The organism is Rhodococcus sp. 14-2483-1-2, assembly GCF_002259405.1.
In the GTDB taxonomy this organism is placed as follows: Bacteria; Actinomycetota; Actinomycetes; order Mycobacteriales; family Mycobacteriaceae; genus Rhodococcoides.
The window spans coordinates 224,720-337,712 of record NZ_NPFW01000014.1 but is presented as its reverse complement, the minus strand read 5'-3'; the positions used below and the strand labels follow the sequence as shown (position 1 = coordinate 337,712).

Sequence of the window (112,993 nt, the reverse complement as noted above, 5' to 3'; positions counted from 1 at the left end):
GCGGATGGTCGAGTCCCCGTACGGATTCCTGCGCGGCACGGCGATCGTCATGGCCCGAGACGTGGCGATGCTGCCGTCGACCGGCATCAACCCGGTCATCAGCGGCGACGCCCACCTGGGCAACTTCGGGTTCTACGCCTCCCCCGAACGTGACCTCGTCATCGATCTCAACGACTTCGACGAGGCCCACCCGGGAGCCTGGGAATGGGATCTACGACGCCTCGCCGCGAGCATCTGGGTGGCCGGGCGGCAGAACGGCCGCACCGAGGATCAGTGCCGCGACGCCGTCACCGCCTGCGTGTCCGCGTACCGAATCGAGGTGGCCCGACTTGCCGACGAGCCGCTGATGTCGCGTTCGTTCCAACGTCTGACGGCCGAGAAGCTGCAGCGCGACGCCACCGAGGGCTCGCTGCGCAAGGAGATCAAACGCGCCACCAAGAAGGCGCGTCGACGCACCAGTGACCGCGTTCTGCCGCGCTTCACCGAGAAGCACGAGGGCAAGCGCAGAATCGTCGAGGAGCCGCCGATCACCACGCGCATCTCCGCCAAGGACGAGGAACTTCTGGCCGTCGGATTGGACGAGTATCTGCTCACCCTCACCCCGCACTGGCGTCGCGTGCTCGGTGGATACACGTTGATCGACGTGGCGCACCGCGTGGTCGGCGTCGGCAGCGTCGGCCTGCGGGCGTACGTGGCTCTGCTCGAGGGCACCAGCGAGGACGACGTCGTGTTCCTGCAGCTCAAGCAGGCCAGACGCTCGGTGCTCGCGCCGTACGTGCACGGCGAATCGGCCTGGCACGATCACCAGGGCCAGAGGGTCGTGGAGTATCAGCAGGATCTGCAGACCGTCAGCGATCCGCTGCTGGGCTGGACGACCATCGCCGGACGGCAGTACTACGTGCGGCAGTTCCGCAACATGAAGGGGACCATCGACCTGTCGTCGATCGACGCGCCGGCTCTGGTCGACTACGCACGGGTGGTGGGTCGGCTACTGGCCAAGGGCCACGCGCGTACGAGTGGGGCGTCGATGATCTCGGGATACACCGGAGATTCCGATGCCCTCGAGGTGGCGTTGTGCCGCTTCGCGCAGCTGTACGCGGATCAGACGGAAGCCGATTGGGAGCGTTTGAGCGCTACGCGCATGTGAGTGTGGAGCCCGCGGAACGACCCGAGGGCTCCACAATCACATGCGGCGAAGCCGCTCAGGCGTGCTTGGCGACCAGGTCACCCACGCGCGGCAGCGCCTCGGTGACGTTCTTCTTCGCCGAGCCACGCAGGCTGCCGTAGAACTTCTTGACGACGGACTTGTCGGTCTCCTCGATGCGGGCATCGGTGACCGAGAGCAGCGCGTCGGATGCGGCGTCGCCGTTGGCGGCGAGATACTGACCGAATGTGCCCTGCGGGGCAGCGTTGTACGACTGCCAGAACGGATCCAGCTTGTCGACGAAATCGGGCCACAGAGCCGAGACCGCATTGTCGATGTACGACGGTCCGACCTTCTTCACTGCGCCGTAGCCCCCCTTGACCGCGAGTCCACTCGCGCCCTTCTTGTCCGCGACCTCGGCGTCGATCAGTGCCAGGACATCGACGCGCAGAGCGTCGGCCTTCGACTCGTCGAGCAGTGAATCCTTGAGTGCAGCAACCACTTCGAAGTTCCTCCCAGATGTGTCAGCGGCCCCACGCGGACCGGGCGCAAGACTACCGCAGAAGGGCGTGGCAGCGCCGAACTCGCTCGATCCACCACTGCGTGCGATCGGCGTCGGCGTCGAGCTCGATCAGGGCCTCGGCATCGGGTTCGAGGCTGCCGACCGGGTACGTTCCGTCGATCACCTCCGGCACGGGTGCGACGTCTCGAACGAACAGTGCGCCCGTTCCCAGACCGCAGGCGAATTCGAGATGCGGCAGCGCAGCGGCGGCGGCCAGCCCGGACGAGATCCCGACAGCAGAATCGAGAGCACTCGACACCACCACCGGCACGCCGTACTCCCCCAGCTCTCCGGCCAGCTCGAGCACCGCTCGCATCCCGCCGAGCGGTGCTACCTTGAGCACGGCGATGTCGGCTCCGCCCGCCCGGACGACCTTCATCGGATCCTCGGCCCGGCGAATGCTCTCGTCGGCAGCGATCCGCACCCCGGGCACCCGACGCCGAACTTCGACCAATTCCGGCACCGACGCACACGGCTGCTCGGCGTACTCGAGCGGACCGTCGGCGGTCAGGGCCGTCAGAGCCGCCACCGCTTCGTCGACGCTCCAGCCGCCGTTGGCGTCGACCCGTACCCGCGGCACCAGCTCGCGCACGGCACGCACTCGGGCGAGGTCGTCGGCCAGAGTCTGCCCCTTCTCGGCCACCTTCACCTTGGCGGTCTCGGCACCGGGAGACCGGCTCAACACCGATGTCACGTCCGATGCCGCCACTGCGGGGACGGTCGCGTTCACCGGGATGCGTCGGCGCAGCGGGCTGGGCGGGCCGTCCCACGCGGCCTCGATCGCCGACGCCAGCCACGGGGTCGACTCGACGTCGTCGTACTCGGGAAACGGTGAGAACTCACCCCACCCTGCCGGGCCGCGAACGAGCATCACCTCACGGGTGGTGATGCCGCGGAACTTGGTCCGCATCGGCATCGAGAGCACATGCGCACCGTCCAGAACGTCGTCGATCGGGGGGATCATTGCTGCCCCGGGAGCAACTGCACCATCAACGCCTCGCAGTCGGCCAACAGGTTGCCGTCCAGATCCGTGAGCCGAGCGTTGATGAACGTCTTGCGTCCCTCGACCCGATCCACCGCGCCCTCGACGACCAGCTCGGTGTTCAGCGGCGTCACCTTGCGGTAGTTGATGTGCAGATACGCCGTCCGGCTGATGGGCCTGCCGTAGGCGTGCTGGATGAGGCCGAAGAGGTCGTCGAACAGAAGGGGCAGCGTGCCACCGTGCGCGGCGGAGTTTCCGCCGAGGTGGAAGCGGCGGAACATGCCCCGGCTGCGGACACCGTCTGCGTCGATCTTCTCGATGATCCACGGCATCAACAACAGCGAGCCTCGGCCCGGAAGCCTCGGAACGCGTCCGGCGGTCTGACGTCCCTCGGCCACCACGTGCGGGCTCAACAGCTCGATCAGTTCCCGAGCCTTGTCCGCAGCTGCCTCGGTCACTTCGGCCGGCAACGAGGTGGACACCGCGAGATCCTGCACCGTGCGCAAGGCCTCGAGCAGCTGCCCGTACTCCGGCCCCACCTTCGCAGGAACGAAACGCGGGAAGCCCCCGTGGTGGTCGTAATCGCGGTCGAGCTCGATCGGGTCGGTCATGACTGCACGCTAGCTGCACCGACCGTTCGGCACGGAGCCAACCCCGGCCACCGTTAAGCTGGCGCTCGTGACCTTCACTCCCGCACTGTGGCGTCCCGTTCCCGGCTTCGAAGACCTGACCGACATCACGTATCACCGCCACGTGTCCGATGCGACCGTGCGAATTGCGTTCGACCGTCCCGAAATCCGCAATGCATTTCGGCCGCACACCGTCGACGAGCTCTACCGCACTCTCGAACATGCACGGGTGAGTTCCGACGTGGGCACGGTGTTGCTCACCGGAAACGGACCGAGCAGCAAGGACGGCGGCTGGGCGTTCTGCTCCGGTGGCGATCAGCGCATTCGCGGACGCAGCGGCTATCAGTACGCGGACGGGGAAACGGCCGACACCGTCGACAAGGCCCGCGCAGGCCGCCTGCACATCCTGGAGGTGCAGCGCCTCATTCGCTTCATGCCCAAGGTGGTCATCTGCTTGGTCAACGGCTGGGCGGCAGGCGGCGGGCACAGCCTGCACGTGGTGTGCGATCTGACCCTCGCGAGCCGCGAACATGCGCGGTTCAAGCAGACCGACGCGGACGTCGGCAGCTTCGACGGCGGTTACGGCAGTGCGTATCTGGCCAAGATGGTCGGTCAGAAGTTCGCTCGCGAGATCTTCTTCCTCGGCGAGACGTATTCGGCCGAGGAGATGCACCGCATGGGCGCAGTGAACAAGGTGGTCGATCACGACGAGCTCGAGAACACGGCCATCGAGTGGGCGGCGAAGATCAACGCGAAATCGCCTCAGGCCCAACGAATGTTGAAGTACGCCTTCAATTTGCAGGACGACGGCCTGGTCGGCCAGCAACTGTTCGCCGGTGAGGCAACGCGTCTGGCCTATATGACCGACGAGGCAGTGGAAGGGCGCGACTCCTTCCTGGAAAAGCGCGAGCCCGATTGGTCGCCGTTCCCTCGGTATTTCTGATCCACTGGCGAATTCGACGTCGCATCGCGCCGGAAGTTCCGCGGGTGGAGTGCGGGCATGGTTCACAGAGCCGTACGACTACCGCTGGATGGCGGACTTCCAGAACTCCCGGCTCTCCGGAAAGCGCATTCGGTGGGCGATGGCCTGCCTCACGCTCGATTGCGGTGGCGTTCGCCGTCTTTGCCCAACCGGGAACGGGCGTCTTCGCTGTTGATCGACCCGCTCGAGGGGGCCCTGCTGTCGTGCAATGCAACTCCTCGAGTACTCCGCATACCTGTTCGCGTGCATGGGCTCTCATATCGACGAACCCAAATGCTCGATGACTTCCGCCAAGCCCACCGCACCGGAGCAGCGTACGAGCAGCGATCTTCATCGACACCGAGTTCGGGCATTGCAGCTCCTCGGCCATGAGGGCGATGTCCGCGGCCGATCGTTCGCGCGCGGCAGGCTGGTCTCAGGTTCGGTAGAAAGCGTCGAGGTCGAATTCGCGGAGATGATGTTTCGTGCGGTCGATGTCTCCGGTGGTGGCCCAATCGAAGAACAACTGCGTCGCGTCGTCAGCGGTGAACACCTCTTCGGGGTACACGGTGAGGGAGCGTTTGCCGCTGAAGAACGGGATCTCGACAGTGGGTTCGCCATGACGGGGGCCGGGTCGGCCGACGACGAACAGGCGATGAACACCGTCGATGGGAAACCGCATCTCGACCGACATCGCCTGCGCCGACCCAGCGGCTTGGATGTAGCTTTCGCTCATCGCGGTTTTCTCGTCGTCGCTGAGATCCTCGTAGTACCGACCCTCCGGAACCTTCGAGACCGTCAACGCAGGCCGCTGAAGACCGTCGAACCGCGAGAGCAGCTGCCCGAACTGCCAGGGAGCGTCGATCCTATGCTCGATCATCTTTTGCTTGCCGCCGTTGGATACGAACAGAAACATCAGGCTCCCTTCTGAGGCGGTGGTGTCGACTCATCGCCGGTACGGCGACGTCCACACCTGAGGTGTACCCGCCAGACGGGGCGAACGACGGGCGTCGAGACACTGCGCCCAGACAGTGGGGCAGGGGTGACCGGCAGAAGGTGCCGAGCGAGGATCCGGGTGCCAATGCGGGTCAGGTCGGGTAGCCGAGGGCGCGGCGGAGATCGAGAATGTCCTCGAAGTCGACATCGAGTGGCGCGTCACCGAGCCGAACCAAAGTACCGGCCGGCACGGTCTCGATATCGGCGACAGCAGGCAACAGAGTGCGGTCGAGACGCACCTGCGGTGGGATGAGAGTTTCCCACCCGATCTGAAGTTCCTTCGCCCATCGTTTCCTCGCCTCGCGTCGCTCTGTCCATGATGTGCTCGATGCTTTACCGAGGACCAGTTCTTCCTGTGGTCGGGCATATTTGCTGACGCTCCAGCGTCCACGCTCGGCGTTCCAGTGATCGAGGATCGCTTTGAGTACCGCGTCCCCGACGCGGGCGGTGAGCAGTTCGGATGCGTCCTCGACGGCATGCTCCGGTCGAGGGAGGGTCACGTTGACGACGTTGGCGAGGGCCTCGGAGCGCGCGGTCAAGATTTCCTTCGCGCTCTGCTCTGTAGCTTTCTCTGCCGCCTGAGCCGCCGATAGCGCCCGCCGGCGCAGTAGCGAGGAGTCGAGGGTGTCGAACGCCAGCTTGGGAAACCTCAGCAGCGCGAACGCGCCGGTCATGAGGATTCCAGCAGTCTGATACCAAGGCATCGGACGATCCTCGGAGCATCACCGAAGCTTGCGAGGAGATTGGACCGCCGTGGCGGAAAACTCATTGCCGTCACGCACAAAGTGAGTCAGACTGTGAAACATGGACGTGAAACGGCTACCTGTAACACTTGATAGTGACGACCAAGCGGAACTCGCCGTGTTCGCCGACCCCGAACGCCTCGAAGCAAGAATCTTGCGGGAATGGGCGCAGCAGCAGCACATCACCATCCGCGACAACTCCGAGTCCGGCATCGCCCGCGCCCTTCTGCGTGTGGGCGCAGAAGCACTTCGCGAAAAGGCCCTTGAAGCCGGATACGACGAACTCGCCAAGGACCAAGCGGAAGGGCGACGTGAGCAACAGGCGCGCCGCCGCCGCTACGTCGAGCGCGTCGACAAGACCTACACCGCATGACGGCACTGCGCGGGCAGATCTACTGGGTTGACCTGGGCGAGGGAGAAAAGCCGTGGGTGGTGGTCTCCAACAACTTCCGGAACCGCAAACTCGACGGGGTTCTCGCGGTGCGTGCGACCACCACTCCGAAGCCCGGGATCCCCACCGCCGTCCCGTTCGCCGCCGCTGACCCTCTTGTAGGTTCGATCCTCGCCGACGACATCGCCCAGATTTTTCACGACGAGATCGCCAACGGACGCCCGGCCGGCTCCCTCTCCCCCGCGACCGTGCTCAGACTCAATAAAGCACTCGCGATCGCACTCGGACTCCCCTGACCGACCCGTTCTACGACTGTGGCCACCGCCACGCGCCCAGGTCTTCGAGACCGGGCGCGTTTTCGGTGAGATCCGATCAGCCGTACACCTGTCAGGAATAGGACCCACGCGGGCGACGCCGTCAATTCTCTCCAGCGACAACGAAACAACCCTGCCAGCCATGCTGACAGGGTTGTTTAATTCGGCCAATGAACGCAGGGGCTAAATTCCGGTCGTGCTCACGATCTGTGACGTGCACACCTTCCAGCCGTCCCCGGAATCGAGCAGGGCGAAGAAAGCGACAGCGTCGGCATCGCCGGTCGGGTCGTCGGGGCGTCCGACCGTTACGCGCGCGAACGTGTACGCGTTCATTGCGCTGTCGACCGTGGTGAATTCGAAGTCGTCCAGGCCGGTGATGCGGACCTCGTCGTCAGTCCGGTTCGTTGCAATCCCGCCGCGTGATTCCGCAGCGGTCCGGAGTGCAACGTCGCCGCAACTTCCCTGTTCGACGGCCTCCCAGTCGCCGGCGTTGTATGCGTTCACGACCGTCTGGACAGCGAGTTCGACCGGCTGGTCGGCGTCGACGGAGGTGAACGATCCCGTCCGACTGTCCTCGTCGCTGTCCTTCGAGTCACCGAAGAGCCACACCGACCCGAACCCGGCGATCACAGCACACACGATGCACAAGAGCGCGGTACTCGTCATCTTGATTTTTCGATCTAAGAATCGCACTCCAAGTCTCCTTCAGTGGTCCGATGCTAAGACGTTTTACGTCTGTTGAATATCCGCCAAGCGAGTATCGCGAAAACTGCGGCGAATGCCACGATTGCAACATAGTCCACAACTGAAGAGTTTCCGTTGGCGATGTTCACTATTGAACTGATTGAGAGTATCAACCCCACTATCCCTATTAGCAGTTCGTACAAGTTGAGTCTTCTCATCGACTTCAGTCCTTCGTTTCTAGGAGAGTGACAATCGAAAGCAGAGACTGATCTATTGGCAGCTGTCATACTTCCACTCCCCGCCTTCCAATGTCCAAAGTCTGGAATATCCTTGGAGGATAGGAACGTCGATCCCATTGAAAGTGATGTCGACACTGGCTTGGCCTGGGGAGCGAGCGGCGACGTGATACTCGATCGATCCCTTGCCGGTGTCCTGCGAGTCTCCGTACACGATTCGGTGATTCCATCGACCACAATGATTGCTGAAAGATAACTGAAGATCTGCCCGGGACGGTACAACACCCCACACATCCACGACAGGCCTTCGACACCCGAATCACGCCGGCGACACCCCCACCCGGACGGGACAGAAGCATCTCCGGACACGCACGACCAGGCGATTTACCGCATCACAGCGAGTGACGCGCCTCATAGTCACAGAATGGTGACGACCCATGACAAGTGGACACTCCGTCACCTCGACCAGAGCAGCGTGCGCATGTTCAGGCCGATCGTCGCAGCCGACCAACAATGAAGCACGACAACAGCATCGGACCGGCGCCGTCGGCCCTCGAGCGGATTTCACACGCGGTCCGGCACAGCGTCGCCAATGCGCTCGCAGGGGGCTGGTGATACCGCGCGCATATGCAGAGCGGCCGGCCCCGAGTCGGTGACAGTCTTTCCACCACAACCCTTCTCGGCCCATCGATCGACGAGCAGCAGCAATCCATTCGTACTCGTCGCACGATCCTCGCCGCCGCGGCAGATCTGATCAACACTGGACACGCTGTCAGCATCGGCGATCTCACCGCGAGCGGCTGGACCGGTAACGAGTTCGCCCGTCGCGCACGCACGGCCACTCGAAAACCGCTGCAACAGAGCTCTGGTGAACGCCCTGACCGCCTCGTCCGAGTCGCCACGGCGCGACCCTGGGCTCACCGCCGATCTACTCCTGGCGGTGATCAGCGCCCACACCGCGACCGGTGGTGACGGCACCACGCACGCCCGAGCCGCGATATCCGCCCTCACTGCAGAGATTCTGCCTCGAGATCACCCTCTCCAGCGCCGCCACAGGTGAACCCGGAATGCCTTGGTGGCGGGTGCGCCTGTATTCCGCGAAAGAACAAGGTAATTCGTTTAATTCGGGGACGGCCACGAATACTGTTTCGCGACTGGAGCACGTGCAGCGGCATGCACCGCAGTGCGATGGATTTCGATGGTGGGCCTTCGCGAGTGGAGTATGCGGGAAGACTGTGGGTGATCGTGGTATCCATGCGGTGTGGACATCCTCGCTTCTCGGACAATTCTCCGGCCGGTCGATTACCAGAGGACTCTCGAGTTCTACCGTGACGGTCTCTCGTTGGCGGTGTGTCGCGAATACCCCGGCGGGACGGTGTTCTTCGCGGGTCAGGGTCTGCTCGAGATCGCCGCGCACCATCGCGGCGACGAATCGGGTTCGTTCTCCGGCGCTCTGTGGTTGCAGGTACGTGATCTCGATTCTGCTACAGAGGAATTAGAGGCCGCCGGCATCGAGATCGTGCGTGAGGCCCGGACGGAGCCGTGGGGTCTGATCGAGATGTGGATCGAGGATCCGGACGCGATTCCCATCGTGCTGGTGCAGATTCCGCAGGATCACCCGCTTCGGCGCGACAACCGCTAGCGCTTCGACGCGTCGTCGGCAATCGCACGTAGCACCGCCGTTGCAGACTGCGGCCGCGACCACAGATACCCCTGAGCCAGAGTGCAGCCGAGCTCGAGCGCAGCGTCGGCCTGTTCGCGGCTCTCGATGCCTTCGACGATCATCGTCAGATCGAGGTCCTTCGCCACGCCGGCCAGCGACTTGATCATCGCCCGTCCGGCCACGGTGTCGATGAATCGCGTCAGGTGCCCGTCGATCTTGATGCCGTCGGGCTGCAGCGTCACCAGTCGTTCGAGTGATGACCAGCCCGAACCGAAATCGTCGAGCAGCACCCGAAAGCCCAGCCGATGCACATCGTCGATGTGCCTGCGCAGCAGCGGCCCCGGTGTCACGGCAGTGGTCTCGGTGAGCTCGAGCGAGATCGACGACGGCGACACCCCGGAGGACGCGATGGCACGCTGCAGCTGACTGACACCGTCGGGATGCGCGAGGTGGCGTCCCGAGATGTTGACGGTCAGCCGCAGGTCAGGACGATGAACGTGCCACTTCTTCATCTCGGCGGCGGCCTGCGCGAGAACACTCAGGTCGACGTCGATGATCAGTTCGCTGGCCTCGGCGAACGGTACGAAATCCGCGGGCACCACCATCCCGCGGGTGGGGTGGTGCCAACGCGCCAACGCCTCGAAGCCGACGATCTCCTCCGTCCGCAGATCCACGATCGACTGGAACCAGGGGACGATGTGACCGTCGGCGATGGAGTCGGCGATGTCGTTGTCGCTACCGAGCCGGATGACGCCCGATCCGACGCGGCGATGCAGGTCGAGCTGCTCCTCGAGTACCGACGCGAACTGTTCGAGTTCCTGCATCTGCTCGCCCGACAGCGGGCGCGGCGTGCGATCGAGCAGGCAGAGGGTACCGATCACCAGGCCCTCTCGCCCGCGCAGCGGAACCGACGCGTAGGACGCGATGCCGTTGTCGTCGAGGATGGCGCGCTGCCGGGTGGTGGCGTGGACTCGGCCGTGCGCCACGACTGCTGGTTCGCCGGAGCGCACCACGTCGTCGCAGAGGGTGTCGGCGCGCACGACCGTGGACACCGGCGGTCCACCGACGTTCACCAGCGTGTACTGAGTGTCTTCGTCGAGCACGTTGAGTTGGGCTATGGCGAATCCGACGCTGCGTGCGGCGAATTCGACTGTCGAGCGCAGAGCAGGCGTCGTCGCCTCGACATCGAGGTATCGACGAGCGGAGTCACTCTGCCGGCGAGACTGGGAGCGCGCGGTGTCCGCGACCTCACCGTCCACCGGCATCACCTCGCAACGTACAGCCGGGCCCATTCTGGAACCGGATCCAAGTGAGCTTAACCGTGCCACATCGGCAGTTTCGACCGATAGCCCGTCCGCGAGCGGTCACAACGACGGATAGCGCGTGTGCAGGAGCCGATGCCGCAGTACCGCTGCGGCGAGTCGCTTGCCTTCGTCGGTCGCGACCGAACCGGAGGTCTGCGATCCGGACACGTGACCCGGTTCCGGCACCTCGAACGCACCGAGCGCGCTCAGTTCGGCCACCAGCGTCCGAGCGAGCGGCTCGGCGTGCTCGGCAACGGGCTCCTCGCCGGAATGGGTCCATCCCTCGGCTCGCAGCAGACGCGCGAGGTCGTCTGCTGTCGCTTCCACGTCGGCGACATCGTGACCGACGATCATGCGCGCCAGTACGACCTCGGCGGCAATCGTGTCCGGATGGTATTCGGTTCCGACGATGCCTGCGGTGAGCACGCGCCAGAGCCCGTCGGAGCTGAGCTGTCGAGTTCGGGCCGTCGGTACCAACCGCCCGGCGGAACGACGCAGCAGACGCACCCTCATCAGGAGGCGTCGGACAATCAGTACCTTCTCCGTGTCGAGTTCGCGGCCGATGTGCATGGGACGTTCGGCCGGAGGAAACACCGTGGTCGCGATGCTCGCCACCAGCTCGTCCGGCAGATACCCTGCGTCGGTCAACGCGACGCCGTCCCCGATGCAGCCGATGAAGCTCTCGAGCCTGCGCACACAGCCGTACACAGGCCGGGCGGCCTCGTGCAACGTCTCGCGCAGCCCCAGATAGAGCTCTGCTCGCGGTGCGCTGTAATTGCTCCACAACTCGATGCGGTGGTCGAGAAGCTGCTCGAGCAGGACGGCCTCGGAGTCGTCCTTGCCTCGATCGGACGTCAGCACAGCATCGGTGACTCCGCGACGACGCATGGCCTGCGCGTTGGCTCCGAGCGGTCGACCACCGGGCTTCGACGGCTCGAACTCGCCGGCGATGGTCGCCACTTCCAGTGTCTCGCCGATCTTTTCGACGATGGCCCGCTCGACGCCGGCCGGTGCGTCCTGCCAGGTGACGAGCTCGGTATCGACGGCACCGATGCCCGATTGTTCGGTGGCGGCGCGATAGCGCTGCAACCATGCGGCGTCGTCGGGTGTTCGCACGAGCTCCTCGGTGACGGCGCTTCGGGCAATCTCCGCGTATCCGACGCGTCCGAGCCGGTCGAGTAGGTCGCCGAGCGCGCGGGCGATATCGACCGCGCGATCCGGCCCCTCGGCCGCGTGACGCAGATACACCCACAGGAAGGTCTGCACGGAATGTTGCGTCGGGCCAGCGGGCGGGGACACGTCCACCAGACCGTCCCACCCCAGTCGCGCGTCGGCGGCGAGCGCAGGATCGACGGAATCGAAGTACGACAGAGCCGCCCACACCGCGTCGTCCATGCCCGATCCCTTCACGATGTTCCACTGTTCCACAGCGACTCGATCCGCGAAGACGAGAGCCGTGCGCCACGCCACAGCAGAATGGGACATATAAGGCAAAAATGTGAACGGAAGATGAACGCAACACGACTTCGAGGTGCCCAAGAAGAACACTTCGCAAGAAATTTCCTCGAAACGTCGTTCGTGTCCCACACTTTCCACCGTGAGCGCTGAATTCCTCGTACTTCTCGTCGTGGTCGTGACTGCACTGGCCTTCGACTTCACCAACGGTTTCCACGACACCGCCAACGCCATGGCGACGTCGATCGCAACGGGGGCACTGAAGCCCAAGGTTGCGGTCACCCTGTCCGCTGTCCTCAACCTGGTCGGCGCATTCCTGTCCGTCGAGGTAGCAGCCACCGTCGCGAAGGGCGTCGTCAATCTCGGCGACACCGGCGGTCAAGCTCTACTGACCATCATCTTCGCCGGCCTCGTCGGCGGCATCCTGTGGAACCTCGCGACCTGGCTGCTCGGCATTCCGTCCAGCTCGTCGCACGCACTGTTCGGCGGCCTCATCGGTGCCACCATGGCCGGTCTGGGCACCAGCGGCGTTGTGTGGGACGGCGTCTGGAGCAAAATCGTCCTTCCCGCTGTCCTCGCCCCGATCGTGGCCGGCCTCGTCGCCACCGCCGGCACGTGGGTCATCTACCGCATCACCAACTCCGTACCCGAGAAGTCCAAGGAGCGCGGATTCCGTTGGGGTCAGATCGGTTCGGCCTCGCTCGTCTCGCTCGCACACGGCACGAACGACGCTCAGAAGACGATGGGCGTCATCTTCCTGGCCCTGGTCGCCTACGGCACCGTCACCCCCGACTCGGAGATGCCGTTGTGGGTCAAGGTCACCTGTGCGCTGGCGATCGCCCTCGGCACCTACCTCGGCGGCTGGCGCGTGATCCGCACCCTGGGCAAGGGCCTGGTCGAAATCGCATCTCCGCAGGGCATGGCCGCCGAGGCGTCCTCGGCCGCGATCATTCTGACGTCCAGCCACCTCGGCCTTCCGCTGTCGACCACGCAGGTCGCCACCGGCTCGATCCTCGGATCGGGACTCGGAAAGCCGGGCGCCGCAGTGCGCTGGAACGTCGCCGGCCGTATGGCCGTCGCCTGGGTGATCACCCTGCCGCTCGCCGGAATCGTCGGTGCCGTCTGCTGGTTGCTCGCCCACACGATCGGCGGGCTGCCCGGCATCCTCGTGGTGTTCGCCATCCTCGTCGCACTCGCCGCCTTCATGTACATCCGCTCACGTCGCGAACCCGTCGATCCCGGCAACGTCAACGCCGAATGGGACGGCGGCCTCGTTCCGGCGCCCACCGACTCTCCAGTGAAGGTCTGAAGTACTCATGGACACTCTGAAGCACACTCTCGATTCGCTCTGGCAGGTTGTTCTCGTCGGTCTGCTCCTGGGCGCAGGCCTGCCCGCGATCTTCGCTTTCGGTCTCAAGGCACTGTCCGTCGGTGAGCCGTCCGACGATGCCGCGGCAGCAGGCACCACCCGAGTTGCTCGCCCCGCCGTGGCCACCGCCGCCGCGATTGCCTGCTTCACCGTCGTGGTCGTGGCCATCGTGGCCGGGATTCTCTTCATCATGAAGAACTTCCTCGACAGCACGTTCGGCATCTCCGTCTTCTGACCCGAGAAAGGACTCCTGTCGTCATGACCGATTCAACGAAGACTGCCTTCCCGGCATCGGTGCTCCAATGGCTTCGGGCGGGCTACCCCGAGGGCGTCCCGCCCAAGGACCGCTTCCCGCTCGTCGCTCTGTTGCGCCGCGCCGCATTGACCGACACCCAGGTACAGGAGATCGTGCTCGAGTTGGTCTCCCCCGCCAACGGAGCACTCGACGACGGGGCTATCTCGCACGACGAGATCGCCACGTACATCCGAGACCAGATCGACGCCGAGCCGACGACCGAGGACATCGCGCGCGTCTCGGCGCGTCTCGCAGCAGGTGGATGGCCTCTGGCAGATCCGGCTTCCCTGTAGTCCATGTCGGTCCCGTCTTTCCTCCACTCGATCGTCGGTTGGCTTCGCGGCGGGTATCCCGACGGGGTACCCGAGGCGGACTACGTTCCCCTCCTTGCACTCCTGACTCGGCGACTGTCCGACGACGAAGTGCAGTCGGTGATGGACGCCCTCATCGCCGACGGTCGGCTGCCTGCGGACAAGGCCGGCATCTCGGTCACCATCACCAAGGTCACCAACGAGATGCCCCGCGACGAGGACATCAATCGAGTGCGCGCGAACCTCGCCGCCGGCGGGTGGCCCCTGGCCGACCCGTTCACCCTCCGCCGCACGGACTAACCTCGAGTCCGTGCTCGAGAGCGTTTCCATTCCGTCGGGACCGACAGCGGCGGACATCATGCCGCGGCTGAGCCGCATGCTCGCCGGCGACGGCCCGGCCCTGCTTCCCGTCCCCGCCGACGATCCTCGCGAGATTCACCGCCTGCACGACGCCCTGGCACCGGGTACCCCCATCGACGACGGCGTCGCCCTGGTCGTCGCGACATCGGGTACGACGGGAATTCCCAAGGGCGCCATGCTCCCCGCGTCTGCACTGGTGGCGTCGGCGACGGCCACCGAGGAACGACTCGGCGGACCGGGGTCGTGGCTGCTGGCGTTGCCCGCGCACCACATCGCCGGAATGCAGGTGCTGCTGCGCAGTGTGCTCGCCGGAACCTCGCCGGTGATCATGGATGTGTCCCGCGGTTTCGACCCGGTCGCCCTGATCGAATCGGTGGGCCGGATGTCGGGGCCCCTGCGCTACACGTCACTGGTTCCCGGCCAATTGGTGAAGGTATTCGAGAATCCCGAGGCCGTGGCTGCGTTGGCCTCGCTCGATGCTGTGTTGTTGGGCGGGGCGGCAACGCCGATTCCGTTGCGGGAGAAGGCACATGCTGCAGGGATCCGCGTGGTTCGAACGTACGGCATGAGCGAAACCGCCGGCGGCTGCGTGTACGACGGAGTTCCGCTGCACAGTACCGTCGTACGCATCGACGACGGCAGGGTCGTGTTGGGTGGACGAACTCTGGCCTCGGGATACCGCGGTCTACCCGATCATCCGGCCTTCGCCGAACCGGGGTGGTTCCGCACCGACGACGCCGGAACCATCGTCGACGGGGTACTGAGCATCTCGGGGCGACTCGACGAGGCAATCTCGACCGGTGGGTTGACCGTCGTCCCTCAGGTCGTCGAGGCAGCACTGATCACACATCCTGCGATACTCGAATGCGCCGTCGTGGGATTGCCCGACGAGCGACTGGGGCAGAAAGTGGTGGTCGCAGTGGTCGCCTCTGCGCCGGTGACGTTGGCAGAGTTGCGCTCTCACGTCGCATCGTCGTTGGACGTCACGGCCGCGCCACGAGAGTTGTTTCTCCTCGACTCACTGCCGACCCGAGGGCCGGGAAAACTGAATCGAGCAGAATTGCGGGCAATGCTGGGGAAGCGCTGAGCAGGCCGCTGCTCGGAAGTCCCCCGGTTTGCGGCAAACGCGCGCGCGTTCGTCAGGTGCGCGCGGAATAGTCCGCGAACAGGTGGCGAAACTGCGCGCGTTCAGCAAACGCGCGCGCGTTTGCGCCGGAGTGGTCACGCGAGCGGCGTGCCTTGATGGTGCACCAGTTCCCATCCGGTGTCCGTACGCCGCCACAGCGAGGTTCGGCGAGCGCGCATCTGCCTAGTTTTCGAAATCCACTGCAGCAGCAGATAACCTGGGCCGATCACCCGTCCGGTCGGTTCGATCACCTCGATCTCGACGGAGATTTCGCTGCCGAGCAGGTCGAGTATCGACGACTTGTCCCAGATCGTGCCCGAGGCTCCGACCTCGGTGAAGTCGTCGGCGAGCAGACGGGCCAGCCTCTCGCGATCGCGTCGACATTCCGCAGTCTGCAGCTCTCGCTCGAGCTCGAGAACCGTCGACAGGTCGTCGTCGGCGTTGGGTCGACCGGCAGAGGCAGGCGGCATGGGGTGCACTGTCTCACGCACGAATGCGCGCGCGTTTGTCAGGTGCGCGCGGAACAGCCCACGAACAGGTCGCGAAACTGCGCGCATTCGGCAAATGCGCGCGCGTTTGCGGCGGAGGTGGGTGGGCGGACAACCGATCGGCCGACGCCTCAGCCCGCCATTTCCTCGTACAACCGTTCGACGTCCGCGTCCGTCCAGCCCGGCGGCTGGAGGATGTCTGCCCACATGTTCACCGCGTCGGCTCCGTAGCTGTGGCCGTGGCCGTCGTCGACGTCGGTGGAGAACACCTGATCGAACGTCAACTGCCAGAAGGTCACGAACGGGAACCACTGCACGCCTGGATCGACGTCGGCACCACGGGTTTCTCGTAGCCAGTCGGGCCGGTTCAGTATCAGATCCGGAGACCACCACACGATGGGATCGGATGCGTGCTGCCAGTACACGATTCGGGGCTCGTCCCATTGCCCGCCGATGTCGAGGTCACCGGACGAGCTGGCGAAACGAACGTGCTCGCCGCCGTCGATGACAGGCAGGATCTCGCGGGATCCGGCGTCGCGCCCACCGGTGATGCGCGCCCACTGAGGCGTGAAGTTGGGATTACCGACCCACAGGGCACCGTCGATGCGCGCGATCATGTCCTGCGCGCCGCTGAACGCATCCTGTCCGCCGTAGGCACCGAGGCTCTCGCCGAACAGCACCAGCTTCGGTCGCGAATCCTCGGGGAGCTCGCTCCACACCTCGTACACCGCCTCGAAGAGAGCCCGTCCGGCATCCTGTGGAGTCTGGCGGTCGGCCAGAAACGCCATCGGGCTCGGCAGGAACGAGTACTGCATCGACGCAATCGCCGAATTGCCGTCGTACAGGTATTCCAAAGGGCGAGCGACGTTCTCGTTCACCCACCCCCGTCCGGTGGTGGTCGCGACGCCCAGTACAGCGCGGGAGAACGCACCCGTGCGTTCGAGTTCTGCCACCACTCGCTCGGCCACGCCCTCGACGGTGTCCGCGGACTCCACGCCCGCGTAGGCACGGATCGGTTGCACCGCAGGCCTTCCGGTGAACTCACTGATCTCGTCCGGCGATACCCCGGACACGACGAAGCGTCTGCCCTCCTGCCCCAGGGAATCCCACTCCTCGTTGGACGCGTCCGAACCCGACAGCTCGGCCGCGGTGGGCTTCTCGACGCCCTCGTGGTTGCCGCGGTCTGCAGTCGAGGCCGAACTCTCCGCGACCGCCACGATGCCGCGAATCAACGCGCCGTTGACGGCGAACACCACCAACAGGGCTACGACGACCACGCTGGCGATCCTCGCGACCGGCTTCGGGACGTACTGCTTGCCCCACCGCGTCAACGCCTGAGATGCCCGCCGCAGCAGACGACCCAACGCCAGCACGGCCACTGCAACCACCACGGAAACCACCAGCACCGCGATGTACAGCGGCCTGCCTGGATCCTCGACACCGACGAGCTTGCGGACGATCTGCTGCCACCACGACCCCAAGATCAGGAACAGCGGAATCGCCACCGCCGCGGCAACGGCCAACGCCCACCACCCGCGGCGACGCCACTGCTCGGACCAGTTCGGTGACACCCCACAGATCCGAACCACCCACGCGATGAGGCATCCGACGCCGTATCCGATCGCGACGCTGATTCCCGTGGCAACCGCCTGCAGATACCAGGCTCTGGGCAGCAGTGACGGAGTCATCGACAGCGCGAAGAACACCAGAGCAAAGAAAATCCCGACTGGATGCAGTGCGCGGCAGTACCGATCCGCCCGTGAATCCTGCCAATGAGAACGAATCGCGGCCGACCGCTGTGTGGTCATCCGCAGATCGTATTTGCCCGCCGACTGGGCCGCACCCTCTTCGACATGCAAGCATTCACCACATGAGTGTTCTGGTCTGCTTCCACGCACATCCCGACGACGAAGTGTTCGGCACCGGTGGCGTGATGCGTCTCGCAGCCGACGCAGGCCACCGCGTCGTCCTGGTCACCGCCACCGACGGTGCCCTCGGCGAGTACCCCGACGGAATCCTCACCGACGGCGAGACACTGGCCGAGCGCAGACGCGTCGAGCTGGATCGTTCGGCCGCTGTTCTCGGAGTCTCCCGAATCGTGCGGCTGCACTACGCCGATTCCGGAATGGCCGGTACTCCGGAGAACGCGAACCCGGACGCGTTCTGCAACGTCGACGTCGACACCGCAGCCCAACGCCTGGCCGACGTCCTCCGCGAGGAGCACGCCGATGTCGTGACCATCTACGACCCGAACGGTGGCTACGGTCATCCGGACCACATCCAGGTTCACGTCGTCGGCAAGCGCGCGACCGAGATCGCCGAGACCCCATTCGTCTACGAGACCACCACCAACCGCGATCACATGCGCAAGTTGATGGAGGCCAATCCGCACTGGGGCGAGGAAGCGTCACCGCCGGACATGGAGACGTTCGGTCTGCCGGAAACCGAGATCACGACGGTGGTCGACGTGTCCAGCGTGATGGACGCCAAACGGGCAGCAATGGAAGCCCACGAAACACAGGTCGGCGACTTCGGACCGTTTCTGCAGATGCCTCTGGAGGACCTCGCCACCGCGTTCGGCACCGAATGGTTCAGAAAGCTACGCGGCACCGGTGGCGTCGGCCTCACGGAGACCTCACTCCCACTCTGACCTGGCCGGACAGCGGACGCAAGCGCGACGTACGCGTCGTGCAAGCGCCCGGGGCGATCGTTGGCCCCATGACCACACCAGCAATCGAGGCCCAGAACCTCGTCAAGACATTCGGTAAGCACCGCGCAGTCGACGGCGTCAGCCTGACCGTTCCCACCGGGGCGGTGTACGGCGTCCTCGGACCGAACGGCGCGGGCAAGACCACAACGGTGAGCATGCTCGCCACTCTTCTGAGACCCGACGGAGGCTCGGCCCGCGTCTTCGGCCACGATGTCGTCGCCGACGCCACCGCCGTCCGGTCGCTCGTCGGCGTCACCGGCCAGTACGCATCGGTCGACGAGGACCTCACCGCGACCGAGAATCTCGTCGTCTTCTCCCGCCTACTCGGGCTCGGTCGCCGCGAGAGCAAAGCCAAGGCCGTCGAACTCCTCGAGGAATTCGGGCTGACCGAGGCGGCGTCGAGACCGTTGAAGATGTTCTCCGGCGGCATGCGTCGACGCCTCGATCTGGCAGCGAGCCTCATCTCGGCACCACCGCTGCTGTTTCTCGACGAGCCGACCACCGGGCTCGACCCCCGCACCCGAGCGCAGATGTGGGACACCATCCGACGCCTCGTCGCCGAGGGCTCGACCGTCCTTCTCACCACCCAGTATCTGGACGAGGCCGACCAACTGTGCGATCGAATCGCCGTCATCGACCACGGCCGCGTCATCGCCGACGACACCGCCGACGGGCTCAAGTCGTCGGTGGGTACATCCGCTCTCGCACTGACTCTGACCGACCGACACCGGATCGACGACGCCCGAGTGTTGGTTGCCGAGCAGCTGGGCGTCGAGGTGTCCGTCAGCCCCGAGTCTGCTCGTCTCACCGCACCGATGACCGACACGTCGATGACCCCCGACATCTTGATTCGACTGCGCGACTTCGGAATCGACGTCACTGAAATCACCGTCACCAAACCCAGCCTGGACGAGGTCTTCCTGACTCTCACCGGCAAGAACGCAGACGAGGACGCAGCATGACAACCACTCTCACGCCACGAGCGTCGACGTACATCGACCCCGCCGACCGACCTGTCGTGCGACACATCGGCCTGGCCCGCACCGCCGCACAGTCCGCCACGATGGGATATCGCGGACTGCTCAAGCTCCGCCACAATCCGGAACAACTCACCGATGTGGTGTTGCTTCCGATCATCTTCACGTTGATGTTCAGCTACATCTTCGGCGGCGCGATCGCCGGAGACGTGAGCTCCTACCTACCGATGATCGTGCCGGGAATTCTTGTCCAGACAGTCATCACCGGTTCCGTCGTCACCGGCACCCAGCTGCGAGAAGACATGGACAAGGGTGTCTTCGACCGCTTCCGATCACTCCCGATCGCTCGAATCTCCCCGCTTGCAGGCGCATTGATGGCCGACGTCATCCGCTATCTCATCGCCGCGGTCGTCTGCTTTCTCACCGGATTCGCGATGGGCTATCACCCGGCGGGCGGAGCACTCGGTCTCCTCGGGGCGGTGCTGCTGGTGATGTTCTGCGCCTGGGCGATCAGCTGGATCTTCGCGCTCCTGGGCACCCTGATGAGCAAAGCCTCCTCGGTCCAGGGCATCTCGATGCTGGTGTTGTTCCCACTGACGTTCCTGTCCAACGCCTTCGTCGACACCAGCACGATGCCGAGCTGGCTGCGCGCCTTCGCCGATGTCAATCCCGTCTCACACCTGGTGACGGCGGTCCGAGAGCTGGCGAACAACGGGCACTTCGGTATTCACGTCGTGTACTCACTCGTCGGAGCCGCAGTCATCGTCGCGATCTTCGCCCCACTGACCGTCAGAATGTACATGCGCAAGGCCTAGACCAGCGCGAGCAACCGCAGAATCTCTTGCAGCGCACCATTTCTGGTGAATTCAGCGGCCCGAGCGAGCCCGGCATCGACCTCGCGGTCACCGGCAATCGCTCGGGCCGCTCTCAGATGCCGATCGATCTGCATCGTCGGGAAGTCCTGCCGACCCACCGCCTTCTTCGACACCGCCGACAACTGCACCCCCAATGCCCGGTCTCCCCTGTGAATCTCGAACGAACCCACCGCACACGCAACCGCGCCGAGCATCGGGATGTCGTAGAAACCGCCCGGCACCAATACATTCCACGGCTTGCGCGTCAACGCCGCCACTGCATCGGACACGTCCTCGGCACGACTGTGCAGAACGTGCGCACCGACGGCTGCACACACCAGAATGGTCATGAACGGATCACTCGGATCCTCCGACGGCCAACCACCCAACGCCAAGGCTCCGCGAAAACCCTCGAGACCCTGCTCGACGGCACCGTCCTCGAGATCCGCCGCAGCCCGCGCCGCCGTCAGCGACGCGGAACTCGACCGCTGCTGAGCGCGATCCCAGCGGGCACCGATGTCGTTGTCCGAGGGTGGATCGAGGGTGATCTCCTGCCCGTGCGCCACGGCTTCCAACTCGTCGATCAATCCGCGTCCCTCGTCGACACGACCGGCCCCGATCAACGCCATCGCAAGAAAAGTGCGCGTCTGCACGCTCTCCTCGAAAGCGTGCATCTCCCACATGACGTCGGCCGAGATTCGGTAGTACTCCACGGCCCGTGCGTAGTCGCCCGACAGCCCGTACGAGCTGGCCAGCGTCTGCGCTGTCGAGCCGACGGCCCACAGGTCTCCCCGACGCCGTGCGATGACGAGCGCCTGCTCGCCGTCTCGGATCGACTCGTACAGGCGACCCGAGTTCTGAGCCAGCATCGAGCGAACGACGTACGCGTTGCAGCGAACGTCGTCGTGTTCGGATCGAATGGCAAGGGCCAGCTTGCGGGCCACACCCCGACCCCCGGCGTGGTGAACCAGAACCTCCGAGTTGAAGCGCAGCCCCGGCGACATCCCCGCCCGACTGTGCAGCAGGTGCCGGAGGTCCACCCTGATGCGAGCTATCCGACGCAGATTTCCGCCGTAGGCGTAGTGCGCCGCCAGCACCAGCAGGGCCATCGCGGCATTGTCGTCGGGCGTGCCGAGCATCCCGTCACGCATGCTGGCCTGCACTCTGTCTGCCCAGTTGAGCACCTCCGAATGCGCCCCACGCATGGCCCAGAAATAGCCCAGTACCGAGAACAACGTGCACACGTTGTCCGAGAACTGTTGCCCGAACGAATGTCTCATCACCGACAGCAGGTTGTCGTGTTCGGCTTCCATGAGCGCGACCATCTCGGCCGGGTGCCCACCGGAGTAGCCGGCGGATACTCGAACCGCGACCGATGTCGACCACTCGCGCAGCCGAACTGCGACGGCTCCGGCCTCGCCACTGGCGTCGAGTTGCTCCTCGCCGTACTCGCGCACTGTCTCGAGCATGTGGTACCGAATACCGATCGGCGTCTCGACAACGCTGAGCATGGACTGATTCACCAGACCGTCGAGCGCAACCGAAACATCTTCCACTGCAGCCCATTGCGCCACCTGCCTCGCGGCGTCGAGATCGAATCCCGCCGGAAATCGACACAGTCGACGCAGCGCCGCCTGCTCGGTGGCGTCGAGCAGATTCCAGCTCCAGTCGATGACGGCATGCAACGTCCGATGCCGTTCCGGCCTGGTTCGATCCGCCGATCGCAGCAGCGTGAAGCGACGGTCGAGCCTCGCGTCGATCTCCTCGACGCTCATCGACTTGACCCGCGCCGCAGCCAGTTCGATCGCCAACGGCAAGCCGTCCAACGTACGGCACAGTCGGGCCACGGCGTCGGGTTCGAGGCGCGCCGACGGCCGGACCGCCCGCACCCTGATGCAGAACAGTTCCGTCGCAGGCGAATTCGAGCCGGTGACACCCAACGACGGCAGTGGGAAGACCGACTCGGCCGTGATCCCCATCGGGGAACGCGACGTCGCCAGCACCGTCACCGCGTCGGTCGACGCCACCAGGGCGTCGACCACCACCGCGACCTCGTCGATCACGTGCTCGCAATTGTCGAGAATCAGCAATCCTCGCCGCGTCGAGAAGACATCGACCAGTCGTTCCCGAATCGAATGGATCCGGGTGACCTGAAGACCACCGACCTTGACGTCGGCCTCGGAGAGCCCGAGGGTCGCTCCGATCGCCGACGCGACATCCTCCTCGCTGCGCAGCGAAGCCAGTTCGACGAACGCCACCGACATGTGAGCCGCAGCGCGGCGACCGAGCTCGTGTGCGATCCGCGTCTTACCCGCACCGCCGGGACCGAGGACGGTGACGACACGAGAACTGCCGAGCAGTTCCTCGATCGCGTCGACGTCGTCGCCTCGTCCGATGAGTGCGTTCGGTGCGGCGCGCAGACCGATGATCTGCAGCATCTTCGGTGCGGTCTGTCCCAGAATTTCGGTGTTCACCGCGGTCACGGCCGGCGACGGGTCGGTTCCCAGACGTTCGGCGAGTTCGGTTCGCAACGCCACGAACACCGTCAGGGCATCGTTGGATCTGCCTGCGCCGTGCATTGCACGCATGAGGTCGGCGGTGGCGAGTTCGTCGCTTGGATCTGCGGCGACTCTCGCCTGTGCGAGCGGGATTGCGTCATCGAAACGGCGCAACCCCAGTAGCGCCGAGATCTGTACGGACCTGAGCGCCGCCTCGAGCAGTTCGGCCTGTACTCGGACAGATTCCGGCGGCTCCCCTCGCCACAGGATCAGGGCGTCGAGCGCGCCGTCGAGGGCGTCCTGCCACTGCGCAGAAGCGAGTCGAGCCTCGGCCGCACGGGTGAGGACACGCGCGCGGCCGAGGTCGGTCTCCTCGGTATCGAGAGCCAACCGATAGCCGCCGCGATCGCTCTCGAGAACGCCCGTGGGCAACACAGAACGCAGCCGAGAGATCTGCGTCTGCAGAGCGTTCTTCGGCGAACGGGGAGGCTCGTCCTGCCACACCTCGTCGATGAGGACCTGCGCCGACCGCATGCGCCCCGGCACCAGCGCCAAGGCCACCAGCAGGGCCTGCGCCCGCGCACCCGGTACCGGAACGAGATCGCTGTCGATTCGGGTCGCGACGTCGCCGAGGATCCCCACCACCGGGAAGTCGCTGGTGAGGTGCTTCGTTCGAGGATGCGCGATGTCGTTGGGCACTGCCACCAGATCGTAGGCCGATGATGGGACCCCCTCGACCTGACGTTCGGATTGTTTCGAGCCTCTAACCAAACCGCGAGACGGTACAGTGTTCACGTCGCCTGCCATGAGGGCGAGTTCTTCATACCTGAACACCGTCACCGAAATGGAGAGGCCGGAGAAGCGATGCGTTCGTCAGTGGGTGTGTCCCTGGGCACGTGCGGCATTCGCACGGCGCGGACCACCGAAGACGGCGCATGGACCGACGGCACCCCGTTCGACGACTGGCAGCTCTCCCCTACGGCATCCGACGTCGCGCGCGTCGTCCGCGGCGTCGTCGACAGTCCGGACGCGCCCCAATCACTCGGCGTCGCCTATCGCACCCCCGAGGAACGCACCGAGATCGCCGACGCGCTGGCCGAGGAGTACGTCTCCGACGTCCACCTCATCGACAAGACCGGCGCGGCAATGGAGTACCTACGCCCAGGGCTCCCCTCCCACCACCGAACGATCGCGTTGTTCGACGCAGGCGAAACCGGAGTCGACGTCGACATCGTGGACGTCGAGTCCGGCCGCTCCTACGGTTCGGCGCGATCCACGGCCATCAGCGGTGCCTCCTTCGATGCAGTGGTCCGGGAACACATACTCGGTCTCGGCATAGTGCGTCCGCCCCAATCTCCGGACGAAGACAGTGCGCTGACGGCCTTCTGCCGCGGAATCAAGGAAGCACTGTCCTCGCACCTGACCACCAGCACACCCGATGGCGAGCACATCCTCCTCGAGCGCCACATCTTCGAGCTGTCGATTGCACGCTCCACCGAGGAGGCCGCCGAGACGGTGCGCCGACTCGGTCGCGAAGCCGAGTTCTATCCCGACGCCGTCATCGCCATCGGCGGGACGTCCAACGTTCCGTTGGTCCGGGCCACCCTCGAACGCTTCCTGCAGCTGCCGGTCATCGTCCCGGACAGGCCCGAGCTGGTCGTCGCCGGTGGTGCCGCAGTGCATGCCACCCATGTCGATGCGACCCACGTGCCGCCCCTCGCCTCGCACCGTCCAGCACTCGCGCGACTCGGCATGATCGCACTACCGATCGCAGGCGTCATCGCCGCGATCGGACTGTTCACCGCACTCGGATCCAGCGACGAGAGTCAACCGCTGAGCACCCCCGCCAGCGTCGGTGATTCGGTTCCGCGAACCACCACGCCTGCGGCATCCAGCACCACGACGGCCACATCGTCACCGATCCCCGACATCCCACCTCCCCCACCGACCACCACCGCGCCTCCGGCTGCTGCCGCCGATTCCTCGCCCTACGTGCAGTACCAGCAGCCGCACTACTACCCGCCTGCACCTCCGCCTGCCCCCACCGTGCCCCTGCCACAGATTCCGGGCGTTCAGATGCCCGTCATCCCGTTGCCGGTATTGCCGCGCCTGCCGTTCTGACCGGCCGCGTTCTCACCCGTCGCACAGATACGGAAAGATCCTCGCTCATGGCCACCACTGCGCAATGGATCGAAGGTGCGCGACCGCGCACACTCCCGAACGCGATCGCCCCTGTCCTCGTCGGCACCGGTGCGGCCGTGTCGCTGGACGGAGGAGTGTGGTGGAAGGCGCTGCTGGCGCTGATCGTCTCGTTGGCTCTGATCGTCGGCGTCAACTTCGCTAACGACTACTCCGACGGAATCCGCGGCACCGACGACGATCGAGTCGGGCCCCTCAGGCTGGTCGGTTCGAAGGCCGCGTCCGCCGGAGCCGTCAAGAAAGCCGCCATCGGTTGCTTCGCAGTCGGTGCAGTGGCCGGACTGGTCCTGGCTGCGACGAGCGCGTGGTGGTTGGTCATCGTCGGACTCGTCTGCATCGCCGGTGCCTGGTACTACACCGGCGGCTCGAAGCCGTACGGCTACAGCGGTTTCGGTGAGATCGCCGTGTTCGTGTTCTTCGGTCTCGTTGCGGTTCTCGGCACCCAGTTCGTGCAGGCCGAGACGATCGACTGGGCGGGAGTACTGGCAGCGGTGGCCGTCGGATCGTTCTCGAGTGCAGTCCTGGTTGCCAACAACCTTCGCGACATCCCCACCGACACCGAATCCGGGAAGCTCACTCTCGCAGTGCGATTGGGCGACACCCGCACCCGCTACCTGCATCTCGCACTACTGGTCGTGCCGTTCGCAATGACCGTCGCTCTGATCGCTCGCACCCCATGGGCACTGGTCGGCCTGCTCGCGCTCCCCTTCGCCGCTCGCGCGAATTCCCCGGTGCGCAAGGGAGCTCACGGATTCGAGCTGATTCCTGCACTGCGCGATTCGGGCCTGGCGATGCTCGTCTGGGGCGCGAGCACCGGCGTGGCGTTGGCCTTCGCCTAGCGCTTGTCGGGAACGAACGCGCCCAGCAGAAAATTCACGATCGAGATGATGATCGCGCCCCAGAACGCCGCGGCAAACCCGACGATCTCGAGGCCGTAGCCGGTCTGCGACGACAGCCAACCCGTCAACAACAGCATCAACGCGTTGATCACGAGAGTGAACAGCCCGAGAGTCAGAATCAGCAGTGGCAGCGACATGAGCTGCACCAGCGGCTTGATGAACGCATTGACGACCGTCAACACGGCCGCGATACCGAGCAGCACCACGATGTCCCACCCATCGCCGCGCCCCGAGCTGGTGACAGTGACGCCGTCCACGAATTCCTTGGCAACCCAGATGGCAACGGCGTTGATCACGAGCCGAATCAAAAAGTTCATGGCGCCATCGTAGGGTTCGTCAGCGCCCGACGGCTACGACGTATTCAACGCTCCAAGTCGATGTCGACAGTTACTCGCCCACGATCGTCACGAGTCGCCACGGCAAGGCCGGAATGATGGACGCCGCCGAGGTCGACATCGACTCGACCGCCGTCGCTCTCGAAATTTCGCCACCAGTTCTTCTTGTCCGGCACGGCCACCGCAACTTTCACGTGATTGCCCGTTCGCTTGTAGGCCACAGGCAGTGAGAACTCCTTGCCGGATTTTCGGCCGGTGTAGGTCAGGATTCCCATCGACCGCCCCAGCACTCTGTCGAGTACCGGCGCCTTCATGACGACCACAAAAACCTTGTTGAACGCTGCTGCCGACTTCTGAAAGGTGTTCACTGTGCCGCCTCCGGGATTGCCCTGCACGTGCTGCCGAGCGTAGCGGCGTCGCAGGCCGATGGAGTCGTCACTGCGAGGACACACCGTCCTCCATCGACTCGGCCAATACATCGAGGGCTTCGAGGACCCGCTCCCGTCGCGCACCCAACGCGTCGAACAATCGGCCGTGAGCCGCGAGCTCGCGCGGAAAGACCTCGTCCACAACATCTTTGCCCGCGTCGGTCAACGTGATCGACGCAGACCTCCGATCCTCTGCATTCTGCACGCGCTCGAGGAAGCCGCGACGTTCGAGCTTTCCCAACGCCTTGCTGACTCCGGCGCGCGTCATGCCGAGCAATTCGGCCAACCGAACTGCCGTCACGGGTTCGGTGCCGTAGCGCAACGGCACCATCAATTCGACTTCGGCCACCGTGACGCCGGCCTCGGCGTAAATCGGTTCGACGGCCAGCTCGAGGAGCGCGACGATGCGCTTGATCTGGGCAACCACCTGCATCGGCGAGGCGTCGAGGTCGGGGTTGAACTCCGCCCACCGTGCGCAGGTCAGCTCACGAAGCGATGCGTCGGTCATCGTCACCACCAATATTGTTAACCGGTTGACAGTTCTGCTACGTTCACAGCCTAATTCATCTCATCGACTCATTCACGAGGAGGCGTCTTGACGTACGACACCGTGGTGATCGGCGGCGGCCCCGCCGGACTCAGTGCCGCGACACTGCTGGCTCGCGCACGACGACGGGTGGTCCTCGTCGACGCCGGGCATCCACGCAATGCGCCTGCAGATCACGTTCACGGTTTTCTGTCGCGTGATGGCGCATCCCCCAACGAGCTACGCGAGGCCGGCCGCGACGAGGTCATCCGATACGGCGGAGAGATTCTGCAGGGCAACGTCACTCGCATCGACGACAGTTTCGCGGTGCACCTCGAGAGCGGCTCGGTCCTCGATTCCAGATCGGTATTGATGTCCACGGGGCTGCGGGACGAACTGCCCGACATTCCGGGCGTACGCGAGCACTGGGGCTCGGGGGTCTTGCATTGCCCGTACTGCCACGGCTACGAGGTGCGAGATCAACCCATTGCCGTGATCGGCGGATCCAATCGACCGTTCACCGTCCATCAGGCCTCGCTGATTCGCCAATGGTCGTCGGACGTCATCTTCTTCACTAACGGGATCGAACTGACCGAAGACGAACGGATCGGACTCGACGCCCGGTCCGTCGGAATCGTGGACGTACCGGTGTCTCGGCTCGTCGCGGAAGACGGCGTAGTCGAAGGCGTGGAACTCGTCGACGGCACCGTCGTTCCCAGAGCGGTCGTCTTCGTCGGCCCGACGTTCGTCCCCAACGACAGTCTGCTCACCCGAATCGGATGCGCGCAGCTGGAGAACGGATGGGTGGCAACCGACCCGACCGGCCGCACCAGCATGGACGGACTGTGGGCAGCGGGCAACGTCTCGGACTCGCCGGCACAATTGATCAATTCGGCAGCAGCTGGCTCTCGGGCAGCGATCGACATCAATCACTACCTGCTGGCTCTCGATGTCGCCTCGGCCGTTCGCTCGCGCTGATCGTCTCGTGATCAGAACTTGTCGGTGCCCGGTTCTACACTTCTCGGCAACGGGTCGAATACGAGTTCGACTCTTCGTCGCTGGGGGGTGACATGGGGCTACGCGAGTCGACGTGGATGGCGGACGATCACTGTGCACTCGCCGACGTTCTCGGTGCGCGCCGGACGATAAACGCCGCCGCAGCATCGGAACTGGCGCTCATGGACGACTACGTTCATGGCCGAACACTATGCGCCTCGCCGTGGGACACAGGAGTGACCGAAAAAGATCTCTACAGCTCGGCGATCTGCGAACTTGCTGCGGCAATGTCGTCCACCTTCGCCGCCGTTCACAACAAGCTTCAAATGTGGCGGCAACTGCGTCCCCTCGTACGGAACAGTTTCATCGACGGCTCGCTCGACATGGAGCGGGTCAAGACGATCCACGACCATCTGCTTCATGCGCGTCCGGAAACAGTCGTCGCCATCGAAGCCGAGGTTCTCAAAGCTGCCGCAGAAATTGCACCGGGCACCCTGGGTCGCGAGATCGATCGACTGCTCACCGAAGCCGATCCAGATTGGGACCGCGAAGTACGCAAGCGTGCCGCGCGCACAGAGAAGCGCATCCGGGTGCGTCGACGGGCACGAGGACTGTCGAGCCTCACTGCCGTGATGACCGACGGCGAAGCCGACGAACAGCTTTCGCGAATCGGTGCCGAAGTCTCCCGCTTGCACCCCGAGGATCCGCGTTCGGACGATCAACGACGGGGCGACGCACAGACTGCACTGATGCGCGGCGAGGCACTGCTGTGCGAGTGCTCGACGTGCCTGACCTCTCGAGGTGACGTCGCGGATCCCGAGGCTCCCGAACACGGTGAGCCGGTGGCAGTGAAGCCCGAACGTACGGACGCAAATGCCGACGCCACCGGTGAAACAGCCACCGAGGGAACGAGTTCCGCACCGCCGGGGCCGGAGCGCCCGACGAGGGAGCAACTGGACAAGTCACCGACGGACCCACTCCCACCCGATGCACCGCCACCCGACGCACCGCCGCCTGATACAACGACTCGATCGAGACCGGGCGGAGGGACCTTGATCGAACGCTGGCGTGCCATCGTCGAGAACAACCCTCGCGCAGTCCACGCCCTACACCCCGACGGACACGGAGGCATGACGACCCCGCCGCCGGGGGCACTGACCTACGCGCCGAGCAGGGCCCTTGCCGCGCAGGTTCGGGCCGAACATCCGTACTGCCTGCATCCTGGCTGCAACGTGCCTTCGGAGCGGTGCGACCTCGACCACATCGTCGAATTCGATCGGCAGAATCCGGAGCGAGGGGGCTGGACGATCCAGACGAACATCGGACCACGCTGCCGGCTCCACCACAACCTCAAAACGCGCAAGCTCTGGCGCACCGAACTACTGCCGGAAGGAGTCCTTCATATCGTCGACCCTCTCGGAAATCACTACTTCACCGCGCCGACCCTGTGAAAACCGATCGCATAGGGTTGGTTCGGTGAGCACTGCGAATCTGACCCGGACCGAAACTCGTAGGCGATCGCGCCACATCAGCGGGGTGAATTACCGCGTTCACCTGGATCTTCTACGCGCAGAGGATGCGGACCTCGACACCTTCGAGACCGTGACAACCATCGAATTCGACGCGACCACGGCTGCGACATGGGTGGATTTCATCGGTGCAGCAGTCGACGAAGTCACCGTGAACGGCATCGACACGGCGGTCGATTACGACGGCTCCCGGATTCAACTGGTCGGGCTCGCCGAGCACAACATCGTCCGGATTCGTGCGCAGGGACGGTACAGCCGGTCGGGTGAAGGACTACATCGGTTCGTCGATCCCGTCGACGACAACGTCTACCTCTACACGCAGTACGAACCGGCCGATGCACGCCGGGTGTTCGCGAACTTCGAGCAACCGGACCTCAAAGCCCCATTCACTCTGACGGTCACGGCTCCACCGACGTGGACCGTGCTGTCGAACCGCGAGGGAACCACCGCCGACACGGTCACCACATTCGCGCCGACCCTGCCGATATCGACCTACATCACCGCAGTTGCGGCCGGTCCGTATCACCGTGTCCAATCGTCCTGGACGCGAGGCGAACTCACCGTCCCCCTCGGCGCCTATTGCCGCGCGTCTCTCTCCGAATACTTCGACGCCGAGGACATCTTCGACACCACGAAGCGGGGCCTCGACTTCTTTCACGACAAGTTCGACTACCCGTACCCGTTCGGAAAGTACGACCAGATCTTCGTTCCCGAGTACAACCTCGGCGCGATGGAGAATCCCGGCCTCGTCACGTTCACCGAATCGTACGTATTCCGTTCTGCGGCAACCGAAGCTCAGTACGAGGCCCGCGCAAACACGATTCTGCACGAGATGGCGCACATGTGGTTCGGCGACCTCGTCACGATGCAGTGGTGGGATGACCTGTGGCTCAAGGAATCCTTCGCGGACTTCATGGGTGCGTACGCGTCGGCCGAGGCCACCCGATTCACCGATGCCTGGGTCAGCTTCGCCAATCGGCGGAAAGCGTGGGCGTACCTGCAGGATCAGCTCCCGACCACCCACCCGATCGTCGCGGACATCACCGACCTCGAGGCCGCGAAGCTCAACTTCGACGGCATCACCTACGCCAAGGGGGCGAGTGTCCTCAAACAACTCGGGGCGTTCGTGGGTGCAGACGCCTTCTTCGCAGCGTCCCGCACCTACTTCCGCACCCATGCTTTCGGGAACACCACACTGACCGATCTGCTGAGAGACATGTCCACCGCGAGCGGACGCGACCTCGACACCTGGGCTGCAGCATGGCTGCAGACCACCGGTGTCTCCACGCTCAGTTACACCGGCGATGCCGTCGAGCAGACAGATCCGCGGCCTCACCGAATTGCCGTCGGGCTCTACGACCTCGACGAGGCCGGGAATCTGACGAGAACCGACCGTCGAGAGCTCGACATCACCGAGGCACGAACGCCGGTCGACTTTCCCGATGCCGCGCTGGTTCTGCTCAACGACGACGACCTGACGTACGCCAAGATCCGATTCGACGAGCGCTCGACTACCACCGTGCGGAACCACCTCGATCGCATCGTCGATCCTCTCGCCCGAGGCCTGGTGTGGTCGGCGCTGTGGAACTCCACCCGCGACGCCGAGCTGTCTGCACTCGAATATATCGACATTGCAACCCAATTCGCACCGAACGAACCCAAGATCGGCCTGCTGTCAGCGGTCACGGCGAACGTGGCGTACACCCTCGAGCACTACCTCCCGAAGGACCGACGGGCCGAACCGATCCGGCAGTGGCTCGAGGCGTCGTGGACGCAACTGCACGCGAGCGAGCCTGGGAGCGATACCCAGTTGGTGTGGGCGCGAGCCACTGCGGCCGCAGCCCAACTCGACGGCTCCCGCGCAGCCGACTTGCGCGCACTTCTCGACGGCACGGCTACGGTGTCGGGCCTACGTCTCGATCCCGACCAGCGCTGGTCGTTCTGGTTGGCCCTGGCCGCAACAGGGAACGCGACCTCGGCCGAGCTCGACGCAGAGCTGGCCTCCGACGACACCTCGTCGGGACGTACCGCGCACACCGCAGCGTCGACGGCGATACCCGATGCCGAGGTCAAAGCGAGGGCGTGGACTGCGATCACCGAGCGCGACGATGCGTCCAACGATGTTCTCGACGCCTTCATCACCGGCTTCGGAGCGGGGCACCGACCGGACCTGACCCAGCCTTACGACAACCGGTACTTCGAGTCCATCTCCTCGTTGTGGACCTCGCGCAGCATCGAGATCGCCAGGCGAATCGTCGTCCGCCTGTTCCCGCAGCAGTCGTCGACGGAGGCCGCGGACAGCTGGATCGCCGAGCACGAATGGGCACCGGCGGCCCTGCGGCGCTTGGTGATCGAGCAACGAGACCACTTGGCGAGGAGCCTGCGGGTGCAGGCGCGGCTAGGGTGATGACCATGCTCATCACCGACTCTCGTCGCTCACTTGCCACGTCCGCACTCGCTGCCGGAGGTCTGCTCGGCGGCTTCGCCGTTGCCCGGAAGTCGCACAATCGTCAGCTCGGCGGAGCGGTTCTGGCAGCCGTCGGCGTGGCATGTACGACTCGGTGGCAGAAGTCTTCCGGTTCGACCCGCGCCGGTGTGCTGGTCGGGACCTACCTCGTTGCGTTCGGTGCTTCGCACCCGCTGGCCAAGAAGATCGGTGCCTGGCCGGCGGTCGGGGCGGTGTCCGCTGCAACTGCGGCGGCATCGATGGCGGTGAGCAAGTAGCTCGCCTCAGAGCACCCCGGTACGAATGAACTGTTCGAGGGCTGCGGTCGGTTCGTCGAGATCCATCCCCTGGTTCGAGACCCAGGTGTCGTCGAAGTAGGTCTGCGAATACCGATCTCCGCCGTCGCACAGCAGCGTCACCACACTGCCACTGCGGCCTGCGGCGATCATCTCCGCGATCAATCCGAAGGCACCCCAGATGTTGGTGCCCGTCGAACCGCCCACTCGTTTGCCGAGTGCGTCCGAGGTGAATCGTGCCGCGGCCACGGAGGCGGCGTCGGGCACTGCGATCATGCGATCGATCACCTGGCCGACGAACGAGGGTTCCACGCGCGGTCGGCCGATGCCCTCGATCCGGGAGGACAGTCCTGTCTCGTAGCCCGCGTCTCCGGACTCGTAGCCGCCGATGAACGCCGAATTCTCGGGGTCCACCACTGCCAACTGCGTTGCATGCCTGCGATATCGGATGTAGCGGCCGATGGTGGCGCTGGTTCCTCCGGTCCCCGCGCCGACGACCACCCAGTCGGGAATGGGGCATTCCTCGAGCCGAAGTTGGTCGAAGATGGACTCCGCGATGTTGTTGTTTCCGCGCCAGTCGGTGGCCCGTTCGGCGTGCGTGAACTGGTCCATGTAGTGACTGTCGGGCTCGGCCGCGAGTCGATGCGCCTCGGTGTACATCTCGCCGGGCCGATCGACGAAGTGACACCTTCCGCCATGGGACTCGATGAGTGCGACCTTGGCCGGGCTGGTGCTCCGTGGCATCACGGCGACGAACTTCAGTCCGAGCAGTCCGGCGAAATACGCTTCACTGACGGCAGTGGAGCCCGACGATGCCTCGATCACCGTGGTGCGTTCGGTGACCCAGCCGTTGCAGATTGCGTACAGAAAGAGCGACCGAGCCAGCCGATGCTTCAGGCTGCCGGTGATGTGCGTCGACTCGTCCTTGAGGTACAGCGAGATTCCCCAGGCTGCGGGGAGGGGGTATCGCAGCAGGTGCGTGTCGGCGCTGCGCTGGGAATCGGCCTCGATCAACCGGACCGCGTTGTCGACCCATGCCCGTGATCCGGAGTGATCGACCGACCTGGTCATTTCTTGCCGTCTTCACCGCGCAGCTTCGACTGCAGGTCCGCGCGGGCGGCGCGCCTGTCCTCGTCGACGGCTGCAATGGACTCGTTCACGCGGATGCGCATGTTCTTGAACAGGAGCAGCGACAGTGGCAGCGAGATCAGCACCGAGAAAATCGCGGCCACGAGCACCGGAACCTCGACGCCGAAGAGTAAACCGACGCCGACGATGACGGCGGCGATCACGATGACGAGCGCCAGTCGAGCGAAGGTGTAGACACCGAGGTTGACGGCGAGAGACTTCTTCGCCGACCTACCTGGCGCGACATTTTCGCTGGTCGGATCGTTGCTGTCGGCATTCGTCGCGTCACTCACGGGTCCCAATCTACCGGGCTCGGCCGGTGCTCCGACCCACCCCCGGCGTGACCGATTTGTCCATTACCTCCCCTTTACCAACCTTGTATCAGTCGAGTACCTAGGGGTTCGAGTGCAACCATGGGGATCGAACGCAGCAGACCGATATCTCCGGTTCGACGCATATGCGCCGAACCGAATCGTAGGAGGACACGACAGATGAGCGCACCCACATTCCACAAGGCTCAGGACTCACTTCTCACGCCGGGTCAGGTAGCCGCGCTTTTTCACGTCGATCCCAAGACGGTGACACGCTGGGCACACGCCGGCCGCCTCGGATCGCTCCGCACTCCGGGCGGGCACCGTCGATTCCGTGAGACCGAGGTCATGCAACTGCTGACCTCTCTGACTACGGAAGCCGGCGCACACCACTGATTCGCAAGTCCCGGAGAGCGAACCGCACGCGGTAGCCGCACCCTGACGAACTCATCGAACATTCTCAGGAATCTTCGACGCTCGACGGGTGCGGGGGCCGTTGCATCACGGCTACCCTCGTAGTAGGAGGTGCGTCGTGATCTATCTATTGGCGTTGATCGGCTTGGTGGCAGTGATCGTGCTGTTCTGGAAGGCATTCGGACCCAGCACCCAGGCTCCACCGACCCGCACTGTCGGACCCGATGACGATCCCGATTTTCTGTGGCGAATCAACCGTGAAGCTCGCCGCGGAGGGAAAGACGGGACCGAGGCCGGTACCGAACCCAGTGAGTAAGGTCCGGTAGTTCTCAGTTGCGGTGGGAAGCGGTGGGCGCGTCGGAGAATCCTGCCGCTACCGCAGCCGCGACTTCCAACAGTGCCTTTCGTGTGCGACCACGAAGACGATCGAGTTCGATTTCCGCCCCCTCCTCGAGATGCGGGTCGAACGGGATCGTCCGCACTCGAGCGCACCGCTGCTCGAAGTGTTCGACAACTTTGTGCAGGTCCACTTTTCCGGCTCTCGGCCGAACCCCGTTGACCACCGCAACCGATTTGGCGACCAGTTCGCGGTAGCCGTGCGCATCCAGCCAATCCAACGTTGCCGATGCACTCCGCACGCCGTCCACCGAGGCCGAGCTGACCACCACCAGAGTGTCGGTTCCCTGGAGAATGCTCTCCATGGCCGAGTGCATCAGACCGGTGCCGCAGTCCGTGATGACGATGCTGTAGAACTTCTCCAACAGCGACGCGGCGCGATCGTAATCCTCACCGCTGAACGCCTCCGAAGCCGCCGGATCCGAATCGGATGCCAGTACTTCCAGCCGATGCACATTCTGCGACGTGTAGGCCCTGACGTCGCTGTAGCGGTCCAGAGACTGTATGTCGCGCAACAGGTTACGAACGGTGGCGGTCGTCTCGGGCGGCACCTTCTGCCCCAGCGTTCCACGATCGGGGTTGGCATCGATAGCGATTACCCGATCACCTCGAATCTCGGCGAACGTCGAGCCGAGTGTGGCCGTCGTCGTGGTCTTACCGACACCCCCCTTCAGCGACAGCACCGCGACGCGATAACACCCGGCAAGGGGCTGATCCACCTGCGCGGTCAAAGCCAGGCGTCGCTGCTGGGTGGCACTGTTACCCACATCCAGACGACCGCGGGACATCGAATACAGCGCCCGACGCCACCCCGACACCGGCGGCGCATTCCCTGATCGGACGAGCAACGAACTGCCGAGATCGAGCGAGGACACCTGCTGCGGGACCAGGTGCTCACCCGTCCGACTCGGGTCAACGGCCGGCATCGCTCCTGGCGCGACCATCAACGCGTCGCCCGGGCCACGCCCAAGCGGCTGAGGCTGGCTCGGATGTGTCTGATGCTGATTCTGCGGTTGCGGCCACTGACCGGGCTGAGGCCCCCACTGATTCTGGGCGTTCCACTGATTCTGGGGATTCCATTGCCCCTCCGGCGCGAACTGCCCATGCGGGTTCTGCGGTACCCAATTGTTCTGCGCCCCACCCAAATTCTGCGCCCCACCCGAAATCTGCGACCCACCGCGATTCTGCGGAGCCCAATGGTTCTGAGACACCGGGTTCTGAGACGCCGGGATCTGCGGCGGGGGCGGTCCCGATACGACGGGTGGGCTCGGGATCTGCCCTGCTTCGGGCGGCGCGGGTGCAGGAATTGGTTTCACGGGGGTCTTCGGCGGTTCCACGGGCGTCGACGGTGTTGCCGTTGCGGTCTTGTCCACCTCGGCCGGGGTCGCGGCGACCGCGGCATCCTTCGCCGGTGCAGACCCGTCCTTCGGTTGGGCAGCGGATTCGGCGGCCCTCGGTGCAGGAACCGGCGGCGGTGTCGGCGCGGGCTCGGGCTGCGATACGGGCGGGTTGTCGATGCTTTCGGGCGGCATGGTGATGGGGGTCGATCGAAATGGCTCTCGCTGCGCCGCGGCCTTGGCCTCCGGCTCGGCTACGCCGGCGGTTGCGCCGGCCGCCAGATCGGACCGAACGGGAGGTGTCGCCGGCAGGGGCACGTGTTCTTCGGGGACGTCGTCGTCCAGTGGCCGGACGGGTTGCCAGTTGTTCTCGTGCCGATCGGCCATGACCGATTCCCCCCAGTTCGCGTCCCACATCGAAGATCCGTGCTCGGATGTGTCCCCCAATCGAGCCGGATCGGACGCTACCAGCTGGCAGGCCAGAGTGGAGCCTGCGGAACGACCCGAAGATTCAGGAGTGGAGCCTGTGAACGAGGAGAAGGTCAGTTCAGTCCCGCGTAGCTGTGCAGTCCCGAGACCACCATGTTGATGATGAAGAGGTTGAAGAGCATGGCGGTGAATCCTGCGATGTTGATCCAGGCGGCGCGGGTGTTGCGCCATCCGGAGGTGGCGCGGGCGTGCAGGTAGGCGGCGTAGATGATCCAGGTGATGAACGACATCGTCTCTTTGGGATCCCAGCCCCAGAAACGTCCCCATGCGGCTTCGGCCCAGATTGCGCCGAGGATGACGCCGGCTCCGAAGAGCGGGAAGGCGACGATGGTCGTCTTGTAGGCGAGTCGGTCGAGGGCTTGGGCGTCGGGCAGCTTGGAGGCGAACTTGCCCCAGAATCCCAGGCTTTCCTCACCGAGGGGCTGCTTGATGCGCAGCAGGAACAGCAGGGAGGCGACGCCGGAGACCAGCAGAATGCCGCTGCCGACGCTGACGATGGTGACGTGGATGGGCAGCCAGTAGGAGCGCAGCGCGGGGACGACCGGAGCGGCGTCGGCATAGAGCTTGGTGGCGGCGAAGAACATCAGCACGATGATCGGTGCGAGGACGAATACGAGCATCGGGCGCATCGTCTTCTTGCGCAGCGCGACCACCGAGGTGAGGGCCGCGGCTGCGGTGGCCATGGTGACGAACTCGTACATGTTGCCGAGTGGGAAGCGGTGGGTGGCGAAGCCGCGGAGCACCACCGAGGCGATGTGCAGTGCGAGGGCCGGGGCGAGCAGTGCGAAGCCCATGCCTGCGAGTCGATCGGAGAGCGGTCGCTTCGGCGTTTCCACGACGCGTCCCGGTCGGCTGTCGGCAACGGGGGCACCGGCGCCGACGAGTTCCTTGGCCTGGACGGCCGTCGCCTTGGCGGAGGCGTACTGGGCGATGAGCAGGACGAATGCGAGCACGTAGATGGTGAACGCTGATTCGAAGGACCAGTCGCTGTACTGCGAGAGGGTCTCGTTGATCGGCATCGGTCAGTTCTCCTGTTTCGAGGTGTCGCCGAGCAGGCGGGTGCACAGGCGGTCGAACTCTTCGCCCCACCCCGCCTGATCGGTGCGTGCAAGTCCGCCGAGGTCTACTACAGTACGTCGTGCCTGGGCGTCGGCCGTGAGTCGGACCCAGATTCTGCGACGCTTGATCACCAGTGAGACGAGCAGTCCGCCCATCATCGTGAGTGCGAAGACGAGCACCCAGGTCTGCGCGGGGTCGTGCGAGACCTGAAGGTTGACGAATTCCTTCGCTCCGTCGAACGTGACGACGGTGCCGTCGCTCAGCGTCGCGGATTCTCCCGGCATCAGGTTGACGCGGTCCTGTTTGACGAGGCGTCCCTGGGCGATCATTTCCTGGTCGAGCGAGAAGATGGACTGCGGCAGTCCGGTGTCGAGTCCGGTGTCACCCTTGTAGATGTCGATGGCGACGGCTGGGTCGTTCATGGCGGGGAAGCTCGACGACAGCAGACTGCCGTGGAACGACGCCGTCGGCGCGAACAGCCCTTCGATGGCGATCTGGTTCTTCCGGCGGTCCAGGGGGTCGGTGTAGAGGCCGCCGGGCGGGTCGACGCGCAGCACTCCGCTGGAGAGGAACGTCGTGGCGTCCGTCGGCTGCCATTGGATGGTGTCGGTGCGGGTTTCGCCGTTGGGGAACGTCACGGTGAAGGTCGGTGCGTAGCCGTGGCCCTGCAGGTAGACGCGGTCCCCTGCCACACGCAGAGGGTGGTTGACCTGAAGTTGGTCGTCGCGCCAGACGTTGTCGGTCAGGTCCTGACCTGCCTGGTACTCGATGTTGGAGGTGAACATCTCGGCCTGGCCGTTGTCGAGGTAGTCGGCCGTGAAGTCCTTGACGCGCACGCACAGTGGTTCGAGGTCGGTGCCGTCGACGAGGTTGCCTGCGCGGAACGAGTCGTAGTTCGCCGGGGTCGAGGTGCAGAAGCCTGGGCCGTCGTCGGCGATGACGATGCGGTTGCCCTCGTAGCCGAGCAGCTTGCCCATGGCGATGGCGGCGAGCAGTCCGACGAGCGAGAGGTGGAAGACGAGGTTGCCGAGTTCACGGACGTAGCCCTTCTCCGCCGACAGCGTCACTGCTCCGCCGTCTTCGGTTCGCTGGGCGACGCGCCAGCCGCGCAACTGAGTGCGCACCTGTGCGGCGATCTCCTCCGGCGTTCCGTCGACGTCGTAGCGGGTGTGGTGCGGCAGGCGCGAGAGGTTGCGGGGCGCGCGAACGGGCTTGGTGCGCAGTTGCTTCGCGTGCTCGATGCAGCGCGGCAGGATGCAGCCGATCAGCGAGATGAACAACAGCGCGTAGATCGCGGTGAACCAGAAGCTGCCGAAGACGTCGAACAGTTCCAACTTGTCCATGATCGGGCCGAGGGTCGGGCGGTTGGCGATGTATTCGTCGACCTTGCCCGCGTTGAGGCTGCGCTGCGGCACCAGGGCACCGGGCACCGCGGCGAACGCCAGCAGGAACAGCAGCACCAGCGCGGTGCGCATGCTGGTCAGGCCACGCCAGGTGTTGCGGACCAGGGCCACTCCCCTGCCCAGCATCGATTGCTTGTGGGGCGGCGACGCTTCGGTGCGCTCTTCGGTGTCGGCGGTCATATCGGCAACACCACATCGGAGACGAAGGCGTCGCGCACCCAGCCGACGAATTGATCCCAGGCACCGGTGACCAGTGCAATTCCTACCGCTATCAACATGATTCCGCCGAACACCTGTATCTGTCGTGCGTGTGTACGTAGCCAGCCGACGCCTCGCAGCGCGCTGACCGAACCGAACGCGAGGATCACGAACGGTAAGCCGAGGCCGAGGCAGTAGGCCACGATGAGGACGACGCCTCGCGCTGCCGTCGTTCCGTCGGTCCCGGCGGCGAGTGAGATGACGCCCGCGAGCGTCGGCCCAAGGCACGGAGTCCATCCGAGTGCGAACACGCCGCCGAGCAGCGGCGCTCCGGCCAACGAGCCGATCTGCTTCGGCTCGAAGCGCACGTCGCGCTGCAGGGCCGGGATCAGTCCGACGAACACCAGGCCCATCGCGATGGTGACGACGCCGCCGATCCGCATGAGCAGTTCGCGGTTGATCGCAAGGACGGAGATCGCTCCGAACACCGACGCGGTGGCGAGGACGAACACAACGGTGAATCCGAGTACGAACAGTCCAGCCGCTCCGGCCACGCGCAACCGGCCGCTGCGCACTTTCGTCTTCACGGCCGCCTCGTCGGCGCTGACGGCCGGGGCGTCGGCTCCGACGACTCCGGCGAGGTAAGACAGGTAACCCGGCACCAGTGGAACGACGCACGGTGATGCGAAGGAGACGAGCCCGGCCAGGACGCAGGCACCGAGGGCCAGGATCAGCGGCCCGGAGGCTGCGGCTTCCTGGAAACTCGCGCCTATCCCGGCGAGATACATCGTCTCGGTCACGGCTGCACTGGCTCCTCGGCTGCCACGCGTTCGACGACGGGTTGCAGGTCCTCGGCGAGCAGCTCACGCAGGAACACTGCCGCGACGCGATGCTGCCGGTCGAGCACAACGGTGGTCGGGATGACCGAGGTGGGGACGCCGCCGAGCGCGTTCAGGGTGCGCATCGGCGGGTCGTAGATCGAGGAGTAGCTCACGTTGTTGCTGACGACGAAGTCCTGCGCGGCGGTCTGCGACTCGTCGCGCACGTTGATGCCGAGGAATTCGACGCCCAGGGACTTGGTGGCCTTGTAGACATCTTCGAGGTCGTCGGCCTCACCGCGGCACGGACCGCACCACTGGCCCCAGACGTTGAGGACGACGACGTCACCGTCGTAGTCGGACAACGAGGTCGTCTTGCCCTCGGTCATCAGATCCGGCCCGGACAGTTCGCCGATGGTGCCGCGCTCGTCGGGCTCGTAGAAGATGTCGGTCTTGCCGCCGGGTGAGACGAACTGAAAGGTGCCACCCTGCGCCACTGCGTCGGTGCCGGTCGAGCAGCCTGCGACAAGAGCGATCGCAGACGCTGCACAGACGGCGAGGAAAAATCTACGCACCGGAGATCCTCGGATCGGATGCTCCCGCGGGCTCGGAGTAGACGAGGTCGACGAGCTGATCCCCCTCGTAGACCAACGAGGTCAGTGACGCGAGCCCGCACTGACGATTGCGCGGGTCGTGCCAGAGCCGGTCACCCTGCAGGAATCGGCGCAGAGTCCACACCGGCAGCTGGTGGCTGACGCAGACGGCCTCGTGCCCGACGGCTTCGACGCGGGCCGCGTTGACGGCGGCGAGCATGCGGTGCGCGATCTGCAGGTACGGCTCGCCCCAGGACGGGGTGAACGGGTCGCGTAGCTTCCACCAGTGCCGTGGTCGGCGCAGCGCTCCGTCGCCGACGGCCACGCGCAGCCCCTCGAATTCGTTGCCTGCCTCGATGAGGTTCTCGTCCTCGGCGATCGTCAGGCCATGAGCCGCGGCGATGGGTCCGGCGGTCTCCTGCGCGCGCAGGAGCGGCGATGCCACGACGTGGGTGATGTCGTGGCCGGCGAGCGCGTCCGCCACCGACTTGGCCTGAGCCTGGCCGGTCACCGACAGCTTGAAGCCCGGTAACCGCCCGTACAGGATGCCCTTGGGGTTGTGCACCTCGCCGTGTCGGAGGACGTGCACGATGGTGCGCGTCGTCGAGTGCGGATGTGCTGCGGGGGCCTCGGTCACGTCGGGGTCCTGTTTCTCGTTGGTCGGGTGGGGAAATCAGTTCTGTGTAGACGTCACAGCGGAGCCGTGGCGGCGGCCGCTGCTTTCGCGGCGGCGGGGGCTGCGTCGGCGATGATCTCGAAGGCTCGGTCGTCGAGGGCAGCGGAGACGAACCAGGCCTCGAATGCGCTCGGCGGCGGGTACACGCCGCGCGAGAGGAAAGCGTGGAAGAACGCCGGGTATCGCCACGTCTGCGCGGCCTTGGCCTGCGCGTAATCGGTGACGGGACCATCGGAGAAGAACACACTCACCATAGTGCCCGCGAACTGCACCTGATGGGTGACGCCTTCGGCCGTGAGGGCGTCGCCGAGCAGTGTTCCGAGTCGCTGCGAGTTGGTCTGCAGCTTCTCGTAGACGGCTGCGTCGGCCAGTTGCAGGCTTGTCAATCCGGCGGCGACGGCGACGGGGTTACCGCTGAGCGTGCCTGCCTGGTACACCGGCCCGGCCGGCGCCAGGTAGGCCATCACGTCCGCTCGACCGCCGAATGCGGCGGCAGGCAGTCCGCCGGACATCACCTTGCCGAAGGTGTAGAGGTCGCCCGCGACACCGTCGATGCCGTACCAACCGGCTGCGCTGACGCGGAATCCGGTCATCACCTCGTCCATGATCAGCAGCGCGCCCTGCTCGGTCGCGAGGCGGCGCAGCCCCTCGTTGAAGCCGGCGACCGGCGCAATCGCTCCCATGTTGCCTGCGGCTGCTTCGGTGATGATGCACGCGATCTGGCCGGGATTGGCCTCGAAGGCTGCGGTGACGGCGGCGAGGTCGTTGTAGGGAACGACGATGGTGTCCGACGCCTGTGCGCCGGTGACGCCGGGCGAGGTCGGCAGCCCGAAAGTGGCCAGTCCCGAGCCTGCGTCGGCCAGTAGGGCGTCGACGTGGCCGTGGTAGCAGCCGGAGAATTTGAGGATCTTGGTGCGGCCGGTGAAGCCGCGGGCCAGGCGCACTGCGCTCATGGTGGCCTCTGTGCCCGAATTCACAAGACGAACCTGGTCGACGGGGCCGACGCGGCGCACGATTTCCTCGGCGAGCTCGATTTCTCGCTCAGTAGGTGCACCGAACGACAGACCCGTTGCCGCTGCTTTCTGGACGGCCTCGACGATGGCCGGATGGGCGTGCCCATGGATCATCGGACCCCAGGAGGAGATGAGGTCGACGTACGACTTTCCGTCGGCGTCGGTCATGGTGTATCCGCTGGCCTGCGTGATGAAGCGAGGCGTTCCGCCGACCGACGCGAATGCGCGTACCGGCGAGTTGACGCCGCCGGGGATCACAGCACTTGCGCGGGCGAACAGCTGGGCCGATACGGGGGCGTCGTCGCCGGGGGAAACAGTCACGTCTTCCAGTGTCCCAGGTTCGGCGAAATCACCAACTACAGGGCGTAATAATCGACGAAACGGGGAGTGGACCTGGTTTCGGCGATTGAACGCCCCCGCCTCGGGTATTTACTTTCGATGACAAACACCGATGGCGTCACCACAGTCGCCGAACTGATGTCCGAAGCCGGACTCTGCATGTTCACCACCGTCGGCCGAGACGGCCACCTCATCTCTCGTCCGATGGCGCTGCAGGAAGCCGAGTTCGACGGCGACCTCTGGTTCTTCGCCGCACACGACTCCCGCAAGGTGGCCGACATCGCGGCGAATCCGACGGTCAACGTCTCGTTCCAGTCCGGCGAAGGCTGGGTGTCCCTGTCCGGCACCGCGGCTGTCGTCGAGAACCGGACGAAGGCCGAGGAACTGTGGAACACCCGGGCGGCCACGTGGTTCGAGAAGAACCCCGATTCTCGTGAGGTGGCACTGATACACGTGGCTGCCGAAGGTGCGGAGTACTGGTCGACCCCCGGATCGAAGGTCTCCAACCTGATGGCCTACGCCAAGGCCAAGATCACCAACGAGCGGCCGAATATCGGCGAACACGCGGTCGTCGAGCTCGAGCTACCGCACAATTCGACCGACTAGTTCCGCTCGTGCCGGGGTGCTGTCGGGGGCACGTCCGGATCGCCCACGACGTTCCGGTGGCCTGTGACGTGGCGGTCGTCCGTCACGTTCCGATCGCCCGTCACATTGCGGTCGCCGGCGATGTCCCGGTCATCTGCGACGTTCCGGTCATCTCGCACGTTGCGGTCGTTTGTCATGTTCCGGCCGTTCTTGACGTCCGGGTCGATCCGATTCGCGCGCTCGAACTGCGAATCGACCTCGTCGCGGGACGACGCGGCGACACCCTGATGAGACTGCGCCTGCTGCGCAAGTTTCTCCGCCTCGGCGGCTTTGACGTCGGCCTCGGCCTGCGCCCGACGCGCCTTGGCCTCACTTTCGCGAGCCAGCAGCTCACGCTCCTCTACGATGGCCGCTTGATCGGCCGCCTTCTCGCGAATGTCGTTCGCTTCCAGCCTCTTTCGTTCCTTCCCTTTGCGCGCCACGATCAAGGCGACGGCAACAATCAACACTACGACGATTACTGCAACGATGATCCACACTGCGGTACTCATAATTGGAACTCCCGATCTGTTTCGAATGCCGAAGCGGCAGACGTTCCTCGTCGGTTACCCGAGTAACGAATCAGTAAACTCGCCGAAGATCGTGCGGGCGAGCGCACCGAATTCCTTCTCGTCCAACGCACCTGCACCGCCGGGCACCGATGCGATCAACTCGACGCCCGTCACGAGAGGCAACTCCTCCAGGTTGACCCGCGCCGCCAATCTCGGTTCGGTCGGCCACGACCCGATGACCAGGCCGGCACACGTCACGCCCGCTGCACGCACAGCTGCGACGGTCAGCGCGCTGTGATTGAGCGTTCCCAGCTCCGCCCCTGCCACGACCAGCATCGATGCGCCGACGGCACCGGCGATGTCGAGCAGGGTGAACCCTTCGGCCCCCAGGCGCACCGCCACTCCGCCCGCGCCTTCGACCAGCACGAGGTCGTGGGCCGCGTCGAGCGCGCGCACAGTGTCGACCACAGCGTCGAGTTCGAGCATCGGCCGACCCGATCGGCGGGCAGCGACATCCGGAGCCAGCGGCTCGGGGTACCGCGCCAGCTCCACTCCTCGAACGCCCGAAAGGCGTTGCACCACATCCATATCGGCCTCATCGGAGTAGTCACCTCCGACGCCGGTCTGCGCCGGCTTGCACACCGCGACGGTCCGTCCGCCTGCCCTTGCTGCCGCCGCGAGTGCTGCGGTGATCACGGTCTTGCCGACGCCGGTCGACGTTCCGGTCACGAGCAGAACCGTCACCGCAGAACCGCCGCATTCAACACCGCCGCGAGGACCGACGCGGCACGGTCGACATCGGAGTCGGTGAGATCGGCGCGCGCTGTCAATCGCAGCCGAGATGCGTTCGGGGGAACCGACGGTGGCCGGAAGCATCCGACGCGGACGCCGAGCTCGAGGCAGTCCCCCGCCGCGCGCACCGCACGCTGCGCGTCGCCCAGGACCACCGGAACGACTGCCGATGCGGTCGGTTCCACTCCTGCTGCAGTGGCCAGTTGTGTTGCCCGAGCACCGATTGCAGCCACGCGATCGGGTTCGCCTCGCAGCACTGTCAGCGCGGCCGATGCCGCGCCGACGGATGCAGGGGCGAGACCGGTGTCGAACACGAACGTGCGCGCACCGTGCAGCACCTGAGTGCGAACCGCGGCCGGCCCGAGAACCACTCCACCCTGCGACCCGAGGGCCTTGGACAACGTTGCGGTGATCACCAGGTCGGGTGCCCCGGCGAGGCCTGCTTCGTGGACGGCTCCCCGTCCACCGTCCCCGCGTACGCCCAATCCGTGTGCCTCGTCGACGACGAGCACCGCGTTCCGTCTCCGACACACCGCGTACAGCTCGGCCAGTGGCGCGAGATCGCCGTCGGCGCTGAAGACCGAGTCGGTCACCACGAGGGCCCGCTGTTCGGGACGCTCGCGCAACAGCTCGTCCACATGGTCGGTGTCGCAGTGCCGAGCGACGGCCACTCGCGCCCGAGACAGGCGACAAGCATCGATGAGCGAGGCGTGCGACGCAGCGTCGGAGATCACCAGCGCGTCTCGGCCCGCCAGTGCCGTCACGATCCCGAGGTTGGCGGTGTAGCCGGAGGAGAACACCAGTCCGGCCTCGGCTCCGACGAACTCGGCAAGATCGTCCTCGAGGCGCTCGTGTGCCGTCGTGGTACCGGTGACCAGCCGCGATCCGGTGGATCCGGCACCCCATCGGCGCGCAGCAGCGCAGGCTCCGTCGATGACGGCCGGGTGCCTGGACAGGCCGAGGTAATCGTTCGACGCCAGATCGAGGATCGTGTCCTCGGCCGTGCGGGGGATCACGATGCGCTCGAGGCCGGCTTCGCGTCGGGCGTGCGCGGTGGCGTCGAGCCAATCCAGAGCGGTCATGGCAGCACCATACTTGAACGCTGTTCAAGTACCGTCGCGCGCCACCGCCACCAGTGCATCGGCGATGGCAGAGACCTCCGCGCCGGTGCAGATGAACGGCGGCATCGCGTACACCAGACGGCCGAACGGCCGCAGCCACACCCCTGCGTCGACGGCGGCTGCCGTGGCCCGTGCCATGTCCACCGGGCTGCGCATCTCGACCACGCCGATGCCGCCGAGAACGCGAACGTCGGCAACTCCCGGCAGAGACCGGGCCGGTGCGAGGCCGTCGGCCAGCCCCGATGCCAGAGATGCGACCTCGGCGCGCCAGTCGCGCGCGAGCAGCAATTCCACCGACGCCACCGCGATCGCGCACGCCAGTGGATTACCCATGAACGTCGGCCCGTGCATCAGGCCCCCGGCCTCACCGCCCGAGACCGTCTCGGCCACCTCGGTGGTGCACAGCGTCGCCGCCAAGGTCAGATATCCGCCGGTCAACGCCTTGCCTACGCACATGATGTCGGGCGCGACTCCGGCGTGGTCGGCGGCGAACAACTCTCCGGTCCGACCGAACCCGGTTGCGATCTCGTCGAAGATCAGCAGCACGCCGTACTCGTCGGCCAGGCGGCGCAGTTCCGCGAGATAGCGCGCGTCGTGGAACCGCATCCCGCCCGCCCCCTGGACGATCGGCTCGACGATGATCGCCGCCAGTTCGCTCGCGTGCTCGCGGAGTACCCGCTCGAATTCGGCGACGTAGCCGGCGTCGAACTCCGTGGGCGGAGCCGGAGCGAACACCTGCTTCGCGAGCACATCGGTCCACAGCGTGTGCATCCCGCCGTCCGGATCGCACACGCTCATCGGAGCGAACGTGTCTCCGTGGTACCCGCCGCGCCAGGTCAACAGACGAGTGCGACCGCTCTCACCGCGTCCGCGCCAGTACTGCAACGCCATCTTCACCGCGACCTCCACCGAGACCGATCCGGAATCGGCGAGAAACACCTTGTCGAGCCCCGCGGGGGTGATGTCGACCAGCAACTCGGCCAACCGGGCCGCCGGAGCGTGTGTCAGTCCGCCGAACATGACGTGGCTCATCCGGCCCAGCTGATCGTGGGCGGCGGCGTCGAGCACCGGATGCCGGTAGCCGTGCACCGCCGCCCACCACGAGCTCATCCCGTCGATGAGTTGCCTGCCGTCGGCCAGCGTCAGCCGCACTCCCGACGCACTGTCGACCACCAGCGGCGTCGCACCAGCCGGAAACCGACTGTAGGGGTGCCAGAGATGATCGGAGTCGATTCGACGGACGTCTTCGGAAGTCAGCACGCCAGAGCACACTGCCACAGCACCCGACCGGCCGTACCGAGACTGGACGGGTGGCGAAATGTCCGAATCCACTAGCATCGCAGCATGACGACGCGCACCGTGACGAGACTCGTAGGGGTGGTCGTGGCCGCAACTCTGACGCTGACCGCCTGCGGGGGCACGTCCGCAGCGCCCGTACCCACCACGACCGCTCCGGACTTCGCCGTCGACACCTCCACTCCCGTGGGCGCACTCAACGAACGCATCCTGCGGTGGATCAACGCCGAGAACGCACCCGACCCCGCCGAGGTCGAGGCAGTCACCGGCCCCGAGCTTGCCGAGGCCGTCGCACCGCTGGGCGGGCTCGCCACCCCACTCGAACAGTTGCGCGGCGGCGCGCCGAACGTGGCCACGAGCTTCGAGGCCGGTCCGAACTCCGGCATTCTGCACTTCACCACCGCGGGCATCCCGGCCACGATCACGACGTCGATCGATGCCGACGGCAAGCTCGACGGCTTCCTGGCCCGGCCGGACACTCCCACGGTCTCGTCGTTCGACGATCTGGACGCGGCACTGTCGAAGGTGGCTCCGAACTACTCCTACAGCGCGTCACGGCTCAACGGCGGTGACTGCGAGTCGATCTACTCCACCAACGCGGACTCGGTGCTTCCACTCGGGTCGGTGTTCAAGCTGTACGTCCTCGGCGCACTCACCGACGAGATCGAGGCAGGCACCGTCCGGTGGGACGAACAGCTCACCATTCGTGACGAGACCAAGAGCGCGCCGTCCGGCGAACTGCAGAATTTGCCCGACGGCACGAAGGTGTCGGTCCGCGACGCGGCCGAGAAGATGATCTCGTTGTCCGACAACACCGCGACGGATCTGCTGATGGATCGCCTCGGCCGCGAGCGGGTCGAACGCCAGCTCGGGGTCATGGGGCATCACGATCCGTCGGTGATGACGCCGATGATGGACACTCGGCAGTTCTTCGTCATCGGATTCGGCGATCCGAACATGCGAGCCGAGTGGTCGGGCGCAGACCCCGACTCCCGGGCCGAACTGCTCGAGCAGGCGGACGCGAGGCCGCTCGAGATCGACTTCGAGAACTTCCTCGACAACCCGGCGTCGGCCGACGGGGTCGAGTGGTTCGCCAACGCGCAGGACGTCTGTGCCGCGATGGGTTACCTGGCGACGAGTGATGCGGCCGAGGAGAACCGTCGCATCCTGGCGATCACCCCGGGCATCCAGCTCGACGCGGCGCTGTGGCCGTATTCGGGGTTCAAGGGTGGCAGCTCGCCAGGAGATCTGGCGGGCGCGTTCCTGGCCACCGATGCGTCCGGTCAGGACTGGATCGTCACCGAACAATTCCAGGCCGATGGAGCGATCGATCTGATCCCGTCCAGCTACGCGTTCCTCGTTGCTCAGGAGGCGTTCGCGCTCCTGAAGTAGGTGTGATTTGTAACATCGATGTTACTGCTGCATTACACTCGCGGTCGTGGAGGCACAACACGAACCAGCCCAGCACGCCTGGCCGTCGGGCTTCAAGGAGTTCCTGGTCAGCGAATTCACCGACTTCAGCCCCCTGGTGAACAGGGCTCTGGAGGACAACTGTGCGTCGCTGTTCCACGACGGCCCGTACGCGAAAACGGGCTTCTGGCGCAACTGCAGAGCGGTGTTCAGAGAATTCGTCTGGCCGGTCTGACTTTCCGGCCCTCACGCGCGGCGGCAAAAGGTTACCGTCGAGTATGGCAACCACAACGGATCACCTTCGGAACACTCTGGACGGCCGCTGGCGAGATGTGAAGAACCAGGCGCGTCAGCAACTTGCACGCGACGAGTTCCGTCCGCACTACACGCCGAACACCGTCATCGCCCGCACGAAGGCAATGGAGCAGCTCAAGTTGCTCGCCGCTGCCGGTGCAGCCGACAACGGCTTCAAGAAGGAACATGGCGGTACCGGCGACGTCGGCGCAGCGGTGACGATGATCGAGATGCTCGCGATGAGCGACCTGTCGCTGATGGTCAAGGCCGGCGTCCAGTGGGGACTGTTCGGCGGTGCCATCGAGAACCTCGGCACCGAACGCCATCACGAGGCATACGTCCCCAGGATCATCAGCCTCGATCTGCTCGGTTGTTTCGCCATGACCGAGACCGGACACGGCAGCGATGTGCAGTCGCTCGAGACCACGGCCACGTACGACCCGAAGACGGACGAGTTCGTCATCAATTCTCCGACGCCGTCCTCGCGCAAGGACTACATCGGCGGTGCCGCCGAAACCGCGACCGTCGCCGCCGTGTTCGCACAGCTGATCACCGCAGGCCCGGGCGAGGAGCCCGAGGGTCACGGCGTTCACTGCTTCTTCGTTCCGCTCCGCGACGAGAACGGTGACGATCTGCCCGGTGTCACCACCTCGGACTGCCAGTACAAGGGTGGTCTACCCGGCGTCGACAACGGCCGCCTCATGTTCGATCACGTCCGCATCCCGCGCGACAACCTGCTCAACAAGTACGCCGACGTGTCCGCCGACGGTACGTACTCCTCTCCCATCGAGAACAAGTCTCGACGGTTCTTCACGATGCTCGGCACGTTGATCCGCGGCCGCGTCACGGTCGGCGGCAGTGCCGCCGCAGCCGCCCGCGTCGCCCTCGACATCGCGACGCGATATGCGTTGCAGCGCAGGCAGTTCGCCGCACCCGATTCCGATCAGGAGGTCCTGATCATGGACTACCTGGTGCATCAGCGTCGACTGTTCCCGCTCATCGCCAAGTCCTACGCCCTGCAGTTCGCACAGAACGAGCTCGTGTCGAAGATGCACGAGCTGCAGACCGCGGACAACCCCGACGCCGAGGAGCAGCGCGAGCTCGAGTCCAGGGCGGCAGGCCTCAAGGCCGCGAACACCTGGCATGCGACCGCCGCGATCCAGGAAGCCCGCGAAGCATGCGGCGGCGCAGGCTATCTCGCCGAGAACCGATTGATCTCCCTCAAGGCCGACACCGATGTGTTCACCACGTTCGAGGGCGACAATCACGTGCTCACGCAGCTGGTCGCCAAGGAGCTGCTCACCGCGTACGCGGACGACGTCAAGTCCATGAGCCCGGTCGAATGGGTCAAGTTCGCCGCCGACATGGTGGGCGACCGCGTCGTCAAACGCACTGCGGCCCAAGCGATCATGCAGACCATCCTCGATCGACGTCAGGACAACGAGGAGGAGGGGTCGCTGTTCAACCGCGGCACCCAGGTCAAGATGTTCGAGGATCGCGAGGAGTACCTGCTCTCCACCGTCGCACGCCGGCTGCAGTCCAAGTCCAAGGAGACCAGCCCGTTCGAGGCGTTCAACGCGGTGCAGGATCACGTGCTCCATGCCGCGAGCGCGCATATCGACCGCATCATCTTCGAGGCGTTCATCGCCGGTATCGAATCGTGTGAGGATCCCGCCACCAAGGATCTGCTCGACGAGGTCTGCGACCTGTACGCGCTGTCGGTGATCGAGGCGGACAAGGCCTGGTTCATCGAGCACCGCTACCTGTCCACCGAGCGATCCAAGGCCGTCACGCGCGCCATCAACGAACGGTGCCGCACCCTGCGTCCGCACGCCGAACTGCTCGTCGACGGCTTCGGAATTCCCGACGCTTTGGTCGGTGCCGCGATGCTCGGCGAGCCCGGTGCGGGTAGCGAGGAAGAGCCGGCCTCGAACCCCAGCCACGCGCACTGATGCGTAGCTGGGTTCAGCCGGGAACTACCGCGAAAACCCGGCAGGGACCGCCGGTCGCGCCCGCGTGCTTCGGTGCGCCGACGACGACCGTCGCCCCTGCCGGGGGCACCGCCTCCAGATTCGCGAGCGCTTCGACTCCGTAGCGGCCTGCCCCGAGAACCGCTGTGTGAGCGGGGTATTCGCGGTCGTTCATCCGGTCGAGGCTGAGCGTGTCGACCCCGATTCCGACGATGTTGCGCTCCTGCACCAACATCTGCGCCGCCTCGCCGCCGAAGCCTGGAGCAGCAGGCTCGGCGAGCCTGTTCTGCCAGCGACTGTGCATCACCACCAACGCGCGGTCCGGAATCCGGCCGTGCTCACGCTCCCACTGCGCGATGTCCTCGATCGTCACCGCGGCGTCCGGATCCGACGCGGTCCTGGCCGAGATGTCCACCACGACCAGCGGGGCAATCAGATCCTCCAGCGGCAGGACATCGGCCGTCGCGCCGCCACGGACACGGTGCGCCGGGGCATCGATGTGCGTGCCCGTGTGCTCCCAGTACGAGAGCTTGTTCACCAGGAAGCCGCCCAACTCGTAGGCGGCAACCGGCCGCATCGAGAACGGTTCGCTGCCCGGCCACACCGGAAACGTCGGGCTCAGGGTGTGTGTCAGGTCGATCAGTCGGCCCGCCGGAATGGCCGACGCGACAACCGGTTCGGCGCGCACGGCACCGGCCGTCGCAACGGTCAACGCGGCGGCCCCCAACGACCCGAACAGTGCCCTACGTCCGATTCTGCGGTGAACGGTCTCGACGACCTCGGGGCCGCACATCAGTCGGCAGCGGGGGTGACGAGCAGAACCTTGTCGTTCGATCCGTTGTCGGTGGTCAGCAGGAAAGCCCCGTCGTCGCCGAAGCTGGTGAGCGAGCGCAGTCGACCGTAGGAACCCACCAGGGCGTCGGCCTCGTCGACGTACTCCGTCCCGTCCTCGGAGAGCTTGAGAAACACGAGCTTCTCGTCCTGCTGACTCGATATCACCGCGGCTCCGTTCCAGGAGCCCCATCCCGCGCCGTTCGCGAAGGTCAGACCGGGCGTGGCGATGGCGGGACTGCCCGAGCTCCATACTGCTGCGAGCGCACCGGGCACACGAGTGGGATCGGTCATCGGCACCGACTCGTCGTAGATCACCGGGAGTCGATCGGGGCGGTAACCGTAGTTGCCGCCGGGCACCAGCAGGTTCAGCTCGTCGTCTCGGCTCGTCCCCTGCTCCACCTCGTAGATCTGATCGGTGCCGGGACGAATCGCCAAGCCCTGCACGTTTCGATGTCCCAGAGTGAAGATGCGATCCGGTGATCCCGCGGCCGCCGAACCGTCGGCATCGATGTGCAGAACCTTGCCGCCCAACGAGTTCCGATCCTGCGGAACCGTCGGCGACGCCGTGTCTCCGGTCCCGACGTACAGGGTGCCGTCGGGATGAGCGAGAATTCGGCAGCCACCGTGACGCCCGCCGTCGGCGACAGGAATGTCGTCGACGAGGGTGCCGGTGCGCGTGAGAGCGGTCCACTCCGGGTCGACGGTCCACGACAGGACGGCGATGTAGTTGTCGCTGCCACCGCCGGCACTGCCGGTTCCCGCGCTACCGGTGCCGCCTCCGGAGCCCTGCACGCCCTGGCATGTGTAGATGGTTCTGGATGCGGCGAAATCCGTCGCGAGTGCGATGCCCATGAGGCCCGTTTCACCGGACGCGTAGAGGTCATCGAGGTCGGCGGCGAGCTCGCGGGTGGCACCGTCGACGTCGCGGATCACGAACCGCCCGGAACGCTCGCCCGTCAGCACCGTTCCGTCGGGCGCGACCACCGCATCCCACGGCTTCGCGAGTCCGTCGAGCACTGTGGTGACCGTCAGATCGGGGAGAGGATCGGCCTGCGCCGTCGCGGTAGTGGTACCGGCGAGCGTCAGGAAGACGCTGGCGGCGATTACTCCGGAACTGGACACCAGCTTGTTCATCCACACTCCTGACGACGATCGACGACCGGGCCGATATGACCGATATCACATGATCTTAAACACACTCGAGAGGATGCTTGCCGACTCACGACGCAATTCGGTGCCGGGCAGCAGAACGAGTCCACCGTGATCCCAGCTCACCCACAGTGACGGCAACCTCGGGTCAGCCGACCTCGGGCGTGACGAGCAATACCTGATCGTCGGATCCGTTGTCGGTGGTGAGCAGGAAGCCGCCGTCGCTTCCGAAGGGGGTCAGCGAGCGCAGCCTGCCGTAGGTGCCGTCCAGTGCCTCCGCCTCGGCGACGTACTCGGTTCCGTCCTCCGACAATGCCAGGAAGACGAGCTTCTCTCCCTGCTGGCTCGAGATCACCGCGGCACCGTTCCAGGAGCCCCACTGCTCACCGTCGGTGAACGTGACGTCGGGGGTGGCGATGGTCGGATCACCCGAACTCCACACTGCAGGCAGAGCACCGGGAACCCGATCGGGGTCGGTCATGGGGACCGATTCGTCGTAGACCGACGGGCGTCGATCGGGGCGATAACCGTAGTTGCCGCCCGGCACCAGCAGGTTCAGCTCGTCGTCTCGGCTCGTCCCCTGCTCGACCTCGAAGATCTGATCGGTTCCGGGACGGATCGCCAGTCCCTGCACATTGCGATGACCGAGAGTGAAGATGCGGTCCGGCGCGTCGGCTGCGGCGGTGCCGTCGGCGTTGACGTGCAACACCTTGCCGCCCAGTGAGTTTCGGTCCTGAGGAACACCGGGGCTCGCAGTGTCCCCGGTGCCGATGTACAGCGTGCCGTCGGGATGAGCCAGGATGCGGCAGCCACCGTGACGCCCGCCGTCGGCGACGGGAATGTCGTCGACGAGAGTGCCGGTTCTCGTCAGGGCCGTCCACCCCGGATCGACGGTCCACGACACGACGGCAATGCTGTTCTCGCCGCTGCCTTGGCGCCCCTGGCACGTGAACACGGTTCGAGAGGACTCGAAATCGGTAGCCAGTGCGATACCCATGAGCCCGGTCTCACCGGCGGCGTAGAGATCGCCGAGGTCCGCGCTCAGTTCACGCTGGACTCCTGCGGAGTCGCGGATGACGAACCGGCCGGAGCGCTCTCCGGTCAGCACCGTGCCATCGGGAGCAACCACCACGTCCCAGGGTTTGTCGAGGCCATCGAGCACGGTGGTGACCGACAGGTTCGGCAGCGGCCCGGCAGGCGCGCCCGGGGAGGGAGCAGCTTCGGAAAAAGAGCCCGGCGACGACGAGGTCGCGGGCGACTCGGTCGACTCTGCACTACCTCCCTGTCCGGTGGTGTCCGTCGAACAGGCCGCTACCAGGGCGACGCTGATGGCGATGACCGCTGCGCCGGTGACCGGTTTCTTCACGAGCGCTCCTGACGATGTTCGGTAAGTCCCATTCTTCCGGTATCACCGTTTTCGCGACTTCCGAACCACCGACGGAGCGCAGTCGTGCTCAGGACACCAGTCGATACCCGGCTTCGACGACCGCAGCGTCCACCGTCGCGGTATCGAGCTTCGAATCGCTGCTCACCACGACCGCACCGGAGTCCACATCGACGTCGACGCCGGTGACTCCCGAGATCTCCGATACTTCTTCTTTCACCGACGCCGCGCAATGCCCGCACGTCATGCCCTCGACCGAATATGTCGTCTGCATCCGAAATCTTCCCCTCTTAGTCAGGAACGAACCAGGCGCGCGATGGCCTCGGACGCCTCTTTCACTTTCGCGTCCGCCTCGGGTCCGCCCTGCCTCGCGGCCTCGACGACGCATCCGGCGAGGTGGGCGTCGAGGAGCTTCAACGAGACCGATTGCAGAGCCTTGGTCGCCGCGGACACCTGGGTCAGGACGTCGATGCAATAGCGGTCGTCTGCGACCATTCTCGAAATCCCGGCCACTTGGCCCTCGATACGACGCAATCGCTTCAGCAGGTCGTCCTGCTCGGCGCTGTAGCTGCTCATAACGCCCAGCATACCCCTACCCGGTAGGGGGTGCGCTACTTCGACGCGACTCGACGAACGCCGTCGACCATCAGCAGTCCGGCCACGATGACGGCCAGCGCGGCCAGCGCGATCCAGGAGCCCGAGTAGAACGTCCCCGAATACGCCGGGGACACATCGGGAACCGCGGGAAACTCGGTGGTGCGCACGCCCGCGTTCCAGCACGCCACAGCTCCGATCACCGCGAGCAGAGCACATACCAGCTCCGCCCACCCGAGGGACTTCCTCACAGGTACTCCCGCTTCGCCGTTTCGAGGGCCGCACGCAACCCGTCGTCGTCCTTCGCCCACGCCTGCACCAGTCCGCCGCCCACCAGACGCAGCCCGATGCCGTGACGCTTGCGCGGTACACCCGACAGCTCCCCGAGTACCCGCGCGGTCTCCCACTTCTTCGGCTCGTAGTCACCGTCGGCGTACTCCGCTGGCGGCAGGATGTCGTCTATCTCGTCCAGATCGACGGTCTCGGTTCCCTGCCTGAGCCGACGCGTGGTGAGTTCGACGCTCACGTGCATCCGCGCGGCACGCAGCTGGACGTATGTGAGACCGACGAGGATCAGCGAGAACAGTGCGAGGGCGAACCAGTGGATCACCGGGCCGGATGCGAGTTCGACCGCAAGGACCACGAGGCAGAACACCGGCCCCCACGCCAACATGCGCCACCGACCACCGGGCTCGTGGAAGAGCACGGGATCGTCGATGGGAGTCTCGCTGTTCATGTCACTGTTCATCTCACTGCTCACGGACGAACCACTCCCGCGCCGACGGCCGATAGACGAGAACGGCTGCGACGACCAGCGCGACGGTGATCACCAGCAGCACGAACGGAAACACCAACGCGGCGAACGTCAGCAGCAGCGCGACGGCTCCGGACAGGGCCACGAGGGCGCGTCGGAACCTGCGATCTCCACCGCGAACCGGGCCCGACATCAAACCGACGGCCAGGCCGACCACTCCGAAGATCACGCCGAGTCCACGAAACACCGTCAGGAAGGAATCGATCTGTTCGTCCGTCGCACCGCCGGTGGTGAACGACGCGCGGATCTGGTCGGCGGGGAGCGTCAGGGCGATCATGCACACGACGATCAGCAGCACCGCCGAGGCCAACCACAGCCAGTAGGCGGCGGAAACCACTCGGGGACGGGCGATCGGTGCGTCGGTGTCTGCGCTCACGCCAGACATCCTGCCACCGTGGGCGAGAGGTGCGTTCGGCCGGCAGAGATTCTTTCCCGCCGACGCGACGCGCTCAGCCTGCAGAGATTCCCAGAGCCATGATCGCGATGGCGGCCGATACGGCGAGCAACAGTCCGAGCAGTGCCCAGCCGGGGCGACCGCTCTCGGCGGGACAGGGCTCGCGATCGACGGCCGGTGCTGCGGTCGGCTGCGTGATGCTCGCTGCTGCAGGGGTGTTCTCTGCCATGTCGGGTCCGATCACTCGAGAAGATATCGACAGTGATGCTAGTCACACAGTCGGTACCGACACCGAGAACACGCCCGAAACTATCGTTTTCCCGAAGCGGCGACGAAGTATTCGTTGGATTCCCGACGATGCATCAGGTAGATCGCCCCGGCTGCCAGCACACCCTGGCCGATGCCGAGCACACTCATCACGACGTTCATCGCACCCGAGCTCGACGCAATGGAGAACAGCTCGAGGATCGTGGTGAACACGGTGAACGATCCGATGATGGTGAGCACCATGCGCGCCCACATCTTGCCCGCACGCATTCGCTTGACCCAGAACAGGAACAACGCCCCGAAACCGAGCACGACGAACACCGTGACGACGAGCATCACCGTCACCATCGACTGCGTGGACTCCACCGTCATGTCGGCGGCCGCGTCCTGCGCTGCGAGATCGTCGAGCAGCGACTGTGCGAATTCCTCGCGCGCCCCGAACAGCGTCCACACCGAGAACAGCGCCGAGATCGCGCCGATCAGCGCCACTCCCCACCACAGGTGGCGTGCGGTCTCGACGTCGACGGGGGCCGGACGCGGGGTCGGCTCGAGCTCCGGTCCGGTCTGCGGAAACCCGTGTTCCATTTCCCAGCGCTGCCAATCCGGCTGCGGCGGCGGGTTGCCCGGTGTGTTGCTGTCGGGGTTGTTGTTCGGAGGATATTCGTTCACAACCAGCCCGCCACTTCGGTAGCCCAATAGGTCAGTACGACGTCGGCACCGGCGCGCCGAATGCCGACGAGCGATTCCAGTACCGCTGCGTCGCGGTCGATCCACCCGTTCTGCGCGGCGGCGGTGATCATGGCATATTCCCCGGAGATCTGGTACGCCGCAACCGGAACCGGTGACATCTCGGCGACGTCGCGAAGAATATCGAGATACGACATCGCCGGCTTGACCATCACCATGTCGGCGCCCTCGGCGAGATCGAGCTCCACCTCGTGGGTGGCCTCGCGGCGGTTGGCCGCATCCTGCTGGTACGTCCGGCGATCGCCCTGCAACGAGGACCCCACTGCTTCGCGGAACGGTCCGTAGAACGCCGAGGCGTACTTCGCCGAGTACGCCAGCTGACCGACCTCGACGTGGCCGGCAGCGTCGAGTCCGGCGCGGATGGCACCGACCTGCCCGTCCATCATTCCGCTGGGTCCGAGCAGGTGCGCACCGGACTCCGCCTGCGCGACGGCCATGTCGACGTAGCGCAGCAGGGTGGCGTCGTTGTCGATGGAACCGTTCTCCCCCAGGACTCCGCAGTGCCCGTGGGAGGTGAACTCGTCCAAGCAGGTGTCGGCCATGATGACGGTCGAATCCCCGAGGTCGGCCTTCAGCCGCGCCAGACCCCGATTGAGAATTCCGTCCGGGTCGGTTGCGCCCGAGCCGGTCTCGTCCTTGTCCTCGGTCCTCGGTACTCCGAACAGCATCACGCCGCCGACGCCGGCCGCGACGGCCTCCTCGGCCGCAGCGCTCAGCGAATCCAGCGTGTGCTGGTACACCCCGGGCATCGAGCTGATCGCCCGAGGCTCGGTGATGCCGTCGGCCACGAACATCGGCAGCACCAGATGCCGTGCCTCGAGCGAGGTCTCGGCCACGAGTCGACGCAGTGCCGGGGTGCGGCGCAGGCGTCGGGGACGGTCGGTGGGGAACAAGCGAACTCCTTACGGACCGGGTGTGCCGATCGTCAGATCCGCGGCCGAGTTACCGGCGGCGCGACTTCTTTCGCGGCGGGGGCAGTGCACCCTCGGCCCGCAGGCGAGCCGCGTGCTCGGCGAGAGCCTCGACCAGCGGTCCGACCTGTGCCGACTCGGGCTGCACGTCCACGCGCAGACCGAATTCGACAGCCGTCTCGGCGGTCTTGGGGCCGATGCACGCCACCAGTGTGCGAGCGTGCGGCTTTCCGGCGATGCCGACCAGGTTCCGGACGGTGGAGCTCGACGTGAAGCACACTGCGTCGAAGCCGCCGGTCTTGATCATCTCGCGGGTCTCGGCGGGGGGCGGTGCCGCCCGGACGGTGCGGTAGGCGGTGACGTCGTCGATCTCCCAGCCCCGCTCACGCAGGCCCTCGGCGAGAGTTTCGGTGGCGATGTCTGCACGGGGCAGCAGCACTCGGTTGACCGGGTCGAAGACCTCGTCGTACGGCGGGAAGTCCTCGAGCAGTCCGAGCGAGCTCTGCTCACCCGAGGGCACCAGTTCGGGGTTGATGCCGAACGAGCGCACCTTCGCCGCGGTCGCTTCGCCGACACAGGCGATCTTGACGCCCGAGAACGCGCGAGCGTCCAGGCCGAACTCCTCGAACTTCTCCCACACGGCGCGCACGGCGTTGGTGGAGGTGAAGACGACCCACTGGTAGCGGCCGTCGACCAGGCCCTTGACGGAGCGTTCCATCTGGGCCGGACTACGCGGAGGCTCGACGGCGATGGTCGGGACCTCGATGGGGATCGCTCCGTGGGTGACGAGGCGATCGCTCATCTCCCCGGCCTGATCCTTGGTGCGGGGCACCAGCACGGTCCAGCCGTACAGTGCGCGAGATTCCCACCAGGACATCTTGTTTCGGCCCGAGACGACCTTGCCCACGGTGACGACGAGCGATCCGACGAGCTCGGATCCGGCGTCGTTGAGGGTGGCGAGGGTGGCCTCGACGGTGCGCTGCTGGCGGGTGGTGCCGCGGACGGTGATGGCCGCGGGCGTCTGCGGTGCCAGGCCGTGTTCGACGAGGGCACTGGCGGTTTCGGCCAGGTGACCCGATGTCGCGTGCAGCACCAGCGGGCCCGGAGCAGCAGCGAGCGCTGCCCAGTCGACCTCGCCGCGGACGTCGGCCTCGGTGTGACCCGAGCCGAGTGCCATTCCGGCGTAGCTGGGGACGGCCGATCCTGCGGGCAGACCGGGGAGCACCTCGAACGGCACGTGCGTGCGAGCGACGGCGCTGACCTCGGCGATCACCGAGTCGGTCGTGAGCGGATCACCGGAGACCAGGCGAACCACGTCGTGGCCGTTCTTGGCTTCGGCCAGAAGAGTTTTGGCGACCTCGGCCGGTTCGCCGAGTGCCGGACGAACCTCGACACCGTTCTCGCCCGTCTCCGGGTCACGCGGAACGTCGGCACCGACCAGGGCGGTGACACCCTTGTCGACGTCGGGATCGGTGAATGCGAGCTCGGCCGCTCCGAGCACTTCCCGTGCCCGGACCGTGAGCAGAGCCGGGTCACCCGGCCCGGATCCCACGAACAGGATCCGTCCGTTGGTGTTCTTGCGGACTGGGCTCATCGGTTGTTCTCCAGTGCTGTCTTGTGTGGGTACTGCAGTTCTATCGGGGTTGCGGTGCCCCGTTTCGGAATCAGTCGAGCGGTGGCGATCGACTCACGTCGTACGACGGGACGGGTCGCCGTGCGTTTGGCGCGTCCGCGGACGGGTGCCGTTATGGCCCTAGACATGAGATCCACCCTGCACCCGAGAACCGGCCTGCGCTGGTTCGGTGACCGAAACGAGTTCGCGCGCACCGAGATCGAGCAGTTCGCGGGCCAATTCTCGGCCCAGCTCCTCGGCTCGGTCGGGTGACCCGACGATCGATGCGCGGATGGTGTCGCTGCCGTCGATGGCGGCGACGCAGCCCCTCAGGGACAGTTCGTCGAAGATGCGGCCGTCCTCGTCGATGGATTCGACGACCTCTGCGATCGCGCCGACCGGTGCGGTGCAGCCGGCTTCGAGTTCGGCGAGCAGTCCGCGTTCGGCTGCCACCGCGGCGCGTGAGTGTGCGTCGTCGAGGGTGGCGATCGCGGTCACGAGATCGGTGTCCTCGACGCGACATTCGACTGCCAGCGCTCCCTGGGCGGGTGCCGGGAGCAACTGAACCGGGTCGAGTGCTTCGGTGACGACGTCGAGTCGGCCGATGCGGGACAGTCCGGCGCGGGCGACGATGACGGCGTCGAGTTCACCCGACGCCACCTTTCCGATCCGCGTGTCGAGGTTGCCGCGCAACGGCCGAACGTCCAATCCCTGTCCGAGAGCGCGCAATTGAGCGATACGGCGCGGAGCGGACGTGCCGACCTTCGCGTCGGCGGGCAACTCACCGAGTACCAGACCGTCACGGGCGACCAGGGCATCACGAGGATCCTCGCGAGCCGGAATGGCGGCGATGACGAACCGGTCGTCGGCCGCAGTCGGCAGATCCTTGTACGAGTGCACGGCGATGTCGACGGTGCCGTCGGCCAGGGCCTCACGCAGCGCCGCGGTGAAGACACCGACGCCGATCGTCTGCACGGGAGCAGCAGACAGGTCGCCCGCAGTCTTGACGATCACCAGTTCCGCTTCGACTCCGGCTGCCGCGAGGGCCACTCGAACGGTGTCGGCCTGGGTGGTCGCGAGAAGGCTTCCGCGAGTACCGATCTTGACGATGCCGGTCATTCGGCACGCTCCTGACCGGTGGTGCCGCCGGGGTAGGAGTCCGAGCGTAGGTCGGTGCGGCTGGCGGTGAAATCGTCCACCAGTTCCAGCGAGCCGATCTCCATCGGCGTGGCAACGGCGTCGACCGAGCCGGGGCTCAGCTCGAACAACTCGCGCAGCGCAGCGGCGTAGGAATCCCCGCCCGGCGTGCTGGCGAGCTGCTTGACCCGCACGGTGGGCGAATGCAGCAGCTTGTCCACGACGCGGCGCACGGTGCGCGCCACCTCGTCGCGCTGCGGCGAGTCGAGACCGGGCAGCCGCGATTCGAGCCGCAGCAGCTCACCCTCGACCACCTCGGCAGCGCGCTGGCGCAATGCCGTGACGGTGGGGGTGACCTCGGCAAGCCGTTGTCCGGCAAGGTAACCCGAGAGTTCACTGGAGACGATCTCGCGGGCGGCCGACGCGTCGTTCGCCGCGGCACCGGCAGCGGGATCGCGCTGCAGGGACTCCATGTCGAAGACGGTGATGCCCGGCAGACCCGACACCGCGGCGTCGACGTCGCGCGGCAGACCGAGGTCGCAGATGACCAACGGTCGATCCGAGCCGCGGCGGGCGAGCGCGAGGTGAGCGTCGGCGATGGAGACCACGGCCCCCACCGCTCCGGTACAGGTGACGAGGACGTCGGCCTCGGCGACTGCGTCGGCCAGGCACTCGAGGGCGACCGAGGTTGCCGCGATGCCGTTGGAGACGGCGTTCTCGGCCAGGTGGTCGGCACGCTCGCGAGTGCGGTTGACGACGGTCAGCTCGCCGATGCCTGCGCGACCGAGGTGGGCGACGGCGAGGCCGCCCATCGCTCCGGCTCCGAGGACGACGGCCTTGCGGCCGGCGAGGGAACCGTCGAACAGATCGGCGGCGCGGTCGAGGGCGACCGAGACCACCGAGGCTCCGGCGGCGTCGATTCCGGTTTCGCTGTGCACCCGCTTGCCCACGCGCAGGGCCTGCTGAGCCAGTTCGTGCATCACTCGACCCGATGCCTGCTGCCCGTCGGAGGCGGCGTAGGCCGATCGGATCTGGCCGAGGATCTGCTGCTCGCCGATGACCATCGAGTCGAGGCCACTGGCCACGGCGAAGAGATGCTCGACGGCAGCCTCGCTGTAGCGGACGTAGGCGTGCTTGGTCAGGTCCGCGATCTCGAGCCCGGAGTGCTCACCGAGAACTTCGCCGACGGCGGTCAGCGCGCCGTGGAAGGCGTCGACGACGGCGTAGATCTCCACGCGGTTGCAGGTGGACACCACCATGACCTCGGAAATGCTTCCGCTGGCCATCAGCTTGTCGGTCAGTTTCGGGCGGTCGGTGTCCGTGATGGCGACACGCTCGAGGACTGCGACGGGAGCGCTACGGTGCGAAATCCCGACGAGAAGGACACTCACGGTGCAATCACCGATCCGTTTCTTGTCGAACTGTTGACTGGGCTTGGATTGCCGGCGATACGCGGGCCGTGACTGCGGCCGAGGCGTGCCGTGGACGTGAGCGGTGACGATGCGAGCGGTGACGATGCGAGCGGTGACGACGTGAGAGGCGGCGGCGAGACCGGCTGCGGTCGGGGCGCGGTGACGATGGCCGGAGCGGCGATATCGGCAGGCACGGAGACGTTGCGAGAGCTGTTGAAGGAGAGCACCTGCATCTCCACCGCCAGGTCCACGCGGCGCACCTCGACGTGTTCGGGGACGTCGAGAACCATCGGCGAGAAGCTCAGAATGCATTCGACGCCGCCCGAGACGAGCTTCTCGGCGACGCTGTGCACGGCCTCGTCGGGGGTGGCGATGACGCCGATGGTGGCTTCGAGTTCGCGGCAGGCGACCGCGAGTTCGTCGACGTGCCGGACGGTGAGGCCGTCGATGTCGGTGCCCACCCGCGCGGAGTCGCTGTCGAAGAGCCCGACCATCGTGAAGCCGCGTCGAGCGAATCCGCCGTAGCCGGCCAGCGCCTGCCCGAGGTTGCCGACTCCGGCCAGCACGACGCGGTGGCCGCGATCGAGTCCGAGTGCGCTGTCGATCTTGGCGCGCAGGCGGGCCACGTCGTAGCCGACTCCGCGAACGCCGTTGGGGCCGAGAAAAGAAAGATCCTTGCGCAGTTTCGCCGATCCGACGCCTGCCGCGGTGGCCAGTTCTTCACTGGAGACGATGAGAACGCCCTCGTCTGCGAGGATCGAGAGGACCCGCAGGTACGTCGCCAGACGGGTGACCGTAGCCTGAGGAATGACCCGCTCTACGCCGCTGGGCGACGGGCGCTCTTCGGTCACGTCTGGGGCTCCTCGTCCGAACGGCGTCGATGCCGGTCTTCACGCTGATCCTGCGTTCGTGTCTATTTCACGGACGCTGTTCACACCACGGTAACTGCTTGTGAACGAATGAACAAAGTTGCGCACACCGGCCCTCACCTGCACACGCGAGAGCAATCACACGTTCTTAGGGTGCCCTGCACGGGCGAGATCGGCCCGCAACCGCGGCACGTCTACCTCCCAGTAACTGTGTTCGATGCCGTCGAGCAGCACCACGGGCACTCGATCCCCGTACTCCGCACGCAGGTCAGGCGATTCCGCTGCCGCCTCGTCGACGTCGACGACGGTGACTGCCACGTCGAATTCACGGCACACCTCGCTCAACACCTCGAACGCGTGAGTGCAGGAATGGCAGCCTGCGCGGGTGAGAAGAGCCACGCCGGTGGGTGTCGTCTGCATCCGTCCACTGTGACACGACAGCAACGGAGACGAAGGTCACAGTCCCGGGTCCGGACGAGGGCGTCGAGTGCTGCCCTTCGCCTGCGTCCGGGCGACCCCGACTAGGCTTGCGGCGAGCGACTCGACTGGGAGGAGGACGGAAGTGAGCGACGGGGGACCAGACCTGCCGATCGAGGACACGCCCGATATCGACATGGTCGATTCGAACGATCCGAGCCAGGACAAGCAGTTCAAGCGCCGCATCCGCAGAATCCGCAATCCGTTCGGTCCGACCGACGCCGAGGTTCGCGCCAACGTTGCAGGCCAGGCCAGTGCCGATGCCGCCCTGGCGTTGCAGATCGAGTCCGAGGGTGCCGTTCCGCGGGATCTGACTGCTGCGGCATTCTTCGACGTGGACAACACGATGGTGCAGGGCGCGTCGATCATCCACTTCGCTCGCGGGTTGGCCGCACGCAAATACTTCACCAGCGGTGATCTGGCCCAATTCGCTTGGCAGCAGGTCAAATTCAGGGTCAGTGGGAAAGAGAACAGCGAGGACGTGGCCAGCGGACGGGAGAAAGCGCTCTCGTTCATCACCGGACGTCCCACCTCGGAGCTGACCAGGCTCGGCGAAGAGATCTACGACGAGATGATCGCCGACAAGATCTGGGCCGGTACCCGGGCTCTCGCCCAGATGCACCTCGACGCCGGCCAGCAGGTCTGGTTGGTGACGGCCACTCCCCTCGAACTCGCCCAGATCATCGCCAAGCGCCTGGGCCTGACCGGGGCCCTCGGAACGGTCGCCGAGAGCAAGGACGGGGTGTTCACCGGCCGCCTCGTCGGCGACATCCTGCACGGCATCGGCAAGGCGCACGCGGTGCGCTCGCTCGCGGTGCGTGAAGGTCTCAATCTCAAGCGCTGCACCGCATATTCGGACAGCCACAACGACGTGCCGATGCTCTCGCTGGTCGGTACCGCCGTGGCCATCAACCCCGACACCGATCTGCGTGAGCTGGCCAAGAACCGGGGCTGGGAGATCCGCGACTACCGCACCGGACGCAAGGCCGCCAAGATAGGCGTGCCCACGGCGTTGGCCCTGGGCGCGGTGGGCGGCGGGCTGGCTGCGGTGATCGGCCGTCGCAAGGCCTGATCCGTCCGGGTGACGGCGATCAGAGCGTGAGCTGCATCAGCGTCAGGTCGAGCCACCGACCGAACTTGACGCCCACCTGCGGCATCTGTCCGACGGTGACGAATCCGAACTTCTCGTGCAGAGCGATCGACGTGGTGTTCTCGGACTCGATGAACCCCACCAACACGTGTATGTCGTGTGCTTTCGCTCGCTCGATCAGCTCGCTCAGGAGCGCACTGGCCAGCCCGCGACGGTAGAAATCTCGGTGGATGTACACCGAGTGTTCCACCGAGTGCCGGTAGCCGCTCTTGACCCGCCACTGCCCGTACGACGCGTATCCGGCCACCCGTCCGTCGACCTCGGCCGTCAGGACGGGGTACCCGGCGGCGATCCGTCCTTCGAACCAGGCCGTGCGGTCGGCGAGATCGACCTGTTCTTCGTCCCAGATGGCGGTGGTGTTGGCGACCGCATCGTTGTGGATGTCGAGAATCTCGGGTAGATCGGCAGCGGAAGTGTCGCGAATATGCACTGCCACACGATAACCCGAGCGTCTAACCCAAGAAGACGTTGCGCCTCTTGGCCAGCAGTCGATACAACGTGTGCTGAATGGTTTCGCGTACATGGTCGGTCAACTCGAACAGCACCATCGGATCCTCGAAGGCGGTGGAGTCGTATCCATCGGTGGGGATCGGCTTGCCGAACTCGATGTACCACTTGGACGGCATCGGGATCAGACCCAGCGGGCCCAGGTGCGGGAAGAACGGCGTGACCGGAAAGTAGGGCATGCCCATCAACCGAGCCAGTGGTGCGATGTCGCCGATCTTGGGGTAGATCTCTTCCGAGCCGACGATCGAGCACGGAATGATCGGCACACCCGTCCGCAGAGCGGCCGAGACGAATCCGCCGCGACCGAATCGCTGCAACTTGTAGCGCTCGCTGAACGGTTTGCCGATGCCCTTGAACCCCTCGGGGAACACGGCGGCGACCTCGCCGGTACGCAGCAGGCGCTCGGCGTCGGGGTTGCATGCGAGCGTGTGCCCGGCCTTGCGCGCGATCGTACCGACGCCGGGCATCTCGAATGCCATGTCGGCGGCCAACATTCGCAGAGGCCGGTGCGCCGGGTGGTGATCGCGCACGGCGACCGACGCCATCAGCGCATCGACGGGGATGACACCAGCATGGTTGGCGACGACGAGCGCACCGCCGTCGGACGGGATGTTCTCGATGCCCTTGACCTCGACGCGGAACCACTTGTCGAACAGCGGCCGCAGCAACGGGAGCCAGACCGCGTCGGCGAAGTGCGGGTCGTAGCCGAACTCGTCGACGCTGTAGTCACCGGCCAGACGCCTGCGTACGAACTCGGCGACCGAGGAGATCTGGTCGACGATCGTGGACTTGGTGTCGTCGATCATCGACAGCAACGGAGTCGGGATCGACGGCGTCACAGCCGACGCGTCGGCGGGAGCCGGGTCGAGCAACGGCGTCGGCTCTCGAGGATCGGCGTAGGCGGAGGGGTGCCGTTCACGCGAGCCCGCAGCCGCGCGGGCCGAGCGGCCGGACGTGCCGCCGTGCAATGGAATCACTTTGGCCACGTCGCTCACCTGTCCCCTCCCGAACTGCGCAGCGCTGCCAGGGCACGCGCCGTGGACGCGCCCGTTTCGACGGCCGAGACCAGTCGATCTTCGACGCTGTCCACCCATTCGGTTCTGATGACCGGCCGCAGCGCTGCGCCTCGGACGAAGTCGTCGAACGCCTGAACCGTGGTCCACCGCGGCTCGAAGCCGAGGACGGACCGCATGCGGGTGGTGTCGAGTCCACAGCCGAAATGGAAGTAGTCGAGCTGCTCGGTGGTGAACTCGCGCATCATGCCGCCCATCAGGGCGCGGCCGACGCTCTTGAACAGCGGAAACGGTACCGGCACCTGAACGCGGCCTGCTCGGCGAATCGCCTGGGAGAGCATGATCGTGCCGTCGGCTCCGATGTTGAACGTGCCGGCCGACCCGCCGAGGGTCGCGCGCTCGAGCGCAGCCAGGGCGTCTTCCTCGTGCAGCAACTGCATGCGTGCGTCGCGACCGACGATGCTGGGGATGAGCGGCGAGGTCATGTAGCGCGAGATGGTGCCGTTCAGTCGTGGACCGATCAGCGGTGCCATGCGCAGGATCGACACCGCGATGTCCGGTCGTCGACGCCCGAGACCGCGCACGTATCCCTCGATGTCGATCGAGTCCCGCGCGTACCCACCGCTCGGGGGGCGTCGGGCGCTCATCTCCTCGGTGAATTTCACCGGGTCCTTCGCGCTGCAGCCGTACACCGAGGACGACGAACGCAGTACGACCCGCTCGACGGTCGGTGACTTCTGACAGACCGCGAGCAGCTGCATCGCGCCGATGACGTTGAGGTCCTTCATCGTCGCGCGTCCACCGGATTTCGGGGGCTTGGCGACGGTGGCTGCGTGCACGACGGTGTCGACGCCGGCATTGCGAATCACTTTGCCGATCAGCGGATTACGGATGTCGGCGCGGACGAATTCTGCGCGCCCCATGCGGCGCAGCAGATCCTTGCTCGGAGAGACCGCATCGACGGCGATGACACGCTCGATGTTCGGATTCTGGGCCAGCCTGGTGACGAGGTAGCCGCCGAGGAACCGGCTCGCTCCGGTCACGAGGACCACTCGGGGCGCAGCCGATCCACGATCGCTCGGACTCACTGCGCACCCCCAACGTCGGTTCCGCTGCAAAGCCTACTGGATCATCAGGGGTCGGCGTGGGTGAGAAGCAAAGCCCGTTCTTCGAACGGAAGAAGCCCGCCACCGATGGTGACGGGCTTCCTCGTGAAGCAAATGACGGCAGGCTTATTTGCCGAGTTTCCTGCGCTGCACGCGGGTACGACGAAGCAGCTTGCGGTGCTTCTTCTTCGACATGCGCTTGCGACGCTTCTTGATCACTGAACCCATGCGGGTGTCCTCACGTTCTTCTCTAGCGTTTTCGCGCACGCCGTTTGCGTACGCCTACCTGACAACCAAGCCCAAGGGCCTCGAGCCAAAAGCCTTGGTCACCGAGCTGGCGCTGGGGCCACGTACTCGCCCACGGCTGCACACCGGCTGGCTGGCACGACGAGCGCCAATCCTACCGGTGTGAACCAGGACTTACGAAACCGGCCCCACGTGCACTACTAGCCTGCGTCGAAGTACGAGGTCTCGAGATAGTCGTGGACCGCCTTGGCGTGCACACGAAAAGATCGACCCACTCGTACAGCGGGCAATTCTCCGCCGTGCACCAGCCGGTACACGGTCATTTTCGAAACCCTCATCAGCGTCGCCACTTCGGCGACCGTGAGGAACTGCGTTCCGGCCAGAGCCGGTTGACCGTCCGGGGACGAACCCTTGGACGGCTTGTTTATAGACGCCATCAATCCACATACCTCCGGCACGTCTCATGCGGCAGGCTTCCCCTCCTGCCGAACAGACACGCACGTGCTGCCCCCGAGCCTATAGGGACAGATGGGGTTACTGCGACGGGTGTGGGGAAAAGATTTTTTATTCTGCTGTGATGCCCATCTCAATGGATCGGGCATTTGCGGCACCGAGGGCATCGAAAAACGCTGCTCGGAGGCCTTTTCGCTCCAGTTCACGGACCGCTGCGGCGGTGGTTCCGCCCGGAGAAGTCACCGCATATCGGAGCTCGCTCGCGCTCTCGTCGGAGCGATCGAGCATCGCCCCCGACCCCACCATCGTCTGAACCACGAGCGCCGACGCCACGTCGCGGGTCAATCCAAGGCCCACTCCCGCGTCGATCATGGCCTCCGCCACCAGGAAGAAATAGGCCGGACCCGACCCGGATACCGCCGTCACGGCGTCGAGCTGATGTTCCTTGACCACGACCACCTTGCCGACGGCCGAGAGGATCGAACGGACCAGTTCGAGGTGCTCGGCGCGGGCGTACTTGCCCGGTGCCAACACGCTGACGCCCTCGCCCACGAGCATCGGGGTGTTGGGCATGACCCGAACCACCGGGAAGCCGGCGGGCAGCTTGGGCTCGAACTTGGCGGTGGGGACGCCTGCGGCCAGGGAGACGATGAGCTGTTCGCGATCGCCGTCGAGCTCGATCTTCGTGATCTCGGTCAGTGCCGTCTCGACGTCGGCCGGCTTGACCGCCAGCACGATCACGTCGGCACCCTCCGATGCATCGCCGACGGAGGTGGTCAGCACACCGAATTCCTTGGCGATCTCCTTGGCGCGGGCCTCGGACTTCTCGGCGACCACCAGATCGCGCACTGCGTGGCCGGACTCGAGGAGTCCCGCGATCAACGCCTCACCGATCCGTCCGCCGCCGATCACTGCAATTCTCGTCATGCGAACAAGCCTGCCATGTCAGTTCGAGCGCGGCACCATCGCCAACTGTCTGCTCTGCACCACGACGGCACCGGTGGAATCGAGCACAACGTGGTCCTCCTCGAACCAGGTGCTGCCGATGACGGTGCTGGTCGCCGCCACGCGCAGCCAGCCCGGTGCCGGACGGCGGCGCAGATAGGTCGTCAGCTGCACGGTCGGAGCCCAACCGAACATTCCGCGGTTCATGGTCACCGGAGCCGAGATGTCTCCGGTCATCAGAGCGAACAACACCGCCGTGTCGACGTCGGCCTCGTCGCCCGCGAAGGGTCGCACCCACAATCGAATTTCCGCCTCGCCCTGCTTACCGGTCAGGAACGACGCCGAGGACTCGTCGATACGCATCTCGCAGCCCTTGGCCACGTGCACGATGGACGCCATCGGATGATCGCCCGCAACCGCAAGGGTCTCCGCGGGCGGCTCCACGGCCATGGACGCCAACGACGTCGGCGTCTCGTGGTGAGGGTCGTCGGAATCGGGACGACCGAGGGTCACCACCGCCCGCACGGCAACGCGTCCGGCCTGGGTGAGTTCGACGTCGACGTGCGAGACCTGGCGACCGCGCTTGCGCACCACCGTCGTCAGCGCGACCTCGCCGGGATCGGGAGCGGCCAGGTAGCTCACGCTCACCGCGAGCGGCTGGATCTCGGCCTGATCCGGGTCCGTCGCGACGATGTGCTTGCGCGCTGCTGCCGCGCAGACGGCGAGCATCACGCCGCCGTGCACCTTCGGACCGATGGTCCAGGTGGAGTCGATCGCGCCCGCGAAGGACGCGGTGTCGGCGGCCACCTCGAGCGCGGTCAGGGTGGTGGCGGCTGTGAAGGGGCTGGCAGAACTCATTCCCGACAACTTACCGGCGGCATCAGGACAGGTGTGCGCGGGCGAACTGCAGTGCTTGTCCGAGCATCGAGGAACGCTCGGGGACCGTCCGCGCGTTCTGTGTGTTGATCTCGATCACTGCCTGACCCTCGAAGCCGCGGCGTACCAGTTCGGTGCACACCTCCACGCAGGGCTGACTACCGTGGCCGGGGATCAGGTGCTCGTCGACCGATGCGCCCCGGCCGTCGGCCAGATGCAGGTGCGCGATCCCCTCGCCCATCCGGTCGAGCATCTCGAGCGCGTCCGAGCCTGCGGTGGCCGTGTGCGAGAGGTCGAGCGTGTAGTGACCGTGGCCGACGTCCGTCGGGTCGTACGACGGCGAGAACGCCGACAGTGCTGCGCCCGGCCCACCACGTCGTTCGAGTCGCTGCGCGGATTTCTCCTTGCGCCCGAAGAAGCGGTCGGCGCGCATGGGGAACATGTTCTCGACCGCGACCACCACGTGCGAGTTCGATTCGAGTTCGGCGACCTGATCGGCGAAGCCGTCGCTGTACTTGCGCTGCCACCGGAACGGTGGATGCACCACGACCGTCGCCGAGTCCAGCTTCTCGGCCGCCTCGACCGAGCGGGTGAGTTTGGCGACCGGATCCGATCCCCACACTCGCTGTGAGATCAGCAGACACGGCGCATGGATGGCCTGCACCGGAATCGAGTACTCCCGGGAGAGCGCGGCCACCGCGTCGACGTCCTGGCTGACGGACTCGGCCCACACCATCAGTTCGATGCCGTCGTACCCGAGCTCCGCCGCGTAGCGGAACGCCGCCTCGGTGTTCTGCGGGTAGACCGAGGCCGTGGACAGTCCCACCCGAATTCGCTTCGCGCCCATCGGAGTGCCGACTCAGCCGGTACTGAGCTGGAAGGCGAGCGGACCGAGCGTGACGAAGACACCGACGGCGATCGCGATGACGATCGATATCAGATCGTCGGTGCGTCGCAGAATCCTCACCACCGCGACGAGCCCGACGATGACCAGCACCGACAGCACCAGAGCGACCCACGGCAACACGTCCCACAGTTGCTCGAAGCCCTTGAACAGCAGCGCGCCGACGGCGATCGACACCACTGCCTGACCGATCAGCACCAGCCACTGCCGGACGGCACCGCCCTTGCCCTTGACCGCTGCTGCCCGGCGGTCGGTGCGCGAGGCCGCAGTCGCGCTGTCGGCCTCCGTGTCCGACGCGGTTTCGGTGTCGGGCTCGACGTCGGTCGTGGTCTTTTCTTCGTCGTCGATCTCCGGCTTCACGAGATCGACGGTCTCGGTGGCGGCGGCCGCCTGGACCTCCGTCGGCTCGTCGGTCGAGATGTCCTTGTCGGCAGACCCGGCTTCTTTGTCGTCGGCGCGTCGGATGCGCGGGGACACCGCGGTCTTGGCCACGTCGTCGACGTCGACGAGCGCTGCTCGCGGAGCGACGTCGGTGTTCGGCTCGGCCACCTCGACCTGCCGCGATGCCCGGAATCCCACAGGCTTGCGGGTCCGTCCCTGCTCGGCCGGGGTGGATCCGTACGGGAGCCGATCCGGCGTCGGCGTCGAGGGCGCAGCCGGACGCTTGGCGCGTTCGGTGTCGTCGTGCGAACGGTTGAGCAGGTCCCCGGCAACCGTGGTGGAGCCGGACAGCAGCTCCGGCTCGGGCTGTTGCTTCTCGCGCTTGCCTGCCGGTTGGAACGGGGTGGGGCGAGTGGTCTGCGGCCGGGCCGGTTGCGGCCGGGAGGAGCCGGCGGCGGGTGCGTCGTCCTCGGGCGCATCGCTGCTCTGCGGCGCTGCCGGGGCGACGTCGGGGGTCTCGGGCTCGGACGCGTCGGGAGCCGGGGTTTCGACCACCAGGGCGCTGCGGTTGCCGGGCTCGTCCCGAACGACGGGGATCTCACCGGTCAGCTCGGCGACGGAGATGCCGCCCTTGACGCCACGGCGACGGCGACCGCCTGCGCTCAGGTTCGTCTTCTGACCGTTTCGGGCCAGCAGCTCGGCAACCGAGATCTGTCCGGTGTCCTCCGGGTTGGTGTCGCTCATCTCGAACTCCCCACCAGATCGCCGTCGGTTTCGGGGTCCAGCTTCCTCAACATCAAACCTTCCTTCAGCGCCCACGGGCATATCTCGAATGACTTCGTTGTCGATGCCCGCATGCTCGCCTCCGCTACCAGAGCCCCGGCCACCCGTTGTGGCGACCTGTCGGCGCTGACACGTTCCAATTCTGCACGGTCGGCCGTCATGATCCGCGATACGAACGCTACGAGTCGCCTCGAGCCCGCGTCTGCACCGACGTCGAGCACCCCTATTCGCACATGCCCACGGTACTGGGTCTACCGTCGACGTTTGTGACATCAGGTCGTGAGCAGCAGTCGTTCGCTGCAGAGGTCGAGATGGATTTCCCTCGAGAATGGGTCGAGTTCCCCGACCCCGACAATTCGGAACATCTCATCGCTGCGGATCTGACGTGGTTGTTGTCCAACTGGACCTGCGTGTTCGGAACTCCGGCATGTCAGGGAACCGTCGCGGGCCGACCCGACGACGGTTGCTGCTCCCACGGCGCGTTCCTGTCCGACGATGACGACAAACGCAAGCTCGACGAGTCGGTGAAGTTGCTCACTCCGCAGGATTGGCAGCTCATGGACAAGGGTCTCGGCAAGAAGGGGTACGTCGAATACGACGATCTCGACGACGAGCAGTCGCTGCGTACGCGGCGCTACAAGGGTGCCTGCATCTTCCAGAACCGTCCCGGGTTCGAGGGCGGAATCGGGTGCGCGCTGCATTCGATGGCGCTGCGCAAGGGCATCGAGCCGCTCGAGGTCAAGCCCGACGTGTGCTGGCAGCTGCCGATCAGGCGCACCCAGGACTGGGTGACGCGGCCGGACGGCTCCGAGATTCTCAAGACCACGATCGGCGAGTACGACCGACGCGGCTGGGGCGAGGGTGGTCTCGATCTGGACTGGTACTGCTCGGGCTCGCCCGATGCGCACGTCGGATCGAAGCAGGTGTTCGAGTCCTACAAGCCGGAACTGACCGAGCTGCTCGGTAAGGCCGCCTACGAGGAATTGGCGTCGCTGTGCAAGCGTCGCCGTGGTCTGGGTCTGATCGCGGTGCATCCCGCCACCCGTGAGGCGCAGCGCCGATAAGTGCCTCCGGCAGTGGTGTGGTCATGTGCCCTGGAGAGCACTCGACCGCACCACTGCGCGCAGCGCACTACCCCTCGAGCTTGTAGCCCAGTCCGCGCACTGTCACCAGGTGTTCCGGCTTGGCCGGATCGGATTCGATCTTCGAGCGCAGTCGCTTGACGTGCACGTCGAGTGTCTTGGTGTCGCCCACATAGTCGGCTCCCCACACCCGGTCGATCAACTGTCCGCGGGTCAGTACGCGACCGGAGTTGCGCAGCAGGTACTCGAGCAGATCGAATTCCTTGAGCGGCAACGTGATCTGCTCGGATCCGACCATCACCACGTGGCGTTCGACGTCCATTCGCACCGGTCCGGCTTCGAGCACTCCGGTGTCGACTCCACCGTCGACCTCGGCGTCGGAGCCGCGTCGCAGAACCGCGCGGATCCGGGCGATGAGTTCGCGTGCCGAGTACGGCTTGGTGACGTAGTCGTCGGCACCGAGTTCGAGCCCGACGACCTTGTCGATCTCACTGTCGCGTGCGGTCACCATGATCACAGGAACGCCTGAACGCGAACGCAATTGCTTGCACACGTCGGTTCCGCTCATGCCCGGAAGCATGAGGTCCAGCAGCACGATGTCCGCCCCTGCGCGATCGAATTCCGCGAGTGCCGACGGTCCGTCTCCGACGACCGTGGCCTCGAAACCTTCCTTGCGGAGCAGGAAGGCCAGTGGATCGGCCAACGACTCTTCGTCTTCCACGATCAGAACGTTGGTCACTGATTCTCTCTTTCTGTAACCGAAGCGTCGTCTTCTTCTTCGAAGTACGCAGGGATCTGGAGGGTGAAGGTGGATCCGGTGCCCAGCTTGCTCCACAGCGAAATGCTGCCGTTGTGGTTGGCTGCGACGTGTTTGGCGATGGCCAGGCCCAGGCCTGTGCCACCGGTTGCCCGCGACCGAGCTTTGTCGACGCGGAAGAATCTCTCGAAGACGCGTTCCTGGTCTTCCTTGGCGATGCCGATGCCGCGGTCGGTGACGGCGAACGCGACGTTGTCTCCGCGCAGGGCGCGGCTCACCGACACCGGAGCACCGTCCGAGGAGTAGGCGATGGCGTTCTGAATGAGGTTGGCCAGGGCCGTCACCAGCAGCGCTTGATCGCCGAGAACTTCGAGGCCGCTCGGGTGGTCGGTGGTGACGAAGATACCGGCGTTCTCGGCGGCGAGTTTGGATCGGTCCATCGCCTCGTTGACGACGGTGTCGACGTCGACGACCTCGAGGTCGGGGAGCTTCTCTGCACCCTGCAGTCGCGAGAGGGCGATCAGTTCGGTCACCATGTTGCCGAGCCGTTTGGATTCGGCGACGACCTTGCCGCCGAAGTGCCGGACGGACGCCGGATCATCGGCCGATTCGAGCAGCGCTTCGGCCAGCAGGCTCATCGCGCCGACGGGCGTCTTGAGTTCGTGGCTGACGTTGGCCACGAAGTCCCGACGCGTCGCCTCCATCCGGACCTGCTCGGAATCGTCGTCGGCGAAGAGCACCACGAACCGCTTGTCTTCCTTGCTCAGCAGGCGCGCGACGCAGCGGACGGCGATCTTGTCCCGGCCGGTTCTCGGGTTCTTCGAGCTGAGGTCGACTTCGACGGGGTTGCCGTCGGCGAGGACCTTGAGCGCGGCATCCCAGGCCCGGTCGTCGATCAGACGGTTACGCACGAGCCCGAGCTCCTCGGCTCGCGGATTCGACAGCACGACGTCGTGAAATTGGTCGACGACGGCGATGCCGCTCTCGGATGCGAGGACGATCAGGTCCAGTACCTGCGACATCGTGAGCCCGGACGTGGCTCGGCGGCGCTCCGAGTGTCGGGTGTTGAGGTAGGGAATCAGAACACCGCCGACGAGGTATCCCACGAAGGCCGCGGCGATAGCCAGTAGTACGGCCGATGCAACACTCACACCGGAATCGTACGTTCGATGGACAGCTCACATACGCAGGGTGCAGGCATTTCCCTGGTCGTCATAGTCCCCGTCGGCAGTGTTCTTCGATCGTTCACCTGCAGTTACGACAAAACGTCGGTTCGAGCGCCGTAGAGCTACTTACCGCCCTGGTTTGCCACGGCAGCTGCACCTGCGGCCGCTGCTTCGGGATCGAGGTAGGTGCCGCCCGGGTTGGTGGGCTTCAGCTTGCCGTCCGACTCGGTGAGGTCGTACTTCAACGGAATGCCGGTGGGGATGTTGAGTTCGGCGATGTCCGCGTCGGAGATCTCGTCGAGGTACTTCACCAGCGCACGCAGCGAGTTGCCGTGCGCGGCGACGAGGACGTTCTTGCCTGCCTTCAGATCGGCGACGATCGTCTCCTCGAAGTACGGGATCAGGCGCTCGACGACGTCGGCGAGGCATTCGGTCAGCGGAACGCTGTCCAGGTCGGCGTAGCGCGGATCGGCGTCCTGGCTGTGCTCGCTGCCGACCTCGATGGGCGGCGGCGGGGTGTCGTAGCTACGACGCCACAGCATGAACTGCTCGTTGCCGTACTTGTCCTTGGTCTCGGCCTTGTTCAGTCCCTGAAGCGCGCCGTAGTGCCGTTCGTTCAGACGCCAGTCGCGGACGACGGGGATCCAGTGCCGGTCGGCAGCGTCGAGCGCGAGGTTGGCGGTGCTGATCGCGCGACGCAGCAGCGAGGTGTACAGCAGGTCGGGCAGGATGCCCGCCTCGGCGAGGAGTTGGCCGGCGCGCTTGCCCTCGGCCTCGCCCTTCTCGGTCAGTCGCACGTCCACCCAACCGGTGAACTGGTTGGACGCGTTCCATTCGCTCTCGCCGTGACGAAGCAGAATCAGTGTTCCGATACTCATGTGGCCAGTTTCTCATGCTCCGCGTCTCTTGGCCCGCGTGCGACCAGGACTCCGACGACGACGATCATGACGACTGCGGTGAGGGTGATCGGGATGGGAATGATCGGGTCGAACAACACGAGTAGGGCGCCCAGCGGAACCGCGATGTTGACGATGCGGTCCGCGTGGGCGCGAATAGCGATCAGCCAGACACCGAGGACGAATATCGCAATCGGCACCGTGACGGTGAACGACGCGGCGACGTCGCCGAGCTTGCTGTGCTCGGTCAATACGTCGATCTCGACCTCGATGCCGGCCGAGAACGCACCCGCTGCCGCGAAGATGAAGTAGTGCGCGTAGCCGTAGACCACCGAGTTGCCGAACTGGCCGATCGCCCGGTGATGCGGGGGCCAGAAGTAGATCCACCACAGGCTCGCGGTGACGACAAGGGTGAGGACGGAGATCGAGATCAACGGTGCCAGGGCGGTCTCGTCGTGTATCGCTTCGATGATCGCGTTGGCCGACGCGAGTAGGGATTCGCCGAGCAGAATCAGCGTGAACAGTCCGTAGCGTTCGGTGATGTGGTGGGGATGCCAGGGTGTGGTGCCGTTGCGTTCGGCGATCAGCGGCACCGACATCTCGACGCCTGCGAGTACGACGAACACGATGACGGCTGGGGTGCCGTCGAGCAGCAGGGCCCAAAGAATCCACAGAACCTGCACTCCCGCAATGCCTGTCGCGTAGGTCAGCGCAGTCTTCCTCAGTTCGGGACTTTTCGAGGCGCGGACCCATTGCGTCACCATCGCCACGCGCATCACCACGTAACCGAGCACCACGATGGCAAAATCCTGGTCCACGAACGCCGATTCGATTCCGGCGGCGAGCACCAGAACACCGGCCATCTGCACGACGGTCAGCGCGCGGTACAGCCAGTCGTCGTTGTCGAAGGACGTGGCGAACCACGTGAAGTTCATCCACGCCCACCAGATGGCGAAGAACACGAGTGCATAACTGAGCAGACCGTCGGCAAGGTGGTTCTCGGTGAGCGCGTGATGGAGTTGCACCGCTGCGATACTCACGGCCACCACGAACACCAGGTCGAAGAACAATTCGAGTGGACTCGCGGCCCTGTGCGGCTCCTCGGGATCACGCGGTCGCATCGGCACCAGACGAGCTGCGAAGTTGTTCACGATCGCAGACTAAGTCATCCGATTCGTCAGTGTTGTCTCGATTGTGTTGCCGGAGTTGGTGTTACGGACAATTCGGACAGTGTTCGATGGTATGCCGCAAGGATCTACGGGACCTCACACCCTTTTTGCCGACCGAGCGCCTGGGTTCACGTCATAGCGGGGGTGTGAGGTCGAGAAATGGGGTGTGAGGTTGCGAACTCACTCCCCCACGCCCGCCCCGATACCTCCGATCCGAGCGCCCACACTCCGATCGAGCTCTTCGGTCTCGACGAAATAGCGTCGAAACACCGACCGCATCAATTGAACGACCTCGATGTGTTGCCTGATCACGACGGCCGCCGACCCCTCTTCCCCATCGGCAAGTCGCTTGAACTTGCGACCCAGCTGTCGAGCCGAAGGAAGGGTGCCGAATGCGTCGAGATCCACGAGAAATTTGGTCTTCCCCAACATTTCGGCAAGATGGTCGATGTAATCAGCGCAGACCTGATCACACTGGGCAGCAACGCTCTCCGGGATCTCCATCAACCCTGCCTCGGCACGTTCCGAGAGGTTTTTCCAGAACTGCATCGACTCGAATAGATCGCCGTTCTCTGATGCCATCGAACCCCTACCTTTCGATCTACCGTGCCCGCGCCGGTAGGTTGGCTTGCAAAGATTCCGTAACTCGACCGATTTCAGAACACGGTTCGCCTCGGGGCTCGCGCCCCGCCCTACCGTCGAGAATGAAGTACACAACCCCTCCGTGAACCTCGTACGCAACACCGCAGCTGACCTCTTCGTAACTCGCAGTTCGCCGAAACTGCACTGCACCAGCACTATCGGGCGAGGTGAAGTCACCGAACTGCTCGTTCGCCTTCAGATAAGCGAGGTCGTGGAGAGAGGAGAACACTCCCAGGAAATACCACGATTCGGGATCAGGGTCCGTCCAGATGCAGGTCTTCCAATCGTCGGACAGTGGCGCGTCTCCGAACAGGTTCGTACTTTTGCTGCCCACATCCAATCCCGCCGCCGCGACGGCACTGTCCGGGATGGTGCAGGGATCCCATGGCTCGTCCGCCACCGGCGTCGCAACCACCGAGCTCGTTGCCGGCTCTGCGACCGGCGCACCCTCCGTCGCCCCGCCGCATCCCGCGACGAACAGCACCACGCCGACCGCTCCCGCCACCCACCACCGGGTCACGCTCACACCACTCCCCTTCGTCGAACCCACCCACCCCCTTGGACGCAGCGAACATCGCCTTGGTTCCACAACGTCACCACCGAGAGAGGATCAGCCGCAGTTCGACGGTGCCGGCTCACCTCGGAATCGTGCGTCCACGTAGGCGTAGGCGTCGGGCAGACCGACGAGCGATCCGCTGAAGTGCTCGGCAAGCGGATAGGCCCGAAACTGGACGGTGGCTCCGGCCGCACAGTATCGGTCGACCGTCTCCTTCACAGGCGCAAACGGGGTGATGAAGTCGTTGACCCCCTGCCACATGTACACCGGGGCCGTGGGCACGCCCGGGTAGTCCACCAAGCTGTTCTTCTTCAACACCGCCTGCGCGGAGGGCAACGACGCGATGTCCACGTTCGAGAGATCGCGCGCACTGCGAAACGCTCCTCCGACGATGATGCTGCGCCTGCACTCGTTGCTGACGCGATCCCGCAACGCCAGGCCTGCCGCATTCAGGTTCTCCGAGACGGGAAACTCGGTCGGGTATTCACGCTCGAGCCCGAGTGATGCCGCGAGTGCCATTCCGAACGCGGGGTGCGGAATCGGGCTGTAGCCCAGGTTCTTCGCGATCAATTCGAGGTCGGCCGGAATACCGCCCTGCACGGTGGCCACGATGTTCAGCTCCGGCGCATACGTCGGTGCCATGGCTCCGGCCCACGAGGTCGCCAGTGCGCCACCGGAGTAACCGAGCAACGCGACCGGGCTTTCCTTCAGCGGCAATTGCTCGAAGTTCTGCACCGCCCGAACTCCGTCGAGCGTCAACCGACCCTCGTACTCCGCTGCCCCGTAGGCACCGTTCGGGCCGAGGTAGTCCGGAACTGCGACAGCCCAGCCGCGGGCGACCATGCCGAGGTACAGGCTCGGAGCCTCACCGATCTCGTACGTGAAAAGGCCATGCGACGGAGCACATTTGACACCCAGAGCATTGATCACGGCCTGGTACGACACCAGTGGCGTTCCCGCACCTCTACCTCGGGGCATCAGCACAGTGGTCACCGCGGCAACGGGAGCACCTGCGGAGTTGGTCGATCGGTACTTGAGTTGCCAGATGTCGGTGTTGGGGTACATCCATGCGTCGGCCCGACGGCTGGCGAGGATGTCACCCGGCGCATGATCGGCTATGTCGGCCGGTGCAGCGTAGAAGACGTCCGGATCGGGGATCGTCGGCGCGGGGGCTGCCGAAGCTGTTGGCCCCGTTGCGAACAGGGACGCACACAGTGCCACGAGGGTGAAACCCAGGGCAGACATTCTTCTTTTCAAGGCGAGCCTTTCGGTGATTTCTGATCGATCGCCACGGCACTGCGTCACGGCGTTACGGGTAGGGAGAACTGATTGATCGGATCCGTCGAGGAGAAGGTGACGTCCGCCGGGCCGGGTCCACCGGCGAACGACGGATCGGACGCGGTGATGTCGACGCCGATGCGATGGCCACGGTCGAATCGATGGACGATGTTGGGCAGCGAGATCGTCACCGGGTCCGAGGATCCGGTGAGCACGGCGGGTGCGACGAGCCCGTGAATCGGACTCCGCGCACCGTTCGGTGCGACGTCGAGCACGGTGACGAAGACCGTCGCAGGCCCGGACACCGTGGGGCTGATGGACAGCTCCGGTGCGCCGACCACGTCGACGGGTTCGGCGAGCGGCGCGGTAGTCCAGGTCGCGGCAGAACCGGGTAGCGAGACCCGCGGCACGGGCAATTCGGCCGCGAGATTCGGGAGTCCGAACGTGGTGGGCATCGACGCACCTGCACCCCGAATCGTTTGCGTCCACGCACCGTTCGTCGAGTCACCCACGGAAAGCGATCCATTCGACAAGAAGAACGTGCGGCGGGCACCGACAGGAAATATCTCGGATTCGACGTAGGCCGGCGACGCGACGCCGGTGTAGGGCACCCAGTCCCTGAAGTAGGTGAATGCGGGTCCGCGGTCGACGTCTCGATCCTTGAGGAGTCGGTCGAGCCAGTTGCCCACGAGGGCCGCTTCGTGCTGAGTGAACGGGTCGGGCGCCTTGATGTCGAACTCGCCGGGAGCACCCTTCCGATCGTTGTGTCCCCAGGAGTGCCAGATCATCGACGTTTCCACCCCGCGCGAACGCAAGGTCTCGTAGGTGGCCGCTGCCTCGTCCAGACCGAACAGCGAATCCTTCTGCCCCTGAGTGAGCAGAACCGGAACGCTGACACGATGGAGATAGTCCACGGGTGAGACGTGCCGCATGGCCGCCAGAGTTTCGGGGGCCGGTTCCCGGTTCGCAGCGAACGCGAGTGCCGCGTCGCACACCCACTGGGCATAATTCGGGCAACCCTCCGCCCGCGCCGGATCGACGGCGTAACCGGACGGGCCGGCCAGTACCGCACCGGCCGCCAGGAATGCCGAGCCGAAGATGCTCTTGACCGGCCCCACCGGCAGTCGGCCGGTCGCCTCCGGCGCCAGCGAACGCGACAGATCGTTCCAGGTGATCATCGATGCAACCGTGTCCAGCCGCGAATCCATCGACGCAGCGGCCAATCCTGTTGCGCCGGCGTAGGACCCACCGAGGTAGCCGACACGTGGATCACCTGGTCCATCCAGCCGAACCACATCGAGCGCCGGGGCAGCCGTCGTCCGCGCAGGATCGGTGAACACACCGCCGTTGTCGCCGGCGAGATAGCCGATGAGCGACGACGCAGCGATGCCGTCGTAATCGGGATCCGCGAAATAGATCTTGCACGTCGAGCCACCGAAACCCAAGGCCGAGTATGACAGAACAACGTAGCCGTGCGTCGCGAATCTCGCCGCGGCACCCGCTTGGTCGTCCTTGGATCCGCCGAAACCGTTGCTGGTCAGGATGGCCGGAGCCCGGTTGTCCGGTCCCAGACCATCTGGGACGTAGATGTCGCCCACGACGGTGCAGTGTCGATCCCGCTCAGGTCCCACCACGACGTCGAAATATCGAGTCTGCACCGAGAAGTCGCCGAACGATTGCGGGGCCAACACCGGAAGGTCCGCGGCGTGAGCAGGCGTGGAGGCCACGACCAGAGCTGTGGTCGCGGCCACCACGGCGGGTGCGAGCCGTTTCATCGGACGCAGTTGGTCGGCGGTGCGACACCCCGAAACCTGTTGTCCAGGAATGTGAGCGCAGCAGGAAGACCCTCGAACGCCGCCTGAATGTGCTGCGGAGCATGAACGACGTCGAACTGCAGAGTCGCCCCACTCGCGCAGTACCGAGCAGCAGTGTCTCGCAACGCACCGATGGGAATGAGCGGGTCGTTGTCGCTTCCCCACAGCAGCGTGGGTGCAGTGGGAACTCCTGGATACTTCACCAAACTGTTTTCGTCGATGATCTGCTGCGCTTCCGGGCTGTCCACCAAGGACGTAGTGGTCGAGACCGCCAGTGCGCTCTTGAAGGCTCCGGTAGCAAGGATCACCGGGGTGCACGCGTTCGAGACCTGATCCCTCAACGCGAGTCCGGTGGGATTGAGCTGAGCCGTGATCGGTAGACGGTCGGGGTACTCGCGTTCGAGTCCGAGAGCGGCGGCAAACGCGAGCCCGAATGCCTGATGCGGCGCAAAGCCCAACGCACGAGCGATGTTGTCCAGATCGGCCGGCACCCCTCCGGCTGCGGCACCGACGATGTTCAGCTCGGGTGCATAGCTCGGAGCGAGCGCCGCGGCCCAGGCCGTCGCCATTCCGCCACCCGAATACCCGGCCATTCCGACCGGACCGGCCGACAGCCCGAGTTCGGGAACCCGCTGCGCGGCGCGAATTCCGTCGAGGGTGATTTGTCCGCCCAACCTGGCTGCACCGTAAGCACTCTGGGGTCCGAGGTGGTCCGGCACAGCGACCGACCATCCACGCACCAGTGCCAGGTTGAGAAACTCACGCTCCTGCACACCGGTCGTCGGATCGGCCCCGAACAACGATTCCGACGGTGCGCACTGCAACCCGAGCGCGTTGACGAACGGCTGATACGACAGCAGAGGCCCACCGGGTACACGGTTCGCAGGCGCGAGAACTGTTGCCACAGCCGCGATCGCATCTCCTCGGGAATCGGACGACCGATACTGGATCTGCCAGATGTCGGCCCCGGGATACAACGGACTCGAAAAACGCCTGGTGCCAACGACATCACCGTTCTCGGTCCCGGACAGATCCGGCACCGATGCGTACAAGGTGCCGGGTACCGGTGTCGGACCGGTGGGCGCAGCCGACGCGTGCGGTGCAACGACGAACGACATCGACATCAGCCCGACCACGAGTGTCGAGGTCACGAGGGTACGAAGCATGCTGTAACTCTTCTCGATTTCGATCGGCTCGAACGCTCGGTTCGGGAAATGGGTTCTTCGATTGCACTGTTGTGCAGTGGATTTCGCAGTCACTGTGGCACACCCGTGGAGACAATCGACTGGTCGGCGTCGACATCCCTGTGAACGCCTCGCGGCAGGGCGGCCGCGACGACGGTGGCCACCGCCATGGTGGCGGCCAACCCGAACAGCACCGTCCGCTGTGACGTCAGGTAGTCGGCGGCCACCGGATCCGAAGGAAGCAGCGCGAAGTACACGGCACCGGTCGTTGCCGTACCCACGGCCGACCCCACTTGCTGGACCGTCGGCAGAATCCCCGAGGCCGAGCCGAGAGCATGCGGTTCCACCCCGGCCACGATGGTGCTCTGCAGCGGCGCGATCACCGATCCCAAGCCGGCACCGACCAGAACCAGCGGGATGGCCATCCACCAAGGGAAGCCGACTCGATCGAGGAAGTCGGTGGTGACGCCGAGGACGAACAGCGATATGCCCATGGCCGCCGCGCCCGCAGCCACGACGCGAGAGTCCCAGCGGCGGAACGACACCGGTGCGGCCACGGACGCGACAATGGCACCGAGCGCAAAGGGAACCGTGATCGCGCCCACGGTCGTCGCGCTGTCCCCCAGGCCGGTCTGCAGTGTCACCGACATCGTCAGGACGAACCCGGTGAACGTGCCGTACACCAGAGCAGACACAGCGCAGCCCAAGGAGAACCCGCGCTCACCGAAGACCCCGATGTCCACCATCACGTGTGCGCCTGCCGCCCTTCGTCGGCGTTCCCACATGGTGAATCCCGCCAGTGTTGCCAAGCCGATCGCCACGGCGGGCACAGCCGCGACGAAGCTCGAGCTCGCCATGACCGGATAGACGATCATCAGCGCCCCGATCGACCACAGGCCAACCCCTACGGGGTCGAACCGTCCACCGCTTCCGACTCCCGAGTGCTTCGACTCGGGTGGGACGAACCGGCGGCCGAGTGCAATCGCGGCCAGCGCTATCGGGGCGTTGATCAGAAATATTCCTCGCCAGCCTGTTCCGAGCATGTCGAGGTGCAGAAGCAGTGCACCGATGGCCGGTCCGGTCAGTCCGGCCAGCCCTGCGGTGCCGCCGTACAGCGCGAACGCGGTGGTACGCCGAGTGCCGGAGTAGGCGGCGGTCACGATTGCCACCGTTTGAGCCGACATCGCCGCTCCCGCAAGTCCTTGCAGCACCCGAGCGAGAACGAGTAACTCTATGGTGGGCGCGTACGCGCAGAGCACCGACGTCACCGCGAACAGTGCAGTGCCGGTAACGAACACGGTTCTGCGCCCGAACACCTCCCCGGTGCGCGCCATCGTGAGCAGCGCGCAGGCGAATGCGAGCAGGTACGCCGTCGGTATCCAGACCTGCTGCGCGCCCGATGCATCCAGATCCCGGCCGATCGACGGCAATGCCACGGTGACGGCGGTGACGTCGATCATCTGCATCGTGACCGCCAGTAGGCAGGCGCACAGCGTCAGCCACGACCCGCGGCGGCGGTGTGTCATACCCTGCTGACGTCCGTGAGCTCGTGCGCGAACACGCTCGCGATCTCCGGCGTGTAGTCACCCGATTCGACGACGGCCGTGAAGATCTCGAATATCTTGGAGAAGTACAGGTCGATCGATCGATCGGCCTCGTCGGTGCCGGGATAGAGAAACTCGACACCAGTGTGGTCCTCGAAGCGGTTGATCCACATGAAGACTTCCTCGGAGCTGCCGCGGTTTCCGTACAGGCCGGCCCCCGCTGCATCCAGTTCGGCTTCGCCCGGCAGCTTCCGAACGTCGACGTAGGAGATCATCGGCGCGGTCCAGCCCGGCTGCGTCGTGATTCCGTGCTCCGGCAGCGCCAGTTCGAGTACCCGGTGGTAGGAGGTGTTCGCCAGCAGCTTGCCGGAGTCGAATGCCTGCTGCGCGAGGACCGCGAGGGTCAGGAACGTCGGCTTCGCACCGAGATCGAAGCGCACGGGAATCAAGCTCGAATACCATCCGATGGAGGCGAATTCGCCCGGCGTCGACCGAGTGCTCTTGGGCGTCAAGCCCAAGTAGCTGCTCCGGCCGGCAAGCTCGTACTCCGCCAGGGCCGCCGCGGCGAAGATGCCTCCGATGAATTTTGCTCCCACTCCCGCACATGCTTCGTCGACGGCCCGGGCCTTCGCGCCGTCGAACAGTGGGAACGAACTGTGCGAGGTCCGCGTGTAGTCGATACTGCTGCGTCCCAAAGGAAGTGGGAACGTCGGAAGATCGCCGCCGTTGTCCGTCACCAAGTCGATCCAGGTCTGGACGGCCGAGGACTCCAGAGTCGTGGCATCGCTCTCGAGGCGTTCGCGCTGGCAGTACTCGAGGTAGCTGCCCGGGGTGAACAGTCCATCGGACTCCCCCGTCACCGCGTTGCGGTAGAGCTGGCGCAGTTCGTAATACGTCAATGCCTGCGAGATACCGTCGGTGTCGAGGTGGTCCACCGCCGCGTACACCACGAAGTGGTCGTCGTGTTCGATCGTGCCGAACGAGAAGCAATCCCAACTGTCGGGACCGGGAGTGCTGTCCTGAACGTGACGCCGAATGGCCTCGGAGTCCGAGGGAGTGCCGAAATCGGTTGGTTCGAGCACGATGTCGGCGACGTCGACCAGGTGGCGCGTCGCCCCCTCGGCCGTCGTGGAGAACCAGCTGCAGAAGGAATCGTGTCGGGTGACGAACGTGTTGAACGCCCGACCCATCGCCGCGCGGTCCAACGTGCCCTCGATTCGGAACGTCACGAGACACAGCCGGGAGAAGCGGAACGACGAGCCTCGGTTACGGAACGCGGCCTCGAGATACGCCTGCTGGATATGGGAAGGGGGTGCCGGGTGGGCAGGCGCAGCCGCGGCAGCAGCTCGCGAGGAGACGGTGGGCGACCACGTGGTGAGCGGTCCTGGAGCTGGCTTCCACTCGTCGATGAGTCCGAATGCGACCACGACACAACCTTTCGAAGGAGACAGAGCGATTCGACGCGGTGAGTGCGTCGGAGGAGTCAGTGGATCATTCGGGCCGAATCGAAGAAACCCCGGCGACGAGGATTTTGGAAAATCGACAAGGATTCGCGGGATACCTGTGTCAGAAATGAGGAATCGTCAACGTTGTTGTCGATTGCAGCCATTCGCTCTACCGTCGGTGACATACCGCGCCCGTCGGACTACTTGTCGTGCGCACCTCCCACGATGTCAGGAACGGTTGATGCTCAGTCGATTTCGCCTCCGGGAGGCGACTGTCTCGGCTCTCGGCGTCGTCGTGACGGTCGTCGTCCTCGTGTCGAGCTCGGCCGCCGTGGCGTCAGCAGAATCGGAGTCGTCGATCGTCGCCGTGGACAGCGCCGGTGCGCGCCGGGACGTCGTGCAGGTTCACTCCGCGGCGATGGATCGCGATATCACCATCGACGTATTCCGGGCAGAGGTGCGCGGTGCGCCCACTCTCTACCTGCTCAACGGCGCAGCCGGTGGAGACGGCGGAAGCAGCTGGTTCGACCAGACCGACGTCGCCGGATTCTTCGGCACCAAGAACGTCAACGTCGTCGTGCCTCGGGGAGGTGCCGCCAGCTATTACACCGACTGGTTGAAAGACGACCCGGTTCTGGGCCGAAACAAGTGGTCCACCTTCCTCGGTCTCGAACTCCCGCCGCTGATGAACGAACTGCTGGGTGGCAACGGCATCAATTCGGTCGCCGGTATCTCGATGGCAGGAACGTCCGTTCTGCAGTTGGCGATCGCCCACCCTTCGGTGTATCGCTCGGTCGCGTCGTTCAGCGGATGTGCGCGCACATCCGACCCGGTCGGTGCGATGTACGTCAGATCCGTCGTCGAAGCCCGCGGCGGCGGATCGACCACCAACATGTGGGGACCTCCCGGTAGCGACGGCTGGGCGGCAAACGACCCCTACGTGCACGCAGAAGGTCTGCGCGGCATCGCCGTCTACATTTCCAGCGGTACCGGAGCGCCCGGCGCTTTCGATGTGCCCGGTGGACCCGGCATCGGAAGCGACTACGGCAAGCTCGCGCAGCAGCTGGCCGTCGGCGCGGTCATCGAAGCGTCCACGGACAACTGTTCCCGTCAGATGCAGCAGCGACTGCAAGAACTCGACATCGCCGCCACGTACAACTTCCGGCCCACCGGAACCCATTCGTGGGCCTACTGGGAACAAGATCTGCACGACGCGTGGTCGGTGATCGCGCCGTCCATGGGCCTGCCGACGGGCACCCGCTGAATCCCCGACGTTCGCGCGACAACGAAGGAAATTGGATGAAACGATTCGACGCTGTCGGCACACCCGCTCTTGCCGCCACATGGGTTCGACCCCCGTGGCCGCTCGCGGAGATCGTTCGGGCCAAGCGCGGCCGGACCGTGTCGGTTGTGCTCCCGGCGCTCGACGAGGAAGACACCGTCGCCGGCGTCGTCTCCTCGATGACGCCGCATCTGGGCGGCTTGATCGACGAGGTGGTGGTTCTGGATTCGGGGTCGACCGATCGCACAGCGCAACGGGCACGCAGTGCAGGGGCCACAGTGGTCTCGCGGGAGGAGGCGCTCCCGGGCACACCCGTTGTGCGCGGCAAGGGTGAAGTGCTGTGGCGAGGGGTGGCCGCCACCTCGGGCGACATCGTCGTGTTCGTGGATTCCGACCTGGTCGAGCCGGGCTCGCACTTCGTCCCTTCGCTGGTCGGCCCGTTGTTGATGACAGAGGGCCTGGAGCTGGTCAAGGGCTTCTACCGCCGGCCGCTGACGATCGGCGACAGCACGGACGAGGACGGCGGGGGCCGCGTCACTCAACTGACGGTGCGGCCCCTGCTGACCGCACTGGTGCCGGAACTCGCGGGAGTGTTCCAGCCGCTGGGCGGCGAATATGCCGCCACCAGGCAATTGTTGGAGTCCCTGCGGTTCGCCCCGGGCTACGGTGTCGAAATCGGTCTGTTGTTGGACACCTATCACCGGCTCGGCGCGAGCACGATCGGACAGATCGGCCTCGGGACCCGTCGGCACCGGAACCGGCCGACCTCCGAACTGGCCGTCATGAGCCGCCAGATCGTCGCCACGATGTTCTCGCGGCTGGGCCTGACCGACTCGGGAGCCGGTTTCACGACGTTCGAGACGTCCGGAAATCAACTCTCCACGAAGATCGCACCGCTCTCACTCGTCGACCGCCCACCGTTGATCACGCTGGACCAGTACACCCGCACCGCCCGACGTCATGCGATGAGCCAGCCCGTCTGATACGAACGCACCCCCCACCGTCGAACATGGTGAGGGGTGCGAGCGTCGAACTGCGGAGCTACTTTCCGGTCTCCGCGGCGCGCAGGTCCTTGCGCAGAATCTTGCCGGCCGCGGACTTCGGGACGATGTCGATGAACTCGACACGTCGTACCTTCTTGTGCGGCGACACGCGCTCGGCGACGAAGGCGATGATGCCCTCCTCGTCGATGGTGGCACCCTGCTGGCGGACGACGAATGCCTTGGGGATTTCTTCGCCCTCGTCGTCGAGCACACCGATGACGGCGGCGTCGGCGATCTCCTCGTGCGTGAGCAGCAGAGCCTCGAGCTCGGCCGGGGGCACCTGGTAGCCCTTGTACTTGATCAGTTCCTTGAGGCGGTCGACGATGTAGACGACACCCTCGGGATCGACGACGGCGATGTCGCCGGTGTGCAGGTAACCGTCGGAGTCGAGGGTTTCCGCGGTGGCGGTGGGGTTGTTGAGGTACCCGACCATCACGTTCGGTCCCTTGACCCACAGCTCACCGGGCTTGCTCAATCCCTCTGTGGGCAGGTCGATCTCCTCGAGCGTGCCCGGGTCGACGAGCTTGTTCTCGGTGTTCGCCAGCGGCTGGCCCACCGAGCTGAGCGGCATGTCGTCGCGATCGAACGGGATGGCGTGGCTGACGGGGCTGAGCTCGCTCATGCCGTAGCCCTGACGGACCCGCGTGTTCAGACGCTTCGCGACGGCCTTGCCGAGCTCCTCGTCCAGTGGTGCGGCGCCCGAGAAGATGGTGTGCACGCTGGAGAGGTCGTACTGATCGATGAGCGGGTGCTTGGCGAGCGCGACGGCCACCGGCGGTGCGATGAACAGGTACGTCAGCTTCTGATCCTGAATGATCCGCAGGAATTCGACGAGGTCGAACTTCGGCATCGTCACCAGATGCGCGCGCAACTTCAGCGCGATGTTGAGCAGCACCGTCAGGCCGTAGATGTGGAAGAACGGCAACAGCGCCAGGATCGCGTCGTCGCTGTCGATACCCACGCGCGGTTCCATCTGCGCCACGTTCGCGACGAGGTTGCGGTGGGTGAGGATGACGCCCTTCGGCACACCCGTCGTACCGGAGGAGTACGGCAGCACTGCGACGTGCGTGGCCGGATCGAAGGAGACCTCGGGGGCCGGCGCGCCCTGGGTGAGCAGGTCGCGCAGGTTCGGGTGGCCCTCTGCGCCGTCGAGCACGATGACGTGATCGGCGTCGAGGCCGACCTTCTCCGCAGCAGCCTTGGCCTGCGGGTACAGCGGGGAGACGGTGAACAGGAACTTCGCGCCCGAGCCGGTGAGCTGCTTGGCGATGTCCTCGGCCGTGTACAGCGCATTGATGGTCGTTGCGGTTCCGCCTGCGCGCAGGATGCCGTGCAGCACCGACGCGAATGCGGGCACGTTCGGCGAGTGGAGTCCGACGACGTCGCCGACCTCGAGTCCACGTGCGGCCAGAGCGCCTGCGATGGCGTCGATCTGACCGATGAGCGACTTGTAGGTGGTGACCGCACCCGACGTTCCGTCGATCAGTGCAGGCTTGTCGAGGTCGGACTCGGCGATCGATCCGAACAGGAAGTCGTAGACGCTGAGTTCGGGAATCTCGACATCGGGAAAGGGACTGCGGAAGCTCATGGCTCTCCTTCGAAAAACTGCGGCAACAATGACCGAACCCTACAGTGAAAGCGGTCACAACGGACAGCGACCCTACCGCTGAGTCAGGTAGTGCGGGCGCTAACTTCGCGACGCATACGGTTTACCGGCTGCGGCCGGTCCTCGGACGTGGCCCACCAGGCCCGCGACGGCGAAAATGGTCACCAAGTAGGGCAGCATCAGCATGAATTCGCTGGGCACGGGCGAGCCGATGATGCCCAGTACGTTCTGCAGGTTCGACGCGAATCCGAAGAGCAGTGCGGCCAACGTCGCGCGTACCGGATCCCAGCGGCCGAAGATCACGGCGGCGAGAGCGATGTAGCCGGCACCTGCCGTCATCTCCTTGCCGAACGCGCCGACGGAGCCGAGGGTGAAGTACGCACCACCGAGTCCGGCGATGGCACCGGCGAGGCAGACATTCCAGAAGCGGGTGCGTGCGACGTTGATTCCGACGGTGTCGGCAGCTTGCGGGTGTTCACCGACGGCACGCAGTCGCAGACCCCATTTGGTGTGGAACAGCCCGAAGAAGACGAGCGCCACGGCGATATACATCAGGTACACGATGAGGGTCTGTCGAAACAGCACCGGACCGAGAATCGGTATCTGCGAGAGCACCGGAATGTCGATGCGCGCGAACCGGGGTGGCGAGTTCAGTGTCTCGGCGTTCTTGGTGAGCACCACCGAGTACAGGAAGCTGGTCAGTCCGACGACCAACACGTTGAGCACCACACCCACGATGACCTGGTTGACGAAATAGCGGATCGAGAACACGGCCAACAGAGACGCGGTGAGCGCCCCGGCGATCAGTGCCGCCAGTAGCGCGACGTACGTCGAACCGGTGATCGAGGCGACGACGGCGCTGACGAAAGCTCCTGCGAGCAACTGACCTTCGATGGCGATGTTGATGACGCCGACGCGTTCGGAGATCACGCCGCCCATCGCGCCGAAGATCAGTGGAGTACTCAGAGCTACTGCGCCGATGAGCAATCCGGGCACCGGGATGGTCTCGCCGTCGGCTGCCCAGGCCAGGAATCCGAACACGAACAGCACTGCGAACACGGCGAGCAGCCACAGAGGCGTCGAGCGGTACTGCGAGGCGAGCAGCGACGCGTAGGCGGTGATGACGGCCAGCAACACGACCACGACGAGACCGGTGCCGAACGACGGCACGCCCACGGCAGGCAACGCGAAGAAGTCGTCCTCCGACGCCAGCGCGAATGTGCTTGTACCCGAACCTCTCTGGACGACGAACAGCACCAGGGCGAGCAGTGTCACGACGCCGAGGATCGACGGAACCTTCCAGCTTCGACCCAGTACCGCCTCGGCGGGGGCGTCGACGGACGTGGTCACAGTGCACCCACCTTCGCGGTCTCGGCCTTCGCGAGCTTCTCTTCACCTGGTTTGGGCAATCGGAACACGGCTCGAACCAGTGGCGGTGCGGCGATGAACAGCACGATCACCGACTGCACGACGAGCACGATGTCGATGGGTACGCCTTCGGCCGCCTGCATGGCGAACCCACCGGCCTTGAACGCGCCGAACAGGATTCCCGCGAAGAACACGCCCCAGGGTTTCGATCGCCCGAGCAGTGCGACGGTGATGGCGTCGAATCCGATGCCGGCGTCGATGTCCGCACTGAAGCCCGTGGTGACGGTGCCCAGCACCTGTGCCACACCGGCCAAGCCGACGAGCGCACCCGACAGAATCATCGCGTACAGGTAGATCCGGTTGACGTTCATACCGGCGACGCGCGAAGCGTGCGGGTTCTCGCCGACGGCGCGGAAACGGAATCCGAGGCTCGATCGCTCGAGCAGCCACCACACCGCGATCGTCACGAAGATCACCAGTACGAAACCGAGGTGCAGGCTGTAGCGGTCGCCGAAGAGCTTGGGGAACACCGCAGTCGACGCGATGGGCGCGGTCTTGGGATTGTTCGATCCCGGTGCCTGCAGAGCACCGGGAGTGCGCAGCAGGTACGCGACGAGATAGAACGCGATGTAGTTGAGCATGATGGTGACGATCACCTCGTGGGCGCCGGTGCGCGCCTTGAGGAATCCGGCGATGCCGCCCCACACTGCGCCGCCCAGGACTCCGGCGAGTACGGCCACCAGCAGGTGGATCCCCGCAGGCAGGTTCACTCCGAATCCGACCCAGCCTGCGCACGCAGCGGCGATGAGCATCTGGCCTCGGCCACCGATGTTGAACATGCCGACGCGGAAGGCCAGTGCCACACCGAGTCCGGCGACGATCAGCGGAGTGGCGAAGGTCAGCGTCTCCATCAGCGGCCTGATGCCGTTCTCGAATCCGGGACGCCGGAAGTTGTACACCGAACCCTGGAACAACGAGGAGTACGCTCCGGCAACGGAATCCCAGATCGCCTTGAGCATGTCCGAGGGACGGGAGAAGAAGTACCCGGCCGATTCCTGCACGCCCGAGTTGGTGGCGGCGATGAGCACCGCACCGACGATCAGCGCGAGAAAGACTGCGAGAACAGAGATGATGGCGCTGCCGGTGAAGATCTGCCGCAACACGACATGTGACTTCGACGGTTGCTGGGATACCGGCGGCTGCTCGGCCTCACTCACTTCGCTCACCGCCCATCATCAATCCGAGTGTTTCGCGGGACGTATCCCCGGGGACGATTCCCACGATTGCTCCTCGATACATGACGGCGATGCGATCGGCCAGTGCGGCGACCTCATCCAGTTCGCTCGACACCACGATGACCGGGATCCCCGAGTCTCGGGTGGCGACGATGCGTTTGTGCACGAATTCGATGGATCCGACGTCGATTCCGCGAGTCGGCTGCGCCGCGACAAACAGTCGCAGATCGCGGCTCAGTTCTCGGGCGAGCACCACCTTCTGCTGGTTGCCACCGGAGAGGCGGCCGACTGCGGTGCCGATTCCCGGTGCGCGAACGTCGAATTCGCTGAGCTTCTCCGAGGCGAACTTGTCCAGATACTCGCGTTGCACCGCGCCGCGCCGCACGAACGGCATGCTGTTGGAGCGATCGAGCATCAGGTTCTCGGCGATGGAGAATTCGCCCACCAGTCCGTCGACGGTGCGGTCCTCGGGGACGAAGCCGACGCCTGCGTCGAGCACGTCCTGCACCGTCGACCCGACGAGTGAGTTGCCGTCGAGGCTGACCGTGCCGGATACGTTGTCCTGCAAGCCGAGCAGGGCTTCGACGAACTCGGTCTGACCGTTGCCCTGCACGCCTGCGATGGCGAGGATCTCTCCAGCCGCGACTTCGAGGCTGACGTCGTCGACGGTCTTGTTGCCCTGGGCGTCGAACACCGACAGGTTCTCGATCACCAGTGCCGCGTCCCCGGGCGTGGCCGGGTCCTTCGAGACGGTGAGCTGCACGTCGCGTCCCACCATGAGTGCAGCGAGCTCGGTGTTGCTGGCGGTCGGCTGCGCTTCTCCGACGACCTTGCCGAGCCGGATGACGGTGATCTTGTCTGCTACTTCGCGTACTTCGCGCAGCTTGTGGGTGATGAAGACGATCGTGGTGCCCGACGCCGCGAGTTCCCGCATGATCCGCATCAGATCGTCGGTTTCCTGCGGCGTCAGGACGGCCGTCGGCTCGTCGAACACGAGCACCTTGGCCTCACGAGAGAGTGCTTTGACGATCTCGACCCGCTGCTGCACGCCGACGGGAAGGTCGTCGACGAGAGCATCGGGATCGAGGTCGAAGCCGAACCTCGCGGATATCTCCCGCACCAGCTTTCGCGCTGCCACGAGGTCGAGTCGTCCACCGAGCGAGGTGGTTTCGTTACCGAGCACGATGTTCTCGGCAACGGTGAACACCGGAATCAGCATGAAGTGCTGATGCACCATGCCGATCCCGGCAGCCATCGCCTCGCCGGGTCCGGCGAAATTCTGCTCGACGTCGTCGAGCAGAATCTGGCCTTCCTCGGCGCGATACAGGCCGCTGAGCACGTTCATCAACGTGGACTTGCCTGCACCGTTCTCGCCCAGGAGGCAGTGGATCTCGCCGGATTCGACGCTCAGATCGATGTGGTCGTTGGCGATCAACGAGCCGAATCGTTTGGTGATACCGCGAAGTTCGAGCTTCATATCCCTTTACGACCGCTTGGTGCTACTTGGGTGCCGACGGCGACTCGACGGTGATGGACCCGTCGATGATGCCGGCCTTGATCGTGTCCAGCTCGCCCTGCAGTGCGGGGTCGACCTCGGACTCGAAGTCGTGGAACGGTGCGATCCCGACTCCGTCGTTCTCGAGCGTGCCCACGTACGGGGTGTTGTCGAACGCATCGGCACCGGAGTTGGCGACGACCTCGTCGACGCTGGTCTTGAGTCCCTTGGTCACCGACGTGAGCAGCAGGTCACCGACCGAGGGGTCGGATTCGAAGACGTCGGCGTCGGCACCGATGAGGGCGACGGGACGCGAAGAGTCGCGAATGGCCTGTGCCGCACTCTGATAGATGGGACCGCCGACCGGGAAGATGACGTCCGCGTTCTGGTCGATCAGACCCTGGGCGGTGTTCTTCGCGACCTCGTTGGCGGTGAATCCACCGGTGAACGAACCGTTCTGCGAGGGTACGTCCCAGCCGATGACGCGGACTGCCTGGCCCTTCTGCTCGTTGAAGTAGTTCACGCCGTCGGCGAACCCGTCCATGAAGATGGTGACGGTCGGCAACTGGGAGCCACCGAACGTACCGACCACTCCGGTCTTGCTGTAGCTCGCGGCCGCGTAGCCGGCGAGGAATGCGGACTGCGACGCGTCGTAGGTCAGCGGCTTGACGTTCGGCAGATCGATCGTGGAGTCGTCGATGATCGCGAAGTCGATGTCGGAGTTGGCCTCGGCTGCCACCTTGGTGGCGTCGGCCAGATCGAATCCGACGGTGACGATGAGGTTGCAGCCCTGATCGACGAGGTTGTTGATGTTGGGGCCGTAGTCGGTGGGCGACGCGGACTCGACGGTGCGTGGCTCGACGCCGAGCTCTTCGGATGCTTCGGTCAAGCCCTCGAACCCGAGCTGGTTGAACGACTTGTCGTCGAATCCGCCACTGTCGGAGACCATGCAGGGCAGGAAGTCACTCGATCCGCCTCCGCCCGATCCTTCGTCTTCGGGGGCAGATCCACAGCCTGCGATCAGGGCGATGGCACCGAGCGACGCGACGCCGCCGAGTGCTGCCTTCCGCGTACTCGTGCGGGTAACGAATGACAAGATGTCCTCCAATTTAGATGTACTTCGTCTGGGTCGGGACGCTACTCGCGCGGGCGAGGGTGCGCAGGATTTCACTCAGGTGTCCTTGTTCGGCACAGCCTTGTCGGGCACGGCTTTGTCGTGCTCGGCCTTGTCGGGCAAGCTGCCGCCTTCACGGAGTATTCGTGCTTCGTCCTCACGCACCATCACTGCCGGCCCCGCTGCCACCACCGAGGGGTTCGGCGGAGTACCGGGCTTGAACACGTTGAAGAATACGTTGAGTACCACCGCGACGATGCTGGCGGCACTGATTCCGGAGTGGAAGATCGTGACGAACCAGTCCGGGTACTCGTCCCAGAAGTCGCTCGCGACAACAGGTATGAGGCCGAACGCCAAGGTCACGGCCACGATGACGACGTTGGAGTTGTTGTCGTAGTTCACCTTGCCGAGGGTGCGGATACCGCTGGCGGCGACGGTTCCGAACAGCGCGATTCCAGCGCCGCCGAGGACCGGAAGCGGGACGACCCCGACGACGGCCGCGAGAATCGGCGAAAGGCCCAGCAGCGCAAGCACGCCACCGCCCATCGCGACGACGAAGCGGCTCTTGATGCCGGTCATCGCAACCAGGCCGACGTTCTGCGCGAAGGCCGTGGCCGGGAAGGTGTTGAAGATCGGGGCGACGGCAGAGGACACCATGTCGGCGCGCAGGCCGTCGCCGACGCGCTTGGAGTCGACGTCGGTTCCGACCACTTCGCCGACGGCGAGGATGTCGGCGGTGGTCTCGACCATGATCACCAAGATGACGATGGTCATCGACACGATCGCGCCGATTGCGAAGATCGGTGAGCCGAAGGCGAAGGGGGTCGGGACGGCCACCACGGATGCGTCGGCGACGCCGTCGAAGTCGGTCTTGCCGACGATCAGTGCAGCGACGGTGCCGACCACGAGTCCGAGCAGAATCGACAGCCGTGACAACCCCGGAATTTTCGTCATCACCAGCACGGCGAGGAGGGTGAACATCGCCAGCCCGATGTTGCCGGGATCGAGATAGTCGGGATTCGGCGCACCGCCCACCATCTCTTGGCCGGTGATCCAGCGTGCGGCAACCGGCATCAGCGACAGTCCGATGACGGTGATGATGCTGCCGGTCACCAGCGGCGGGAAGAACCGAACGATCTTGGAGAAGAACGGAGCGATGGCCAAACCGATCAGCGCGGCGACCAAGACCGCTCCGAGCACCGTGCGCAGTCCGGTTCGTCCGTCCTCCGCACTACCGATGATCGTGAGAACCGTCGAGACCGACGCGAACGAAATGCCCTGTACCAGCGGCAGTTGCGAGCCGAAGAACGGGATGCCGATCGTTTGCAGCACAGTGGCCACGCCACTGACGAACAGTGCGCAGGAGATCAACAGTGCTTGATCGGCCCCCGAGAGTCCGGCTGCGCCGCCGACGATGATCGGAACAGCGATGACGCCGCCGAACATCGAGAGAATGTGTTGCAGACCGTAACCGAACATCTGCAACACCGGCGGGCGAGCGTCCTCTGGCCTGGTCATGGGTGTCAGGCTAGGAACCGGACGTTACGGGCAGCGACTCCGACCTATTTCGAGCGAGTTACGCTTCGCGCTTGTCCACGAGGTGCTCGAACGCCTTCAGGTTCGCCAGCGATTCGCCGCGCGAGACACGCCACGCCCATTCGCGTTTGATGGACTCCGCGAATCCCAGCTCGAGCAGCACGTTGAAGTCACCGTCGGCAGCCTCGAGAGTCTGCCCCAGAATGCGATCGAGTTCGTCACCGTTGACGGCGTGCAACGACATTCGGCCGACGAGGTAGATGTCCCCCACCTTGTCGATCGTGTAGTGAACCCCGTACAGGCGACGGTTGCGGCGCAGCAGGTATTTGTAGACGCCCTCGAAGTTCTCGTCGGGTTTGCGGCACACGAACGCCTCGATGCGCACCCCGTGATGCCCGACGGTCAGCATCGTCGTCGTCTTGAGTTTGCGTTCCCCTGGCAGTTCGACGGTGAAGACGTCGCCGCGCCGCGTGTAGTCCAGCTCGCGGTCCTTCAGTGCCCGGTCGATCAGTTCGGCAGTCTCGCTCATGCAGTCACAGCTCCTGATCTGCGTAGTGTCGACAGTCCTCGGACGCGTCGCGGAGAGAACTCGCTCGGTCCCTCGCCTCGGTCGAAGTGGAACTTGGCCTGCCGGTAGCTCTCGATGAGTCCGTCGGCGGTGTGCTCCCACGAGAAGTTGCGGGCGTGCCGCGGTGCTGCGGTCGCCATGTCGGCCAAGGCAGCTCGATCCGAGAACATGCCCACGAGTGCATCCGCCCAATCCTCGGTGCGGTGGCCTTGCACCAGGCGTCCGGTCTCGCCCGATCGCACCGCCACGCCGAGTCCGCCGACGTCGGCGGCCAGGACCGGAGTTCCGCAGGCCTGGGCTTCGATGGCGACCAGGCCGAACGATTCGTTGTAGCTCGGCACGGCGACGATGTCCGCGGCGCGGTAGACCTGGGCCAGGCGCGCCGACGGTTGCGGCGGCATGAACGTCACCCGGGGACTTATCCCGAGGTTCTCGGCCAGATCGATGAGACTGTCGGGGCGATCCAATCCGCTGCCGGACGGGCCGCCGACGATGAGGATTCGCAGTGGTGTTGCCGGATTGCGCTGCAGCACTTCGGCAGCCGCGGCGATCAGCACATCGGGGGCCTTGAGTGGTTGGATGCGTCCGACGAATGCGACGATCGACTCGTCGGGATTCAACCCGAGTTCGGCGCGTGCCGCGAGCTTGTCCCCCGGATTGTATTGCGCCAGATCGGCTCCCGGTGCAACCACATCGATCGAACCCTGCTGCGCCCCGTAGATCTCGACGAGAGACTTCGCTTCCTCGGTGGTGTTGGCGATCAGTCGGTCCGCCTCGGCCACCACTTGCTGCTCACCGATCTGCCGCGCGGCCGGCTCGGGCGAGTCGCCCTGCGCCAGAGACGCGTTCTTGACGGCGGCCAGAGTGTGCGCGGTGTGCACCAGCGGCACTCCCCAGCGATCGCGCGCCAGCCAGCCGACCTGACCCGAGAGCCAGTAGTGCGAGTGCACCAGGTCGTAGTAACCGGGTTCGTGCCGAGCTTCCTCTCGCAGCACCCCGGCTGCGAATGCGCACAACTGAGTGGGCAGGTCGTGCTTGTCCAACCCCTCGAACGGGCCGGCGACGATGTTGCGCACCAGCACACCGGGAGCTGCCTCGACGACGGGAGCATCGGTCGACGCCGTCGCGCGGGTGAAGATCTCGACCTCCACGCCCCGTTTGGCCAGCTCTTTCGCGCTCTGCAGCACGTAGACGTTCATGCCGCCCGCATCACCCGTTCCCGGCTGCGCCAGCGGGGAGGTATGCAAGGACAACACAGCGACCCTGTTCAGCTGGCGTCCAGTCACTTCTTCAGTGTGCACGCCTCCACATTACGTCTCGATAACTACCCCTTCCGACGACCGGGCAGACTCAGACCATCCGGGAGTGCAGCCTGCGGAACGACCCAGGCTGTCGAGAAACTCGGTCACCTCGGTGAGGAAGCGCTGCGGATCGGCCACGAACGGGCCGTGGTCGACGCCATCCCAGTACGACGCCACGGCCGTGGGGATCAGTTCCGCGGCGTGCCGTCCGGCAGAGACGTCGACGACCGTGTCCTCGGTTCCGTGCAGCACGAAGGCGGGGATGTCGAGGCTGCGCAGCAGGTCGTCGTGGCCGACCGCTCGATCGAACAGGGCGGCGCGAACCCGTGGCCTCGTGGACAGCGTCAACCCGAACAACGCCTGCGCCTCCGTGCCCCTGCCTTCTGTCGGCCCGGTCAGCGCGTGCCCGAAACTCCCGAGTGCCTTGATCGCGACGCGGGGCTCCTCGGCCATCGCACCGGGGATCGCCGCTCGCATGGCCGTCCCGACGCGGCCGCCTGCCTCTCCCCTGCCGATGCTGGTGATCGCGCCGACGAGCACGATGCCCGACACCGCGCCCGTGCCGTGTTCGGCGAGGTAGTCGCAGATCACCAGTCCGCCGTACGACCACCCCAGCAACACCGCGTCGGCGGTGATGCCCTCGGCCGTGAGCACCGCGTCGACATCGCCTGCCCAGGTCTTGGGATCGTCGTAACCGGCGGACGGGGCGTCGGAGTAGCCGTGACCGCGTAGATCGACGGCGAGAACGCGGTAGCGCTCCGTCAGGTCGGCCAGCAGTCCCTCGCCCCAGCAGGCCGAGCTCTGTGCCCACCCGTGCAGCAGGACCAGCGGCCGCGCAGCAGGGTCACCGCTGACGCGGTAGACGATGTTGGCTCCGTCGATGCCGGTGGCCTGACGAACTGGTCCTGCTGCACGGGTGCTGAAATCGGGCTCGCTCATAGTAGGTGAACCTACGCCGCGGCCCTGCGCATCGAGGCGAGCGGATCGGAGTACAGGGCGCTGAGCGACACCACGGTTGCGGCGTATTCCTGCACCTTGTCACCGAAGCCGGTCACCCGAATATCCCTGCGCGCCAACGTCGAATACGTGGCGAAGGCCTCCCCCACGTGCGGAATTCCGGCCGGGTACGCGGTGAACGCCTGGCCTCCGAGTACGACGCGGTCCGGATTGAACATGTCACGTAGCAGCGCCACCGTCCGACCCAGAATCTGTGCCCGCTCGACGAGCAACTCCCGCGCGGCCTCCGAGCCACCCTGCGCCGCCTGGTACACCGCCGCGATACTCGGGTTCGGTTGCGGTGCAACGATCCTGCGGTCGACGGCCGCTGCGACGACCGCTCGATCGCTCACGGAGGCCTCGAGGCATCCCCGATTTCCGCAGCCGCACAGCGCCGACGATCCGGTGGGTAGGTGCGCGATGGAGCCCGGACCACTCGTGGGAGTGTGCACTCGGCCGTCGATGGTCAGCGCCATGCCCGCGGTCTCGCGTGCGTAGAAGTACAGCGACGTTCCGCTGTTGCTCTGCGCCGCAACACTGTCCGACAGACGCGGGGCGAGGAGCAGCTCCGAGGCCGCCATGGCCTCGACGTGCCCGGAGACCGAGATCGGCAGTCCGAGTCCACCGCCGATGATGCCGGCGACGCGGCCGTTCTCCCATCCGAGCCGCGGATGGTCGACGGTGCCGCTCGCGGTGTCCACGCGTCCACCGATCGCCACCCCGACCCACAGCGGGGTGCGACGGTGCCAGCGTCCGGCGAAGGCACCGGCGCTGCGGGTGACGGAGGCCAGCGCTGCCTCCGAAGAGCCGGCGGGCGTGGGTATTTCGACGGCACCGAGTATGCGTCCCCGCAGATCGCTGACGGTGATGCCGGTGACGACGGCTCCGATGTGGATGCCGATGGTCGAGAACGGTTCGTGGTTGACCTCGAACGGCACCCGCGGGCGTCCGATCGCCCCCGGAGCCGTCAGGTCTGCGCGCTCACGGAGCATCCCGACGGCGAGCAGGGCCGACACCTGACGGTTGACGGTGGCGATGCTCGAACCGGTTGCGCGAGCAGCACGCTCGCGCGAGATGGGACCTTCGACGCAGGCCACTCGCAGTACCGACGCGGCGGGGCTGTCGGCGATCCGCAGATCGGGTGCGACGAGTTGGACGCGCGATCGAGGCCTCGCGAGAGACCGAAGAGAGGTGGGGCCGGTGTGGTGGTGCAGCGTTGAAACAGACATCCGTTGTGGTCCTCAGCAATGGCAGACCTCCGTCGTGGATGGACAACGACGAAGGAGTGAAGTGATGCAGGTCAAGGAAAGGTGCGGTGGTCGCGAAGAACCACGACACGCGAATCGACTGTCTGCAGCTCGAAAGAGGGAGCTAGAGACGGATTCCTTGGCCGGGACAACACAGTTCCCGAGGAAGCGGCAAGCGAGAACCGAGGGATGCGGTCACATAGGTGACCCGCATCGCGGTGGTCTCACTGGCGGACATGAGTCCAAAATTAGCACCCTCGCGTCCGAAGTCCAATCGGGCATCGGAAAGCACGGGGTACGCCGGGCATAGAATTTCACCATGACCTCGTCCGAACACATTTCCCCCGATGCCCGAATCGCCGTCGTCACCGGAGCGAGCTCCGGCATCGGCGCGGCCACCGCCCGCCAACTCGCCGCCGACGGATTCCACGTCGTGATCGGAGCCCGCCGCCTCGACCGGCTCGAGGAGTTGGCGTCGGAGATCGGCGGCACTGCCCTGGAACTCGATGTGACGGACGAGGATTCGGTCGCTGCCTTCACCGCGGTCATTCCCCGCGTCGACGTGTTGATCAACAACGCCGGTGGCGCGAAGGGCTTGGCCCCGGTGATCGACGCCGACCTCGACGACTGGCGCTGGATGTGGGAGACCAACGTACTCGGTACATTGCGGGTGACGAAGTCGTTGCTGCCCAAGCTGATCGACTCCGGCGACGGCCTGATCGTCACCATCACGTCGGTTGCGGCATTCGAGGCGTACGACAACGGTTCGGGCTACACCTCGGCCAAGCACGCTCAGGCAGTGCTGCATCGGACGTTGCGCGGCGAGCTGCTGGGCAAGCCGGTGCGATTGACCGAGGTCGCGCCGGGTGCCGTGGAAACCGAGTTCTCCCTCGTCCGGTTCGACGGCGACGCAGACAAGGCCGACGCGGTCTACCAGGGCATCACACCGCTCGTGGCAAGCGATATCGCCGAGGTGATCGGCTTCGTCGCATCTCGCCCGTCGCACGTCAACCTGGACCAGATCATCATCAAGCCACGTGATCAGGCCGGTCCGGGGCGCTTCTCCCGTAAGTAGTGCCTACGGCACTTGCGCTCACCCTGCGGGCGCAGGTGCCGTTGTCGCAGGTGTCGTGGTCGCGGTCGCTCCGCCGGCAGGAAGTGCCGACATCGACTCCCAGGTCGACCAGTCGATGGCCCAGTCGTACAGGTCGCCGTCGGCTGCCGAGAGGTCGATGCGCGTTCCGGTGACCTCTACGGGATCGCCGTACATCGCCGTCTGGAAGTACTGCTGAGCGTCGGCGTCGGAGAGGTTGATACATCCGTTGGTGACGTTCGATGCGCCCTGCACACCGGTGGTCAGCGGGTTGGCGTGGATGAATTCACCGTTGTTGGAGATGCGCACCGCCCAGCGTTCGCGGACGTTCTCGTAGAACGGCGGGTTGGACATCAGGAAGTCCTCGTGCTTCTCGGTGACGACGTGGATGCCGCTGCGGGTGACGTTGCGGTCCTCGTTGCCCTCGCCGTAGCTGACGGGAATGTCCATGATCGTCTGGCCGTCGCGGACCACCTGCATGCGGTGGCTGGTCGCGTCGGCGACGACGACCTGGCTGCGTCCGATGCTGAAGTTCAGGGTGACGTCGTCGGCGCCGTACGCGCCGTCGCCGTAGTTCACGCCGTAGAGCTTGGCGTTCACCGAGACCGTGGTGCCGGGTGCCCAGTAGTTGGTGGGACGCCAGTGCACGCGCGAGCCGTTGTCGTCGGGGAACCAGGCCCATGCGCCGGGCGTCGGCGGGTTGGTGGTCACCGTCAATGCCTTCTCGACGGCGGCTTTGTCGGCGATGGCCGAGTCGAACTGCAGGATGATCGGCGCAGCGATGCCGACTTCCTGGCCGTCGCCGATGTTGGTGCTCACCGACGTACGACTGTCGGGCTCGACGGTGGTGAAGGCACCGGTGATGTCGACGGTCTTGTTGTCGCTGCCCAGGGCCGAGCCGGACCACGTGTACTGCACGCCGTAGCCGAGGGGCTCGGTGACGGCGTACGAGGTCTTGTCGGGCGAGAGCGCGCCCTGGACGACCTTGCCGTCGGGGTTGGTCAACGCCACCTGGGTGAGCGTTCCGTCGGTGACCGAGACCGAGATCGGCGCGACGGGACTGACGTCGACGGCACCTGCGACCGGGTTCTCGGTGATCTGTGCGACGGGCGCTGCCTCGGTGGTCGGGGCCGCGGCACCCGAGCCACCCTCGCCCGATCCGACGGTGCAGCCTGCCACGAGGGCCACCAAGGCGACGAGCACGGCGATCAACCACACCGTGCGCGTCCGTTTTGTCTGTTCTACCTGCTCATGCACGTTGTCCAACGTACCTGCGTCTGCGAACTACCCCGATTTTTGGGGGCAGTCTCACAGCTTGCGCGTTCGAAGTTCGTGCCCTTTCGAGGTGAGGCAGCGGCCGGAATCGAGGCTCCAGTCCCACCCGTGCAGATTGCAGGTGAGCTTGTTCCCCTCGACGATGCCGAACTTCGTCAGGTCCGCTTTCAGGTGCGGGCAACGACGTTGGATCTCGTAGCCGCCCATCGTGATCGTGGCCGTGTCGTCGTGCGCCTCGGAGAACCAGCCGTCGGCGTAGGCGATGCGCTCGTCGGTGAGGCATTTGAAGAACGTGTAGAGGAACTCGTTGTAGCCGCCGACGCGTCGGGCACGGAAGCGGGTGGACAGGAAGATCGAGTTGACCCAGTCCGGCTCCTGGTCGCGGATGGCGGTGCGTACCAGTTCCGGCGGGATGGTGAAGCTGTAGCGGAACCGCTCGTTCGAGATCGGTTCGCGCACAATCCGTTTCGGGAAGTCGAGCACAACGGTTTCGTCGCCCATGGTGATTCCGACGGGGTAACCGATGCCGTCGCAGATCAGATCCGTCTGCGCCATGATCGGCTCGAACAGGCCTCGCATCGGCTCGAGCAACGGCTCGCCCTCGGCCGGAGCCCACGCTGCCTTCTCCGCGGCGATGACCGAAGCCTGACGCTGGGCGTAGGCCTCGATGTACTCGGCCTTGCCGGTTGTGAAGATGGCCTCGGCCTCGGCCGTCGGGATCGGGTGCTCGTGCGAGATCAATTCGGAACCGTCGAACGTCGCAGCGGTGCCCGGCATCATCAGCAGGCCCTTGTCGTGCCCGTGCAGTCGCATCTGCTCGAGAAACACCATCTGGTCCGGGAACACGTTGGCCGGGTCGCCGTAGACGTCGTTGAGCGAGCGCAGTTCGTCGTCCAGGAAACACGGCGGGCCCGCCGACGGGACGACCCACGTCGAGCCGACCTGCTCGATGTACTGGCGTGCCCGATCCATCTGACGCTGACGCTTCTGGATGCCGAAATTCTTCTTCGCACGCGAGACCATGTCGTAGACCATCGGGTACCAGATCGCGCCCGAATACTGCAGCATGTGCACGTCCACGGGACCGAAATTCTCGGTCATCACGTCCAGGTCCACCGGCCTCGCGTCGTTCATGTTGAACGCGACGGTCTTGCCGTCCGAGACGACGAGACCCGAGTCGCCGATGGGACCGTCGGCGGGCGCGCGCAGCGCGATGATCATGATGTCCAGATCGCCCTTGGGGCCGGAGATCGTGTGCTTGACCGAGTCCGTCGTCTCGTAGAACTTGTGGAAGCCGAGCTTCTCGAGCTCGTGCTTGAGATCGAGCACCGGGTAGTCCGGCAGCAGCACGGTGGCGTCCTTGTTGACGTGCTCGGCCAGGTTCCTCGGGTCGAAGTGATCCTTGTGCAGGTGCGAGACGTAGAGGTAGTCGCAATCACCCAACTCGTCCCAGTCCAGGCCCGAGTTGTCGGGAAACGGGAACCAGGACGCGTAGAACGACGGGTTGACCCACGGATCGCACAGGATGCTTCCGGCGTCGGTCCGAATATGGAATCCCGCATGTCCCACGCTGGTGACCTGCACTGATTTACCTCCTACGAGCTTTCACTTGCAAAGCTCCATCGTATGCGCCGTTTCGACCGGCCCTAACCCAGCGCGCAGTTGACGAGGTCACATTCGGGCGTGAGCGTGACGCCGAACTTCTCCTGCACCCCGTCTCGCACGTGCGTGGCCAGCGCCATGATGTCCGACGCGCTCGCCCCACCCCTGTTGGTGACGGCCAACACGTGCTTGGACGACAACGCCGCGGTGCCGCGCCCGAATTCGGTGCCGTACCCGCGAGGGAAGCCCGCGTTCTGGATCAGCCAGGCAGCCGGGATCTTGGTTCCCGCGGGGTCGGGGAAGCTGGGTGCGTGCGCTGCGGCCTCGGGCACCTCGGCCAGCACCGGGTTGAGGAAGAACGATCCGACGCTCCACGTGTCGTGGTCTCCTGCGTCGAGCACCATGCCGCGTTCGCCGCGCAGAGCCAGCACGGCCGCGCGCACGTCCGGCACCGGTACGACGTCGCCGATCTGCACATCGAGACGCTCCGACAACGCCGCGTAGCGCACCGGTAGCGACTCGGTCGTCTTCTTCAGCGCGAACGTCACATCCAAGATCACGTACCGCGAGGATCGCTTGAACACCGACGACCGATGCGTTCCGAAACCGCACTGCTCCGGCGTCCACACCGCCGTCTCCTCGGTCTCACGGTCGTAGACGGTCAGGCCGTGCAGCAGCTCCGACGTCGACGCGCCGTACGCGCCGACGTTCTGGATGGGCGTCGCGCCGGTGGTTCCGGGAATGCCCGACAGTGCTTCCATGCCGGACAGACCTGCTTCGATCGTCGCCTGGACGACGGCATCCCACTCGACGCCTGCGTCGACCGTCACGATCTCGCCGTCGATGTCCAGCCGCGAACCGGTCACTCGAATCACCCGGCCGTCGAACCCGTCGTCGCCGACCACCAGGTTGGATCCGCCGCCGACAACCAGCACGTCGGTCCCCGCGCGATCCGCGTCGCGCACCAGGGAGACCAACTCGTCGCCGGTCGTCGCAACGGTGAATTCACGGGCCGGGCCACCCACGCGGATGGTGGTGAGCTCCGAAATTGCAGTAGGCACGGACTCTCACGCTACCGGTCGCGCACTGCTGTCTTCAGTCACCCGGTAACCTGCGCCTATGCCTCGCCCTATTGAGCACAGCTCGACTGTGCCCGCCTCCGCCGACAAGGTCCACGCTGCACTGACGTCCGAGCAGTACTGGAAGGACCGCATCGAGCAGATCGGCGGACCGGGTGCCAGCCTGAAGAGCGTCACCGTCGGCAACGGAACGATCGACGTCGTCATGACCCAGGCCGTCCCCGAAGAGCAGTTGCCGTCCGCGGTGACCGCCTTCAAGAAGGGCGACCTCATCATCGAACGCACCGAGAGCTGGGGACCGTTCGACGGCACCCACGCCGACGGCACGTTCGGAGCGACCGTCGAAGGCGCACCGGCCCGCATCACCGGCACCACCACCCTCGATGCAACCGTCGATGCGACGACCATCGCGCTGGCCGGCACCACCGAGGTCAAGGTCCCCATCTTCGGCGGCAAGATCGAAGCGATGATCAGCGAGCAGGTGCTCTCGCTCATCGACAACGAACAGGACTTCACCGGTAACTGGATTGCGGCGCAAGCAAGCAGCTAACCTGGCGCACTATGGCTCGCCGAATGAACTACTCCGCCCGGTTCACCCACTCGACGCAGCAGGTCTATGCAGCGCTCTCCAGTCGCGATCACTGGGATGCGCGCATCGAGGAGATGCGTAAGTACTCGGAGAACGAGCTGAAGAGCTTCGAGGTGTCCGACGCCGGAATCGACATCGTGATGCACCACGTCATCCCGCGCACCGAACTGCCCGACATCGCGCAGACGGTCATGAAGAAAGACATGGTCATCACCCGCAACGTGCATTTCGACGCCTACGAGGAAGTCACCGCGGGCCACTACGACGCGTCGATTCCGGCCGGACCCGGCTCACTGAAGGGCACCACCTCGCTCTTCCCCACCAACGGCGGTTCGACGCTGCGCACCTCCTCCGAGGCCAAGGTCTTCCTGCCGTTCATCGGTGGCAAGCTCGAGCAGCTCATGCTCGTCAACCTCATCGACCTGTGGCGCGGTGAAGGCGAAGTCACCGCCGACTGGCTCGAAGAGAACGCCTAGCCCTGAGCAGGCCTGAAGGCGTCATCACCCGCGGCACCACCGGCATCAATCGGTTGCGTCGCAGCGACCGGTGGCTGATGCACAACCCCGATGTTCGACGCGTTCTGCTCGACTCGCCGAATCCCCTCGTCGTCGACCTCGGGTACGGGGCGATGCCGAACACGACGCTCGAGCTGGCCGGTCGACTGCGCACCGTCCGGCCCGATCTCCGAGTCACCGGTCTCGAGATCGACCCCGCACGCGTCGTACCGGGGAGTGACGGCGTGGAGTTCGCCCGCGGCGGTTTCGAGCTGGCGGGCTTGCGCCCCAACCTGGTGCGGGCGTTCAACGTACTGCGGCAGTATCCCGAGGATGCGGTACCTGCTGCCTGGCAACGCATTCTGACGGGCCTGGCGCCCGGCGGCCTACTGATGGACGGCACCTGCGACGAGCTCGGTCGACGCTGCGCCTGGGTGTTGCTCGACGCCGATGGGCCGCGCTCACTGACGCTGGCATGGGATCCGTTCGACGTCGAGATGCCGTCGGACATCGCGGAGCGGCTACCGAAGGTGTTGATACATCGCAACATCGAGGGTGAGCTCGTGCACGATCTGCTTCGACGGGCCGACAGAGCGTGGTCGGTGTCGGCACCACTGGCACCGTTCGGGCCTCGAATTCGGTGGCGCGCAGCCATGAAAGTGCTTGTCGAACAAGGCCTTCCGATCACACTCCCCCGCCGACGGATGCGAGACAACGTGCTGACCGTCCCCTGGTCGACGGTCGCACCTGCACCGTGAATCGGGTGCAGCCGACCGCGCTCAGCGCGGCCGGCTGCACCCGATCCCGCGGCTACGTGCAGGCAGACAGTGCCAGTTCGACGCGTTCGGCCACTCGGTCGGTGCTGCTTCCCGCCTCGGAGTACAGCGTCTGCGGGTCGACGCGACCGATCGCGACGGCGTCGCACACCACTTCGTCGAGGGTGATCTGGGAGATGCCACCAGCGGCGAGGTCGAGCACGGTACGCACCGGCGTGGTGAGGTTGAACGTGCCTGCAGATTCGACGTCCCGTGGCTCGAGTCGTAGGCGATGAACCGCCAGCCTGGTGTCGGTCAGTCGAAGGTCGCCGAATGCGCAGACGTGTACGAACTGAGGGTGCAGGTGCCCGAATCCGTGTAGCTCCGCCGCGCTCTGGTGCGAGATCACGGCCTCACCGCCGAACCAGGCGCACCACATGGCGAACACTTCGAGTTCGCTGCGTGGCCACTGGCCGAGCCGGAACAGGTTGCGCTCGACGCGAGTCCACGTGTTCGTGGCCAGATTGACGCGCACCATCGCAGAATCGAAGCCGAGCTCGCCGGCCTGCTCGGCCGTGAAATAGCCGTCCTGACGAGTGGCCAACGAGTGCAGCTCGTGCACGCTCGGTTCTGTCGTACTCATCACGCAAGCCTACGTCACAATGTGTTACAGGTCACAAAGTTTCGCACCGAGAACACGGGTTCGGCGAGTTTCACAGAGCTTGCTCAGAATCATCGGGAAGACTGCCAGGAATGTCATCCACAGCAAGGCGCAGCACCGCACCGCTGATCGCAGTCTCCGTCGTTGTCGTCCTCCTCGTCGCCGTCATCGGTGGCGAGTTGTTCGTGCGTCAGCAGATCAAATCCTGTCTCGCCGGACAGCTCGAATCCGAGCTCGGCAGCCAGGTCGAGGTCGGTCTCGGCCTCAAGCCGGTCCTGCTCTCGCTGGTGGACAAGAAGGTCTCCTCGGTGACCGTCGACAGCAACGACGCGCGCTTCGGACCCGCCGAGGGCATGGTCGTCCAGGCCGAGGCACGTGATCTGAATCTGACGCAGACCGCCGACTCCGGCGGCACCATCGGCAGCTCGAGCGCCGACATCTCGTGGTCGACCGACGGCATCACCCGCACCCTGCAGAGCCAGGGCATCGGCGCGATCGTCTCCGGCGTCACCTCGGATGCATCGGCGGGCACCCTCGACTTCGCCGTCGGTGCTCTGGCGAACCTCACCGTCAAGCCGCAGGTCGTGGACGGCAGGGTCGACTTCCAGACCGTCGACGCGTCGATCCTGGGTCTCGGCATTCCCACCGATCTGGTCGACTCCGTCGTCGGCGTGCTGACCGACAGCCTGCAGGCTTACCCGCTGGACATGGCTCCGACGTCGCTGACCGTCACCGACAGCGGCATCGAGCTCACGCTCGAAGGCGGGCAGTACACGATTCCGATGACCCAGCAGGATCAGAATCAGCCGACTCCCGAGGGTTGCTCGCTCGTCGCGTAATCCTCGCAGTCGCTCTAGCTCAATCCGTCCAGCACCGCGCGGGTGCCCGAGAGTCCCAATCGTGTTGCGCCCGCGTCGATCATGGCCAGGGCGGCGTCCGTGGTGCGGATGCCGCCGCTGGCCTTGACGCCCAGTCGACCGCCGACGGTCTCTGCCATCAATCGCACGGCTTCGACGCTCGCTCCGCCCGCGGGGTGGAATCCGGTGGACGTCTTGACGAAGTCGGCACCGGCCTTCTCGGCGGCGCGGCACACCTCGACGATCGCGTCGTCGGACAGCGCTGCAGATTCGATGATGACCTTGAGGACTGCGCTTCCGGCGATCCCTTCGCGGACGGTGACAATGTCGGCCAACACCGCGTTGTAGTCCCCCGCGATGGCCGCGCCGACGTCGATCACCATGTCGACCTCGTCGGCACCCTGCTGCACCGCGAGCCTGGCCTCGGATCCCTTGATCAGCGAATGATGCTTGCCCGACGGGAATCCGGCGACGACGGCGGTGAGCATTCCCTCGGCGCGAATCGGCAGCATCGACGGCGATACGCACACGGCGAGCACTCCAAGCTCGCGGCCTTCCTCGATGAGGGCGGCCACGTCGGCCTGGGTGGCTTCGGGCTTGAGCAGGGTGTGGTCGACCATTCCGGCGAGGGCGGCGCGGGTGAGTGTCATACGGTCCAGCTTTTCACAGCTCTGCCATTCGTAACCCTGTCGGTCTACGATTTTCGGTCATGACCGCAGCGTCGCTCGCCGCCACCTTCAACGCCACCAGCAGGGAGTTCGACGGCCTGACGCCGCAGGTGTGGGGCCCGGCCGGGCAGTCTCTCGCCTTCGCACTCCGATTGGCCACCGGCGACGCGGTTCTCGACGTCTGTTCCGGCACCGGGGCGTCGGCCATTCCTGCGGCCGCGGCGGTGGGCCCGGACGGTCTCGTGCATGCCATCGATCTCGCCGACGACCTGTTGGAGGTGGGCCGCGTGAAAGCCACCGATCGCGCCCTGCGCAACATCGACTTCGTTCTCGCCGACGCCACCGAGTGGGAGCCGCCGTCGACGGTTCCCGATGCCGGATACGACGCGCTGGCCTGTTCGTACGGCATCTTCTTTCTGCCCGATCCCGAGGGGGACTTCGCTCGTCTGGTGTCTCTGGTTCGTCCGGGCGGTCGCGTCGGGGTGACGGTGTGGCGCAAGGGTGCGATCGAGGCGTTCGCGAGCACGTACTTCGAGGTGATCGGTGCGCACTCGCCGCCGAACGAGCACGACGGGCCACTCGCGCAGGACGGGTACGACAAGCACCCGATCCGTCGAATGGAGACGGCGGATCTTCTGTCCGCATGGCTCACCGCGGCCGGCACCACCGATGTCGAGGTCGTGGAGCTGTCCAACCACGTTCCCGCGACGGAGTTGTTCGTGTGGGATCTCGTGCTGGGCAGCGCGATGCGGGGCGCGCTGACACCGTTCGACGATGCGACCCGGACGCAGATCCGTGCCGAGTTCACTGCGCTGCTGACCGAGCGCGGAATCGATTCGATCGATCTCGGGACACTGGTGGCAACCGGGGTACGGACGCCCTGAGACAATCGGCGGTATGAGTTCTTCCGTATCCGACGATCGCCGCTACGTCCTGTCGCTCGGTTGCCCCGACAAGACGGGCATCGTCGCCCGCATCTCGACCTTCCTCGCCGAGGTCGGTGGATGGATCGTCGAGGCCGCCTATCACGCCGATCCCGACACCGGCTGGTTCTTCACCCGGCAGGCCGTACGCGCGTCGTCCGTGGACATGACCATCGAGGAGCTACGCACCCGTTTCGCCGTGGTCGCCGCCGAGCTCGGCCCGGAAACCGAATGGACACTTCACGATTCGGGTGAACCCAAGCGCGTGGTCCTGCTCGTCAGCAAGGAAGCACACTGCTTGCACGACCTCCTCGGCCGCGCAGCGGGCGGCGAGCTGCCCGCTCAGATCTCCGCGGTGATCGGCAACCACAAGTCGCTCGAGCCGATCGCCGCCGCGCACGGCACCCCGTTCCATCACGTCGAGTTCGCGAAGGAACCGGCCGAGCGCGGGCCTGCTTTCGAGGAAGTGCGATCGCTGGTCGATTCCTACGACCCGCACGCGGTGGTGCTGGCACGGTTCATGCAGGTTCTCCCCGAGTCGCTGTGCACGCACTGGGCGGGCCGGGCCATCAACATCCATCACAGCTTCCTGCCGTCGTTCGTCGGCGCACGTCCGTACCACCAGGCATTCGCGCGGGGCGTGAAACTGATCGGGGCGACGTGCCACTACGTGACGGCCGAGCTCGACGCGGGTCCGATCATCGAGCAGGACGTCATCCGCGTCGACCATTCCGACGAGGTGGCCGACATGGTGCGTCAGGGCCGCGACATCGAGAAGCTGGTGCTCTCCCGCGGCCTGCGGTGGCACCTGGAGGATCGTGTCCTGGTGCACGGCCGCAAGACCGTGGTGTTCAGCTAGGCGGGACCCGAACGATCACAGGTTCCGGAGCCGAACCACTTCGGCGTTGAATTCGTCGATTGCCTCGACGGAACTCATGTGTCCGATGCCCGGGATCACGATCAGTCGGCTCAGGTGATCGTGATCGTCCAGGGCGCGGGCGAGTTTGCGAGCGTGCACGGGCGGGGTCAATCGGTCGGCCGATCCGACGAGCACGCTGGTGGGGACGGACATGTTCTCGAGCGCTTCGTGGATGTCGAGGTCCGTGAGTGCCGCACCCCAGATGCCGCGGGTGCGCGGCGCGCATTCGAGCACGATCTTCTCGCAGAACGCCACCTCGGCGGCAGTAGCACTGGGTGCCATGGAGATGTATTTGATGGCTTGGCGCACCACCGGTGACGGGCGCAGCGGAAGTGCCGAGCTGAGCACGGCCTTCCCCACGGGGGTCGGGACGCGCGGGAAGCGTTGCGGCAGTGGGATGACGGTGGTTTCGCGGACGAGCGAGTCGGTCGCGGTGCTGGCGAGCAGCACGGCACTGACGAGTCGATCGACCTGCTCGGGATAGTTCCCGGCCCACGCCATGATCGACATGCCGCCCATGCTGTGGCCCACCAGGACGGCCTTGTTGTCCTCGGCGACGGTGGCGGAGAGGATGGCGGCGAGATCGTCGGCCAGCACGTCGGGGCTCAGCGGTCGCGTTCCCACGTCGCTGCGGCCGTGGCCACGCTGGTCGTAGGCAATGACGCGGTAGCGGCCGGCGAGGGCGTTGATCTGCGGAAACCAGTAGTCGGCCGAGCAGGTCCAGCCGTGGCTGAAGACGATCGGTTCGGCATCGGCGTCACCGTAGCTGCGAACGTGCAGGTGCGCACCGTCGTCGGTGACCACCTCGGTGACGAGCGGCTCGATCGTGGGATGCTTCAGAAGCTCGTCGGGCCGAACATCGGTCGTCCTGGTGAACGAATGCAGGCGACGCCGCCGGACGACGAATGCACCGACGGAGGCTGCCGCGGCCGCGCCGCCGATTCCGAACAGCACACGTTCGACTACCTTGCGTGAAACCACAGAAAATTCCCCTCTACCTCGACCCCCTGGCGGGTGCGGTAGACGGTACGCCCACCATCTCGTGAGCGGCGATGCGGCTGCCTACCAGCGGGGTCCGCGTTGAATGCTGTCGATCTTCGGTCGCACGTCGACGAGGTACACGCACACGGCGACGACACCGATGATGCCCAGGAATCCGATCACTCCGGAGACCAGGATAAGGAGCAGACCCACGAAAAGAATGGCCAGCCAAGCGTTCTTGGTGAGCTTGTCCACGGCAGGAAAGGCGTCGGCGCGCTGACGCAGGGCATGGAAGATCGCGAATCCTGCGCCTACCACTCCGAGGATCTGCAGAAAGGTCAGGATGTAGTAGCTGAAGCTGCCGGCGATGCTCACGCGGCCAGTGTACGAGAAACGACCCCCGCACCGCGCGGCGCAGGGGTCGTTTTCTTTACGAATGCTTTAGCGAGTGGTCTTCTTCGCCGGAGCCTTCTTGGCCGGAGCCGGCGCGGCCTTCTTGGCAGCCGGTGCCGGTGCCGTCTTCTTCGCGGGTGCCGGAGCAGGCTTCTTGATCGGCGAGTTCGCGCTGCTGCGGGTCTTGGCCTCGACCTTGCCTGCCACGCCGCTCACCTTGTCGGAAGCCTCGACGGCCTTGTCCTTGGCCTCGTCGCCTGCTTCGTCGATGTTCTCGGCGAGCTCGTCGGCGGCCTCGGAGATTTCCTCGGCACCTTCACGAACCTTGTCCGACGCGAGGCCGGCCAGGGCAGCGGCGCGCTCGCCGACTGCGCGGGTCTGCGAGGCGACGGTTCCGAGGGCCTGCTCGGTGAGGTCGACGACGTCGTTGGCAGCGGTGTTGGCGCGCTCGAGGCCTTCTTCGACGGCCGGGGTGCGGCGAATGCGCTCGACGGTCTCCTCGCCGCGCTCGGCGAG

Annotated in this window: 118 protein-coding genes and 1 pseudogene (2 of these 119 cut by a window edge); 36 read left to right on the top strand and 83 right to left on the bottom strand. The window is 65.5% G+C overall.

All coding sequences use genetic code 11. From position 1 onward, the window contains the following. On the top strand, window positions 1-1,147 hold the 3' portion of the coding sequence (locus CH295_RS15150) for a DUF2252 domain-containing protein (protein ID WP_037187086.1). It extends 251 nt beyond the left edge of the window; 1,147 of the gene's 1,398 nt are visible here — the last part of the coding sequence; its start codon lies off the left edge, out of view; its stop codon occupies window positions 1,145-1,147. 55 nt (window positions 1,148-1,202) lie between these two features. On the opposite strand, the gene CH295_RS15145 is transcribed toward CH295_RS15150, so the two are convergent. From CH295_RS15145 to CH295_RS15135, 3 genes are read right to left on the bottom strand one after another with little or no spacing between them, the layout of a single operon-like run. Continuing rightward, window positions 1,203-1,646 (bottom strand): DUF6918 family protein, encoded by a 444-nt coding sequence (locus tag CH295_RS15145; protein WP_037187084.1) that lies wholly within the window; start codon window positions 1,644-1,646, stop codon window positions 1,203-1,205. 52 nt (window positions 1,647-1,698) lie between these two features. Further along, window positions 1,699-2,670, bottom strand: a complete 972-nt coding sequence (locus CH295_RS15140; RefSeq protein ID WP_094631957.1) for an o-succinylbenzoate synthase — start codon at window positions 2,668-2,670, stop codon at window positions 1,699-1,701. Then, window positions 2,667-3,299: a PaaI family thioesterase gene (locus CH295_RS15135; RefSeq protein ID WP_037187079.1), complete on the bottom strand. Its 633-nt coding sequence runs from the start codon at window positions 3,297-3,299 to the stop codon at window positions 2,667-2,669. Before CH295_RS15135 ends, CH295_RS15140 begins: the two co-directional genes overlap by 4 nt. 67 nt (window positions 3,300-3,366) lie before the next feature. On the opposite strand from CH295_RS15135, the gene CH295_RS15130 reads away from it, so the two are divergent. Beyond that, on the top strand, window positions 3,367-4,260 hold the full coding sequence (locus CH295_RS15130) for a 1,4-dihydroxy-2-naphthoyl-CoA synthase (RefSeq protein ID WP_094631959.1): 894 nt from the start codon (window positions 3,367-3,369) through the stop codon (window positions 4,258-4,260). Between the two features lie 454 nt (window positions 4,261-4,714). On the opposite strand, the gene CH295_RS15125 is transcribed toward CH295_RS15130, so the two are convergent. Beyond that, entirely contained in the window at window positions 4,715-5,194 is a 480-nt protein-coding gene (locus CH295_RS15125; RefSeq protein WP_094741155.1) for a hypothetical protein, read from the bottom strand. Window positions 5,195-5,366: 172 nt separating this feature from the next. Further along, window positions 5,367-5,978 (bottom strand): hypothetical protein, encoded by a 612-nt coding sequence (locus CH295_RS15120; protein WP_141216673.1) that lies wholly within the window; start codon window positions 5,976-5,978, stop codon window positions 5,367-5,369. Window positions 5,979-6,078: 100 nt separating this feature from the next. Between CH295_RS15120 and CH295_RS15115 the strand changes: the two genes are divergently transcribed. Further along, the gene (locus tag CH295_RS15115; protein WP_141216674.1) at window positions 6,079-6,390 is read left to right on the top strand and encodes a hypothetical protein; all 312 of its coding nucleotides are present in this window, start codon (window positions 6,079-6,081) and stop codon (window positions 6,388-6,390) included. Continuing rightward, on the top strand, window positions 6,387-6,704 hold the full coding sequence (locus CH295_RS15110) for a type II toxin-antitoxin system PemK/MazF family toxin (RefSeq protein ID WP_037187073.1): 318 nt from the start codon (window positions 6,387-6,389) through the stop codon (window positions 6,702-6,704). Before CH295_RS15115 ends, CH295_RS15110 begins: the two co-directional genes overlap by 4 nt. Before the next feature lie 201 nt (window positions 6,705-6,905). Here CH295_RS15110 and CH295_RS15105 read toward each other — a convergent pair whose 3' ends face one another. Beyond that, window positions 6,906-7,388 (bottom strand): hypothetical protein, encoded by a 483-nt coding sequence (locus CH295_RS15105; RefSeq protein WP_094741154.1) that lies wholly within the window; start codon window positions 7,386-7,388, stop codon window positions 6,906-6,908. Between the two features lie 1,515 nt (window positions 7,389-8,903). Between CH295_RS15105 and CH295_RS15090 the strand changes: the two genes are divergently transcribed. Then, the gene (locus tag CH295_RS15090) at window positions 8,904-9,284 is read left to right on the top strand and encodes a VOC family protein (protein ID WP_094741151.1); all 381 of its coding nucleotides are present in this window, start codon (window positions 8,904-8,906) and stop codon (window positions 9,282-9,284) included. Here CH295_RS15090 and CH295_RS15085 read toward each other — a convergent pair. Both CH295_RS15085 and CH295_RS15080 read right to left on the bottom strand, forming a co-directional pair. Next, window positions 9,281-10,564 (bottom strand): sensor domain-containing phosphodiesterase, encoded by a 1,284-nt coding sequence (locus CH295_RS15085; protein ID WP_230596134.1) that lies wholly within the window; start codon window positions 10,562-10,564, stop codon window positions 9,281-9,283. The genes CH295_RS15090 and CH295_RS15085 overlap by 4 nt on opposite strands. A gap of 105 nt (window positions 10,565-10,669) precedes the next feature. Next, on the bottom strand, window positions 10,670-12,079 hold the full coding sequence (locus CH295_RS15080; RefSeq protein ID WP_252342051.1) for a hypothetical protein: 1,410 nt from the start codon (window positions 12,077-12,079) through the stop codon (window positions 10,670-10,672). Between the two features lie 127 nt (window positions 12,080-12,206). On the opposite strand from CH295_RS15080, the gene CH295_RS15075 reads away from it, so the two are divergent. The 5 genes from CH295_RS15075 to menE are packed head-to-tail and all read left to right on the top strand — an operon-like array spanning window position 12,207 to window position 15,486. Next, window positions 12,207-13,373, top strand: a complete 1,167-nt coding sequence (locus CH295_RS15075) for an inorganic phosphate transporter (RefSeq protein ID WP_037187059.1) — start codon at window positions 12,207-12,209, stop codon at window positions 13,371-13,373. 7 nt (window positions 13,374-13,380) lie between these two features. After that, the gene (locus tag CH295_RS15070; RefSeq protein WP_037187055.1) at window positions 13,381-13,668 is read left to right on the top strand and encodes a hypothetical protein; all 288 of its coding nucleotides are present in this window, start codon (window positions 13,381-13,383) and stop codon (window positions 13,666-13,668) included. A 23-nt stretch (window positions 13,669-13,691) separates the two neighbouring features. Beyond that, complete coding sequence (locus tag CH295_RS15065) at window positions 13,692-14,021, top strand: DUF3349 domain-containing protein (RefSeq protein ID WP_037187052.1); 330 nt, start codon at window positions 13,692-13,694, stop codon at window positions 14,019-14,021. 3 nt (window positions 14,022-14,024) lie between these two features. Then, window positions 14,025-14,339 (top strand): DUF3349 domain-containing protein, encoded by a 315-nt coding sequence (locus tag CH295_RS15060; protein WP_094631990.1) that lies wholly within the window; start codon window positions 14,025-14,027, stop codon window positions 14,337-14,339. 58 nt (window positions 14,340-14,397) lie between these two features. Continuing rightward, window positions 14,398-15,486 carry an o-succinylbenzoate--CoA ligase gene (menE, locus tag CH295_RS15055; protein WP_212556178.1) on the top strand — a complete coding sequence of 363 codons (1,089 nt, stop codon included), beginning with the start codon at window positions 14,398-14,400 and terminating at the stop codon, window positions 15,484-15,486. Between the two features lie 134 nt (window positions 15,487-15,620). On the opposite strand, the gene CH295_RS15050 is transcribed toward menE, so the two are convergent. Both CH295_RS15050 and CH295_RS15045 read right to left on the bottom strand, forming a co-directional pair. Next, window positions 15,621-15,995 carry a nuclear transport factor 2 family protein gene (locus tag CH295_RS15050; RefSeq protein WP_094741149.1) on the bottom strand — a complete coding sequence of 125 codons (375 nt, stop codon included), beginning with the start codon at window positions 15,993-15,995 and terminating at the stop codon, window positions 15,621-15,623. Window positions 15,996-16,144: 149 nt separating this feature from the next. After that, window positions 16,145-17,821, bottom strand: a complete 1,677-nt coding sequence (locus tag CH295_RS15045) for an alpha/beta hydrolase (protein ID WP_212556175.1) — start codon at window positions 17,819-17,821, stop codon at window positions 16,145-16,147. 62 nt (window positions 17,822-17,883) lie between these two features. Between CH295_RS15045 and CH295_RS15040 the strand changes: the two genes are divergently transcribed. The 3 genes from CH295_RS15040 (at window position 17,884) to CH295_RS15030 (ending at window position 20,515) form a co-directional block, all read left to right on the top strand. Then, entirely contained in the window at window positions 17,884-18,663 is a 780-nt protein-coding gene (locus CH295_RS15040; RefSeq protein ID WP_094741148.1) for a PIG-L family deacetylase, read from the top strand. 68 nt (window positions 18,664-18,731) lie between these two features. Further along, entirely contained in the window at window positions 18,732-19,685 is a 954-nt protein-coding gene (locus tag CH295_RS15035) for a daunorubicin resistance protein DrrA family ABC transporter ATP-binding protein (RefSeq protein ID WP_037187039.1), read from the top strand. After that, window positions 19,682-20,515, top strand: coding sequence for an ABC transporter permease (locus tag CH295_RS15030; protein WP_094632720.1), 834 nt, complete (start codon window positions 19,682-19,684; stop codon window positions 20,513-20,515). Before CH295_RS15035 ends, CH295_RS15030 begins: the two co-directional genes overlap by 4 nt. Here the strand turns inward: CH295_RS15030 and CH295_RS15025 are convergent. Beyond that, window positions 20,512-23,757, bottom strand: coding sequence for an ATP-binding protein (locus tag CH295_RS15025; RefSeq protein WP_170945916.1), 3,246 nt, complete (start codon window positions 23,755-23,757; stop codon window positions 20,512-20,514). The two genes, CH295_RS15030 and CH295_RS15025, sit on opposite strands and share 4 nt — an antisense overlap. A 159-nt stretch (window positions 23,758-23,916) precedes the next feature. On the opposite strand from CH295_RS15025, the gene CH295_RS15020 reads away from it, so the two are divergent. Both CH295_RS15020 and CH295_RS15015 read left to right on the top strand, forming a co-directional pair. Next, window positions 23,917-25,173: a DUF7159 family protein gene (locus tag CH295_RS15020; protein ID WP_141217028.1), complete on the top strand. Its 1,257-nt coding sequence runs from the start codon at window positions 23,917-23,919 to the stop codon at window positions 25,171-25,173. 47 nt (window positions 25,174-25,220) lie between these two features. Beyond that, window positions 25,221-26,090, top strand: a complete 870-nt coding sequence (locus tag CH295_RS15015; RefSeq protein ID WP_094741145.1) for a 1,4-dihydroxy-2-naphthoate polyprenyltransferase — start codon at window positions 25,221-25,223, stop codon at window positions 26,088-26,090. On the opposite strand, the gene CH295_RS15010 is transcribed toward CH295_RS15015, so the two are convergent. From CH295_RS15010 to CH295_RS15000, 3 genes are read right to left on the bottom strand one after another with little or no spacing between them, the layout of a single operon-like run. Then, a complete protein-coding gene (locus CH295_RS15010) occupies window positions 26,087-26,467 on the bottom strand; it encodes a phage holin family protein (protein WP_094741144.1) in 381 nt (126 codons plus the stop codon). The two genes, CH295_RS15015 and CH295_RS15010, sit on opposite strands and share 4 nt — an antisense overlap. Window positions 26,468-26,511: 44 nt before the next feature. Beyond that, window positions 26,512-26,937: a nitroreductase/quinone reductase family protein gene (locus CH295_RS15005; RefSeq protein ID WP_252342050.1), complete on the bottom strand. Its 426-nt coding sequence runs from the start codon at window positions 26,935-26,937 to the stop codon at window positions 26,512-26,514. Beyond that, window positions 26,921-27,421 carry a MarR family winged helix-turn-helix transcriptional regulator gene (locus CH295_RS15000; RefSeq protein ID WP_094741205.1) on the bottom strand — a complete coding sequence of 167 codons (501 nt, stop codon included), beginning with the start codon at window positions 27,419-27,421 and terminating at the stop codon, window positions 26,921-26,923. The genes CH295_RS15005 and CH295_RS15000 overlap by 17 nt, the downstream gene beginning before the upstream one ends. 87 nt (window positions 27,422-27,508) lie before the next feature. Between CH295_RS15000 and CH295_RS14995 the strand changes: the two genes are divergently transcribed. From CH295_RS14995 to CH295_RS14980, 4 genes are all read left to right on the top strand, one after another. Beyond that, on the top strand, window positions 27,509-28,417 hold the full coding sequence (locus tag CH295_RS14995) for an NAD(P)/FAD-dependent oxidoreductase (RefSeq protein ID WP_094741143.1): 909 nt from the start codon (window positions 27,509-27,511) through the stop codon (window positions 28,415-28,417). A 92-nt stretch (window positions 28,418-28,509) separates the two neighbouring features. Next, complete coding sequence (locus CH295_RS14990) at window positions 28,510-29,886, top strand: HNH endonuclease signature motif containing protein (RefSeq protein WP_094741142.1); 1,377 nt, start codon at window positions 28,510-28,512, stop codon at window positions 29,884-29,886. 25 nt (window positions 29,887-29,911) lie between these two features. Beyond that, window positions 29,912-32,371, top strand: coding sequence for an aminopeptidase N (gene pepN / locus CH295_RS14985; RefSeq protein ID WP_094741141.1), 2,460 nt, complete (start codon window positions 29,912-29,914; stop codon window positions 32,369-32,371). A 5-nt stretch (window positions 32,372-32,376) separates the two neighbouring features. Beyond that, window positions 32,377-32,688: a hypothetical protein gene (locus CH295_RS14980; protein WP_094741204.1), complete on the top strand. Its 312-nt coding sequence runs from the start codon at window positions 32,377-32,379 to the stop codon at window positions 32,686-32,688. Between the two features lie 6 nt (window positions 32,689-32,694). Here the strand turns inward: CH295_RS14980 and cds1 are convergent, their stop codons facing one another. Continuing rightward, on the bottom strand, window positions 32,695-33,777 hold the full coding sequence (gene cds1, locus CH295_RS14975) for an L-cysteine desulfhydrase Cds1 (protein ID WP_037187023.1): 1,083 nt from the start codon (window positions 33,775-33,777) through the stop codon (window positions 32,695-32,697). Beyond that, a complete protein-coding gene (locus CH295_RS14970; RefSeq protein WP_082323524.1) occupies window positions 33,774-34,127 on the bottom strand; it encodes a DUF4229 domain-containing protein in 354 nt (117 codons plus the stop codon). The genes cds1 and CH295_RS14970 overlap by 4 nt, the downstream gene beginning before the upstream one ends. A 198-nt stretch (window positions 34,128-34,325) precedes the next feature. On the opposite strand from CH295_RS14970, the gene CH295_RS14965 reads away from it, so the two are divergent. Together CH295_RS14965 and CH295_RS14960 are read left to right on the top strand one after the other, a co-directional pair. After that, window positions 34,326-34,541 carry a BldC family transcriptional regulator gene (locus CH295_RS14965; RefSeq protein WP_037187021.1) on the top strand — a complete coding sequence of 72 codons (216 nt, stop codon included), beginning with the start codon at window positions 34,326-34,328 and terminating at the stop codon, window positions 34,539-34,541. A 136-nt stretch (window positions 34,542-34,677) separates the two neighbouring features. Further along, the gene (locus CH295_RS14960; protein ID WP_032393904.1) at window positions 34,678-34,875 is read left to right on the top strand and encodes a hypothetical protein; all 198 of its coding nucleotides are present in this window, start codon (window positions 34,678-34,680) and stop codon (window positions 34,873-34,875) included. 13 nt (window positions 34,876-34,888) lie between these two features. On the opposite strand, the gene CH295_RS14955 is transcribed toward CH295_RS14960, so the two are convergent. The 7 genes from CH295_RS14955 to hemL form a co-directional block, all read right to left on the bottom strand. After that, window positions 34,889-36,121, bottom strand: coding sequence for a MinD/ParA family ATP-binding protein (locus CH295_RS14955; RefSeq protein ID WP_502694501.1), 1,233 nt, complete (start codon window positions 36,119-36,121; stop codon window positions 34,889-34,891). Window positions 36,122-36,834: 713 nt separating this feature from the next. Beyond that, window positions 36,835-37,800 carry a c-type cytochrome biogenesis protein CcsB gene (gene ccsB, locus CH295_RS14950; protein ID WP_037187018.1) on the bottom strand — a complete coding sequence of 322 codons (966 nt, stop codon included), beginning with the start codon at window positions 37,798-37,800 and terminating at the stop codon, window positions 36,835-36,837. A gap of 3 nt (window positions 37,801-37,803) precedes the next feature. After that, a complete protein-coding gene (gene resB / locus CH295_RS14945) occupies window positions 37,804-39,423 on the bottom strand; it encodes a cytochrome c biogenesis protein ResB (protein WP_037187015.1) in 1,620 nt (539 codons plus the stop codon). Then, on the bottom strand, window positions 39,420-40,229 hold the full coding sequence (locus CH295_RS14940; RefSeq protein WP_037188672.1) for a cytochrome c biogenesis CcdA family protein: 810 nt from the start codon (window positions 40,227-40,229) through the stop codon (window positions 39,420-39,422). The genes resB and CH295_RS14940 overlap by 4 nt, the downstream gene beginning before the upstream one ends. An 8-nt stretch (window positions 40,230-40,237) precedes the next feature. Beyond that, window positions 40,238-40,834 (bottom strand): TlpA disulfide reductase family protein, encoded by a 597-nt coding sequence (locus CH295_RS14935; protein ID WP_094741140.1) that lies wholly within the window; start codon window positions 40,832-40,834, stop codon window positions 40,238-40,240. Next, window positions 40,827-41,489, bottom strand: a complete 663-nt coding sequence (locus tag CH295_RS14930; RefSeq protein ID WP_094632714.1) for a histidine phosphatase family protein — start codon at window positions 41,487-41,489, stop codon at window positions 40,827-40,829. Before CH295_RS14930 ends, CH295_RS14935 begins: the two co-directional genes overlap by 8 nt. 53 nt (window positions 41,490-41,542) lie before the next feature. Further along, the gene (gene hemL / locus CH295_RS14925) at window positions 41,543-42,862 is read right to left on the bottom strand and encodes a glutamate-1-semialdehyde 2,1-aminomutase (protein WP_094632713.1); all 1,320 of its coding nucleotides are present in this window, start codon (window positions 42,860-42,862) and stop codon (window positions 41,543-41,545) included. A gap of 117 nt (window positions 42,863-42,979) precedes the next feature. Here hemL and CH295_RS14920 point away from each other — a divergent pair, with 117 nt between their 5' ends. Further along, window positions 42,980-43,486: a pyridoxamine 5'-phosphate oxidase family protein gene (locus CH295_RS14920; RefSeq protein WP_037187003.1), complete on the top strand. Its 507-nt coding sequence runs from the start codon at window positions 42,980-42,982 to the stop codon at window positions 43,484-43,486. Here CH295_RS14920 and CH295_RS14915 read toward each other — a convergent pair. Genes CH295_RS14915 through CH295_RS14900 form a run of 4 tightly spaced genes read right to left on the bottom strand, consistent with a single transcriptional unit; the run spans window position 43,483 to window position 47,189 of the window. Beyond that, window positions 43,483-44,016, bottom strand: a complete 534-nt coding sequence (locus tag CH295_RS14915; protein WP_094741139.1) for a hypothetical protein — start codon at window positions 44,014-44,016, stop codon at window positions 43,483-43,485. The genes CH295_RS14920 and CH295_RS14915 overlap by 4 nt on opposite strands. Window positions 44,017-44,070: 54 nt before the next feature. Continuing rightward, window positions 44,071-44,760: a dethiobiotin synthase gene (gene bioD / locus CH295_RS14910; RefSeq protein WP_094741138.1), complete on the bottom strand. Its 690-nt coding sequence runs from the start codon at window positions 44,758-44,760 to the stop codon at window positions 44,071-44,073. Next, a complete protein-coding gene (locus CH295_RS14905) occupies window positions 44,757-45,890 on the bottom strand; it encodes an 8-amino-7-oxononanoate synthase (RefSeq protein ID WP_094632710.1) in 1,134 nt (377 codons plus the stop codon). The genes bioD and CH295_RS14905 overlap by 4 nt, the downstream gene beginning before the upstream one ends. A gap of 24 nt (window positions 45,891-45,914) precedes the next feature. Then, a complete protein-coding gene (locus CH295_RS14900; protein WP_502694499.1) occupies window positions 45,915-47,189 on the bottom strand; it encodes an adenosylmethionine--8-amino-7-oxononanoate transaminase in 1,275 nt (424 codons plus the stop codon). Window positions 47,190-47,273: 84 nt separating this feature from the next. Between CH295_RS14900 and CH295_RS14895 the strand changes: the two genes are divergently transcribed. From CH295_RS14895 to CH295_RS14885, 3 genes are read left to right on the top strand one after another with little or no spacing between them, the layout of a single operon-like run. Then, complete coding sequence (locus tag CH295_RS14895) at window positions 47,274-48,617, top strand: serine hydrolase (RefSeq protein WP_094741137.1); 1,344 nt, start codon at window positions 47,274-47,276, stop codon at window positions 48,615-48,617. A gap of 46 nt (window positions 48,618-48,663) precedes the next feature. After that, window positions 48,664-48,870 (top strand): hypothetical protein, encoded by a 207-nt coding sequence (locus CH295_RS14890; protein WP_037186995.1) that lies wholly within the window; start codon window positions 48,664-48,666, stop codon window positions 48,868-48,870. A 43-nt stretch (window positions 48,871-48,913) separates the two neighbouring features. Further along, window positions 48,914-50,881: an acyl-CoA dehydrogenase family protein gene (locus CH295_RS14885; protein WP_094741136.1), complete on the top strand. Its 1,968-nt coding sequence runs from the start codon at window positions 48,914-48,916 to the stop codon at window positions 50,879-50,881. A 13-nt stretch (window positions 50,882-50,894) separates the two neighbouring features. On the opposite strand, the gene CH295_RS14880 is transcribed toward CH295_RS14885, so the two are convergent. From CH295_RS14880 to CH295_RS14805, 17 genes are all read right to left on the bottom strand, one after another. Next, window positions 50,895-51,692: a cyclase family protein gene (locus tag CH295_RS14880; protein ID WP_094741135.1), complete on the bottom strand. Its 798-nt coding sequence runs from the start codon at window positions 51,690-51,692 to the stop codon at window positions 50,895-50,897. Beyond that, a complete protein-coding gene (locus tag CH295_RS14875) occupies window positions 51,692-52,867 on the bottom strand; it encodes a PQQ-dependent sugar dehydrogenase (protein WP_094741134.1) in 1,176 nt (391 codons plus the stop codon). The genes CH295_RS14880 and CH295_RS14875 overlap by 1 nt, the downstream gene beginning before the upstream one ends. Before the next feature lie 163 nt (window positions 52,868-53,030). Continuing rightward, window positions 53,031-54,248, bottom strand: coding sequence for a PQQ-dependent sugar dehydrogenase (locus CH295_RS14870; RefSeq protein WP_252342049.1), 1,218 nt, complete (start codon window positions 54,246-54,248; stop codon window positions 53,031-53,033). An 88-nt stretch (window positions 54,249-54,336) separates the two neighbouring features. Continuing rightward, window positions 54,337-54,540 (bottom strand): heavy-metal-associated domain-containing protein, encoded by a 204-nt coding sequence (locus CH295_RS14865; RefSeq protein WP_037186980.1) that lies wholly within the window; start codon window positions 54,538-54,540, stop codon window positions 54,337-54,339. Window positions 54,541-54,560: 20 nt separating this feature from the next. Next, window positions 54,561-54,842: a metal-sensitive transcriptional regulator gene (locus tag CH295_RS14860; protein ID WP_037188667.1), complete on the bottom strand. Its 282-nt coding sequence runs from the start codon at window positions 54,840-54,842 to the stop codon at window positions 54,561-54,563. A gap of 35 nt (window positions 54,843-54,877) precedes the next feature. Next, entirely contained in the window at window positions 54,878-55,111 is a 234-nt protein-coding gene (locus CH295_RS14855; protein WP_037186977.1) for a hypothetical protein, read from the bottom strand. After that, window positions 55,108-55,596 (bottom strand): transport-regulating membrane protein Mce1N, encoded by a 489-nt coding sequence (gene mce1N / locus CH295_RS14850; protein WP_037188665.1) that lies wholly within the window; start codon window positions 55,594-55,596, stop codon window positions 55,108-55,110. Before mce1N ends, CH295_RS14855 begins: the two co-directional genes overlap by 4 nt. A 13-nt stretch (window positions 55,597-55,609) precedes the next feature. Further along, window positions 55,610-56,050 carry a hypothetical protein gene (locus tag CH295_RS14845; RefSeq protein WP_082323454.1) on the bottom strand — a complete coding sequence of 147 codons (441 nt, stop codon included), beginning with the start codon at window positions 56,048-56,050 and terminating at the stop codon, window positions 55,610-55,612. 73 nt (window positions 56,051-56,123) lie between these two features. Beyond that, complete coding sequence (locus tag CH295_RS27810; RefSeq protein WP_155292870.1) at window positions 56,124-56,297, bottom strand: hypothetical protein; 174 nt, start codon at window positions 56,295-56,297, stop codon at window positions 56,124-56,126. Window positions 56,298-56,377: 80 nt separating this feature from the next. After that, on the bottom strand, window positions 56,378-57,004 hold the full coding sequence (locus CH295_RS14835; RefSeq protein ID WP_094741133.1) for a hypothetical protein: 627 nt from the start codon (window positions 57,002-57,004) through the stop codon (window positions 56,378-56,380). Continuing rightward, on the bottom strand, window positions 57,001-57,975 hold the full coding sequence (gene hemB / locus CH295_RS14830; protein WP_094741132.1) for a porphobilinogen synthase: 975 nt from the start codon (window positions 57,973-57,975) through the stop codon (window positions 57,001-57,003). Before hemB ends, CH295_RS14835 begins: the two co-directional genes overlap by 4 nt. 49 nt (window positions 57,976-58,024) lie before the next feature. Then, on the bottom strand, window positions 58,025-59,587 hold the full coding sequence (locus CH295_RS14825) for a bifunctional uroporphyrinogen-III C-methyltransferase/uroporphyrinogen-III synthase (RefSeq protein ID WP_037186964.1): 1,563 nt from the start codon (window positions 59,585-59,587) through the stop codon (window positions 58,025-58,027). Further along, complete coding sequence (locus CH295_RS27805; RefSeq protein WP_155289207.1) at window positions 59,584-59,754, bottom strand: hypothetical protein; 171 nt, start codon at window positions 59,752-59,754, stop codon at window positions 59,584-59,586. Before CH295_RS27805 ends, CH295_RS14825 begins: the two co-directional genes overlap by 4 nt. Continuing rightward, window positions 59,747-60,715, bottom strand: coding sequence for a hydroxymethylbilane synthase (hemC, locus tag CH295_RS14820; RefSeq protein WP_094632778.1), 969 nt, complete (start codon window positions 60,713-60,715; stop codon window positions 59,747-59,749). Before hemC ends, CH295_RS27805 begins: the two co-directional genes overlap by 8 nt. A gap of 5 nt (window positions 60,716-60,720) precedes the next feature. Beyond that, complete coding sequence (locus CH295_RS14815) at window positions 60,721-62,133, bottom strand: glutamyl-tRNA reductase (protein ID WP_094741131.1); 1,413 nt, start codon at window positions 62,131-62,133, stop codon at window positions 60,721-60,723. Then, a complete protein-coding gene (locus CH295_RS14810; RefSeq protein WP_094741130.1) occupies window positions 62,130-63,005 on the bottom strand; it encodes a redox-sensing transcriptional repressor Rex in 876 nt (291 codons plus the stop codon). The genes CH295_RS14815 and CH295_RS14810 overlap by 4 nt, the downstream gene beginning before the upstream one ends. 156 nt (window positions 63,006-63,161) lie before the next feature. After that, window positions 63,162-63,443, bottom strand: a complete 282-nt coding sequence (locus CH295_RS14805; protein WP_037186951.1) for a glutaredoxin family protein — start codon at window positions 63,441-63,443, stop codon at window positions 63,162-63,164. Window positions 63,444-63,636: 193 nt separating this feature from the next. Between CH295_RS14805 and CH295_RS14800 the strand changes: the two genes are divergently transcribed. Continuing rightward, entirely contained in the window at window positions 63,637-64,572 is a 936-nt protein-coding gene (locus tag CH295_RS14800) for an HAD family hydrolase (protein ID WP_252342059.1), read from the top strand. 19 nt (window positions 64,573-64,591) lie between these two features. Here the strand turns inward: CH295_RS14800 and CH295_RS14795 are convergent, their stop codons facing one another. The 10 genes and pseudogenes from CH295_RS14795 to CH295_RS14750 form a co-directional block, all read right to left on the bottom strand. Next, window positions 64,592-65,080 (bottom strand): GNAT family N-acetyltransferase, encoded by a 489-nt coding sequence (locus CH295_RS14795; RefSeq protein WP_037188661.1) that lies wholly within the window; start codon window positions 65,078-65,080, stop codon window positions 64,592-64,594. A gap of 22 nt (window positions 65,081-65,102) precedes the next feature. Further along, entirely contained in the window at window positions 65,103-66,152 is a 1,050-nt protein-coding gene (locus tag CH295_RS14790; RefSeq protein WP_037186946.1) for a lysophospholipid acyltransferase family protein, read from the bottom strand. Beyond that, on the bottom strand, window positions 66,149-67,258 hold the full coding sequence (locus CH295_RS14785; RefSeq protein ID WP_230596131.1) for an NAD-dependent epimerase/dehydratase family protein: 1,110 nt from the start codon (window positions 67,256-67,258) through the stop codon (window positions 66,149-66,151). The genes CH295_RS14790 and CH295_RS14785 overlap by 4 nt, the downstream gene beginning before the upstream one ends. A 144-nt stretch (window positions 67,259-67,402) precedes the next feature. Further along, window positions 67,403-67,504, bottom strand: a complete 102-nt coding sequence (locus CH295_RS14780; RefSeq protein ID WP_003402602.1) for a 30S ribosomal protein bS22 — start codon at window positions 67,502-67,504, stop codon at window positions 67,403-67,405. Window positions 67,505-67,722: 218 nt separating this feature from the next. Further along, window positions 67,723-67,959: a helix-turn-helix domain-containing protein gene (locus CH295_RS14775; protein WP_008713658.1), complete on the bottom strand. Its 237-nt coding sequence runs from the start codon at window positions 67,957-67,959 to the stop codon at window positions 67,723-67,725. 127 nt (window positions 67,960-68,086) lie between these two features. Further along, window positions 68,087-68,902, bottom strand: coding sequence for a pyrroline-5-carboxylate reductase (gene proC, locus CH295_RS14770; protein ID WP_094741128.1), 816 nt, complete (start codon window positions 68,900-68,902; stop codon window positions 68,087-68,089). Between the two features lie 18 nt (window positions 68,903-68,920). Continuing rightward, the gene (locus CH295_RS14765) at window positions 68,921-69,778 is read right to left on the bottom strand and encodes a thioesterase family protein (RefSeq protein WP_037186938.1); all 858 of its coding nucleotides are present in this window, start codon (window positions 69,776-69,778) and stop codon (window positions 68,921-68,923) included. Between the two features lie 22 nt (window positions 69,779-69,800). After that, window positions 69,801-70,643 carry a sugar phosphate isomerase/epimerase family protein gene (locus CH295_RS14760; RefSeq protein WP_037186935.1) on the bottom strand — a complete coding sequence of 281 codons (843 nt, stop codon included), beginning with the start codon at window positions 70,641-70,643 and terminating at the stop codon, window positions 69,801-69,803. 12 nt (window positions 70,644-70,655) lie between these two features. After that, window positions 70,656-71,825 (bottom strand): Rv0497 family membrane protein, encoded by a 1,170-nt coding sequence (locus CH295_RS14755; RefSeq protein WP_094741127.1) that lies wholly within the window; start codon window positions 71,823-71,825, stop codon window positions 70,656-70,658. Then, window positions 71,822-72,061 (bottom strand): annotated as a pseudogene (locus CH295_RS14750) (Ppx/GppA phosphatase family protein); the annotation flags it as partial. The gene CH295_RS14755 and the pseudogene CH295_RS14750, both read right to left, overlap by 4 nt. A 114-nt stretch (window positions 72,062-72,175) precedes the next feature. Here CH295_RS14750 and CH295_RS14745 point away from each other — a divergent pair. Beyond that, window positions 72,176-72,928, top strand: coding sequence for a DUF3109 family protein (locus tag CH295_RS14745; protein WP_170945923.1), 753 nt, complete (start codon window positions 72,176-72,178; stop codon window positions 72,926-72,928). A 67-nt stretch (window positions 72,929-72,995) separates the two neighbouring features. Here the strand turns inward: CH295_RS14745 and CH295_RS14740 are convergent, their stop codons facing one another. The 11 genes from CH295_RS14740 to CH295_RS14690 all read right to left on the bottom strand — a co-directional run bounded on the left by CH295_RS14740 (window position 72,996) and on the right by CH295_RS14690 (window position 85,379). Beyond that, window positions 72,996-73,685 (bottom strand): winged helix-turn-helix domain-containing protein, encoded by a 690-nt coding sequence (locus tag CH295_RS14740; protein ID WP_032393874.1) that lies wholly within the window; start codon window positions 73,683-73,685, stop codon window positions 72,996-72,998. Continuing rightward, a complete protein-coding gene (locus CH295_RS14735; protein WP_037186927.1) occupies window positions 73,682-74,854 on the bottom strand; it encodes a sensor histidine kinase in 1,173 nt (390 codons plus the stop codon). Before CH295_RS14735 ends, CH295_RS14740 begins: the two co-directional genes overlap by 4 nt. 137 nt (window positions 74,855-74,991) lie before the next feature. Then, window positions 74,992-75,747 (bottom strand): phosphoglyceromutase, encoded by a 756-nt coding sequence (locus tag CH295_RS14730; RefSeq protein ID WP_037186924.1) that lies wholly within the window; start codon window positions 75,745-75,747, stop codon window positions 74,992-74,994. Next, window positions 75,744-76,886, bottom strand: a complete 1,143-nt coding sequence (locus tag CH295_RS14725; RefSeq protein ID WP_094741200.1) for a low temperature requirement protein A — start codon at window positions 76,884-76,886, stop codon at window positions 75,744-75,746. The genes CH295_RS14730 and CH295_RS14725 overlap by 4 nt, the downstream gene beginning before the upstream one ends. Window positions 76,887-77,114: 228 nt before the next feature. Then, window positions 77,115-77,516 (bottom strand): hypothetical protein, encoded by a 402-nt coding sequence (locus CH295_RS14720; protein WP_094741126.1) that lies wholly within the window; start codon window positions 77,514-77,516, stop codon window positions 77,115-77,117. Between the two features lie 19 nt (window positions 77,517-77,535). Next, on the bottom strand, window positions 77,536-78,102 hold the full coding sequence (locus CH295_RS14715) for a DUF3558 domain-containing protein (protein ID WP_252342048.1): 567 nt from the start codon (window positions 78,100-78,102) through the stop codon (window positions 77,536-77,538). An 84-nt stretch (window positions 78,103-78,186) separates the two neighbouring features. Continuing rightward, complete coding sequence (locus CH295_RS14710) at window positions 78,187-79,377, bottom strand: lipase family protein (RefSeq protein ID WP_230596130.1); 1,191 nt, start codon at window positions 79,375-79,377, stop codon at window positions 78,187-78,189. A 56-nt stretch (window positions 79,378-79,433) separates the two neighbouring features. Continuing rightward, on the bottom strand, window positions 79,434-81,185 hold the full coding sequence (locus CH295_RS14705; RefSeq protein ID WP_094741124.1) for a CocE/NonD family hydrolase: 1,752 nt from the start codon (window positions 81,183-81,185) through the stop codon (window positions 79,434-79,436). Continuing rightward, the gene (locus CH295_RS14700; RefSeq protein ID WP_094741199.1) at window positions 81,182-82,390 is read right to left on the bottom strand and encodes a lipase family protein; all 1,209 of its coding nucleotides are present in this window, start codon (window positions 82,388-82,390) and stop codon (window positions 81,182-81,184) included. The genes CH295_RS14705 and CH295_RS14700 overlap by 4 nt, the downstream gene beginning before the upstream one ends. An 89-nt stretch (window positions 82,391-82,479) precedes the next feature. Then, complete coding sequence (locus CH295_RS14695; RefSeq protein ID WP_094741123.1) at window positions 82,480-83,934, bottom strand: MFS transporter; 1,455 nt, start codon at window positions 83,932-83,934, stop codon at window positions 82,480-82,482. Further along, window positions 83,931-85,379 carry a condensation domain-containing protein gene (locus CH295_RS14690; protein WP_094632693.1) on the bottom strand — a complete coding sequence of 483 codons (1,449 nt, stop codon included), beginning with the start codon at window positions 85,377-85,379 and terminating at the stop codon, window positions 83,931-83,933. Before CH295_RS14690 ends, CH295_RS14695 begins: the two co-directional genes overlap by 4 nt. A 259-nt stretch (window positions 85,380-85,638) precedes the next feature. On the opposite strand from CH295_RS14690, the gene CH295_RS14685 reads away from it, so the two are divergent. Continuing rightward, entirely contained in the window at window positions 85,639-86,661 is a 1,023-nt protein-coding gene (locus CH295_RS14685; protein ID WP_094741122.1) for an alpha/beta hydrolase, read from the top strand. A 35-nt stretch (window positions 86,662-86,696) separates the two neighbouring features. Next, window positions 86,697-87,662 carry a glucosyl-3-phosphoglycerate synthase gene (locus CH295_RS14680; protein ID WP_094741198.1) on the top strand — a complete coding sequence of 322 codons (966 nt, stop codon included), beginning with the start codon at window positions 86,697-86,699 and terminating at the stop codon, window positions 87,660-87,662. Window positions 87,663-87,720: 58 nt separating this feature from the next. On the opposite strand, the gene CH295_RS14675 is transcribed toward CH295_RS14680, so the two are convergent. The 10 genes from CH295_RS14675 to CH295_RS14630 all read right to left on the bottom strand — a co-directional run bounded on the left by CH295_RS14675 (window position 87,721) and on the right by CH295_RS14630 (window position 100,170). Beyond that, window positions 87,721-89,310, bottom strand: a complete 1,590-nt coding sequence (locus CH295_RS14675) for an AMP-binding protein (RefSeq protein ID WP_094632690.1) — start codon at window positions 89,308-89,310, stop codon at window positions 87,721-87,723. Between the two features lie 99 nt (window positions 89,311-89,409). Then, on the bottom strand, window positions 89,410-90,678 hold the full coding sequence (locus CH295_RS14670) for an ABC transporter permease (protein ID WP_094741121.1): 1,269 nt from the start codon (window positions 90,676-90,678) through the stop codon (window positions 89,410-89,412). Beyond that, window positions 90,675-91,922: an ABC transporter permease gene (locus CH295_RS14665; RefSeq protein WP_252342047.1), complete on the bottom strand. Its 1,248-nt coding sequence runs from the start codon at window positions 91,920-91,922 to the stop codon at window positions 90,675-90,677. The genes CH295_RS14670 and CH295_RS14665 overlap by 4 nt, the downstream gene beginning before the upstream one ends. Beyond that, window positions 91,906-93,408 (bottom strand): ABC transporter ATP-binding protein, encoded by a 1,503-nt coding sequence (locus CH295_RS14660; protein WP_094741119.1) that lies wholly within the window; start codon window positions 93,406-93,408, stop codon window positions 91,906-91,908. The genes CH295_RS14665 and CH295_RS14660 overlap by 17 nt, the downstream gene beginning before the upstream one ends. A gap of 22 nt (window positions 93,409-93,430) precedes the next feature. Continuing rightward, window positions 93,431-94,522, bottom strand: coding sequence for a BMP family lipoprotein (locus CH295_RS14655; RefSeq protein WP_230596128.1), 1,092 nt, complete (start codon window positions 94,520-94,522; stop codon window positions 93,431-93,433). Between the two features lie 75 nt (window positions 94,523-94,597). Then, entirely contained in the window at window positions 94,598-96,058 is a 1,461-nt protein-coding gene (locus tag CH295_RS14650; protein WP_094741118.1) for a nucleobase:cation symporter-2 family protein, read from the bottom strand. A gap of 58 nt (window positions 96,059-96,116) precedes the next feature. Further along, window positions 96,117-96,605, bottom strand: a complete 489-nt coding sequence (locus CH295_RS14645) for a type III secretion system chaperone family protein (RefSeq protein WP_037186901.1) — start codon at window positions 96,603-96,605, stop codon at window positions 96,117-96,119. Next, window positions 96,602-97,930: a D-inositol-3-phosphate glycosyltransferase gene (gene mshA, locus CH295_RS14640; protein ID WP_170945913.1), complete on the bottom strand. Its 1,329-nt coding sequence runs from the start codon at window positions 97,928-97,930 to the stop codon at window positions 96,602-96,604. Before mshA ends, CH295_RS14645 begins: the two co-directional genes overlap by 4 nt. A 24-nt stretch (window positions 97,931-97,954) precedes the next feature. After that, window positions 97,955-98,884, bottom strand: a complete 930-nt coding sequence (locus CH295_RS14635) for an alpha/beta fold hydrolase (RefSeq protein WP_252342046.1) — start codon at window positions 98,882-98,884, stop codon at window positions 97,955-97,957. Window positions 98,885-98,895: 11 nt separating this feature from the next. Beyond that, window positions 98,896-100,170 carry an ROK family protein gene (locus CH295_RS14630; protein WP_094741117.1) on the bottom strand — a complete coding sequence of 425 codons (1,275 nt, stop codon included), beginning with the start codon at window positions 100,168-100,170 and terminating at the stop codon, window positions 98,896-98,898. Between the two features lie 337 nt (window positions 100,171-100,507). Between CH295_RS14630 and CH295_RS14625 the strand changes: the two genes are divergently transcribed. Then, window positions 100,508-101,263: an SDR family NAD(P)-dependent oxidoreductase gene (locus CH295_RS14625; RefSeq protein ID WP_094632686.1), complete on the top strand. Its 756-nt coding sequence runs from the start codon at window positions 100,508-100,510 to the stop codon at window positions 101,261-101,263. 18 nt (window positions 101,264-101,281) lie between these two features. On the opposite strand, the gene CH295_RS14620 is transcribed toward CH295_RS14625, so the two are convergent. The 3 genes from CH295_RS14620 to CH295_RS14610 all read right to left on the bottom strand — a co-directional run bounded on the left by CH295_RS14620 (window position 101,282) and on the right by CH295_RS14610 (window position 105,219). Continuing rightward, window positions 101,282-102,538, bottom strand: a complete 1,257-nt coding sequence (locus CH295_RS14620) for a L,D-transpeptidase (protein ID WP_170945912.1) — start codon at window positions 102,536-102,538, stop codon at window positions 101,282-101,284. Between the two features lie 51 nt (window positions 102,539-102,589). After that, window positions 102,590-104,140, bottom strand: coding sequence for an MBL fold metallo-hydrolase (locus CH295_RS14615; RefSeq protein ID WP_094741115.1), 1,551 nt, complete (start codon window positions 104,138-104,140; stop codon window positions 102,590-102,592). A 62-nt stretch (window positions 104,141-104,202) separates the two neighbouring features. Beyond that, window positions 104,203-105,219 carry a UDP-N-acetylmuramate dehydrogenase gene (locus CH295_RS14610; RefSeq protein WP_094741114.1) on the bottom strand — a complete coding sequence of 339 codons (1,017 nt, stop codon included), beginning with the start codon at window positions 105,217-105,219 and terminating at the stop codon, window positions 104,203-104,205. Between the two features lie 58 nt (window positions 105,220-105,277). On the opposite strand from CH295_RS14610, the gene CH295_RS14605 reads away from it, so the two are divergent. The 3 genes from CH295_RS14605 (at window position 105,278) to CH295_RS14595 (ending at window position 107,078) form a co-directional block, all read left to right on the top strand. After that, window positions 105,278-105,787, top strand: a complete 510-nt coding sequence (locus tag CH295_RS14605; protein WP_094741113.1) for a DUF2505 domain-containing protein — start codon at window positions 105,278-105,280, stop codon at window positions 105,785-105,787. An 11-nt stretch (window positions 105,788-105,798) separates the two neighbouring features. Next, on the top strand, window positions 105,799-106,302 hold the full coding sequence (locus tag CH295_RS14600; RefSeq protein ID WP_094741112.1) for a DUF2505 domain-containing protein: 504 nt from the start codon (window positions 105,799-105,801) through the stop codon (window positions 106,300-106,302). Between the two features lie 77 nt (window positions 106,303-106,379). Next, a complete protein-coding gene (locus tag CH295_RS14595) occupies window positions 106,380-107,078 on the top strand; it encodes a class I SAM-dependent methyltransferase (RefSeq protein ID WP_252342045.1) in 699 nt (232 codons plus the stop codon). Between the two features lie 52 nt (window positions 107,079-107,130). Here CH295_RS14595 and CH295_RS14590 read toward each other — a convergent pair whose 3' ends face one another. Then, the gene (locus tag CH295_RS14590; RefSeq protein WP_094741110.1) at window positions 107,131-107,718 is read right to left on the bottom strand and encodes a type IV toxin-antitoxin system AbiEi family antitoxin domain-containing protein; all 588 of its coding nucleotides are present in this window, start codon (window positions 107,716-107,718) and stop codon (window positions 107,131-107,133) included. Window positions 107,719-107,828: 110 nt separating this feature from the next. Between CH295_RS14590 and CH295_RS14585 the strand changes: the two genes are divergently transcribed. Then, complete coding sequence (locus CH295_RS14585; protein WP_170945911.1) at window positions 107,829-108,575, top strand: LmeA family phospholipid-binding protein; 747 nt, start codon at window positions 107,829-107,831, stop codon at window positions 108,573-108,575. Window positions 108,576-108,589: 14 nt separating this feature from the next. Here CH295_RS14585 and deoC read toward each other — a convergent pair whose 3' ends face one another. After that, window positions 108,590-109,243 carry a deoxyribose-phosphate aldolase gene (gene deoC, locus CH295_RS14580; protein ID WP_037186881.1) on the bottom strand — a complete coding sequence of 218 codons (654 nt, stop codon included), beginning with the start codon at window positions 109,241-109,243 and terminating at the stop codon, window positions 108,590-108,592. Between the two features lie 59 nt (window positions 109,244-109,302). Here deoC and CH295_RS14575 point away from each other — a divergent pair, with 59 nt between their 5' ends. Both CH295_RS14575 and purU read left to right on the top strand, forming a co-directional pair. Further along, window positions 109,303-110,145, top strand: a complete 843-nt coding sequence (locus tag CH295_RS14575; RefSeq protein ID WP_094741109.1) for a class I SAM-dependent methyltransferase — start codon at window positions 109,303-109,305, stop codon at window positions 110,143-110,145. A 13-nt stretch (window positions 110,146-110,158) separates the two neighbouring features. After that, the gene (purU, locus tag CH295_RS14570; RefSeq protein WP_094741108.1) at window positions 110,159-111,043 is read left to right on the top strand and encodes a formyltetrahydrofolate deformylase; all 885 of its coding nucleotides are present in this window, start codon (window positions 110,159-110,161) and stop codon (window positions 111,041-111,043) included. Between the two features lie 15 nt (window positions 111,044-111,058). On the opposite strand, the gene CH295_RS14565 is transcribed toward purU, so the two are convergent. The 3 genes from CH295_RS14565 to CH295_RS14555 all read right to left on the bottom strand — a co-directional run. Beyond that, entirely contained in the window at window positions 111,059-112,084 is a 1,026-nt protein-coding gene (locus CH295_RS14565) for an alpha/beta fold hydrolase (protein ID WP_094632679.1), read from the bottom strand. A gap of 81 nt (window positions 112,085-112,165) precedes the next feature. Continuing rightward, on the bottom strand, window positions 112,166-112,453 hold the full coding sequence (locus tag CH295_RS14560; RefSeq protein ID WP_371828356.1) for a DUF2516 family protein: 288 nt from the start codon (window positions 112,451-112,453) through the stop codon (window positions 112,166-112,168). A gap of 72 nt (window positions 112,454-112,525) precedes the next feature. Continuing rightward, window positions 112,526-112,993, bottom strand: the 3' portion of a protein-coding gene (locus CH295_RS14555) for a heparin-binding hemagglutinin (protein ID WP_094741107.1). The gene runs 324 nt beyond the window's last position; only the last 468 of its 792 coding nucleotides appear in the window; its start codon lies off the right edge, out of view; the stop codon is at window positions 112,526-112,528.

Bases quoted from the DNA above. Each gene is read 5' to 3' on its own strand.
- menE (WP_212556178.1), top strand. From the start codon at position 14,398: ATGCCGCGGCTGAGCCGCATGCTCGCCGGCGACGGCCCGGCCCTGCTT.
- CH295_RS14765 (WP_037186938.1), bottom strand. From the start codon at position 69,778: ATGAGTTCTGCCAGCCCCTTCACAGCCGCCACCACCCTGACCGCGCTC.
- CH295_RS14585 (WP_170945911.1), top strand. From the start codon at position 107,829: ATGTCATCCACAGCAAGGCGCAGCACCGCACCGCTGATCGCAGTCTCC.
- CH295_RS15070 (WP_037187055.1), top strand. From the start codon at position 13,381: ATGGACACTCTGAAGCACACTCTCGATTCGCTCTGGCAGGTTGTTCTC.
- CH295_RS15020 (WP_141217028.1), top strand. From the start codon at position 23,917: ATGCGTTCGTCAGTGGGTGTGTCCCTGGGCACGTGCGGCATTCGCACG.
- CH295_RS14595 (WP_252342045.1), top strand. From the start codon at position 106,380: ATGCACAACCCCGATGTTCGACGCGTTCTGCTCGACTCGCCGAATCCC.
- CH295_RS14905 (WP_094632710.1), bottom strand. From the start codon at position 45,890: ATGACCGCTCTGGATTGGCTCGACGCCACCGCGCACGCCCGACGCGAA.
- CH295_RS15040 (WP_094741148.1), top strand. From the start codon at position 17,884: ATGAGTGTTCTGGTCTGCTTCCACGCACATCCCGACGACGAAGTGTTC.
- CH295_RS15030 (WP_094632720.1), top strand. From the start codon at position 19,682: ATGACAACCACTCTCACGCCACGAGCGTCGACGTACATCGACCCCGCC.
- CH295_RS14685 (WP_094741122.1), top strand. From the start codon at position 85,639: ATGCTCAGTCGATTTCGCCTCCGGGAGGCGACTGTCTCGGCTCTCGGC.
- CH295_RS14625 (WP_094632686.1), top strand. From the start codon at position 100,508: ATGACCTCGTCCGAACACATTTCCCCCGATGCCCGAATCGCCGTCGTC.
- CH295_RS27805 (WP_155289207.1), bottom strand. From the start codon at position 59,754: ATGTCTAGGGCCATAACGGCACCCGTCCGCGGACGCGCCAAACGCACG.
- mce1N (WP_037188665.1), bottom strand. From the start codon at position 55,596: ATGAACAGCGAGACTCCCATCGACGATCCCGTGCTCTTCCACGAGCCC.
- CH295_RS15045 (WP_212556175.1), bottom strand. From the start codon at position 17,821: ATGACCACACAGCGGTCGGCCGCGATTCGTTCTCATTGGCAGGATTCA.
- CH295_RS14720 (WP_094741126.1), bottom strand. From the start codon at position 77,516: ATGGCATCAGAGAACGGCGATCTATTCGAGTCGATGCAGTTCTGGAAA.
- CH295_RS14825 (WP_037186964.1), bottom strand. From the start codon at position 59,587: ATGAGCCCAGTCCGCAAGAACACCAACGGACGGATCCTGTTCGTGGGA.
- CH295_RS14575 (WP_094741109.1), top strand. From the start codon at position 109,303: ATGACCGCAGCGTCGCTCGCCGCCACCTTCAACGCCACCAGCAGGGAG.
- CH295_RS27810 (WP_155292870.1), bottom strand. From the start codon at position 56,297: ATGGCAGAGAACACCCCTGCAGCAGCGAGCATCACGCAGCCGACCGCA.
- CH295_RS14710 (WP_230596130.1), bottom strand. From the start codon at position 79,377: ATGTCTGCCCTGGGTTTCACCCTCGTGGCACTGTGTGCGTCCCTGTTC.
- CH295_RS14775 (WP_008713658.1), bottom strand. From the start codon at position 67,959: ATGGCGTCTATAAACAAGCCGTCCAAGGGTTCGTCCCCGGACGGTCAA.
- CH295_RS15135 (WP_037187079.1), bottom strand. From the start codon at position 3,299: ATGACCGACCCGATCGAGCTCGACCGCGATTACGACCACCACGGGGGC.
- CH295_RS14600 (WP_094741112.1), top strand. From the start codon at position 105,799: ATGGCTCGCCGAATGAACTACTCCGCCCGGTTCACCCACTCGACGCAG.
- CH295_RS14730 (WP_037186924.1), bottom strand. From the start codon at position 75,747: ATGAGTATCGGAACACTGATTCTGCTTCGTCACGGCGAGAGCGAATGG.
- CH295_RS14630 (WP_094741117.1), bottom strand. From the start codon at position 100,170: ATGTCTGTTTCAACGCTGCACCACCACACCGGCCCCACCTCTCTTCGG.
- CH295_RS14915 (WP_094741139.1), bottom strand. From the start codon at position 44,016: ATGAGTACCGCAGTGTGGATCATCGTTGCAGTAATCGTCGTAGTGTTG.
- CH295_RS14700 (WP_094741199.1), bottom strand. From the start codon at position 82,390: ATGCTTCGTACCCTCGTGACCTCGACACTCGTGGTCGGGCTGATGTCG.
- CH295_RS15010 (WP_094741144.1), bottom strand. From the start codon at position 26,467: ATGAACTTTTTGATTCGGCTCGTGATCAACGCCGTTGCCATCTGGGTT.
- CH295_RS14980 (WP_094741204.1), top strand. From the start codon at position 32,377: ATGCTCATCACCGACTCTCGTCGCTCACTTGCCACGTCCGCACTCGCT.
- CH295_RS14805 (WP_037186951.1), bottom strand. From the start codon at position 63,443: ATGCAGACGACACCCACCGGCGTGGCTCTTCTCACCCGCGCAGGCTGC.
- CH295_RS15140 (WP_094631957.1), bottom strand. From the start codon at position 2,670: ATGATCCCCCCGATCGACGACGTTCTGGACGGTGCGCATGTGCTCTCG.
- CH295_RS14745 (WP_170945923.1), top strand. From the start codon at position 72,176: ATGGATTTCCCTCGAGAATGGGTCGAGTTCCCCGACCCCGACAATTCG.
- CH295_RS15050 (WP_094741149.1), bottom strand. From the start codon at position 15,995: ATGCCGCCTGCCTCTGCCGGTCGACCCAACGCCGACGACGACCTGTCG.
- proC (WP_094741128.1), bottom strand. From the start codon at position 68,902: ATGACGAGAATTGCAGTGATCGGCGGCGGACGGATCGGTGAGGCGTTG.
- CH295_RS14800 (WP_252342059.1), top strand. From the start codon at position 63,637: ATGGTCGATTCGAACGATCCGAGCCAGGACAAGCAGTTCAAGCGCCGC.
- CH295_RS15065 (WP_037187052.1), top strand. From the start codon at position 13,692: ATGACCGATTCAACGAAGACTGCCTTCCCGGCATCGGTGCTCCAATGG.
- CH295_RS14965 (WP_037187021.1), top strand. From the start codon at position 34,326: ATGAGCGCACCCACATTCCACAAGGCTCAGGACTCACTTCTCACGCCG.
- CH295_RS14865 (WP_037186980.1), bottom strand. From the start codon at position 54,540: ATGCAGACGACATATTCGGTCGAGGGCATGACGTGCGGGCATTGCGCG.
- CH295_RS14860 (WP_037188667.1), bottom strand. From the start codon at position 54,842: ATGAGCAGCTACAGCGCCGAGCAGGACGACCTGCTGAAGCGATTGCGT.
- CH295_RS14920 (WP_037187003.1), top strand. From the start codon at position 42,980: ATGACAAACACCGATGGCGTCACCACAGTCGCCGAACTGATGTCCGAA.
- ccsB (WP_037187018.1), bottom strand. From the start codon at position 37,800: ATGCCGATCAACGAGACCCTCTCGCAGTACAGCGACTGGTCCTTCGAA.
- CH295_RS14605 (WP_094741113.1), top strand. From the start codon at position 105,278: ATGCCTCGCCCTATTGAGCACAGCTCGACTGTGCCCGCCTCCGCCGAC.
- CH295_RS14780 (WP_003402602.1), bottom strand. From the start codon at position 67,504: ATGGGTTCAGTGATCAAGAAGCGTCGCAAGCGCATGTCGAAGAAGAAG.
- CH295_RS15015 (WP_094741145.1), top strand. From the start codon at position 25,221: ATGGCCACCACTGCGCAATGGATCGAAGGTGCGCGACCGCGCACACTC.
- CH295_RS14590 (WP_094741110.1), bottom strand. From the start codon at position 107,718: ATGAGTACGACAGAACCGAGCGTGCACGAGCTGCACTCGTTGGCCACT.
- resB (WP_037187015.1), bottom strand. From the start codon at position 39,423: ATGACCGCCGACACCGAAGAGCGCACCGAAGCGTCGCCGCCCCACAAG.
- CH295_RS15105 (WP_094741154.1), bottom strand. From the start codon at position 7,388: ATGACGAGTACCGCGCTCTTGTGCATCGTGTGTGCTGTGATCGCCGGG.
- CH295_RS15035 (WP_037187039.1), top strand. From the start codon at position 18,732: ATGACCACACCAGCAATCGAGGCCCAGAACCTCGTCAAGACATTCGGT.
- CH295_RS14875 (WP_094741134.1), bottom strand. From the start codon at position 52,867: ATGAACAAGCTGGTGTCCAGTTCCGGAGTAATCGCCGCCAGCGTCTTC.
- CH295_RS14880 (WP_094741135.1), bottom strand. From the start codon at position 51,692: ATGTGCGGCCCCGAGGTCGTCGAGACCGTTCACCGCAGAATCGGACGT.
- CH295_RS14660 (WP_094741119.1), bottom strand. From the start codon at position 93,408: ATGAAGCTCGAACTTCGCGGTATCACCAAACGATTCGGCTCGTTGATC.
- deoC (WP_037186881.1), bottom strand. From the start codon at position 109,243: ATGACACTCACCCGCGCCGCCCTCGCCGGAATGGTCGACCACACCCTG.
- CH295_RS14940 (WP_037188672.1), bottom strand. From the start codon at position 40,229: ATGTATCTCGCCGGGATAGGCGCGAGTTTCCAGGAAGCCGCAGCCTCC.
- CH295_RS15125 (WP_094741155.1), bottom strand. From the start codon at position 5,194: ATGTTTCTGTTCGTATCCAACGGCGGCAAGCAAAAGATGATCGAGCAT.
- CH295_RS14725 (WP_094741200.1), bottom strand. From the start codon at position 76,886: ATGCGACCGCGTGATCCCGAGGAGCCGCACAGGGCCGCGAGTCCACTC.
- CH295_RS14695 (WP_094741123.1), bottom strand. From the start codon at position 83,934: ATGACACACCGCCGCCGCGGGTCGTGGCTGACGCTGTGCGCCTGCCTA.
- CH295_RS14645 (WP_037186901.1), bottom strand. From the start codon at position 96,605: ATGAGCGAGACTGCCGAACTGATCGACCGGGCACTGAAGGACCGCGAG.
- CH295_RS15000 (WP_094741205.1), bottom strand. From the start codon at position 27,421: ATGACCGACGCATCGCTTCGTGAGCTGACCTGCGCACGGTGGGCGGAG.
- CH295_RS14760 (WP_037186935.1), bottom strand. From the start codon at position 70,643: ATGGGCGCGAAGCGAATTCGGGTGGGACTGTCCACGGCCTCGGTCTAC.
- CH295_RS15110 (WP_037187073.1), top strand. From the start codon at position 6,387: ATGACGGCACTGCGCGGGCAGATCTACTGGGTTGACCTGGGCGAGGGA.
- CH295_RS14635 (WP_252342046.1), bottom strand. From the start codon at position 98,884: ATGAGCGAGCCCGATTTCAGCACCCGTGCAGCAGGACCAGTTCGTCAG.
- CH295_RS14650 (WP_094741118.1), bottom strand. From the start codon at position 96,058: ATGACCAGGCCAGAGGACGCTCGCCCGCCGGTGTTGCAGATGTTCGGT.
- CH295_RS14990 (WP_094741142.1), top strand. From the start codon at position 28,510: ATGGGGCTACGCGAGTCGACGTGGATGGCGGACGATCACTGTGCACTC.
- CH295_RS14675 (WP_094632690.1), bottom strand. From the start codon at position 89,310: ATGAGCTTCCGCAGTCCCTTTCCCGATGTCGAGATTCCCGAACTCAGC.
- cds1 (WP_037187023.1), bottom strand. From the start codon at position 33,777: ATGACCAGGTCGGTCGATCACTCCGGATCACGGGCATGGGTCGACAAC.
- CH295_RS15120 (WP_141216673.1), bottom strand. From the start codon at position 5,978: ATGCCTTGGTATCAGACTGCTGGAATCCTCATGACCGGCGCGTTCGCG.
- CH295_RS14705 (WP_094741124.1), bottom strand. From the start codon at position 81,185: ATGAAACGGCTCGCACCCGCCGTGGTGGCCGCGACCACAGCTCTGGTC.
- purU (WP_094741108.1), top strand. From the start codon at position 110,159: ATGAGTTCTTCCGTATCCGACGATCGCCGCTACGTCCTGTCGCTCGGT.
- CH295_RS15060 (WP_094631990.1), top strand. From the start codon at position 14,025: ATGTCGGTCCCGTCTTTCCTCCACTCGATCGTCGGTTGGCTTCGCGGC.
- CH295_RS14885 (WP_094741136.1), top strand. From the start codon at position 48,914: ATGGCAACCACAACGGATCACCTTCGGAACACTCTGGACGGCCGCTGG.
- CH295_RS14895 (WP_094741137.1), top strand. From the start codon at position 47,274: ATGACGACGCGCACCGTGACGAGACTCGTAGGGGTGGTCGTGGCCGCA.
- CH295_RS14680 (WP_094741198.1), top strand. From the start codon at position 86,697: ATGAAACGATTCGACGCTGTCGGCACACCCGCTCTTGCCGCCACATGG.
- CH295_RS15115 (WP_141216674.1), top strand. From the start codon at position 6,079: ATGGACGTGAAACGGCTACCTGTAACACTTGATAGTGACGACCAAGCG.
- CH295_RS14755 (WP_094741127.1), bottom strand. From the start codon at position 71,825: ATGAGCGACACCAACCCGGAGGACACCGGACAGATCTCGGTTGCCGAG.